We start from the raw sequence: 115105 nt of genomic DNA on the forward strand, positions 1-115105 counted from the left end.
CTTCACGGCGCTCTGCTTGCAAGCTTCTTCGTCAAACACTTCGACAAATACGCAGCCAATGATCTTGCGTTTGGCTTCCGGCTCATCAACGCCTGCCAGCGCGCTCAGGAAACGATTCTCTGCCGCCACGTGCACGATGTTCAGACCGAAATGGTCGCCGAACATTTCCAGCACCTGATCGGCTTCGTTCAGACGCAACAAGCCGTTATCTACGAATACGCAGGTCAGGCGCTTGCCAATGGCACGATGCAGCAGCATAGCGGTAACGGAAGAATCCACACCGCCAGACAGGCCGAGGATCACATGATCTTCACCAACCTGTTCACGAATGCGCGCAACGGCATCTTCGATGATGGTGGCAGGCGTCCACAAGGCTTCGCAACCACAGATATCCAGGACGAAACGTTCCAGAATGCGTTGGCCCTGGCGGGTGTGGGTCACTTCCGGGTGGAACTGCACGCCGTAGAAGCGTTTTTCTTCGTTGGCCATAATGGCAAACGGGCAGGTATCGGTGCTGGCAACGGTGACAAAATCCGCTGGGATCGCGGTCACTTTATCGCCGTGGCTCATCCACACGTCTAACACCGGCTTGCCTGCCGGGCTGATCGCGTCTTCGATATCACGGATCAGGGCGCTTGCCTGGGTGATTTCTACCTGCGCATAACCGAACTCACGCTCGTTTGAGCCCTGAACGTGGCCACCCAACTGCATTGCCATGGTCTGCATGCCGTAGCACACACCCAGCACAGGTACACCTGCGGTGAAGACATATTCTGGCGCACGCGGGCTGTTCAGTTCGGTGGTACTTTCCGGGCCACCGGAGAGGATGATGCCGCTTGGATTGAACTCGCGGATCTGCTCTTCGCTAACGTCCCAGGCCCACAGCTCGCAGTAAACACCAATCTCACGCACGCGGCGGGCAACCAGTTGGGTGTATTGTGAACCGAAATCCAGGATCAGGATGCGATGCTTATGAATATTTTTTGTCATGTGAGGCAAATTCCAGCAACAGAGAAAAAGAGCAAAAAGGTTATGTGGGATGAGGGTTTCCCCCATCCCTTCCCTCCCCCGCAGGAGAGAGAGTAAAGCATTAGCCCATGCGGTAGTTTGGTGATTCTTTGGTGATGGTCACGTCATGCACATGGCTTTCTTGAATACCGGCACCGCTGATGCGCACAAACTCGGCTTTGGTGCGCAATTCATCGATGGTGCCACAGCCGGTCAGGCCCATGCAGGAACGCAGGCCGCCCATTTGTTGATGAACGATCGCTTTCAGCATGCCTTTGTAAGCTACGCGGCCTTCGATACCTTCTGGCACCAGTTTATCAGCGGCGTTATCGGTCTGGAAGTAACGGTCAGAAGAGCCTTTGGACATCGCGCCCAGAGAACCCATACCACGGTAGGATTTGAACGAACGGCCCTGATACAGCTCGATTTCGCCCGGAGATTCTTCTGTACCAGCCAGCATCGAACCGACCATTACGCAGGACGCACCGGCAGCAATGGCTTTGGCGATATCACCAGAGAAACGGATACCACCGTCAGCGATAACTGGGATACCGGTGCCTTCCAGCGCTTCGACCGCATCGGCGATAGCGGTGATCTGAGGAACACCCACGCCAGTAACGATACGAGTGGTACAGATGGAACCAGGACCGATACCCACTTTTACCGCGCTCACGCCGGCTTCCATCAGGGCTTTGGCACCCGCGCCGGTAGCAACGTTACCGCCAAGAATTTGTAAATCTGGGTATTTGGCACGGGTTTCGCGGATGCGCTGTAACACGCCTTCGGAATGACCGTGTGAAGAGTCGATAAGCAGTACGTCAACACCGGCGGCAACCAGCGCATCAACGCGCTCTTCGTTACCGGCACCGGCACCCACCGCAGCGCCTACGCGCAGACGGCCATGCTCATCTTTACAGGCGTTAGGTTTACGCTCTGCTTTCTGGAAGTCCTTGACGGTGATCATGCCCAGCAGATGGAAGCTATCGTCCACCACCAGCGCTTTTTCAACGCGCTTTTCGTGCATTTTTTGCAGCACAACTTCACGCGCTTCGCCTTCCTTGACGGTAACCAGGCGCTCTTTTGGCGTCATCACCGCAGTGACGGGTTGAGTCAGGTCGGTCACGAAGCGAACGTCACGGCCGGTAATAATCCCTACCAGTTCGTTTTCTTCAGTAACTACCGGGTAACCGGCAAAACCATTACGCGCGGTTAACTCTTTCACTTCTGCCAGCGTGGTGGAAGGAGTGACGGACTGTGGGTCCGTGACCACGCCGCTTTCATGCTTTTTCACCCTGCGGACTTCTTCCGCCTGGCGCTCAATGGACATGTTTTTGTGAATGAAGCCCAGACCGCCTTCCTGCGCCAGCGCAATGGCCAGGTTGGATTCGGTTACGGTATCCATGGCTGCGGACAGCATAGGGATATTCAGGCGGATAGTTTTGGTCAGTTGGGTGCCAAGATCTGCGGTATTAGGCAGAACTGTGGAGTGGGCTGGAACCAGGAGAACGTCATCAAACGTTAGAGCTTCTTTTACAATACGTAGCATGGGCAATATCTCACCAAGGTGGATGCAGAAAAGATAAAATATTGCCGTGGCATTATACAGAGCGTAATCGGTTGCCTCCAGCACTTTCTTACAAAAACTCTTGATTACCTTTCGCCGAGCTGTAATATCGACCAATTAAGTGCTTGTTTTGAAATTTGATCTGGGTCACATGTCACTACCTACTTCACCGTCCATTTTTACCGTAAGCCGCCTCAATCAGACGGTTCGACAGCTGCTGGAAATGGAAATGGGGCAGATTTGGCTCTCTGCCGAGATCTCCAACTTCTCCCAGCCCTCTTCTGGCCACTGGTATTTCACGCTGAAAGATGACCGTGCCCAGGTGCGTTGCGCGATGTTCCGCAACAGCAACCGCCGCACCACCTTCCGTCCGCAAAATGGCCAGCAGGTTCTGGTGCGGGCCAGCATCACGCTGTATGAGCCACGTGGTGATTACCAACTGATAGCCGAAAGCATGCAGCCTGCCGGTGACGGCCTGTTGCAACAGCAATTCGAACAGTTGAAACAGCGTCTGGCGGCCGAAGGTTTGTTTGATCAACAGTTCAAACAACCGCTGCCGAGCCCAGCCAAGCGCGTTGGGGTGATCACTTCCGCCAGCGGCGCGGCGCTGCACGATATTTTGCAGGTGCTACAACGGCGTGACCCTTCGCTGCCGATCGTGATTTATCCAACCTCCGTGCAGGGCGCAGAAGCTCCGTTGCAGATCGTCCGCGCTATCGAAACCGCCAACCGGCGCGATGAGTGTGATGTGCTGATCGTCGGACGCGGCGGTGGCTCGTTAGAAGATTTATGGAGCTTTAACGACGAACGCGTCGCGAAGGCCATTTTTGCCAGCCATATTCCGATCGTCAGCGCCGTTGGCCATGAAACCGACGTCACCATAGCCGACTTTGTTGCCGACCTGCGGGCACCTACCCCTTCCGCCGCCGCAGAGTTGGTCAGCCGTAATCAGCTTGAGCTGTTACGCCAGTTACAGTCACAGCAACAGCGGCTGGAAATGGCGATGGATTATTATCTGGCACAGCGCCAGCAGCAGTTCACCCGCATCAACCATCGTCTGCAACAACAGCATCCGCACCTGCGGCTGGCACGGCAGCAAACGCTGTTGTTCAAGCTTCAACGCCGTTTGGAAGAGGGGATGCAGCAGCAGTTGCGGTTATCCTCCCGCCGCAGTGAGCGTGTACAGCAGCGCTTGACGCAGGTACAGCCGATGGGCCGTATTCACCGCTTGCAGCAGCGTATTCAGCAGCAGGAATATCGTTTGCAGCAGGGGATGGAGCGGCAGCTCAATGGCTATCGCCAGCGCTTTGGCGTGGCATGCAGTCAGTTGGAGGCCGTTAGCCCGCTGGCGACGTTGGCGCGTGGTTATAGCGTGACGCAGACGCCACAGGGTGAGTTATTGAAAACCACCAAGCAGGCACAGGTCGGGGAAATGTTGAAAACCCGCCTGCAAGATGGCTGGGTAGAAAGCGAAGTCAAAACCATCACCGTGGCGAAAAAGCCGCGTAAGAAACGCGTGGTGGAATAGCCGTTAATGGTGAAGCTGATCGATTTTTTATCCAAAGTCAGACAGATTTTCGATACAAATGTAGTACGGCTTCACGCGTAGGCAATTCACGCTTCGATTCTTCCTGAGTAACATCATAACCTTCCAAGCGCAGACTGGCAGCATAGTTTGAACGACGCGTCTGGGTACAATAGGCTAATTTGGCTTGTAAGCTGGTCTTTTTCATAGAGAACACCTTATTTAGGAACCTGGATAGCTATGTACCAATGATAACCAATTCCAAGCCAAACTTCATCCAATTTGGTAGTCCCCCAACCCTCAACAGAGGGTTGGGGGATGACATCAGTTACAGCTCATAGCTATCGCGACAAACGCCGTTCACCCACAGTTCACGAGTCTCGCCCACAGGCAGTACCACCTTCAGCGCTTGCCATGCCGGTTTGAAATGCCCCTCTTGGCTGAAGGTCAGTTCGATACGCTGATTGTCGCCCACCGCCTCCCAGCGCAGCCACAGCGCATTGTTCTGCTGCCAGCCATGACTTTCCCCGTCATCTTCAAACAGCAGGCCTGAGGACCATCCACAGCCCTTGGTAGGGAACAAGTGCAGTTCCCGGCGATCGTCTGCTGCAATATCCACATGCCCCAGTCGTTGTGACATCGGGATCCCGGCACCAGCGCGGACCAGCAGCGGCAAGCGTTCCAACGGTGCGTCCAGCACAATACTTTGCCCACCGCTGTACCATTGGCCGCTAGAGAAGCAATACCAGCCATCAACGTTGTCCGGCAGATAGACTTCGCGCTGGCGTTGTCCCTGCTCCACCACGCTGGCCACCAGCAGATCGCGGCCAATCAGGAAATCATCGGTCTCGCCGAAGGTGCGCTCATCGTGCTCGTGATCGAGGAAGGTAGGCCGCAGCATCGGTTCATCGTCATGGCTTGCCTGCCACAGCAACGTGTAGAAGTACGGCATCAGCCGATAGCGCAGGTTGATCGCCTCACGGATCATTGGCGTAGCCGCTGGGTACATCCAGGGTTCGTTAACCGTGGCATCATCATTCCACGAATGGATGGTAAAGCGCGGATGCATTACGCCGTTCTGCACCCAGCGTACCAGCAGTTCTGCATCCGGTTTATCGCCAGAGAAACCACCAACGTCATGGCCAACGTTAAATAGCCCAGACAGGCTCATGCCAACCCCCATGCGGGTGTTATAGCGCAGGGTTTGCCAACTGGTGCGGTTATCGCCGCTCCAGGTTTGCACGTAGCGCTGCATCCCGGCACAGCCGGAACGTGAGATCAGATAAGGCCGCAGGTTCGGTGCAAAACGCTGTTGAGCTTCAAGCGAGGCACGCATCATCAGCAACGGCATTACCGGGCGAATATGCTTGATGGCGATTGGCTTGCCGAAGCCGTGGCAGCGCGCCTCACCATCCCACACTTCATACTCGTTGTTGTCATTCCAGGTGGAATCAATCCCCATCTCCAACAGTTGCTCTGTCACCCCCTGTTGCCACCAGCGCACGGCTGCCGGGTTGGTGAAATCGAGATGTGAACCTTCATCATCCCAGAAGCTGGAGCGTTCCGGGCCGTCACTTTGCGAATCGCGGATAAACAGGCCAAGCTCCGCCACCTGTTGGTATTTGGGATGATCTTGCAACAGGCAGGGTTTGATATTCGCTGCCAGCTTCAACCCCGCGTCGTGGAAAGCCTGACTCAACTGCTTGGGTTGTGGCACCTTGTCGTAGTTCCAGTTGAACACGTAGCGCTTGTTATTGATCGAGGTGTAGCCGGAAGAGAGCTGGAACGAGTCGCACGGAATGGCGTGTTGGCGGCACAGCTGGATAAACTGCTGCAACTGCTGTTGAGCATCTGGCGCATCGGTGTAATGCATCGTCGAGCCGCTGTAACCCAGGCTCCACTTCGGCCCAAAGTGGGTTTTACCGGTCAACCGCACGAAGGCTTTGGTGACGTCGAGCACCTGAGGGCCAAGGAACAGATAGTAATCCAGATCGCCCGCCTCAGCCTGGTAGCGGCGATAGGCCAGGTGATAGTTGTCGATCTCATTACCCAGATCCAGCCAGCAGCTGCTCAGGTTGTCGTAGAACAGGCCAAAGCTGACCTCTTCACGGCGCGTGATGGTAAACGGGATATGTTTGTAGAGCGGATCGGTGCTGGCGGCGTTGTAACCCATCGCGTCCAGGTTGCGCATCTCAAAGCGGCGGCCGGTACGTTCCAGATCGCCCGCCTTCTCACCCAGGCCATAATAACGTTCGCCCTTATGGCGGCGCTGATAGTGCGCCACGCCATCGCCGTGCGCATTAAGCAGATAGGCACTGGTCGGGCGATCCGCAGCCATTGGCAACCATTCCCCCACCGCGTTGCAATATTCCCATTCCAGCCACAGCGGTTGATGTACCGTCACTCGCAGTTGCGGCGTTGCCACCGTCAAAGTATCGCCCTGCTGCTGAAGTTGATAACCCGGCAGGCCAAAACCGGCGACGCTGAGGCGATCGCGCCCTTCCCAAGGTACATCCTCCTGCGGGGCGATACTCCAGGTGCGATCCAGTGCCAGTTCGCCATGGCGTTTGATCAGCACGCGGAACAGATTGTTTTCCAACACATACAGACAGAACAGATGTTGCTCATCCACCAGCAATTCAACACGATCGGCGAATTGTCCCGCCAGCGTCCAGTTTTTTAACGTTTTCATAGGGATCCAACTTAAACAGTAGATGAAGGTTTTTTGCCACGCTCGGCGATCAAGCCAATCAGGAACATGGCACCGATCAGATCGAAGAAGCCCATGGCGACGAATAGCGGGTTGAAGCCAACGGTGTCGGAAACGGCACCAATCAACAGCGTAAACAGGAAACTGGCGATCCAGGCGCTGGAGCCGCGCATGCCGTTCACCGTGGCCATCTGGTTTTTATCGAAGGACTCCACCACCAGTGCGCTCAACATGCAGGAGATCACCTGATGGCCAAAGCCACCAATGGAGATCAGCGCAATCGCGATGTAGGGATCTTTGGTGATGGCAACAAACGCCAGCGACACCATCATGAAGGCTCCGGTCACCGAGCTGGCCACCACCGAGTTCACACGGGAACAGCCAAACCATTTGCGATACAGCGTAGTGAGGTAACCACTGGTGACGCTGCCGATATCTGCCGCCAGGAACGGCAGCCAGGCAAACATGGCGATCTGTTTGAGATCCATGCCGCGCTCGGTGGCCAGGTAGAGCGGAACCCAGAAGCTGAATACCGCCCAGGCAGGTTCAGCCAGAAACGCCGGGATGGCGATGCCGTAGAATTTTTTGTTTTTGCACAGGATCGCCAACGATTTAAAGAACGGCAGCTTTGGCAGTACCGGCTCATTATCTTCGTTGATCAGATCGAATTCCTTTTGGCTCAGGTTCGGGTGCTCCTGCGGCGAGTGGTAAAACACCCACCACAGCACTACCCAGACCAACGCCAGAGCACCGGAGAACAGGAATGCTCCCTGCCAGCCGAAGGACACATGGGCAATTACGATAATCGGCGGAGCCAGCATCGCCCCGATCGAGAAACCTACCCCGGCCCAGCCAGCAGCAATCGGCCGTTCTCTTTTCGGGAACCAGTCGGAAATCGCTTTGGCGTTAGCGGGCGTAGCTGCCGCTTCTGCCCCTCCCATGAAGAAGCGCAGGATCGCCAGTTGCAGCCAGGTACCCGCACCAGCATGCATCATGCACACCACGGCCCAGATGCTGGCACACACCAGGAACCCCATCTTCAGACCGATAACGTCGATCAACCAGCCGCAGATCGGTTGGAATACGGTATAGGCCAGTTGGAAAGATGCCACCACCCAGGAATATTGCTCGGTGGTCATGTTGAGGCTGGTTTTCAGCTCCGGTGCCAAAATACCCAGCGAGTTGCGGGTAATGTAGTTAACCGTAACGCCCAGCAGGAACAGGGCCAACATCCACCAGCGTAACGATTTGAATTTACGGCGGCCGCTGGCTGCTACCGTTTGATTGATTTCTACACTCATCGTGATCTCCGTGGCGACAATACGCCTATTTGGTAGGGCAACTCTGGCTAACGGAGGTTTTAACAGCGTTATTTGTGACGGCGGCCACAAATACAACGGCAATGCTGCGACAACCCTATGATTTAATGTTGTTTTACTTGTATTCCAGCCTAAGAATTGGACTGATAAATCTATAAAATTGGTGTACCAATGCAGACTAACCAGCGGGGAGCGCGAGTGAAATGGCGATTTTTGCAAAAATTTTCATAAGCTAGCTAAAATTTCGCCGTTATGGCCATATAACGCCGTATACAAAACAGATAGATGCCATGAGAATATTTTCATGGTCGAATTTGAAGGAGATCACATATTGAACGGAAAGCTGAAAATACAGGAAATTGCGCGCCAAACCGGGCTATCGATCAGCACCGTTTCACGCGTGCTGGCAGGCAAATCCAACACCAGTGCCGAGGCTCGGCAACGGGTGCTGGCCTGCGCGCAGCAAAACGGTATTTTGCAGGGGCTTTCCAACGGCAGGCTGATGTTGAACAACGTGATGGTGTTTGCCCCACAGCGCGCCTTTGATGTCCGCACCGATATCTTCTATTACAAGGTGATCCAGGGGATTGCTAGCGCATTGGCGCAACATGACGTGAGGATCCGCTACTGCGGGTTGGAGGAGCAACACAGCGACAGCATGCTGTTTTTGGAAAAGATGAGCGATCCGTTAACCGAAGCCGTGCTAATCATCGGTATTGACGACGACCATATCCATACGCTGGCCGCCGATCTGAACAAGCCCTGTATCCTGATCAACTGTACCGATCGCCAGATGCGGCTGGACAGCGTTTCCCCCGATCATCAACTGATTGGGGAATATTCCGCCAATTATCTGTTCCAGCAGGGCCACAGCCGTATCCTCAATCTGCAATGCCTGCGGCGCAACACCATGGAACTGCGGCTGGCGGGGATCAAGCAGGCCTATACGCGGCACAATGTTCTGTTCGACGATCGTCAGCATCTGGTCACCACCTCCGGTTTCGGCAGCGAAGAAGCCGAACAGGCCATCACGGCCTTTATCAACGGCGTCACTGACCGGGCACTATTGCCGACAGCGATCCTGGCTGGGGGTGACTATATGGCGGTGGGTGCCGTCAATGCGCTAAAGAAGATGCATATCGGCGTGCCGGGGAATATGTCAGTGATGAGTACGGATGGCTTTAATCTGGCGGAAATCCACGACGTGCCGCTAACCTCCGTTCACGTTCCTCGTGATGAGCTGGGTACCGAAGCCATCGCGCTGTTGCAACGCCGTATGCTGCGCCCGGATGCGCCACCAAGCAACATGCTGTTGCATGGCCGCTTAGCGGTACGGGCCTCGGTCAAACGGCTCAGCCCCAACAAGGTGACGCCAGCGGTCAGCACTCACGACCACCGGCTCTATTGAGGTCATTCGACTAATTGGTAGCTGAACTTCACCCGCTTTTTGGAGATCAGGCCATGGCCGTGCTGGCAGAGGTAATCCACGGCCCCGCAGGCTTTCAGCTCCTGCAGCGGTTGCCCGCAGTCGGGGCAGTCGGCAAGCTGGCGATATTCGCTCTGACAAGTGTCACAATGGTAGTCACCCTTCACCCAGTTCATCGGCTGGGCACAAACCGGACATAAGGCGTCCATCTTTCCTCCTAATGCTTGTAAGTTAATACTATCAGTCTCCCCTCACCCCGGCCCTCTCCCGATATAACGTCCAGGAATACCCTACGCACAGTGATGGGGAGAGGGGGCAAGCCCGGAGCTGCTGGTTGGTGCAGAGGTTAAATTGTAGCACGTTCAGTCCCCTCTCCCTGTGGGAGAGGGTTAGGGTGAGGGGCTTAACTGACAAGCATTATTCTCTTTCCTTCAGCTTCAAATCACGCCCCACGAGCGTAAGAAAGAGATCCCCAACGCGGTGGTAAAAAAAGATCCCACTGTGGTGATCGCAATAATATTGGCGGCCAACGTCGCATTGCCCCCCATGGCGCGCGTCATCACATAGCTGCCGGAAGCGGTTGGCGTCGCCGAGAACATAAAAATAATGCCGAGCGTAGCGCCTTCGAAACCGCAAAGCCAGCCCCCCAACGTCATCAGCACCGGCACCAAAAACAGTTTAGCCGACGACGATAATGCCGCGACGTTGGAAGACCGGAACATCGCCCGCAGATCGAGGCTGGCCCCGGTACACAGCAAGGCCAACGGTAATGAAAGGCCTGAGATATAGCTGCCAGTCTGCTTGAGCACCGGCGCAATACCCAGCCCGGTCTGCGCATAGGCCAGGCCACTCAGCAACCCCAGGATCAACGGGTTGGTCACGATGCTGCGGAGCAATGACAGATGTTTGATCTTCTGCCCATTGCCGCCTTGCAGGCTGCGGGTCAGCGTGATGACCGACAGCACGTTAAACAGGATCACCGTCACGGTCAGATACAACGAAGCAATCGCGACGCCTTCATCGCCGTAGGCGGTCATGGCATAAGCCAAACCGACAATCGCAGTATTCGCCCGGAATCCCCCCTGTACGAACACACCGCGCTCACGGGGTTCTTTCACCAGCCACTTGGCCGCGAACTCCAGCAGCAGGAAGGTCGCTATGGTGCCCACCGCACCGTAGATCACCAGCGCGAAATTATCACGTAGCTGCGGGTGGTTGGTGGCAATACTGAAAAACAGCAGGCAAGGCAGCGCCAGATTGAAGACCAGCTTGGTAGCCCCATCAATAAAGCGATCGTCCATCAGCCGACAGTGGCGCAGCAGGATCCCCAGCAGCATCATCAATAAGTTGGGCACGGTGACGCTAAAGGCAAAACTCCAGGTTTCCCAGGACATGAGGTTCCTTCGCTGAGTCGGTAAAAAGGAGATATTGGTAGATAATAGAACACGTTAAGCGGGATAAAAAAAGGGCGCGGTATCTATACCACGCCCAAATTTGTTATTTAGACTTCTTCAGGTGGCTCATCAAGCGCTTACGCTTGCGCATCTGGTTCGGCGTCAAGGTATTGCGCTTGCCAGCAAACGGGTTCTCACCCTCTTTGAACTGAATGCGGATCGGCGTGCCCATCACCTTCAGTGAACGGCGGAAATAGTTCATCAGGTAACGTTTGTAGGAGTCGGCCAGATCGGACACCTGGTTACCGTGGATCACCACGATAGGCGGGTTATAACCCCCGGCGTGCGCGTATTTCAGCTTCACGCGGCGGCCACGCACCAACGGCGGCTGATGATCTTCGGCAGCCATCTGCATGATCTTGGTCAGCATCGAGGTGTTAACACGACGGGTAGCACACTCGTAGGCTTCCTGGACGGATTCAAACAGGTTGCCCACGCCGCTGCCGTGCAACGCGGAGATAAAGTGCACGCGCGCGAAATCGACAAAGCCCAGGCGCAGATCGAGCATCTCTTTGACGTGATCGCGATCTTCCTCGCTCATGCCGTCCCACTTGTTGACCGCAATCACCAGTGAGCGCCCACTATTGAGGATGAAGCCCAGCAGCGACAGATCCTGATCGGAAATACCTTCACGGGCGTCGATCACCAGCAACACGACGTTGGCATCTTCGATCGCCTGCAGCGTTTTGATCACCGAGAATTTCTCGACGGTTTCGGTAACCTTGCCGCGCTTGCGCACCCCGGCGGTGTCGATCAGCACGTATTCACGCTCGTCACGCACCATCGGGATGTAAATGCTGTCGCGAGTGGTGCCTGGCATATCAAATACCACCACGCGCTCTTCGCCGAGGATTCGGTTAGTGAGCGTCGACTTACCTACGTTAGGACGGCCAACGATCGCCAGCTTGATCGGAAGATCCTGCGGGTTGAAGTCGTCTTCCGGATCTTCATATTCGCCTTCTTCCAGCTCACCGCTCTGCTCAGCCCAATAGGCGGCATTGGCTTCTTCTTCGGTCAGCTCGACTTCTTCCGGTTTGGCCGGGATGAACGGCACCAGCACGTGCTCAATCAGCTGGGTGACGCCACGACCATGGGAAGCGGCGATCGCGTAGACGTCGCCCAGGCCCAGTGAATAGAAATCCGCCGTCGCCGTGTCTGGATCCATGCCATCGGTTTTGTTGGCAACCAGGAACGTTGCCTTCTGGCGATTACGCAGGTGCTGGGCAATCCCCTGATCGGCAGGCATCAGCCCGGCACGGGCATCGACCATAAACAGCACGATATCGGCCTCTTCGATCGCCAGCAGCGACTGGCCAGCCATACGGGTTTCAACGCCGTCTTCGGTGCCATCAATACCGCCGGTATCGACGATAATAAATTCGTTACCCTCAACTTCAGCACGACCATATTTGCGGTCTCGCGTTAGCCCGGGGAAATCCGCCACCAACGCATCGCGTGTCTGTGTTAAACGGTTAAACAAGGTGGATTTACCCACATTCGGGCGCCCGACCAGCGCAACGACAGGTATCATGTTGAAGCCTCATTACTTAATAATCAATGCGTTACTATGCAGAGCAATAGACAGCAGCGGCATAGCTTAAAAATACGAAACGGCCCCTGACGTCAGGAGCCGTTATCCCGTTAATCTAACAGGCTACATAGCCTGTTATTTTGTTGGGGTTAAAACTGTTAGCGAGTGAAGGCGTAAACCTTGCCGCCACGCGCCTGGATCAGCAGCTTGTCACCGGCCACAATCGGCGCGGACAGGAAGCCGGAGCTATCCACTTTTTGCTGAGCCACAAAGCGACCATCGGTGGTATTGATCCAGTGCAGATAACCTTCGGCATCGCCGACAACCAGGTAACCGTTATACAGCGTTGGCGCGGTCAGGTTGCGGTGCAGCAAATCGCTCTGACGCCACAGGTTAACGCCACCTTCGGTATTCATCGCGACCACACGGTCATTCTGATCGACCACATAAATGCGGCCTGCATCGACGATAAAGTCGTTCACCGAACCCATATCACGTTTCCACATGATTTGACCGGAACGCAGATCCAGCGCCGCCATATTGCCATTGTAACCCAATGCATAGACCACGTTGTCAACAATCACCGGCGTAGTATCTACGTCGTTCAGGCGATCGATTTCGGTTGCACCGCTTGGCTGGGAAATACGCTGCTGCCAGATTAACTGACCCTGCTGCATCAACACGGCGCTGACGCGACCGTTGTCACCCCCAACCACTGCTGCACCAAAGGCCGTTGCCGGAGCAGACTCGCCACGCAGTGACAGTGAAGGGATATCCAGGTTGACCGTCCACTTGATGGCACCGTCAGACTCGTTCAACGCTTGCAGCTGGCCGTTGGTGGTATGGATCAGCACCAGACCCTCGGCAACCACTGGGCGGGAAATCGCTTCCCCTGCCACTTTGGTTTGCCAGGCGACTTTACCGTCTTCAGTGTTCAGCGCATAAACCACCGCTTTTTCACTGCCAACGTAGACGTTAGAACCAGACACCGTCAGACCGCCAGACAGCAGCGCAGGCAGGTTGCTGGAGAAGAAGCCGGTTCTCTCGGAGAGATCGGCTTTCCATTTTTCTTTACCGTCCGCCAAATCCATCGCTTTCACCGTACCGCGACGATCGGCAGCATACACGGTGCTGTCCTGATAAGCCGGGCGCAGGTGAGAGTAATACTCACCAATACCATCACCGACTGACGTGCTCCACGCTTTGTTCGGCGTGAACTGATTTTCAACCTTTGGCAGCGGCGACATGGTAACCACGTCTTCTTCGCCACTAAACAGCGAACAACCACTCAGCAAAGTAACGGAAACCAGTCCGACCAAGAGTGTTTTACGCAATTGCATGGGAATTCCCCTTAGCTGGACAAGTTATTCAATTTCATGCGCATTACTGCCGCAAGCGCCTGAGAAGCATTGGATTCGATGCCTTTGCTGTAAGCTTCGCGCGCGCCTTTGGTATCGCCTTTAGCCAACAGCACGTCACCGCGTACATCTTGCATCATTGCCATCCAACCTTCGCCTTTCACGCCATCCAGCGTTTTCAGCGCTTCATCCAGCTTCTTCTCTTGCATCTGAACACGCGCCAGACGCAGGTTGACCATGGCCAGCAGGTTTTCATCTTTGGCCTGGCTCTGAGCCACGATCAGTTGCTGTTCTGCCTTGGCGAAATCACCTTGCTCAGCAAAGTGTTTAGCCAGATCCAAAGCCGCAAATACGCCATAGGTATTGCTGTTTGCCTGGATAAATTTCTCTGCCGCAGCCACGTCTTCGGCTTTACCCGATGCCAAGGCAGCGCTAGCCTGTTGATAAGACTGTGAGGCAGCCATCATGCTGGAGGTCTGGTTGCTCTGCCAGTAGCGCCAACCAACCAGGGCACCAATACCGAGCACCACACCCACAACCAAAGCTTTACCGTTTTCGGCAAAAAAGTTGCGCACGGCGTCAAGCTGTTCGTTTTCAGTGGTATAGACTTCCACGGTGTCCTTCTCCTTAACCTAACATCAAAGCCAGACGCGCAGCGATTTCGCTTTGCGCCAGCGTTTCTTGTTCACCACTGCGCAGGTCTTTCACTACCACCTGCTGTGCCGCGACTTCGTTTTCACCCAGGATCAGGGCGATACGCGCGCCCCATTTATCCGCACGGGTGATCTGCTTTTTAAAGTTGCCGCCGCCATAGTTGGTCATCAATTTAATCTGTGGCGCAGCATCACGAACCTGCTCTGCCAGCAACATGGCCGCACTCTGGGTACCTTCACCGCTCGATATGACGTACACGTCGATGGTGGCCGGTGCCTTGAAGTCCGGATTAACCGCCTGAACCAGCAGCACCAAACGCTCCAGCCCCATGGCAAAACCGACGCCAGGGGTCGCCCGCCCACCCAGTTGCTCAACCAGGCCGTCGTAACGGCCGCCGGCACATACGGTGCCCTGAGCGCCCAGGCTGGTGGTTACCCACTCAAACACCGTGCGGTTGTAATAATCCAGGCCGCGCACCAGGCGCTCGTTAACGGTATAGGGAATACCGGCCTGAGCTAGAAGTGCACACAGCCCGTCGAAGTGGGCTTTAGACTCTTCATCCAGATATTCGGAAAGACGTGGCGCATCGTTGAGCAAGGTCTGCACTTCTGGATTTTTAGAATCCAGCACGCGCAGCGGGTTGCTGTACATGCGGCGCTTGCAGTCTTCGTCGAGCTTTTCCTGATGCTGTTCCAGGAAAGCCACCAGGGCGTCACGATAGTTGGCGCGAGCTTCCAGTGAACCGATGGAGTTCAATTCCAGATTGACGTGCTCAGCAATCCCCAGCGCTTTCCACCAGCGGGCGGTCAGCAGGATCAGTTCGGCGTCGATATCCGGGCCTTGCAGGCCAAATACCTCGGCCCCTAACTGATGGAACTGGCGGTAACGGCCTTTTTGCGGACGTTCGTAACGGAACATCGGGCCGATATACCACAGACGCTGCTCCTGATTGTACAGCAGACCATGTTCGATACCGGCGCGTACGCAGCCAGCCGTCCCTTCAGGGCGCAGCGTCAGGCTTTCGCCGTTACGGTCCTCGAAGGTATACATTTCTTTTTCCACGACGTCGGTCACTTCACCGATGGCGCGTTTAAATAACGGGGTCTGCTCTACAATCGGCAACCGGATTTCGCTATACCCGTAGCCGCTCAGCACCTGCTTGAGGGTGCCTTCAATGCGTTGCCACAGTGCCGTTTCTTCCGGCAGGTAATCGTTCATGCCGCGAATGGCTTGAATGTTTTTTGCCACGTGAGTTCTCTGTCCGTTTATAGAAAATGGATCCGATTATAGGGACTTTGCCACCCGCTATTCAACGCAGATGCGCAATCTAACCCTCGGATATTAATCAGCGAGCTACCGCCCGCTTTAGTTTACTCTTCCAGCAGGTTGATCGAAATACGCTTCGATTCGTCCATCATAGCGGCCTTGGCCCGGATCTTCGCTTCCAACTGGTCGATCATCTGTTCGTTATCGAAGCGGTCTTTCTGGCGCACACCGTCTTCGTAGAAACCGCTCTTCTTGTGCCCGCCGGTCACCCCTATGGTGGACACCAGCGCTTCACCCGGCCCGTTCACCACACAACCGATAATGGACACGTCCATTGGAGTGATAAGGTCTTCCAGCCGTTGTTCCAACGCATTGACGGTGCCAATGACGTCAAACTCCTGACGGGAACAGGTTGGGCAGGCAATGAAGTTGATGCCACGAGCGCGGATGCGCAGCGACTTCAGGATATCAAAGCCCACTTTTACTTCTTCGACCGGATCCGCCGCCAGCGAAATGCGCAGCGTATCGCCGATGCCTTCCGACAACAGCATGCCCAGGCCAATGGCTGATTTCACTGAGCCACTGCGTGCCCCGCCCGCCTCGGTGATACCAAGGTGTAAGGGTTGGTCAATACGGGCGGCCAACAGACGGTAGGACTGCACGGCCAGGAATACATCGGAAGCTTTTACGCTTACCTTGAACTGGTCAAAGTTGAGGCGGTCCAGAATATCCACGTGACGCATGGCGGATTCCAGCAGCGCTTCCGGCGTAGGTTCACCGTACTTTTCCTGAATATCTTTTTCCAGCGAGCCGCCGTTAACGCCGATGCGGATCGGGATGTTCTTGTCACGCGCACAGTCAACCACTGAACGAATACGTGATTCGTTACCGATGTTACCTGGGTTGATACGCAGACAGTCAACGCCGTATTCGGCAACCTGCAGCGCAATGCGGTAATCGAAATGGATATCGGCCACCAGCGGTACGTTGACCTGCTGCTTGATCAGCCGAAACGCCTCGGCGGCGTCCATGGTGGGAACGGAAACGCGGACGATATCGACCCCCACGCGCTCCAAAGCCCGGATCTGGTTAACCGTCGCTTCAACATCGGTGGTACGGGTGTTGGTCATCGATTGCACAGCAATCGGCGCTCCATCGCCAATAGGCACGTTACCGACGTAAATACGGGTGGATTTGCGGCGATTAATGGGAGCTTGGTTATGCATCAGTTACTCTCCACTGCTGCTCTTTTATTACGACAAAAGCCGCGCAATTACTGCGCGGCAACGGTCAAACGAGCAACACGGTTTGACTTGACAAACCGGCTTAAATCGACCGGTTTACCCTGGAATTGAACTTGTACCGAGGCCGGTGCACCAAGGGTCAGTTTAAACGGAGCCTTGCCAGCCAGATTCAGCCGAGAACCGCTTTTCTGGATGCCGCTAACCAGGGATTTACCCGTCGCGTCAACCACTTGCACCCAGCAATCGCCGGAAAAATCCATCACCAGCCCGTTGGCGTCAGCCTCTGGAGCACTGACAGCTGCGGCACCGGTAGGCAACTGAGCCTGGGCGGTTGGTGCGATAGCTGTCGCATCTGGGATAGTGGCCTGGCTTGGTGCTACCACCGCGGGCTGCTGAGCCGCCTGCGGATCAAGCACGGCCGGAACCTGTTGAGCCGCTGTATTATTGGCTGACGGCGCAGGGCTGCTGTCTGGATCGACCGCAGAAGCGCCGTTATCCACGTTACCGTCGGTTAACGGAACGGGTTGACCTTCGCCGTGTTGAGAAAGCTGTGCAGAAGATTGATCCGCCATCGTGGCGATCTCCTCCTGCTGCGCCTTGTGGTTTTGCCACCACCAGGCACCGGTCAAGCCGATGACCACAAACACAATCAGCCAGGTAAAGCTCATCAGCCAGCCATCACGCTTTTTACGGCGCTTGCCCAAAGAGAAGCTCTGCATCTGAGCCACTTTGGCCACTCTTACCGGTGCTTGTTTTTCCAGCATCGGCAACAGCTCTTCTTCTGGCAAATGCACCAGCTTGGCATAAGAACGGATATAACCACGCACAAACGTTGAAGCCAGATCGGCAGACATGTTGTCGTCTTCAATGTCGCGCACGGTAGACATTTTTAGGCACAGGCGTTCTGCCACGGCCTGTTGACTCAGCCCGAGTTGTTCACGAGCCTGGCGCAGGCGTTGACCTGTTGTCATAGTTACGGTTTTATCTTGGGATTCTTCAGTATTCATTAGCTAAGAACTGCTGGTACTGTTTGGATTGTGGAAAACTTCGCGCTAGCTGTTTGCCATAGCGTTGAACGCTATCCTGACGGCCTGCTAACGCGGCGAAACGAATCTGTAACCATAGACTGTCAGCACTCGCCGGCAGAACATGTTGATAACTGTCCAATAAAAGTTGCGACTGTGCGCGCTTCCCTTCTCCAAATTGCTTTTCTGCCTCCGCGAGCAGCGGAGCCCCCTTGTCCGGATCGATCTTCAGCGCCCGCGTTAATAACTTGCGAGCTTCATCATTTTGACCGGCCTTGAGGAAACAGTAACCTGCGTTTTGCAGACTGTCGGCAACCTGACCATATTCTGGCGCCAGTGCCGCAGCGCTAAACTGCTGTTGGGCCGGTACATACTGCCCTAAACTACAGAGAAACGCACCGTAATTATTCATAACGGTACCGTTACCTGGCGCAAGTTTGAGCGCTAGCTGATAACGCTGTTCAGCAGCGGCGTTATCGCCGATCTGCTGGTTATAGAGTGCCATGCCCAATTGGGTGCGATAATCCTGTGGGGCCGCATCGACCGCTTTTTGCAGATTCTGCCTGGCTGCCGGTAGATCGCCCTGGTGCAGATACTCCAGGCCCAGTTGCAACCGGGTCTGGCCTGCCGCCACCGCAGGCCCGTCGTTATCGGGTTGCGATCCGGAACAGCCTGCCAGCAAACTGGCCGCCAATAATACACCCCACAGTTTCAGCTTCATGCTTGCACTCATTTCCTTATCCGATGTTAACCGATCGCCTGGAGGATTGCTGCTCACATAACAGGCTGTTAGATAACAAAAAAATCATGCTATAGGATTCAGACCGCACGTACGCTGATAGGTTCCCCGGCCATTTTCTTTTTCAGGGTACGCTTGGTACGGTCGATCACCTCTCCCGCCAACTGCCCGCAGGCGGCATCGATGTCATCACCACGGGTTTTACGAACAATAGTCGTAAAGCCGTATTCCATCAACACCTTGGAGAAACGGTCGACGCGGCTGTTGGAGCTGCGGCCATAAGGTGCGCCTGGGAACGGGTTCCATGGGATCAGGTTGATCTTGCACGGCGTGTCCTTCAGCACTTCGGCCAGCTGGTGCGCGTCGTCGGTGCTGTCGTTGATGTGATCCAGCATCACGTACTCAACGGTGACCCGCCCCTGGTTAGCGTTGGATTTCTCCAGATAACGACGTACTGCCGCCAGGAAGGTCTCAATATTGTATTTGCGGTTGATCGGCACGATCTCGTCGCGGATCTTGTCGTTTGGCGCATGCAGCGAAATGGCCAGGGCCACATCGATCATATCGCCCAGTTTGTCCAGAGCGGGCACGACACCAGAAGTAGACAGGGTAACGCGGCGCTTGGACAGACCAAAACCAAAGTCGTCCAGCATGATTTCCATCGCTGGCACCACGTTGGTCAGGTTAAGCAGCGGCTCACCCATGCCCATCATCACCACGTTGGTGATCGGACGCTGGCCGGTAACCTTGATGGCACCGAGGATCTTGGCGGCACGCCAGACCTGACCGATGATTTCCGACACGCGCAGGTTGCGGTTAAAACCCTGCTGAGCCGTGGAACAGAATTTGCACTCCAGTGCGCAGCCCACCTGGGAAGACACGCACAGGGTGGCACGATCGCCATCTGGGATATAGACGGTTTCGACCTGTTGATCGCCTACCGTGATGGCCCATTTGATGGTGCCATCCGCGGAACGTTGCTCCATGGCAACTTCCGGCGCGCGGATCTCCGCCACGCTCTGTAATTTATTGCGCAGCACCTTGTTGATATCGGTCATCTGCTCGAAATCATCGCAGCAGTAGTGATACATCCACTTCATCACCTGATCGGCGCGGAAAGGCTTCTCACCCATTTTGGCGAAAAACTCGCGCAATTGCTGACGGTTCAAATCCAGCAGGTTGATTTTGGCCGTAGCCGGTTGTTCCGTTTGCACGGTCAGGGAATTATTTTCAGACAAGGTATGCTCAGGCGTGATGGGTTCTAACATAATGATCTCTTAGCCTCGTTGTTACACGTTATGGCTTGAAGGAGTGGGTAAGGGCGCTGCATGCTGCGCCATGTTCTCTTTGGCGAACGATTCGCCGCCGCCAGCTTTGCAAGACTAACGGGAAAAAACACGCCCCAGGCAAGATGACTCACCAGGGGCGCGGCATTGTACAAATTTTAGTAGCGGGTTTCCACGTCTGAACGGCTTTCACGGCATTTTTATTGTATCTGCCGGTAAATAGCCGGATTCAGCAGAAAACGACCACCATTAACGCGCGCAGATTTCGCTTTCGTTGAAGAAATAAGCGATTTCACGCTGGGCAGATTCTACTGCGTCTGAACCGTGTACGGCGTTGGCAGTGAAGCTGTCGGCATAGTCAGCACGCAGGGTGCCAGCCAATGCATTGTCCGGGTTGGTCGCGCCCATGATGTCACGGTTACGCTGTACGGCGTTTTCGGCTTCGAGAACCTGCACCACGATCGGGCCAGAGGTCATGAACTCAACCAGACCGTCGAAGAAAGGACGGCCTTTGTGCTCAGCGTAGAAGCCTTCGGCTTGTTCGCGAGTCAGACGCAACATTTTAGCTGCGATGATTTTGAAACCCGCGCGCTCGAAACGGGCATAGATAGCGCCGATGTCGTTGTTAGCTACTGCGTTTGGTTTAATGATGGAAAAGGTACGTTCTACGGTCATGATGGCCTCTATTATGTCTTCCAAAACAGGCCGGGCGAAAAGTGGGGTGCCGGCCTTTCAAGTGGCGCAGATTATATGTGCGCTGTTAACGCTTGCCTACGGGAAAATCAACATTTCATTAAAAAAAAATTATCTTAATCCTCGATATTCAGCGACAACGCAACACTCCCCCCGGCTGGCTTACTGAGTTTTATCGGTTGATGGGATGATATTGCGCAGCCAGCTGCCCCAGCGACGCTGGTAAAACGCCTGGGTATGGGTGATCAGATAGTGGCTCACGCCGCGCGCATTTTCTTCCACCAGGCAAAAATCGACTGGCTCATCGTTTGGCGCGGTTTCGCTGGCCACCATACCGGCTTCGCTGATCAGGGCTTCAATCTCAGCTTCATCACCATCGACTTCCAGGCCAACCAGCAGGTTCGGCTTCTCGTCTACGGCGCGGTCATGCATCAGCGCCAGGAAAGCGCGGCGTACCGGTTTACGCTGGCTGAACAGGGTTGTCAGCGCATCGACCATCGCCGCCGGATACTCTTCCGGTTGCCCCAACAGTAACTGGGTTTCGGTATCGATATAGCGCTCTGCCGGTTTCACTACGCCGCCGGTAGCCAATAGCATGGCGATCTCGGCTGGCAGGAATTCTTTGCCGTGGGTGCCTTTAGGGTTGAGAAACAGTTCGGCCCCCTGGGTGATCTCAAACAGCACGCGGGTAGGCATGGCGATAAAGGGTTGTTCATCCTCCACCGCTTTTTGCAGTGCTTCCAACGAGGTGAAGAAAGGCACCACGCTGCTGCCATCCTGCTTTTCCCAGTGCTGAATGTTCACCGGTGTCTCAGCATTCAGCGTAATTTCACCGTCGTGCGGCACCTGCTCGCTGTCACCCAGAATGTAGACCGTGGCATCCAGCAGTTCGCGGAAAAACGCCGGCCGATGTGCCGGTTCCGAGGCCGCCAGTCTCAGCAGACGCTCAAGCTCATTTTCGCCAGAAACGGCGTCCTCATCATGATGATGGTGGGAACTCATTGCCGACTCCTCCAATGTATTAAGGGCTCAGCAAGCTGAACCCTTGGGAAAATACTTTATCAATTAAACGGCCTGGCAGAACCGAGGTGTGAAGTTTTCCGGCTTCGGTGCTATTCCCCTCACCCTAACCCTCTCCCCAAGGAGAGGGAACCGTCCGTGCCACATATTAGCCTTTGTACCTGACTACAACACCGATCCAACACCCTCTCCCCAAGGAGAGGGAACCGTCTGTGCCATATAGTAACTTTTGTACCTGACCACAACACCGATCCAGCCCCTCTCCCCAAGGAGAGGGAACCGTCTGTGCCATATAGTAACTTTTGTACCTGACTACAACACCGATCCAGCACCCTCTCCCCAAGGAGAGGGAACCGTCTGTGCCATATAGTAACTTTTGTACCTGACCACAACACCGATCCAGCCCCCTCTCCCTGTGGGAGAGGGTTGGGGTGAGGGGCAGATACTGGTTACTTGGCTTTGCTCAGCAACAGGTTGGCCAGCGTACGCACGCCCAGACCGGTTGCGCCTGCTGACCATTGCTCCACCGCGCCTTTGCGATAGGTAGCAGAGCAGTCAATGTGCAGCCATCCCTTCTGGTAATTCTGCACAAAGTGCGACAGGAAGGCCGCTGCAGTGCTGGCACCGGCAGTATAAGCCGGGCCGGCAACGTTGTTCAATTCCGCAAAATTTGACGGCAGTTGGCTGCGGTGGAATTCCGCCAGCGGCAAGCGCCAGAACGGTTCGTGCTCTTCATCCGCACTGGCCAGCAGTTCTTGCGCCAATGCATCGTCAAAGCTGAACAGCGCATGGTAATCATTACCCACCGCCGTTTTAGCCGCACCGGTCAAGGTCGCGCAGTCGATGATCAACTCAGGGTTTTGCGCACTGGCATCAATCAGGCCATCGGCCAGCACCAAACGCCCTTCCGCATCGGTATTCATCACTTCAACGGTTTTGCCGTTACGGTAGCGAATAATATCGCCCAGTTTAAAGGCGTTGCCGCTTACCATGTTATCCGCACAGCACAGGTACAGTTTGACGCGCTGCTGCAAGCCGCGGGTCACCGCCAAGGCCAATGCGCCAGTGATGGTCGCCGCGCCGCCCATGTCGGACTTCATCGAGTCCATAAATGCGCTTTGCTTGAGGCTGTAGCCGCCGGTGTCGAAGGTGATGCCTTTACCCACCAGGCAGGCAAACACCGGCGCGTCCGGATTGCCCGTCGGGTTAAAGTCCAACGCCAACAGCACTGGGGAACGATCGGAACCCCGGCCAACGGTATGAATACCGGCGTAGTTTTGCTCACGCAGATCTTCACCTTTGGTAATGCGGTAGTTGACGGCGTCGCAGCCGACAGCACACATCAGATCGACTGCGCGGGTAGCCAGTTGCTCTGGCCCCAGCTCTTCCGCTGGCATATTGATAGTGTCGCGCACCCAATCGATAATCTTCAGACGTTGCTGCAACTCTTGGCTTTCCGCTTCCGGCAGTTCAGCCCACTCGACGCTGCGCTGCCCTTTCGGCCCGCGATAACCCTGCCAAAATGCCCAGCTGTTTTCCAGGTCCCAGCCTTCCCCGGCCAGTTTCACTTTCTTGATGCCCTGGCCATCGATCCTGCGTGCCGCGCGCTGGATCATGCCCAGTTTGCCGGTAGCATTCAGATGGATGGTGATGCCTTGGTCATTGGTGCTCAGCAGCGCCTTCTCACCCCAGCGCGCATCGGCCGGTTGCTGGGATAGCGTGATCTGCATGATTTCGGTTGTCATAGCCTTACTCCGGAATTCCCCTCTTCACTGTATCAAGCGAAATTCATTGGGGATTTTTTATTGTATACCCTATGGATTTCAAGTCGGCCGTTCCTGCGCATCCATGCGCTCACGGCATTCGTACATCCCTGTACAGCACAGCTAGGCAATAAAGTAACAACGCTGCAGCTTGAAAGACGACGGGTATTTCGGATACAAAATAAACGGGCTGCCCTTGGCAGCCCGTTATGCTATTTACTCTGCTTCATCTAACCAGACCAGCAGGATCGCTTCCAGTATTTTTTCATTGGAAGCCTGCGGATCGTCTGCAAACTCTTCCAGATCGCAGATCCACTGGTGCATATCGGTAAAACGCACGGTTTTCGGATCGGTATCTGGGTAGGCATCGTACAGGGCCTCGCCGATTTCGCGGCTGTCTGTCCACTTCAGTCCCATTATTCTCTCCTAGTGTTCACGCGCGTGGTTAACGGTATAACGCGGCATTTCGACGACCAGATCTTCATCGGTCACCAGTGCCTGGCAGCTCAAACGGCTTTCCGGCTCCAGCCCCCAGGCTTTGTCCAGCATGTCGTCTTCCAGCTCGCTGCTTTCGGCCAGGGAATCAAACCCTTCGCGCACGATGCAGTGGCAGGTGGTACAAGCGCAGGATTTCTCACAGGCATGTTCAATTTCAATACCGTTACGCAGTGCGACATTGAGGATGGTTTCCCCAACTTCCGCTTCCAGTACTGCCCCCTCCGGGCATAGATCTTGATGGGGCAGGAATACAATTTTCGGCATGGTTAAACCTCATCCACAGAATGGCCAGCCAGCGCACGGCGAATGGAAGCATCCATGCGGCGCGCGGCAAAATCTTGGGTTGTTGCATCGACTGTTTTTATCGCGGCCTCGATCGCAGCAGGATCGGAGCCTTGCATCACTTGCTGAAGCTCTGCCACCGCACTGTTGATGGCTTGGCTTTCTTCGTCCCTCAGCAGGGCTGCATCACTCGCCAGCGCACCTTGCAGGCTTTCCAGCACGCGGGAGGCTTCTACCCGCTGCTCTGCCAGCTTACGAGCACCGACATCGCTTTGCGCATTGGCCATGGAGTCCTTCAGCATGCCGGCAATTTCGGCATCGGACAGGCCATACGAAGGCTTCACCTGAATTGAGGCTTCGACACCTGTGGATTTCTCCATCGCCGTCACGCTCAACAGGCCATCGGCATCCACCTGGAAGGTCACACGGATATGCGCCCCACCGGCAGGCAACGGCGGCAAACCACGCAGCGTAAAGCGCGCCAGTGAACGGCAGTCTTGCACCAGTTCACGCTCGCCTTGCAGCACGTGGATCATCATCGCGCTCTGGCCGTCTTTAAAGGTGGTGAACTCCTGCGCACGCGCCACCGGAATAGTGGTATTACGAGGAATAACCTTCTCGACCAGACCGCCCATGGTTTCCAGGCCAAGCGACAGTGGGATCACATCCAGCAGCAGCATTTCGCTGTCTGGCTTGTTGCCCACCAGGATATCCGCCTGAATAGCGGCACCGATCGCCACGACTTTGTCGGGATCGATCGACGTCAGCGGGGTACGGCCAAAGAACTCGCCAACCTGCTCGCGCACCAATGGCACACGGGTAGAGCCGCCAACCATCACCACTTCCAGTACCTCTTCGGCACTGACGGCGGCATCTTTCAACGCGCGACGGCAGGCCATCAGGGTGCGTTTGACCAGTGAAGCAATCAGGGTTTCGAACTGCTCGCGGGTCACTTCACCCTGCCAGCCAGCGATATCCACCGTGGTACTCTGAGCATCGCTCAGGGCGATTTTAACCGCAATCGCCGCGTCCAGTAATTGGCGTTGCAGGCCATGATCGCTGCGATCGCTGATGCCTGCCTGCTCACGCAGCCAGTCCGCCAGCAGATGATCGAAATCATCGCCCCCCAGCGCAGAATCACCGCCGGTAGCCAGCACTTCGAACACGCCACGGCTCAGGCGTAAAATAGAAATATCAAAGGTACCACCGCCCAGATCGTAAACGGCGATCACCCCTTCCTGACCCGAATCCAATCCGTAGGCGATAGCCGCAGCGGTCGGTTCGTTCAACAGACGCAGCACATGCAGGCCAGCCAGACGCGCAGCGTCTTTGGTGCCTTGCCGTTGAGCATCGTCGAAATAGGCAGGTACGGTGATAACCACGCCATCCAGTTCACCTTCCAGCGCCGCTTTAGCGCGGGCAGCCAGTGCCTTGAGGATGTCGGCAGAAACGCCAACCGGGTTAACCAGCCCTGCGGCGGTCACGATCATCGGCAGGCCGTTATCGCTGGCCTGGAACTGGTACGGTAGGTTCGGGTAGCGTTGTTGCACGTCTGCCAACGAGCGGCCCATCATGCGTTTGACGGAGCTTACCGTATTGACCGGATCTTGTGCCGCCTGTGCACGAGCGCTCCAGCCCACCTGGTGTTCAGTGGCCTGATAATGCACTACTGAAGGCAGCAGATAGCGCCCTTCAATGTCGGCCAGCGTCTCGGCTTGACCGCTACGCACCGTAGCCACCAGCGAATTGGTGGTGCCCAGGTCGATACCGGCCGCCAGGCGGCGCTGATGCGGCGCAGCCGTGAGGCCAGGCTCACTAATTTGTAATAAGGCCATATACAAAGCTTCCACAATCAATAATGTATCCCCGTCGTCTTTCAAGCTGCAGCGTTGTTGTTTTAACGCCTAGCTGTGCTGTACAGGGATGTACGAATGCCGTGAGCGCATGGATGCGCAAGAACGGCCAACTCGAAATCCATAGGGGAGTTTTAATCAAATCCCAGCAGTTTTTCTTCGAGTTGTTCAATCTGTTGCTGGAGTTTGTCCAAAAAGCGTAGCTTGCGCACGGTATCGGCAGCCTGTGACCATTGCTGGCCATCCAGTTCCTGCTCCATCTGCGCGCTACGTTGTTTGAAAGTCTGGTTCAGACGCCTGGCGAAAGCGGCCAACGCGTTTTGCGCATCTGGTGAGCGCTCGATGGCATCAAGCTCTTCACGCAACTCCAGCTGTTCCATCAGGAATGCGGTGTCGCGCATTGTATGTTGCTCATTGCCCAAATCAAAGCCGTGCAAAGATAACATATACTCGGCACGTTTTAACGGGTGCTTCAGCGACTGGTAGGCTTCATTGATGGTCGCCGCCTGCTGTAACGCCATCAGGCGTTCACGTTCAGGTTGGAGGGCATGACGATCGGGGTGAAATTGGCGCTGCAAATCTTGATAGCGTGAGGTAAGCAAGCTGCTGTCTACGCTATAGCGGACCGGCAACCCGAATAAAGTAAAGTAATCCATAGCGTGCTCGGGGCGTTATCGTGATGATTGAGGTTCCCCCGTGGGTCACGGGGGAGCACGATGGACTGTCAGACGTTAAAGCTTTCGCCGCAGCCGCACTCGCTTGAGACGTTCGGGTTGTTGAACTTGAAGCCTTCGTTCAGACCTTCCTTGACGAAATCAAGCTCGGTGCCGTCCAGATAGACCAGGCTCTTGCCGTCAATGATCACCTTGACGCCTTTGTCTTCAAAAACGATATCATCGTCGTTCTTTTCATCAACAAATTCGAGCACATACGCCATTCCTGAACAGCCGGAAGTGCGCACGCCCAGACGCAGGCCGAGACCTTTGCCACGGTGATCCAAAAATGCCTGAACCCGCTTTGCGGCGCTGTCGCTCATGGTAATCGACATAACAACCTCTTCAATCTTAGCCCGCAAGGCGGGCTAGCTGACTCAATAATAACTACTTGGCGCTGTGCTTGCTCTTGTAGTCGGCGATCGCTGCTTTAATGGCGTCTTCGGCCAGGATCGAGCAGTGAATTTTAACCGGAGGCAACTCCAGTTCTTCGGCGATCTGGGTATTTTTGATCGCTTCGGCCTGATCAAGAGACTTGCCTTTCATCCATTCGGTCACCAGCGAGCTGGAGGCGATGGCGGAACCGCAGCCGTAGGTTTTGAAACGGGCATCTTCGATAATGCCTTCGTTGTTGACCTTGATTTGCAGCTTCATTACGTCGCCACAGGCCGGTGCCCCAACCATACCGCTACCGACGGTAGGATCTTCGTTATCAAACGACCCTACGTTACGCGGGTTTTCATAATGATCGATTACTTTTTCGCTGTAAGCCATGACGTTGCTCCTGGATCCTGAGAATTAATGATGTGCCCATTCGATGCTGTTGATATCCACGCCCTGCTTGAACATGTCCCACAGAGGAGAGAGATCGCGCAGACGGCCAATGGATTTACGCACCAACGAAATGGTGTAATCGATCTCTTCTTCCGTGGTGAAACGCCCCAGGGAGAATCGGATCGAGCTGTGCGCTAACTCATCACTCATACCCAGTGCACGCAGCACGTAGGAGGGCTCAAGGCTGGCAGAGGTACAGGCAGAACCTGAAGAAACCGCCAGATCTTTCAACGCCATGATCAGCGACTCACCTTCAACATAGTTGAAGCTGACGTTGAGAATGTTCGGTGCACCGTGCTCCAGATCGCCGTTCAGATACACTTCTTCCATATCTTTCACGCCGTTCCACAGACGATCGCGCAGAGTACGCAAACGCGCCATTTCGCTCACCATTTCTTCTTTGGCGATACGATAGGCTTCACCCATGGCAACGATCTGATGCACTGGCAGAGTACCGGAACGCATACCGCGCTCATGACCACCACCGTGGATCTGGGCTTCGATGCGGATGCGCGGCTTACGCTGCACATACAGGGCACCAATGCCTTTCGGACCATAAATCTTGTGGCCGGAGAAGGACATCAGATCCACTTTCAGCTTGCTCAGATCGATGGGCAGTTTGCCAACGCTCTGGGTGGCATCGACGTGATAAATGATGCCACGCGCCCGGCACATTTCGCCGATGGCCGCGATATCCTGCACCACGCCAATTTCGTTATTCACGTGCATGATAGAAACCAGAATGGTGTCTTCACGCATCGCGGCTTCGAGCGCCTGGAGATCGATGATCCCGTTGCTCTGCGGTGCCAGATAGGTGACTTCAAACCCTTCGCGCTCAAGTTGGCGGCAGGTATCCAGCACGGCTTTATGTTCGGTTTTGCTGGTGATGATGTGCTTGCCTTTCTTCTGATAGAAGTTGGCAGCGCCTTTGATCGCCAGGTTATCGGATTCGGTGGCCCCAGAGGTGAACACGATCTCACGCGGGTCCGCGCCAACCAGTTCAGCGATCTGGTTACGGGCGATATCAACCGCCTCTTCCGCCTGCCAGCCGAAACGGTGGGAACGGGAGGCCGGGTTACCGAAAGTGCCATCCAGCGTCAAAAACTGCATCATCTTCTCGGCAACACGCGGGTCGACAGGAGTCGTGGCCGAGTAGTCCAGATAAATCGGTAATTTCATTGCTCTTGTACTCCGTACATCACTTCCAAAAACCAATAAATTAGTCGCCAGCTGCTTATGCGCGCAGATTAACGTTGATCGTTTCTTGCAGACGACCGTTGGCCGTGCGGCGCGTATCGTTATTTTGGCGGTCAGCCACGTCCAGCACTTCCTGGTTGTTCACCAGTTCTGCCAGCGTAATATTGTTCAAGAACCCGCTGATGCGCTCGCTCAGATCGCGCCACAGCGTATGGGTCAGGCAACGATCGCCGCCCTGGCAGCCTTCTTTACCCTGGCAACGGGTGGCGTCTACCGATTCGTCAACGGCAGTGATCACTGCACCAACGGCGATGGCATTCGCGTCTTTGCCCAACAGGTAACCACCGCCCGGCCCACGTACGCTGGCCACCAGGCCGTTCTTACGCAGACGGGAAAACAGTTGTTCCAGATAAGAGAGCGAAATACCTTGGCGTTCGGAAATATCCGCCAGTGGTACCGGCCCTTCCTGGGAGTGTAATGCCACGTCGAGCATGGCAGTTACTGCATAACGGCCTTTGGATGTCAGTCTCATAGCTAATTGGTTACCTGTTGGTCAAACATGGGCCAAATTCTGACATTCCCGAGTAAATCAGTCAACTATTTAACCTACTAATTTACTCAAGTATTCGCACTTTTTGTGCGTCTGGCTTTCCGAGGTAAATAAAATACACCTTATAACCCCCGGATAAGCAATACTATCTTGCGTAACTGCGAGTGACAGCAAAAATTAATGACCTTGCTGTTTATCCTGTTTCTCGATCGACGTCAGCATGCCACGCAAGATATTCAGCTCCTGCGCTTCCGGCCGTGCGCGTGCAAACAGACGGCGTAAACGGCTCATTACCTGCCCCGGATGGGCGGCGCGGATAAAGCCGGTCTGGACCAGCGTCTGCTCCAGATGCTGATAGAAGCGTTCAATGTCGTCCACCAGAGGATACGGCGACTCTTCCACCGGCGCGGCCTCCGCCTGCTGACGATCGAGGAAGGCAACGCGCACTTCATACGCCAGGATTTGCACCGCCATAGCCAGATTCAGCGAGCTGTAATCCGGGTTGGCAGGAATGGCGACATGATAATGGCATTTCTGTAATTCGTCATTGGTTAACCCGACGCGTTCGCGGCCAAAAACCAGTGCAACCGGCCCCTGCTCGCCTTCCTGTACCGCACGTACACCGCATTCGCGCGGTTCCAGCATCGGCCAAGGTAAGGTACGTGAACGCGCGCTGGTGCCGACAACCAGGCGACAACCCGCAATGGCTTCATCAAAGGTATCGACAATGGTGGCGTTGCCAATCACATCGCTGGCCCCAGCGGCCAGGGCGATCGCCTGAGAATCAGGTTTCACCAGCGGATTGACCAGATAGAGGTTGGTTAACCCCATGGTTTTCATGGCTCGGGCGGTGGAGCCCATATTGCCAGTATGAGACGTCTCAACCAGAACAATGCGGATATTGTGCAGCATACAAACTCTGAGCGTTGCGGAAAATCGTAGCATCCTAACACAGTCGTAGGTATTTTGCCGAACACCTGCTATACTTCGCGCCGTTTCCTGTTCTTTAACATCCTGTGGAAGATACCCATGCATCCGATGCTGACTATCGCCGTGCGCGCTGCGCGCAAGGCTGGCAACCTGATTGCCAAAAATTACGAGACTCCAGACGCTGTAGAAGCGACTCAAAAAGGTTCTAACGACTTTGTCACTAACGTCGATCGCGAGGCTGAGCGTCTGATCATCGAAATCATCCGTAAATCTTACCCGAAACACACCGTCATTGGTGAAGAGTGCGGTGAGTTAACCGGTGAAGATCAGGATGTACAATGGGTGATTGATCCACTGGATGGCACTGCCAACTTCATCAAACGTTTACCTCACTTCTCTGTTTCCATCGCCGTACGCATTAAAGGCCGTACCGAAGTGGCCGTGGTTTACGATCCAATGCGCAACGAACTGTTCACCGCCACCCGTGGCCAGGGCGCACAGCTCAACGGTTACCGTCTGCGCGGTACCAACGCCAAAGATCTGGATGGCACCATCCTGGCCACCGGCTTCCCGTTCAAAGTCAAACAGCACGCACCAGCTTACATCAACATCCTGGGCAAACTGTTCACCCAATGTGCCGACTTCCGCCGTACCGGTTCCGCTGCGCTGGATCTGGCTTACGTGGCCGCTGGCCGCGTTGATGGGTTCTTTGAGATCGGCCTGAAGCCGTGGGACTTTGCTGCTGGCGAACTGCTGGTTCGTGAGTCTGGCGGTCTGGTTACCGACTTTGTTGGCGGCCACAACCACTACAGCTCTGGCAACGTGGTTGCCGGTAACCCACGCGTGGTGAAATCTCTGCTTGCCACTATGCGTGATGAACTGAGTGAAGCGCTGAAGCGTTAATCTCGGGGCGGCATCAGGCTACTGATGCCGCATCTGTTAGCGCAAACTGTGCAACCATTCACCCAGTTGCTGTTGGATATAATCCGGCGCCAGCTTCTCTTGCTCCAAACGCGTTCCTGGGTAGCTTTTAGCGATCAACGCCTCAAACAGCGCCAACTCATCCGCCGTCAGGTGTGTTGGAAGCGCCGTCATTGACGAATCCTCATCAACCATCATCTCTGAGTAATGCATTACGGTGGCATGATCCATCATCAAGGCCGTCAGCTGTGGCAACTTGGCGCGGGCATGGCTTAAAAAATGCAGCCCCCATGAATCGATATCCCCCCAATAAGCGACCTGTTTATCGACTAACCAGGGAGCGTCCAGCCAACTGACATTTTTACCGCCGCCAGACACTGCTATCGTATCGGCCAACAAGGGTAAACCCAGCCCTGACTGCACGTTTTCCACCACCAGAATGCGCGTTGCCGGTAACGGCTGCTGGCGCAATTCATCCGCCGTTAACTGAAATAATGCCAAGCCCCCCAACTTGGCCTGTGCGTTTGCGCACAACGGGCGTACCGTCAGCCAACCTTTGTGACTTTCTTTAATATCCAACCACTGCGCCAACCCCCCTTGAGCCACAATCTCCCCATCGTGCAGGCAATCGAGCATATCGCCGATCAAGCGGACATAGTGTTCCAGGAATTTGGTATCGACGCCTTGCAGAGGTAAAGCACGCAAATACTGCCCATTCCCCATGCCAGGCTTAAGCTGTGGAATTAACTGCTGTAACCGCTGAATGTCTATCAAGGGTAATGAGGCTAACAGTTCCAGATAATTAACCAACACCGGATACAGCTTGTTATCGATCGCCAATAATGGCGTCATATTGCGTACCCAGCTATCGCTGCGGGCTTGCGCCTCCTTTCCCAGATAAGCCAGCAAACTGGTGATATCCTCAAGCACCAATGCCACTGGCACCCGCTGGAGCCCCAGCGCGCGATAATTACGTTCTTCCCACTCCAGCCACTGCTGCTGAGGAAATTGCCGCCAGGCGCTGACATAGCGCTGAAAATGCGTCAGATTGGCCAATATCGCCCGGCTGGTCGGGGGTTTTAACGCAATGCGGATGGGAAAGGGGCGCACCCCCAACAGGCGAGCTTTCAAATTCCCTCGGTGTAGCCACTCACGCTTGGTGACCAAGGCATAAACCTGTTCTGGCAGCCGCCCCCAATCATCTGCCATGTTGACCAACCTCGGTCAATTCAATCCCCAGGTTCTGAGCGCGGCGTTGGCGTGCCAAATCTAACCGCCGATCGATTTCCGACCAGGTCACCTCGCAAAGGCGGCTTTCATGATTCTTGGCGTCACGTTCGGCAATCAACAACGAACGGGCAGATTCACGCGCCAGGTTGAGGTTCTTGTAGGGCGTAATGATATTGACGTGAATGTGTAACTCACGGAAGACCTGCAACACGCGCCGGCTTACTGCCTCCGCCGTATTGGAAAAGGCTTCATCCAGAAACACCGTACTGTAGACCGGCCGATCCTGGCCTTCGGGCGTCAACACATAAGCCAGACTGGCGGCCACAATAGTGCCTGCGAAAGACTCTTTCTCTCCCCCTGATTTTCCGCCTGAGGATAACAACACATCGCGCACTTCATGATTGGCCATATCACGCTCCTCAGCAAAGAATGACATTTGATAGCGCGCATCCAGCAGGCGCAGGCTTTCCTGCGTGCCCGAAGACACCGGATTACTGGCTTTCTCCAGGATCCCGACCACCAGCTTTAGCTGCTGATAACGGGACAGATGATCGTCACTGGTGGCCTGAGCGAAGACCTTATCCAACTGGCGAGTAAAATCCTGCACGTGGGGATACAGTTCGGTCTTGGTGCCTAATCTCAAATAGCTCCCCGCGCGGAATTCGGTGCGAGCCAGCACTTTATTGATGATCGCAATGCGCTCCAGAATATCGTCGCGCTCCGCATCAATCCGCTGGCGAATACGCACCAATGACTGAGTCGCATGCTTGTTTAACCGCGCCTTGAACTGCTCCACCAAGGCTGGCAGACCTTCACGTTCCAGCTGTTCAAGATGCTGCAAATACTCCGGTATGCTGTCAATCGCGGCTCCCCAACTGCCTGCGATAATCTCCCACTTGGTGCGGAAGGAGGACATGCTGCCTACCGCTTCCCTGCTCGCACTATTCTTGCGTTCGTTGGCCTTTTCCTGGGCTGTCATCAACCGCTTGCGGTGTGACTCGGCTAAAAATGCCAACTGCGAAGGTTCAGCGTCGGCCAACGTGCCAACCCGTTGCTGTAACAGCAGACGCACCTCATCTTCCATCCCTGGCTCTGCCGCTTTGCTGGCTTTATCCTGCTCACGCTGTGCGTTGTTTCTTTCGTTATCCAGCCCGCCCTGGCTGGCATTCTTGCGGTCTTTTTCTCCTCGCAAGGTGGCTAACCGTTGTTTGGCCTCATCCCAGCGCGCTTTGCTCTGGTGGAGATCGCTACCCGCAGCGACCAATTGCTCAAGCTCTTGCTCAACACGGCTAACCTTGGCTTGCCAGAACGGAACGTCGATATCGTCCCAACGATAGCGGGGCAGCTTTTGCCACAAGGTTTCCCGTTGGTTAACCTCATCCAGAGCGATACGTGCCGACTCCAGCTCTTTTTGCGTTTTGGCCAACTCACCGTGTGACGCCTTGATATCTTGCTCCAACAACGCAATACGCGTCTGGTTGGAAAAACCGAGCTGCCATGCCCGGCGATCGTCAACCTTATGCTGATCCTTTTTCTCAAAACGGCCCTTATCGCGGTGGATCAAGCCTTGCTGAGTCATGGAATAGGCGGTGGTATCCAAGGCTTCTACCGTCTCGACGCAATGCAGATCAAAATGGGCCAGATGGTGTTGCAGCCAGTTGCGGTAAGGGTGTTCACGCCAGGTTAATTTCTTCAGATAGCCATCATGATGGAACGCAGGCTGCGTTGACGCGACGGCCTCCCGCACCACCTGCACCCGAACATGTAGCCCGGTATGGCGCTGATTCAGCCAACGGGTCACCAGACGAAAGTTCGCTTCCGGCACCGCTAGTGTGGTGCGGATCCCCCCCAATGCCCGCTCAATAGCCCCTTGCCAATGCTGCTGATCCGGATCGACATCTACCAGTTCACCGATAAACAGGCAGTGTTCACGTGGCAATGCCAAGGCTGCCACCATTTCATCGCGTAAACGTTGAAAACGCAGATCGATATTAGAATCAGGCCGGGCGCGGATCCCTTCGAGTTCCTGTTCAAGCTGGCGTTGCTGCCCTTGCAAATTGGCCCACTCGGCGCTCAAAGCCCCAAAACCATCCTGGGCATCGCGTTTTTCATCGCTAAGGGTTTGCAGTTTTTCCCGGGCAATCGCCTGATTATGCAAAAAGACCCCTTCACGCAGGCTGGCTTCCAACCCCAACGCTTTCACCTCCTGCTGATACTCGGAAGATTTAACGCTGACGCCTTCCAACTGGCGCTGAGCCTGTGCCAACTCCTTCTTGATGGTTTCGATCCGATCCCCACCGGCGCTGATATAATCCGTGTGGTATTTTTCGACCTGCTCCTGAGTTTCCTGCTCATCGCGATCCAGCTGTCTGATTTCCAGCGCCAGTGCGTCCAGTTGGTTTTGTAACCCTTTGATGCGGGTCTCCCACAGCCGAAAACCGCATTCCCCCATATAAACCGGTAACGCATCAAGCTGGGCCGTCAGCCGTTTGATCTCCGCTTCGCTGTTGTGCAAGCTACGATCTAAATCAGGGAAGCGGATCAAATGATCCCGCTGATTGCGCGCATCGATCAAACGTTCGTGGATCGCCACCAGATCGGCAAACTCATCCACCACCCGGCGAGCATCATCTTTCACACCGCTGGCCTCCAGCACCAGTTCACGGATCAGTTCGGTGAGATCGTCGATTTTCTTTAAACCCAGCGCCCTTGCCAGCAATGCCGGCGCATTTTTATTTTCCATCTGCAGGCAGCGCCGGTAGGTTTCCTGATAATCGCTGAAATTATCGCCGCACGGCGTAATCGCCGGATCTTCTTTCAGCCATTGGTTCAGGCCGCGCACATTGCCGTCACCAAATCGGTCTAACAGCTCTTTTAAGGCGAGATCGCGCCGTGACACCAGATAGAGCCGGCTAATATCCGCCAACGCATTACTGTGTTTGGTCGTCCAGAATAACGCGGCCAATACGATACAAGAGCCGTCGTCGGCACGATATAGCGCTCGTAATCCGGTGAGTACTGGCCCTTCACGCTTGCTTTTAACCCGGGTTTTGGCCCCGTCATGTTCCGAACCGTAGCTGCCGCGCATATAAGACACCAGCGATCGATCGGTGCGATCGCCCTGCGCCGCAGCGATATTAAATGAGGCTTTCCCTGCGGGTAGCAGCAACGCCATCAAGCCATCGATCAGGGTCGATTTACCCGATCCGTTATCACCGGTGACCAACGTGCCCAACGGATCGATCGCTGCCGTATGCAACTGGTGAAAAGAGCCCCAGTTATACACCGACAACTCGGCTAACCTTATTTGCCCGCAGTCCGCCCCTGCCAGCGTCAATTGCTCACTCTTCGCCATCATCTGCTTCCTCTTGGTTGGCCGGAGAGGTTTCCGCGTTGAGGGCCAGTCGCTCATACTCTGCGAGCATCTTTTCCAAAAAGTCCGCATTCACCACATAACGAATGACCGGGGTAATTTCATAGCGCTCACTTTCGCCACGGATCGCCGACACAATATAGCGCTCGGCCATTTTATCTAACGCCGAATTCAGCTTCTTTCTATCCGCTTTGCTGTTATTGGTGAGTGGTAGAAAAGGCGTCAGGTGACTTTCGATGCGCTCGAGGTCGATAATCACTCGCTGCTCGCCTGCGCGTTCCCGCTCCTGATAATGCTTGCGTAACACCAACAGCAACAACGTGTCATACAGAGACAAGGTACGGCGATTAATCAGGGAAATGGTTTCCGTTTCATCGTCTTCCTCAAGGTCTTGTTGCAGGACAAAGGCCACCCCGCCCGGTTCATCCAGTAATAAACGCAGATACATGTTGGCCAGGTGAATACCGATAGCGGCCTGATGGCGACATAGCGTTTCAAACAGCTTGGGCTTTTGCGCAGCCAGAACCACGCCAACGCGCAGCAGGCTAACCAGGGTACGCCGGATTTCAGGCTCTAATGCCACGACATCAGCTTCTGGCACCTCGGGCTCAGCGGTGGTCACTTCTAGTGCCGACAAGTCCAAATCCAATCCACCTTCCGTCGGTTCTTCCACCGGCTTGGAATGGCTTTCCCGCTGTTCTTTGCTCAATTGGCTTAAACGCCGCAGACGATCCAATAAATCGCCGGATGACACCTTTTCTTCGCTCATAGCGCCAGATCCCCCAAATTCTCCGGAAACAGGGTGGCACTCAGCAGATAGCCGGGGATCACCGCATTCAACTGCACGCCTTGCTTATCCGTCACCATAATCGTTTCCTTTTCTTCAAGCTCCGTGGCCTTCACCGCTTTGGCCACGCGCAACCAGGCAACCAATTCTTCCAGCCCCATTTCCAAAGGCTGCTGTTGTGCCAAGGCGGCAAGGGTCATTGGCCCTTCTCGTTGCAAAATATCCAGCAGGCATTGCGCCACGTCGAGCATGCTTACCGTATCCAGATAGTCCAGCATATCGTCACTGGGGCTATGACCGTTGGCCTGTAACTCGGCACCGGAGGTATCCAGCTTCTCTTCGGGAGATTTCAGCAGTAAAGCATCTGGCGAGTAGAAACGAATATGCCCGGAAGGGAGGCGCACCGACGTGCTGGTTTTCATGAGATTCAGATCTTCTTTGAAGCCGATAGCCAAACGCTCCAAACGCCCCAGCAAGCGATCGACCGCTCGTTGTTCTGACAGTGCCCCACTTTCAATATAGGCACGTAAACTCTCTTCGGTTTTACGGCGGATCAGAAACACCCGCTCACTTTCACGGCTCAATTCACGCATCAGTTGCCCGAGAAACTGCTTCTGCTGGTGTGTCAGTGACTCCGCAACGGGAAGATTCAGGATCACCTGCAACTGTTCACGAAATTCCGTCGTGCGGTTTTGATCGCACAGCAGTTGGAAAAAACCTTCGAAGGCACTGCCCGCATCCGTGGCTACCAGTAGCTGTTCTTTTTCCAACACCGCCAACAACACTTCCCCCCGACTCGCCCCCTGTTCAATCATTTGGATGCGAATATCTTTATCCATGGAACGGATTTCGTCTTCGACACGGCGAAAATCCCCCGTCAGCACCGAAGCCAACTGATAGATTTCCCGTAAACGCTCACGTTGTTGAGCAGGCGACAGCTCAACGATCACACCGGCCTTGACCGCATCGATCTCACGCTGAATTTCACGCCTTTTCTGCTCGAGTACCGCCAAACGACGATCGGGATTGGGGGAAATGGAAATGACAAAATCACGTACCGCATCTTGAACGATGCGCAAGTGTGAAGCGGTGGTCGTGGTACTGCGTTGATCCAAAGAGAGGCTAAAACGTAGGGCAGTTTCACAGGCATCGGTTTTGGTCAGTTGGCCATCCAACTCACGTAACCAACCTGCCTGGATCCATTGATTCAGATAGCTGGTCGCCGGGCTTTCCGTGATCCAGATCCCCTGTAGGCGGCACTGTTCTAAAATACTGTCCAATAAAATACGCGCGCGCCCGTAGGGCACTTCATTTTCTTCGCTGAACAGATCGGCGACGAAAGCCAAAATCTGCGGTGCGTTATCCGTACGCAACAACTTCCAGGCACTATTCTCCTGATAGATCCGCCGGAGCCGGGCTTGGGATTCATAGAAACTAATGATAAACCTCCCTTTCTTTATCAGAAATCCTGAGGGATTACATTAAGTTATTTTACCTATGCCAGCTCATTGTTCAATATTTAATCCTACTATTAGCGGGCAAAAGGCCGTATCCCGCCCCCCAATTCCGGTTGAGCGCTGACATACAGCAGCATACCGGCAAACAGCAGGATAAGGCCACCGGCTAACGCCAATGCTCCCCAGGCAACCGCACTCCAGGCTGCCGGTGCTCGTTGACGGCTGATACGGATCGCCAGCTTACGGCTGTAATGCACTAATAGCGCCAGGCCAGAAATCGTCAGCGAGGTGCCCAGCGCCATGGCCAGCGCTGACAACACGCCCCAGGTAAACACGCCGATCACCTTGGAAAACAGCAACACCAGGATCGCCCCGGAGCAAGGCCGTAGCCCCATTGCCAGCACAATCGCCGTTTTGGTGCGCCAGTCATTGCCGGCTTGCAGTTCTTCATCACTCGGCAAATGCCGGTGTCCGCAGCCACAATGCTCGCTATGCACATGTCCGGCAGGCAGAGGCTGCACACTGTTAATGCGCAGCGCAGGCCGAGGCCGCATGGCTTTCACCGCCTGGAACAAACGTTTGATCGCCCGCCAGCTCAGTAAGACGCCAAGCAGGATCACCAGAATAAAGCTGCCCTTCTCCAACCAGAAACTGCTCTGGTGCAGCTGGCGGGAAGAGAGTTGCAACACCACCAGCACCAGCGTGACCAGAGCAATTGCCACCAAACCCTGCACCAATGAGGCAGCAAACGTCAGCTTCAGGCTGCTTTTCAGCCGGGCCGGGTGGGTAGCCAGATAGGTGGCGATCACCACTTTACCGTGGCCCGGCCCAAGAGCGTGCAATACGCCATAGCTCAGGCTGAACAGCATCAGCGCCACGCCCGCCTGCTGAGGTGCGGCTTTAACCTGTTGCAGCAACGCGGCCATCTCCTGATGTAACCCTTTTTGCCACACCACGCTTTGCATCAGCAGTTGCGGCCAGTAGTGCCATACCGTCTGAACCCCCACCACCAGCAGAATAAAGAACAGCAACAGCGGCCACAGGCTGAAGGCCCAATGGCGTTGAGGCTTGCTGCCCTGGCTGAGATTTACTGACATGTTAACGTGACCCGTTGAGCAAACTGTTGTCCTAACGCCATATCTTCGCCGGGCGAGTCATTCTTATCGAGAGACAGCGCATAGGCTTGCAAAGAGGAATCCGGCTTTGGTGTCACCAGGCTGAATTTGCACTGCTTGGCCATCTCTGGTGGCAGATGCAGCGCCTGTTGATCCTGATAGGTCATATCGACAAAATAGGTGGGATCGTAGGTCGAGATCTCAAAGGGGTCCCCCGCTAACGGCTGTGGCTCGGCCAGCGGCAGCACAAACTCCAGCACGGCCTTATGGCCCTGCCGGGATAGATGGTATTCAGTTGGCAGATTGAGGTATTTCACCGGTTTACCCGCGCGATAAATATCGGTGAAATAGTGCTGCCCGAGGACATTGGCCATCACTTCCGCCGCCAGTTTTTTCCAGACCTCTGAATCGCTTTTGGCGTTTTCTGCGTCATACAACAGATCTGCCGAGGTGATTTCATCCATTACCCAAACCATTTTTAAACCGGTCAGCTTCTGATCCTTAGCCACGAAGGTGGTGTTCATATCGATAAAGCTGTGTGGATGAGCCAGTACGCCCATGCTGAACATCATTAATAACCAGGCCATCAGGCCACGCAGTTTCATCATTACAGCATACTTATTTTTGTTATAATGTAACATCAATACAACCTCAACAAGCCTTAACTCGCCAAATAACTGTGATGAGAGTTATAAGCCTAAGCAAAATCAGGGCAACTCCCGCGCCACAGCAAAGCCTTTTGCTATGCTTAAGCCTAATTTAAACATGAACCGCCAGAAGGTGATATGAGCCTGGAGACTTCTTCTGCGCCTGAGTTCTCCGGTCAACAACGGCGCTGTCATTTACTGCTGATGCTGTATGCGCCAGTACCCTCGGTACATCTGGAGACGATCGGCCAAATCAACGGCGTCGACCTGTCCACCACCCGGCAAGATATTGCCGAGGTTGCCAATGAGATCCAGCATTTCCATCATCTGGCAATCGGCGGTAACCCCGACGAAGGCTACCAGATCCAGGGCAGCGCGCTCAATCAACGCTTATGCCTGCTCCATTGGTTGCGAAGAGCTTTGCGTTGTAGCCCTGAGTTTGTCGAACAACATTTCGGACCACAGTATCAACGGGCGATGCAGCTTCAACAACTGCCGGCGTTGGAATTGTGCATCAGCCAGTGTGAACAGTGCCTTAACCGCCGTTTTGAACCGCGTGACCGGCAGTTTTTGCAACACTACCTTTGTTACTGCGCCTGGGCCAGCCAGCGTCAGCAACATCCTCATTTTGATCGACGCCAGCATGAATGGCTGCAAAGCAAGCCAGAACAGCTCGCGGCGCTTGAGTTGCACCAGGCGCTGAATCAGCTGTTTGGTCAGTCCCATGACGGTAGCGAATGCGATTATCTGGTGTTGATGTTTACTCTGCTGAAAAACCACAGCTACCAGAGCAACGACTCTCCAGAAGAGCAACGCCTGATGGCGGCCATTGGGCTGGTGGTGGAGCGCTTCCAACAGATCTCCGGCATGCATTTCAGCAGCCAGGAAGGGTTAATCAGCCAGCTGTTTGCCCATTTGGCCCCAGCCATCGAGCGCTGCCGGTTTGCTATCGGGATCGACAACACGCTGCTGGAAGAGGTAGTCCGCAAATATCCCCGGTTGATGCGCACCACGCAGGAAGCATTGGCGCCGTTTGAACAAGAATATGAGATCCGTCTTTCGCGGGAAGAGGCAGGATTGGTAGCGATCAGCTTTGGTGCCTGGCTGATGCAGGGTAATGCGTTACAGGAAAAACAGATCCTGTTGCTGACTCTGGATAACCCACAACTGGAAGAAGAGGTGGAGTATCAGATCCGCGAGCTGACGCTATTGCCTTTGAATATCAAATACCAGCCGTTGCACGACTACCTGCTGTCTGGCGCACCGCAAGGCGTTACGCTGGTGATCAGCCCCTACGCCACACAGGGCCAGGAGCAGCCACCCACGCTGATTATTACCGAACTGCCCTTGGAGCGTCAGCAGCGCAAAGCGATCCGTGCGCTGCTGGAAAGCCATTAACCGTTACTTGCTCACCGCCACCGCCGGTGGGCGAATAAACAGCGCTGGCACCACCACCGCTACCATCACCCAGAACACCCCGCCCTGATAGTGCTCGAACAGGAAGCCCGCCACCACGGTCATTACGGCAATCCCGCCGCCCATCGCCAAAGCCGAATAGACCGCTTGCAAACGGATCACCTCCGCCCCCTGACGCGCCGCAATAAAGCGCATCGCCGCCAGATGGCAGACCGTGAAGGTACCGCAGTGCAGCACTTGCACCAGTAACAGCCAGCCAATCTCCGTCGTTGTTGCCATCAGGCCCCAACGCAGCAGGCCGCAGACGGCGGAAAGCAGCAGCAGGTTACGCGCATTCCAGCGGCGGAACAGGAAATTGCTGCTGGCAAAGATAACCACCTCAGCAACCACCCCCAAAGACCACAGGTAACCGATAGTCGCCGCAGAGTAACCCGCTTCCTCCCAGTAGATGGACGCAAAGCTGTAATATCCTGCATGCGCCCCTTGCAGCAGCGTCACGCATAGCAGAAAGCGCCAGACTGGTCCTTCGCTTAGCAGTTCGCGCCAGGAGCGGGTAGGCTCATTTTGCGCCCTAGCCTCACCTTGTGGCAGCACGCTCGGTTTCAGCAGCATGCCCACCAGCATCGCCAGTATGCTGATCAGCAGGCTGAACAAAATCGCGTTATGGCCCCAAACGGAGACCAGCTTGCCGGTTAACGCCGAGCCAATCACAAAGGCCAGCGATCCCCACAGCCGCACCCGGCCATAATCGAGGGTGATCTGCCGTTGCCAGGTGGCGGCCAGCGCATCGGTCAGGGGAACCAGTGGAGAGAAGAACAGGTTAAAACCGGCGATCACCAACATCAGCCAGGCCCAGCCGTTGCCGAAACAGAAGCCGACGGCAAACGCCAGGGAGAGCAGCGCCAACAGGCGCAACGCGGTGATTAAATAAGAGGGATCTTTAACGCGTGGAGCAATCAGCAGGCTACCTAGAAAACGCGCGACCAAACCAGCGCCGAGTAACAGACCGATGGTTTCTGGCGGTATTCCTTCGCCTTTTAACCAAACGCTCCAAAACGGGAGATAGATGCCATAGGAAAAGAAGTAAGTGAAATAACTCAGAGCAAGCCAACGCGTTGATTGCAGAACCATGTTCCCTCCAGGATGAGGGCAATACTTTGACAGAGCTCACACCTTGCAGCAATCTTCATTCATACCGAAAGGGCTAGAGTGCAAAGTAGTTCACAGTTTGCTTGCAAACGCCGGTTATAAACTCGGCGTAGTTACGGGTACAGTTTGGCTAATGCCGCTTTAATCTTGTCGAAAGAGGCACGTGATTGAAAAACCCGTTGACGGCTCGCTCCAACACCCGGCATTGGTATTCGACAAAATAGGTCACGTCCTGATTGTCGGTTTCAGTCTTCAGATAGGCTTCCCCGTACTGTATTGGGGCTTCTTTCAATAGCTGAGAAAGAGAAATATACAGGAACGCATCATAGCCATGCTTAAACAGATACCAGTAACATAGCGCACGTGCTACCCGGCCATTTCCATCATGGAAGGGATGCAGATAACCCAGGCCAAAATGCATCATGCACGCTTTAATTACGGGGTGCAGGTAATGTTGAGGTGCCCCCCCTGCTTCATGCCCGTAATTTATCCAGTCGATAAACAGGGCCAACATCCCCGCCAATTCCTTTGCAGCTGGGGGGGTATACACGACATCACCATCGCGCCCAGCAACCCAAACATCATCCGTGGTCCTTATTTGGCCTGGGCGATATCTGGCATCATCAATCCCCAGAGTCGCCTCACGGTGGAACTCCAAAAGCAGGGACATCGACATGGCTTCTGAGCGACTGGCCCAAGCCAACGTCATCAGCCGCCGATTGCCGAGGATCATCTTTTCGCTTTCGGTGCGTGGGGTACGATTCTCGGCCAGCATTTTTTTAGCCGCCGCTCTGATGGTGGACGCCCCCTCCAACTGACTGAGGCAATGCTCTCCTCGTTAATCAGGTCATGCAGATAGTAATCGGGAATGCTAATGCGGTTAATGAGATCGCTTAAGCCTGCTTCGGTGCAGGTTCGATCGATCAGTGAGCTGGTTTTTTGCATGGCGGGCAACAGGGTAAATAACGTCTCCGGCCCTAAAGCTTCCCCCAACGCGGGCACCGTTTTTAGCACCGCATTACGGGCAAGCTTAATCAAAGACCAGTGTGCCTTGGCCTTTTGCTGCTGATTGGTTTTCTTGAGCAGATCATCCCAATGTAGGTAACGTCCCTTATCATCCACCACCGATACCAACCGGCCACATTGTGCTGTGGCGCTTTCACTGAGCTCGCCAAACAGCACCTGCGCACATGGCAAGACGCTGTCGAATAACTCGGCTTGCTGGGGTGGTTTTTTCATTCGCTATGGATTGCTCTTTTTTGGGGCCAAATATAACAGCAATGTAATCCAGCAGCGGTGTACGGTCAATTTTCACTCGGATCTGGTGCGAAGAATAAAGAAAGGCCTCTGATGATCATCAGAGGCCTTTCTTGGAGCAACTGGCGAAGCTAGCTCAAACTAAATGCCAGATTATGCGTACACCGGGAAGCGAGCGCAGATATCCAGCACTTTCTTCTTGGTGCGCTCGATAGTGGCTTCGTCGTTCAGGTTGTCCAGCACGTCACAGATCCAGCCAGCCAGTTCACGCACTTCGGCTTCTTTAAAGCCACGGCGAGTTACTGCTGGGGTACCTAGACGGATGCCTGAAGTGACGAACGGGCTCTTCGGATCGTTCGGCACGCTGTTCTTGTTAACGGTGATATTGGCACGGCCCAATGCGGCATCAGCTTCTTTACCGGTCAGATTCTTGTCGACCAGATCCAGCAGGAACAGGTGGTTATAGGTGCCACCGGAAACCACTTTGTAACCGCGATCCAGGAACACTTTTACCATCGCTTTGGCGTTATCGGCCACTTGCTGCTGGTAGACCTTGAACTCAGGCTCCATCGCTTCTTTCAACGCCACCGCTTTACCGGCGATCACGTGCATCAGCGGGCCACCCTGGCCGCCAGGGAACACGGCTGAGTTCAGTTTCTTATACAGATCTTCATCACCACCTTTGGCCAGGATCAGGCCACCACGCGGACCAGCCAGCGTTTTATGAGTGGTGGTAGTAACCACATGGGCATGAGGAACCGGGTTCGGGTAAACGCCAGCGGCAATCAGGCCAGCCACGTGAGCCATATCCACGAACAGGTAAGCGCCGATGCTGTCGGCGATTTCACGCATTTTTGCCCAATCAACCACACCGGAGAAGGCTGAGAAGCCACCGATGATCATTTTTGGTTTGTGAGTCTGCGCCTGGTTGGCCAGATCGTTATAGTCAATCTGCCCGGATTCGTCGATACCGTAAGGCACCACGTTATACAGTTTGCCGGACAGGTTCACTGGGGAACCGTGCGTCAGGTGACCACCGTGTGCCAGGTTCATCCCCAGGATGGTGTCGCCCGGTTGCAGCAGTGCAGTGTAAACGGCAAAGTTCGCCTGGGAGCCGGAGTGCGGCTGCACGTTGGCATAATCGGCACCGAACAGCGCTTTGGCACGATCGATCGCCAATTGCTCAACGATATCAACGTATTCGCAACCGCCGTAATAACGCTTGCCCGGATAGCCTTCTGCGTATTTGTTGGTCAGTTGTGAACCCTGGGCCTGCATCACGCGCGGGCTGGTGTAGTTCTCAGACGCAATCAGCTCAATGTGCTCTTCCTGACGCACTACTTCCTGCTCCATTGCGTGCCACAGTTCGGCATCATAATCAGCAATGTTCATTTCACGCTTTAACATCCGGCATCTCCTGACTGAAATCAGCTAGCGTTCCCCTATGAATTTCATGCTACAGCTAGGCGACAAGCTATCTCATCCCCCAGGAGCTTACTTTTAGGTAAGTGACTGGGTGAGATAGTGCAGGTAACAACGCTGCAGCTTGAAAGACGACGGGGATAAATTACCCTGTTGGGCTCTGGGCAACAGTGTAAACCGTTTCGCCCTGTTGAAGATAGGTCTTGACAGAGGTTTTTACGCAAACGATTGGCATCAGACTGCGCAAGGCTTTGCTCCCTTAAAAGTCTGATTCTGGCAACGGACTTTTACTCATGGTGATAATGCGCTTTTTTCATGTTCTGTGAGGATGATCGACAGTGTCACCGTAGCTATCCACGACACCAGGCTGGCTCCCTCGCCCTAAGGGAGGGCTGGGGCGGGGAATAAGGTAATCTTGGCTGACAGGCTATGACGCAACAACCACAGGGATATTTACAAGCTCAGGAGAATTTAATAAGATGCATTTAAAATACATCTATTAGATAACCATAAAAACATCCCCAAGGAGCTTCACCATGCTGGATAGTCAAACCATCGCCACCGTCAAATCTACCATCCCTCTGCTGGCGGAAACCGGTCCTAAACTGACCGCCCACTTCTACGATCGCATGTTTGCTCATAATCCTGAATTAAAAGATATTTTCAATATGAGCAACCAGCGTAACGGCGATCAGCGCCAGGCGTTGTTTGATGCTATCTGCGCCTACGCCAGCAATCTGGAAAACCTGGCCGCCCTGCTGCCCGCGGTAGAACGCATTGCCCAGAAACATGCCAGCTTCAATATCCAGCCCGATCAATATCAGATTGTCGGCCACCATCTGTTAGCCACGCTGGACGAACTGTTCAGCCCTGGCCAGGAAGTGCTCGACGCCTGGGGGAAAGCCTACGGCGTGCTGGCCAACGTATTTATTCAGCGTGAAGGCCAGATTTACCAGGAAACCGAACAGAACACCGGTGGCTGGCGTGATTTGCGCGCCTTCCGCATCGTGAAAAAACAGCCGCAGAGTGAGGTGATTACCAGCTTTGTATTGGCACCTGTGGACGGTGGCCGCGTGGCCGATTACCAGCCGGGGCAATATCTGGCGGTGTATATTAACGATGACAGCCTGCAACATCAGGAGATCCGTCAGTATTCCCTCACCACGGCATCGAACGGGGAACATTACCGGATCGCGGTAAAACGTGAGGAGCAAGGAGCCGTTTCCAACTTCCTGCATCAGCAGGCCAAAGAGGGCGATATCATCCATCTGGCTGCCCCGCACGGTGATTTCTTCCTGCAAGTAGAACCCACTACGCCAGTAGCGCTAATTTCGGCAGGTGTCGGCCAGACCCCGATGTTGGGGATGCTTAACACTCTGCATGACAAGCAACATCCGGCGAACATTCACTGGCTGCATGCCGCAGAGAACGGTGCCGTACATGCCTTTGCTGACGAAGTGGCGGGGATTGCCGAGCGTATGCCCAATCTGAGTCGCCATGTCTGGTACCGCGAACCGAATGCCGCAGATGTGCAAGGCCGCGATTATCACAGCCAGGGTTTGATGGATTTGAGCCCGTTGCATAGCGAGTTGACTAATCCGCTGACGCATTACTACTTCTGTGGCCCGGTGCCATTTATGCAGCACGTGGGCAAGCAATTGCTGGAGATGGGGGTGGAAGCCGAACGTATCCACTACGAATGCTTCGGCCCGCATAAAGTGCTGTAAGGTTCAGGGCGTGATTTTAACTACGCCCTCAGATTGTTGATGTTGTTGGACGGGCGCTGCATGCGGCGCCCCAGGTGAGAAACCAGGTGAAACTTTGCTAGCAATCCAGGTCTTAGTTGCCCTGTAATGCTCGTGCAGTTTTCACCTGCTCCGCCGTTACCGGCGCAGCCTGATTCCCCCAACTGCCGCGCAGATAGCTCATCAGGTCGGCAGCCTTCTGGTCACTAAGCACCCAGCCATAACCCGGCATGACAATGGCCGGTGCATGTTGGGTTACTGGCGTATGAGCCCCTTCCAGCACCACGCGCAAAGCGGTCAGCGGATTATCCGCCGTCACCGCAAGGTTGCCTGCCAGAGCAGGAATGACGTTGTCGCTCCCTTCGCCTCTATTACCATGGCAAGTTGAACAATACATCGCATAGGTTTGCCCGCCAGAAGCCATAGCCGCGCTCGGTACCGCCGGAGTTGCTGCCGGTTTCGGCGCTGAACCCCCCAGGCTGTGCACATACTGCGCGATAGCCTGGAGATCGTCATCGCTGAGGTATTGTGTACTGTGCGCCACGACGTCGCTCATCGGCCCAGCCACTGCCGCGTGCTGACTACGTCCACTTTTCAGCAACGCAACCACGTCTTCCGGCTTCAATCCGCGCAGGCCCGGTGCATACCAGCCATCCAACTCTGCGCCACTCAGGAATTCCGGTGCCTGGTTATCCAACCCTTTTTCCTGCATTGCCCAACCACGCGGAGTATGACAACTGCCACAGTGACCTAGCCCCTGCACCAGATAAGCGCCGCGATTCCACTGAGCGCTTTGCCCACTGTCAGCCTGATAGGATTGATCGTCATGGAACAACGTATTCCAGACCGCCAGCGGCCAACGCATGGACAATGGCCAACTGATATCGCTTTCCCGGTTGGCCGTATCCTGCGCCAGCACTTCGTGCATCAGATAGTCATACAGCGCGCGCATATCCTGCTCGCTCATTTTGGCGTAGGAGGTATAAGGCATGGCGGGGTACAAACGATGCCCGTCTTTGGCCACGCCCTGACGCATGGCACGATCGAACTCGGCAAAGCTGTAGCTACCAATGCCGTGCTGCTTGTCCGGCGTGATATTGGTAGCATAGATATCCCCGACCGGCGTTGGGAACTTCATCCCACCCGCCAGTTCCTTGCCACCCGGAGCCGTATGGCAGGCCGTACAATCACCGGCTTTAGCCACGTATTCGCCGGCGGACATCGCGTGAGCCGAGCCACCAGCCAGCAACAGCATCAGATACAACGGACGTAAAGTCATACCCCCTCCTTGGCTGCAACCTTGCCGTAGGCCAGCTCATTGACCGCCCTCCAAGCCTGATCGATCGCCGAGTTGGCATACGGGCTCCAGTCGGAGTCGGAATTGGCGATCGCGATCTTGCCGATCGGCTGTCGCGCCGTTTCGATGATCTTTTGGGCTTCATCTTCGTCATCGAACATACCGTTGAGGAAGTAGGAATAGCCGTGTGACCAACGGTTAACGGTGATCGCCTGAATATCCCGCTGATGGTCAAATCCGGCAGCGCCTAACATGCCCTGCAATTGTTCACGGATCATCTGCTCATGCACCTCAAACGGGGTGCCCAGTAACAAGGCTCGCCCTTTGCGCGACTGTTCACGTGGGCTAAGGCCGCTGCCGGGCAATGTCGGCACATACACCATATGCAGCCCGATAGGTTGATTAGGATCGCGTGGATGCTGGTAGCCGCCCATGCTCACCGGGTAGTCCAGTTTCACCCGGCTGTAAGGGGCAGTCGGGGCATAGACTTCGTGTACCCCCAGCTTGATAAACGGCTGCCAGTTGCGGATCACCACTTTGCTGTAGACCAGCGGCGATTTCACGTTCTGCTTCAGCGCCTCCTGCTGCTCGTGGGCCATTTCCGGGATCAGGTAAGGGATCATCATGTTGTAACCGGCCATCACAACCTGACCCGCGCGAACCTTGACCATCTTCTCGCCATGGAGATAAGCCACCTCGGCTTTATCGCCCACGTTGGCCACGTGCATGCCGGTGCTGTTCAAGCGTAACTTCACCGGCGACTCAGGGCGATCCAACTGGCTGTAATCGAACTTGGCCAGGATCACGTCGTTCATATCTTTGCCGCCCGGAGCCACCGCCGGGATCAGATGGCGTACCATCAGGCGCGCCAGCGTGGCGTTGCCATCCGGGAAGTGGAACACATAGGGATCGTCGAGATCGGCCTGCGATTCTTCATCCAACGGTGGCAGGTTCATCCCATTCAGCCCTGGCAGATCGCAGATGCGGGCATCACTGCATGACGTCGCATCAATGCCGACGGCCTGAAAATCGTTGGTGGTTTGCTGGAAATAGCGGATCGCCATTTCGCTCAGCCCCACTTTCTCACGCAGGAATTCGCTATAGCTGTGCTTGTCCAACCAGGCTATCTTCTCTTCCTGGCTCAGGCCCGGCAGATAGTCTTTATCGACCACGTGCAGCGCAATCAAGGCCTGACGATCGGCCTGTGGCAACGGGAAGCCATTGATGAAAGCTTCATAGGAGCGGCCATTCAGACGGTCACGCGGAATGTCATCCGCCACCACCCGGCCCGGATCGCCACTGACCACTTTATCAACGCCAAAATTCTTGCGATCGAAGTAAACGCCACGGCTGAGATTCAGATCCGGGTAGAAGGTGGTGTCAAAGGCCTGTTCCATACCGTCGAGGCTGACGCCCAGATTTTTCAACAGCCCCATGGCAATCGGGCTGAAGTTGGAACGCGGCGACTGTAACGATTCGCTGCCCCCGTAGCCGAGGAGTGTGCCGTTCTCGCTGCTGAATTCGTTACGCTTGGCGTGGCCGCCAAAGTCATCATGGTTATCAATCAGCAAAATACGCTGCTGTTTGCCCTTCATCTGCTGCCAGAAACAGGCCGCCGCCAGGCCGCTGATCCCGGCACCGACGACCACCAGATCGAATTCTTCCTCGACCGGTACACTGCCAAAATCAAAAGCTTTACCATCACGACCCAGTTGGTGGGCGTGTTCGAATGAGCCTGGATGATTACCGCGCAGGCCAGTTAACGCAGGCGGGTAATATTGGGTTTGATGAGCGGCTAGCGGCGATGCACGCAGGATCTGCATCGGCGTAAGCCCGGCGGCGATGGTGATCGCCACTCCATTAAGAAAATCGCGACGGGTGATGGCCATAAAAGCTTCCTTCATTTTTTATTATTAATCAGGCCAGCCGAAGCCAGCCTGAAAGCCGCGTTATTGTGCGTATAAATCCTGTCAGATCAAGCAGATTAGTGTTTGAACATCACGTGGCGAATGGTGGTGTAATCCTCCAGCCCGTACATCGACATGTCTTTGCCGTAACCCGACAGTTTCTGCCCGCCGTGCGGCATTTCGCTGACCAGCATGAAGTGCGTATTCACCCAGGTACAACCGTACTGCAAACGTGCGCTCAGACGATGGGCACGGCCGACATCACGCGTCCACAGTGAGGAAGCCAGACCGTAATTGGAGGCGTTGGCCCAGGCCAGCACCTGCGCTTCGTCATCGAATTCCGTCACCGTCACGACCGGGCCAAACACTTCACGTTGCACGATCTCGTCTTCCTGCCGTGCGCCTGCCAGCAGCGTTGGCTGGAAATAGAACCCAGGGCCAGGGACTTTTTCGCCCCCGGTGACCACCTGGATATGAGGCAGCGCTTTGGCACGATCGACAAAACCGATCACCCGCTCCAGATGCTGCGCCGTAATCAACGGCCCCAGTTCGGTGCTGCTATCTTCCGGCGGGCCGATTTTCAAACTGGCTACCGCTTCGCCCAGCGCTTTCACCAACTGCGAGTAAACGCCTTTTTGTGCGTAGATCCGGCAAGCCGCGGTGCAGTCTTGCCCGGCATTGTAAAAACCGAAGGTGCGAATACCATCAACTACCTGCTGGATATCGGCATCATCGAAGACGATCACCGGCGCTTTGCCACCTAACTCCATGTGGGTGCGTTTAATGCTTGGTGCTGTATGGGCAATGATATGTTCACCGGTTGCGATGGACCCGGTAAGCGACACCATGCGGACCTTGTCATGGCCGGTCAGCACATCGCCCACGCTGGCACCACGGCCAAACAGCACGTTGAGCACGCCCGGCGGGAACACACCGGCGGCCAGTTCGGCCAGCTTGAAAGTGGTCAGCGGCGTCTGTTCAGAGGGTTTGATCACCACACAGTTGCCCGCGGCCAACGCCGGGGCCAACTTCCAGGCAGCCATCATCAACGGGTAGTTCCAGGGAGCAATCGAAACCACCACGCCCAGCGGATCGCGGCGGATCATCGAGGTGTGCCCCGCCAGATACTCACCGGCAGCCATGCCACTCAGGCAACGGCTGGCACCAGCAAAGAAGCGGAATACATCGGCTACCGCAGGGAGTTCGTCATTCAACGCGCAGTGATAGGGTTTGCCGCAGTTGAGGGATTCCAGTTTGGCGAAGGTTTCCGCGTGTTGATCAATCACATCGGCCAGCGCCAGTAAATGTTCGGCACGCTCTTTCGGGGTAGTTTGACCCCACTGTTCAAACGCCGCATCGGCGGCCTGCACGGCCTCTTCAACCTGCTGTGCGCTGGCCTCGGCCACCTGCACAATCACTTCTCCCGTCGCCGGGTTGTAGACCGGCAACTTTTCGCCCTGGCCGGTAACCAGTTGACCATTAATCAGCAGTTGGCTTTGCATAGGGTTATCCTTTGAAAATATTGGCATCAATTAAGGTGTTATTTACCGCTACCCGCGACGCTTTCTCCGCCTTTGGTCAGGTAGTACGCGCCTAAAATAGGGAACATCGTCAATACCATCACCGACAGCGCGACCACGTTGGTGATCGGCACATCACGTGGGCGGCCCAACTGGTTCAGCAACCACAGCGGCAACGTACGCTCGTGCCCGGCGGTGAAGGTGGTCACGATGATTTCGTCGAATGACAGGGCAAACGCCAGCATCCCACCCGCCAACAGTGCCGAGCCCAGATTCGGCAAGATCACGTAACGGAAGGTTTGCCAGCCATCGGCCCCCAGATCCATCGAGGCCTCGATCAGACTGTGTGAGGTACGGCGGAAACGGGCGATCACGTTGTTGAACACGATCACCACGCAGAAGGTGGCATGGCCGATCACGATCGTCATGATCCCTGGTTCAATATTCAGCGCCTTAAACGCCGCCAGCAGCGCCAGACCGGTAACGATCCCCGGCAAGGCAATAGGTAATAGCAGCAGCAATGAAATGCTGTCTTTGCCGAAGAAGTCCCGGCGATACAAAGCCGCTGCGGCCAACGTGCCGAGCACCAGCGCTATCGCCGTGGCCAGGCAGGCGATCTGCACCGAAAGCAGTACCGCATCAATAATGTCCTGCCGCCCCGCCGCCACGCTAAACCAATGCAGGGTAAAACCCCGCGGTGGGAAGCTGAATGCCGCGTCTTCAGTGTTGAAGGCGTACATGGCGATAATCACGATCGGGAAATGCAGGAAGATCAGGCCGCCCCAGGCGGCCAGCTTCAGCCCTAACGGCGCGCGCTCAGAGTGCATCGAAGGCCCCCAGACGTTTCACAATAGACAGATAAATGGCGATCAGAACGATCGGCACCAGCGTAAAGGCGGCCGCCATCGGCATATTGCCGATCGCCCCCTGTTGGGCATACACCATGCTGCCGATAAAGTAGCCCGGCGGCCCCACCAACTGCGGCACGATAAAATCGCCCAGCGTCAGCGAGAAGGTGAAGATGGAGCCGGCTGCAATACCGGGTATCGCCAGCGGCAGGATCACATAACGGAACGTCTGGGATGGGCGCGCCCCCAAATCCGCAGAGGCATGCAGTAATGAAGGCGGCAAACGTTCCAACGCAGCCTGGATCGGCAAGATCATGAACGGCAACCAGATATAGACAAACACCATAAAGCGCCCAAGACCGGAGGTAGATAGCGTATTGCCCCCCACGCCAGGAATGCTGAGGATGCTAGCCAAAACCGGTTCCAGCCCCATATGTTGCAGGAACCACTGCGCCACGCCATCTTTCGCCAGCAGCAACGTCCAGGCATAGGCTTTAACGATATAGCTGGCCCACATCGGCATCATCACGGCGATATAAAAGAACGCCTTCACTTTGCCGCTGGTGTAACGGGCCATGTAATAGGCGATCGGGAACGCCAGCACCGCACTGGCCAACGAAACCACCACCGCCATAGTCAACGTACGTACGATGATGTCGTAGTTGGCCGGGTTGAACAGCGCACTCAGGTTGGCGAAGGTCAGGTCCGGCGTCACCGTCATGGTGAAATCGTCGAAGGTATAAAAACCCTGCCACAGCAGAGTCAGCAGCGAGCCGAGATACACCGCACCAAACCATAATAGCGGCGGCACCAGCAACAGCAGCAGATACAGCGTTGGCTTGCGGTACAGGTAGGTTGAAATCGCGCGAATTTTACCGCCGGGCGCTGCCGGCTGCTCGATGCTCATGTCCATCTCACCTCTCCTCCAGCAGCGGCACCATCGCCTCTCTGGCCCAACAGGCGGTGACCGGCTGGCCGATCAGACGCTGCTGTGCCACGGCCTGCCACTGCGGATTTGACTGGCTGACCAGCAATTTCTCACCGCTGCTCAGGGCAATCTCGTAACGCGTCGCCGCCCCTTGATAATGGATATCCTGCAAGGTGCCCTGAACCTGAACTTCCCCTTGAGCCGCGCCGCTTTGATCCAGCAGGCGGATATGCTCTGGGCGGATCGAGAAGGTGGCCGATTGCCCCAGCAACCGCTCCGCCAGTTCGCTGCGTACCACGTTAGACGTGCCGACAAACTCGGCGACAAACGGCGTTCTTGGCCGCATATACAGCTCGCGCGGCGCATCCACCTGTTCGATACGGCCATTGTTAAACACCGCCACCCGGTCAGACATCGACAAGGCTTCGCTCTGATCGTGCGTGACAAAAATAAAGGTGATGCCCAGTTGGCGTTGCAGCTTCTTCAATTCCCCCTGCATCTGCTCGCGCAGTTTCAGATCCAGCGCCCCAAGTGGTTCATCCAGCAGCAGCACGCGTGGACGATTAACTAACGCACGGGCCAGTGCCACGCGCTGACGCTGACCACCGGAGAGGTGCGCTGGTTTACGTTCGGCGGCAAAACCCAGCGCCACGCTTTCCAGCGCCTGGTTGGCCCGCGCCAGACGTTCACGCTTGGCCACGCCTTTCACCATCAGGCCGTAGGCAACGTTCTCCAGCACCGACATGTGTGGGAACAGCGCATAATCCTGGAATACGGTATTCACATCGCGCTGATAAGGCGGCAGGTTGCTGGCCTCTTGTCCGTGAATGCGGATGGAGCCCGAGCTCAGTTGCTCAAAACCGGCGATCAACCGCAGGCAGGTGGTCTTACCCGAGCCGGATGGCCCAAGCATGGAGAAAAACTCGCCGTCCTGTATTTCAACAGAAACCCGATCCACGGCACGAACATCGCCGAAAATGCGCGAGACATCGATAAACTGCACAGCAATGGTCATGATGTACGCTCCAAAATGTTCCCCTCACCCCAACCCTCTCCCACAGGGAGAGGGGGCCGTCAGGCGCTCGCAGGTGAGAACAAGGGGGGTTATCTACCGCCCATGATGGCGATATAGTCCTGTGTCCAGCGGCTATAAGGAACGAACTTGCCGCCCTCGGCCTGTGGTGTTTTCCAGAAGGCAATCTTGTCGAACTGGTTGAAACCGTTGGTTTCACACCCTTTCTCACCGAGCAGGGTGCTGGCTTTACAACCTTCTGGTGCAGCCGGCAGCGAACCAAACCAGGCGGCAACGTCACCCTGTACCTTCGGTTCCAGCGACCAGTTCATCCACTGGTAGGCGCAGCTTGGGTGCTTGGCCTCGGCATGCAGCATGGTGGTATCAGCCCAGCCGGTAACGCCCTCTTTCGGGAAAACGGTAGCGATAGGCTGGCCTTCGCCTTTCAGAGCGTTAGCCTGATATGGCCAGGCGCTGGAGGCCACCACGCCTTCGTTTTTGAAATCGCTCATCTGTACCGAGGTGTCATGCCAGTAGCGGTGGATCAAGGCATGCTGGCTGCGCAGTAGCTTCAGCGCCGCCTGATACTGTTCTTCGTTCAGTTGGTAAGGGTCGGTGATGCCAAGCTGCGGTTGAGTGGCTTTCAGGAACAGTGCCGCATCGGCGATATAGATTGGGCCGTCGTAAGCCTGCACCCGGCCCTGGTTGGTTTTGCCGTCCGGCAGGTTCTGTTGCTGGAACACCACGGCCCAGCTGTCTGGCGGCGTCGGGAAGGTTTTAGTGTTATACATCAGCAGGTTTGGTCCCCACTGATACGGCGTACCGTAGGTTTTGCCCGCCACGTTGTACCAAGGGCCGTTCAGCAGACGTGGATCGATGTTCTTCCAGTTAGGGATCAAGGCGGTATTGATTGGCTGCACGCGCTTGCCGAAGATCAGGCGCAACGACGCATCGCCAGAAGCGGTCACCAGATCGTAACCCCCTTTGGCCATCAGGCTGACCATTTCATCGGAGGTCGCGGCGGTTTTCACATTCACCGCACAGCCGGTCTGTTTCTCAAACTGGGTTACCCAGTCGTAGTTCTTGTCGGACTGACCGCGTTCGATGTAACCAGGCCAGGCGATAATATCCAGGCGCCCTTCCCCTTTGCCCAGTTGCTGCGGCGTATCGGCGGCCTGAGCCATACCGCAAAGGATCGTCATACAGAGCGCGGTGACTGTGGTGATTGCGTGTATTTTTCCCATCGTAATTACCTCGGTGTTGCGTAGTTTAAAGTGCGGCAAGGAACGGTTGCCGCCGATTTTTTATCGACCGTGTGGCTAGAAGGCAGCTTTGAACTTCGCCATCACATGCCGGACAACGCTGTAATCCTGTAATGAATCGCTGGAGAGATCTTTGCCGTAACCGGAGCGCTTCAGGCCGCCGTGGGGCATTTCGCTCGCCAGCGTAAAATGGGTGTTGATCCAGGTGCTGCCATATTGCAAATGTGCCGCGATATGCAGCGCGCGATCGATATTCTGCGTCCATACCGAGGAGGCCAGACCGTATTCCGAGTCATTGGCCCAGGTCACCGCCTGCTCCAGGGTGTCGAAACGCGTTACGCTGACCACTGGGCCAAACACTTCGCGCTGGACGATTTCATCGGTTTGCAGACAGCCTGCCAATAGCGTGGGTTGGTAGTAAAAACCGGGGCCGGAGTGCGCTGCCGCACCGGTGATCAGTTCAATATGCGGTTGGCTGAGGGCGCGTTCGACAAAGCTGGCCACCCGGTCACGCTGGCGGCTGCTGATCAGCGGACCAATCTCATTATCTTCATCCCGCTTGCGGGCAAAACGCAGGCTGGCGACCGCTTCGCCCAAGGCTTCCACCAGCTTCGGGTAGATGCCGGCCTGGGCATAAATGCGGCAGGCTGCCGTACAATCCTGCCCGGCATTGTAGTAACCGAAGGTGCGGATGCTGCTGACCACCTCGTCCAGATCGGCGTCATCACAGACAATCACCGGGGCCTTACCGCCCAGTTCCAGATGGGTGCGCTTGACGCTTTTAACCGCCGCCTGCAAGATTTTTTGCCCGGTGACGATATCGCCGGTGACGGACACCAAACGCACCTGTGGATGGCCGACCAAATGACTGCCCACGCCTTCGCCACCGCCGTAAACGATATTCAACACGCCTGGCGGCAGGATTTCCTGCAATGCGGGGACTAAAGCGAAGATGGTCAATGGCGTATGTTCGGAGGGTTTGAAGACCACGGTATTACCCGCGGCCAGCGCCGGAGCAATCTTCCAGGCCGCCATCATCAGCGGGTAGTTCCACGGCGCGATGGAAGCCACCACGCCGATCGGGTCGCGGCGGATCATCGAGGTGTGGCCCTCAATATACTCACCCGCCAGTTGGCCTTGCTGGGTGCGCACGGCACCAGCGAAGAAGCGGAATACGTCAATGGCTGCGGGGAGATCGTCTTTCAATGCCTGATGGAAAGGTTTGCCACAGTTGAGCGCTTCAAGGCGTGCCAGATGCTCCGCCTGCCGCTCAATGGCATCGGCAATGCGTAGCAGAATTGCGGCACGAAAAGCTGGAGTGGTGCGTGACCAGTGGGAAAATGCCTGCTGTGCAGCGGCAACGGCGTTACCCACCTGAGCTGGCGTTGCTTCGGCAATGGAAACCAGTATTTCACCATTGGCAGGATTAACAATACTCTCCTGATGGCCTTCACCTTCGACCGACTCGCCGTTAATGAATTGCCGACAGGATAAACCTGAAACCTGCTGTAGCTCTGCCATTGCGCCGCCTTATGTGACCAAAACGTTAACTAAATGTGATAAGTTAGTTTTAATCAGACTAAGCGAGCGCACTGCGGACAACAAATTCTAAATACTGAAGGCAGCGTTCGATTAAATCGAAGGCTTGAGGCCCGTCATGTTGCTCTTACTGTTCTCCCGCGCAATCGTCAGGAATGGCGTTACCAATTCTGGTCTTGCGCTACCGCGCCGCCAGGCGAGGCCGATATCCAGCGGTTCCAGCAAATCCACCAGCTTGCGCGCTTCGATCATATTGCCCTCCAGCGACCAGGCGCGGTAAGCCATATCCGGCAGGATGGCTATGCCCATACCCGCTGCCACCAGGCTACGCACCGCTTCGGTAGAAGCCGTCTTCATGGCAATCTCGGGTTTAAGGCCCGCTCGCCCCCAAATACGGCGGGCATGCACGTCCATCTCATCGACGTTAAGCTGGATCAGCGGTTGCCCGGCCACGTCCGCCAGAGCGATGCTTTCGTGCTCCAGCAACGGATGCAGCGGTGGCAACCACAGGCGATAAGGGGAGTGCATCAGCACTTCGCTCTGTAAGGCATCACGGTCTTCAATGTTCGACAGGATTAGCACCCCAATGTCGATCTCACCGCTCACCAGCAAATGCTCGATGTAAGGCCGTTCGTCCTCAATCACCTGGATGGTCACGTTAGGGTAGGCAGACTTGAAGCGCTTGAGCAGCTCAACCAGAAAATACCCCGCCACCAGGCTGGTGACGCCGATAGTCAGTTTGCCACTCAGGCTTTCGGTGCCCAGTTGCAGACTGCGTTTGGCATTATCGACCGTCGCCAGGATCAGGTAGGACTGACGCAGGAACTGGTGGCCCTGGTGGGTCAGGTTCATTCCCTTGGCATGGCGCTCGAACAGTCGCACGCCAATGTCGGTTTCCAACTGCTGGATCGCCAGCGTCAGCGAAGACTGTGACACAAACACCGCCTGCGCCGCCGCCGAGATCGAACCGGTTTCGGCCACGGCAATAAAGTGGCGGATTTGGCGTAACGTCATCATGGTAGCAACCTCAAACAAAACAGTTGGTTTGAGTGTAGATGCTCATCATTCAGCTATCGGGAAATGTGTTAAAAACGCGATGTCGTTCGCTTTTTTCGAACGCAAAGGGAGAGGGAGTGCACAAAAACAACAAGGCGCAGCCATGCCGCGCCTTGGAAGGACCAAACCAGACTCTATCGGCGATTAAATCGCTTCTTCGTCCTGCTCGCCGGTACGGATACGAACTACGCGTGCCACGTCGAAGACAAAAATCTTACCATCGCCGATTTTACCGGTCTGCGCCGTCTGCATGATGGTTTCCACGCAGGTATCCACGATATCGTCAGCCACCACGATTTCGATCTTAACCTTTGGCAGGAAATCGACCATATACTCGGCACCACGATACAGTTCGGTATGCCCCTTTTGGCGACCAAAGCCTTTCACTTCGGTCACGGTCATACCGGTGATGCCCACTTCGGCCAGTGCTTCACGCACGTCGTCCAGTTTGAACGGTTTGATAATCGCGTCAATTTTTTTCATTTTTAGTCCTTAATTACCAATTTTTACGGCCAAAGCCGGAGGTGATCGGGTAGCGGCGGTCTTTGCCAAAGTTACGGGCGGTAATGCGCGGCCCAACGGCGGCCTGACGGCGTTTGTATTCGTTGATATCCACCAGGCGGATCACCTTGCGCACCACGGCCTCATCAAAGCCTTCGGCCACCAGATCGGCCACCGATTTATCGCGCTCGACATAACCTTCCAGAATGGCATCCAGAATGTCATACGGCGGCAGGCTGTCCTGATCGAGCTGATCCGGTGCCAGTTCGGCAGACGGTGGGCGATCGATCACCCGTTGAGGGATCACGTAGGAAACGGTATTACGGTATTCGGAAAGCTTGAACACCAGGGTTTTCGGCACATCTTTCAATACGTCGAACCCACCGGCCATATCACCATACAGCGTGCAATAACCGACAGCGACTTCGCTTTTGTTACCCGTGGTTAACACGATGCTGCCGCGTTTGTTAGACAGCGCCATCAGCACCACGCCACGGCAACGAGCCTGCAGGTTTTCTTCGGTGGTATCCCGTGCGGTATCGGCAAACATCGGCGCGAGCTGGCCCATAAAGGCGTCGAACATCGGTTCAATCGAGACGATATCAAATTCGATGCCGAGGATTTCGGCCTCTTCCTTGGCATCGGCAATGCTGATATCCGCCGTGTAGCGGAACGGCATCATCAACGCCTGCACCTTATCTTTACCCAACGCATCCACGGCAATCGCCAGAGTCAGCGCCGAGTCGATCCCACCGGACAGGCCCAGCACCGCGCCTTTGAAACCGTTCTTGGTCACATAGTCACGTACCGCCAGCACCAGCGCCTCATACACCTGCGCCAGCTGTGGTAACTCTGCTGCCGGAGCCGTCATCGGTACCACTTCCAGGCCGTTGAACTCCACGCGCGTAACCTGCTCGGAGAAGGCCGCCAGGCGATGGGTCATATTGCCAGCGGCATCAAAGACTTTTGAACAGCCGTCGAAAATCAGCTCATCCTGCCCGCCGATCTGGTTGAGATACACCAGCGGCAGAGCGGTACGTTGGCAGTGGCCCGCCATCAGCGTTTTGCGGATATACGGCTTTTCACGGTTATACGGGGAGGCGTTAATCGACAGCAGGATCTCTGCACCCGCCGCCTTCGCTGCATCGACCGGTTCTGGGAACCACAGATCTTCACAAATCAGCAGCCCAAGGCGGTAACCTTTCAGCTCTACCACGCAGGTTTTATCGCCCGCATGGAAATAGCGTTTCTCATCGAATACGCCGTAGTTCGGCAGCTGTTGCTTGAAATAACGCGCCTGCAAAGCACCGTTGGAGAACAGGGACAGCGCGTTATACAGCTTGCCCTCTTCGCGCCACGGGTGGCCGACCAGGATCGCCACATTGGCGGAGGCCTGTTGCAAACGGCTTAGCTGAGTATCGCAGCGTTGGTAGAAATCATCACGGTACAGCAGGTCTTCCGGCGGATAGCCAGACAGCGCCAGTTCGCTGAACATGACCAGATCGGCTCCCGCCTTCTGCTGCTCCTGCACGGTTTGCAACATGCGCTCGCTGTTGCCTTCAATATCGCCCACCAGCAAATTCAGCTGGGCCAACGCAATGGAAAGTGATCTGCTCATATCTCTAAGGTCTGCCATGCCACAACAAAGAAAACGGAGTGTAAATCATTCCGGCTTATTTGTTGAGAACCTGCGCATGCAGGTTCAGAAAAGAAAACATCATTCTTTGAAATCGTTGGCATCCAGTTCATGACGCGACAACAACTTATAGAACTCAGTACGGTTACGGCCCGCCATGCGCGCGGCCTGGGTGACGTTACCCTTGGTGATCTGCAACAGTTTACGTAAATAGTGTAATTCAAACTGGTTGCGCGCCTCGACAAAGGTCGGTAGCGCCGTGTTTTCGCCTTCCAGCGCCTGCTCGACCAGCGCTTCGCTGATCACCGGTGCCGTGGTCAAGGCCACGCATTGCTCGATCACGTTCACCAGTTGGCGCACGTTGCCGGGCCAGCTGGCAGTCATCAGGCGTTTCATGGCATCGGAGGAGAAGCTGCGTACGAAAGGTTTGTGGCGCAGCGCCGATGCACGCAATAGATGATTGGCCAGCAGCGGGATATCTTCGGCCCGCTCGTTGAGCGCGGGTATTTTCAGGTTAACCACGTTCAGACGGTAATAGAGATCTTCACGGAACTCGTTTTTTACCATCGCCTTGGGGAGGTCGCGGTGAGTAGCGGAAATGATGCGTACGTCGATATCCAGATCGCGATTGCTGCCCAGCGGGCGCACCTTGCGTTCTTGCAGCACACGCAGCAATTTGACCTGTAGCGAGAGCGGCATATCGCCAATCTCATCCAGGAACAGCGTGCCGCCCTCTGCCGCCTGAAATAGGCCTTCACGGCTGCTGACAGCCCCGGTGAACGCGCCCTTGGCATGGCCAAACAGCTCTGACTCCAGCAGTTGCTCCGGCAACGCACCGCAGTTGATGGCAATAAAGGCCTTCTTGGCCCGCGGGCTGGCCGCATGGATCGCCTGCGCCAGCACTTCTTTGCCGGTACCGCTCTGGCCGTTGATCAGCACGCTGACGTCCGACTGGGCGACCATCTTCGCCTGTTCCAACAGCCGCAGCATAATCGGGCTACGGGTGACAAAATCCTCACGCCAGCTGTCATCACCGGCAGGCACCGATGACAGCGACAGCGCTTCATCGATTGCCTTGTACAGCGCATCGCGATCGACCGGCTTGGTCAGGAAGCTGAACACCCCCTGCTGGGTCGCCGCCACCGCATCAGGGATCGAGCCGTGCGCGGTCAGAATAATCACCGGCATCCCCGGCTGGTATTTCTGGATTTCGGCAAACAGCGCCATGCCGTCCATTTCATCCATCCGCAGGTCGCTGATCACCAGGTCGATCTTTTCGCGGGCCAGCAGACGCAGGGCCTCTTGGCCACTTTCCGCCGTGGTAACGTGAAAACCTTCGCTGGTCAGGCGCATTCCCAACAGCTTAAGCAGGCTGGGATCGTCGTCAACCAACAGAAGGTTGGCCGGTTTGCGAGCTGTCATTGCGCTGGGGACTCCTTGTTGGCCGCGGGCGGCGTGTAGGTCTCTTCCGGCTCTACCGGCAAAGCGGTGCCCGTCTCGGTCGTCGGGGCAGGCTCGGCTGGCTCAACCGCCTTGGCTGGCGCAGCAGGCTTGCCACTGGCATCTGCTTTAGGCTGGGCCGTACTGCTTTCCGGAATTTCGCTCTGCAATTGCTTGCGTGACGAGAGCTGGCGTTCAATATCGGTCAGGTTCTCCAGTTTGCGGGAGGTGTCCTGCAACTGGGTCTGTAGATGGATCTGGTTCTGGCGCAGCAAGTCGATCTGGCTGTCTGAACTTTCCTGCAAGCGCTGATAACGCGCGCGCTCGTCAAACAGGTTAACTTGCAACGCCTGTTGCTGACGCCATAGTTGCAGCAGGGGACGCAACGAGGGCGGGAACTCGAGACGGTAGCTGTTCAAGCGATCGATGATCTGGCGACGCTCGCTCGAGGTAGGCTCAGCACTGCCCAACAAAATGCTTTGCTTGAACACGTTCTGCCAATTGCTGCCCGGCAGAGTCTTGGCCAATGCTCGAGCCTGCGTAGAACCGATACGATCGGCGCAGTCCATCGCTCTCAGCCAATAGAGTGAGTTTTCCAAGGCTTCTTTTTCGTCAAGCTGCCATAGCGTATCGCACGGCGCAATGCGGTAATCCACCACCTTGGTGTCTGGGATCGCTTCCTGTTGCTGCTGAGCCGGGCCGCTACTGACGGCGCGATCGACACAGCCGATCAGCAGAAACGGGGCAAAAAGAATGCTGCCCAAAAAAGAAAGCGAATGTTTGCCGAGCGGTGCGCGGTAAGAGACACGCGGTGAACCTTCGGTCTGCGATTGATGAGCGCGTTGAGACCCTGTGTGCATTTTTTATTCATTCTCGGCGGTTAATGGCAATTCAATACGGAAGCAGACGTCGGCATCGGCCAGTTTGACCAGTTTCAATTCGCCGCGCATACGGCGAATGCAGTCTTGCGCAATGCTCAGACCCAGTCCGCTTCCTTTAACAGCCCCTTTTCGCTGGTGACTCCCCTGGAAAAAAGGCTCAAAAATCATGGTTTGTTCCGCTTCCGGGATGGCGCTGCCGGTATTGGCGACGTCAATCTGGACCCGTTGGCCGACCTGGCGGCTGCGGATCCAAATGTTACCGGATTCCTTGCCGTAGTGCACCGCATTGGAGTAGAGATTATCCAGTACGCGCATTAATAGCGTAGGCTCTGCCCAGCAGATTTCCGCCTCAAGTTTGACTTCCGTGCGGATCATTTTGGCCCGTGCTGGCAAACTGTGGGCGGCGACCACCATATCCACCAGTTCTTCCAGCTCGACGTTTTCATGTTCCGACGGGCCATCCGCCAGCTTGCGGTTGTAATCCAGCAGTTGTTCAATCAGCAATTGCAGATGGCGGCTGCTCTGATCGAGGATCGCCACCACCTCTTTCTGATCGGAGGTGAGCGGGCCCGCCACCCCATCCGCCAACAGTTCGGTGCCTTCTCGCATACTGGCCAACGGCGTTTTCAGCTCATGGGAGATGTGGCGCAAAAACTCATGGCGTTGCGATTCCAGCCAGGCCAGACGTTCGCTCAGCCAGATAATACGCTGGGCCAAGGAGCGCAGTTCACGCGGGCCTTTAAAGGACGCCGTCATGCCAATAGGCCGCCCTTCCCCCAGGCGGTTAATCATACGCTCAACGGCCTTGACTGGCCCGATAATCATGCGGGTAAACAGCACCACCAACAGCACGCTGACCAGGAACAGCAACAGCGCCTGCCAGCCAAAGTATTGGCCGCGCTCGGCGATCGCCTGCTGCAACTGCTGACCACGGGAATAAACCACAGTGCGGGTAGCCTGAACCATTTCGGCGTTGGAACGTGAAAAAGACTCTAACAGCAGGGAAGCGTCCTTGTCCGGCCCGCTGCTCTGGCACTTGATAGTGGCAAGCTGGGTCAGCAGGGCGCGTAGCGTCTGGTAATAACGTTCGTCCGGCAGGATCGGCGCGTGAGCATCCAGCATCTGTGAATACTGCTTGCGCTGATTCTGGTACAAACGCTCCAGAGTGGGATCGACCAGCACGCAATACTGGCGGTAGCTGCGCTCCATTTCCAGCGCGACGCTGGTCATGGCCTCACTGCGCCGGGCATCCACCAGCGTCGTGCGGTTGATATCCGCCGCCTGTGCGCTGAGGTGATCCAGGCTTTGGTAAGCCTGATAAGCCAATACCAACAGCGGTAACAGTACCAGCAGGAACGCCATCACCACCAATTGGCGCAACGAGCGTGGGAATAGACGCCATCTTTTCAAAGAAATCATCTCAGTATCTCTAGTCTGCCCCGATGCTAACCGACTATCCCGGGAGAGAAAAGCCCGGCAGCGGATTAATGGCGTTCAGATAAGCAAAAACGCGTTATCCCAAAAGAGGAAACTGATGTGGTTTGAAAGCGTATCGAGGGAAATAATGGAGGCAACGCGGTTTTGATTTTGACGCTGGGGCATGATGCCCCATCGCAAGGAATATGTGGATGCCCTTACTCCTCGTCCCCAGGTGATGTAGCGCTTGGCTGGCATCTGATTGGGACGAATAGCATCCAAAAAGTATCCGGGGTTGATGAACACTTCATCACAGTTGGATACTAGGCGGTGCCTCACTCCACGTGTCGTCCGGTGCTTGATAAAGTCGCTAGCGCGTCTGTTATCGGTTTGGTTGGACGATAGGCACCATTTCTTAGGCATCATTCGGAGGCTTATGAGGCGCTGTTCCGTTCAAGACGGGGCCAATCATAAAAAGGTGAATGAGCAACTGATAGATATAATGCACCATCCGTGCCAACTTTATAAGTTATTTTATAACAAACTGTTTTATAACCAAAATTTGTTTTTATGTAGTTTACTACCCTTCACCAAAGCGACTGCCTATGGGTAATAATCCGCCTTACCGTCGTCAAATCACGACAACTTAATCCAAACGATTTAACCATCATATAAATCAATAAGTTAAATGTCACTTTTTAGAGACATGCAATATGGCCTTTGTCTCAAAAAGCCGACATTGATATTAACCCATTAAAAAATAAAGAAATAAAAAAAGGGCACCCACAAGATGCCCCAGTAAAATCTCACACCAACTTCAGGTTACATCACCCCAGTTGCTTGCGAGCGTTGCGGAACATGCGCACCCAAGGGCTATCCTCGCCCCACTCCTCTGGATGCCAGGAGTTGCTGACGGTACGGAATACACGCTCAGGATGCGGCATCATGACGGTGGCGCGGCCATTGCTGCTGGTCACCGCAGTAATGCCGTTCGGAGAACCGTTCGGGTTGGCAGGATAGGCTTCAGTCACCTGGCCGTGGTTATCGACAAAGCGCAATGCGACCAGGCCATGATGTTCCAGCGCCGCCAGATGCGCCGCATCACGCACTTCCACATGGCCTTCACCATGAGAAACCGCAATCGGCATCCGCGAACCGGCCATGCCCTGCATGAACAGCGACGGACTGCTGGCAACTTCTACCAGGCTGAAGCGCGCCTCGAAGCGATCCGACAGGTTGCGCACAAAGCGCGGCCAATGTTCCGCCCCCGGGATCAGTTCACGCAGGTTGGACATCATCTGACAACCGTTGCAAACGCCCAGCGCCAAAGTCTGTGGACGATGGAAGAAATCGGCAAACTCATCGCGTACGCGCTCGTTGAACAGAATCGATTTCGCCCAGCCTTCCCCCGCGCCCAACACATCGCCGTAGGAGAAACCACCACAGGCCACCAACGTATGGAACTCTTGCAGATCGCGGCGGCCTGCCAGCAGATCGCTCATGTGTACGTCAACCGCATCGAAACCGGCACGATGGAACGCCGCCGCCATCTCAACGTGGGAGTTAACCCCTTGTTCACGTAATACCGCCACCTTAGGACGTGCGCCCTTGGCGATATAAGGTGCCGCGATGTCGTCATCCGTTGCGAAGGTCAGTTTGACGTTCAGGCCCGGATCGCGTTCGTCCTGCTTGGCCTGATGTTCCTGATCGGCACATTCCGGGTTATCACGCAGGCGCTGCATCTGCCAGGTGGTTTCAGCCCACCAGGTACGCAGGGTGCTGCGGCTTTCGCTGTATACCGGCTTGCCAGCGCTGGTGATAACGAAACGATCGCCACTCAGCGCCTGGCCGAGATGATGCACGTTATCCGTCAGGCCATGTTGGGCAAACACTTGCTGCACGGCAGCCAACTGCGCGGCTGGCACCTGGATCACCGCACCCAGCTCTTCGTTGAACAAGGCAGCCAAAGCGTCGGAACCCAGCGCCTGAATATCCACTTCCACGCCGCAATGGCCAGCAAACGCCATCTCAGCCAAGGTAACCAACAGGCCGCCATCGGAACGGTCGTGATAGGCCAACAGCGCTCCATCCGCCACCAGTTGCTGCATCGCGTTGAAGAAACCAGCCAGTTGCTCCACGTTGCGAACATCGGCTGGCTTGTCACCCAGTTGGCGATAGACCTGTGCCAGCGCCGTGGCACCCAAGGCATTGTGGCCATTACCCAGATCGATCAGTAACAGTGCGCTATCACCCTTATCGGTACGCAGTTGCGGCGTCACGGTGTGGCGCACGTCTTCCACGCGGGCAAACGCGGTGATCACCAGCGACAGCGGTGACGTCATTTCCCGTTGTTCATTGCCTTCCTGCCAGCGGGTTTTCATCGACATTGAGTCTTTACCCACCGGAATGGTGATACCCAACGCAGGGCAAAGTTCTTCCCCTACCGCCTTCACCGCTTCATACAGACCGGCATCCTCGCCTGGGTGACCCGCTGCGGCCATCCAGTTGGCGGAAAGCTTCACTCGCTTGAGCGAACCGATTTCCACTGCGGCCAGGTTGGTCAGCGCTTCCCCAACCGCCAGGCGGCCAGAGGCGGCAAAGTCCAGCAAGGCGACGGGAGCACGCTCACCGATCGACATGGCTTCGCCGTAATAGCTGTCCAGGCTGGCGGTGGTTACCGCACAGTCGGCAACCGGGATTTGCCACGGGCCAACCATCTGATCGCGTGCAACCATGCCGGTGACGGTACGGTCGCCAATGGTGATCAGGAAGGTTTTCTCCGCGACGGCCGGCAAATGCAACACGCGCTTGACCGCATCGGCAATGGTGATACCGGCACGCTGCAACGCTTCGCCGCTCGCCTGTTGACGTTGCACGTCGCGAGTCATTTTTGGCGTTTTGCCCAGCAGCACTTCCAGCGGCATGTCGATCGGCTGATTGTCAAAATGACGATCGTTGAGCGTCAGATGCAGCTCTTCCGTCGCTTCGCCAATCACCGCAAAAGGTGCGCGCTCACGGCGGCAGATTTCCTCAAAGGTCGCCATCTGTTCAGGCGCAACCGCCATCACATAGCGCTCTTGGGATTCGTTACACCACACTTCCAGCGGGCTCATGCCCGGCTCGTCGTTGAGAATGTCACGCAGTTCGAAACGGCCGCCACGGCCACCGTCGCTAACCAGTTCTGGCATTGCGTTCGACAGGCCACCCGCTCCCACATCGTGAATAAACAGGATCGGGTTGCTCTCGCCCATCTGCCAGCAACGGTCGATCACTTCCTGACAGCGGCGCTCCATTTCCGGGTTATCACGCTGTACCGAAGCAAAATCGAGATCGGCGTCAGACTGGCCAGAAGCCATTGATGATGCGGCCCCACCGCCCAAGCCGATATTCATCGCCGGGCCACCCAGCACCACCAGTTTGGCGCCTACGGTGATTTCACCTTTTTGCACGTGATCGGCACGAATGTTACCCAGGCCGCCTGCCAGCATGATCGGCTTATGGTAGCCACGCAGCTCAACGCCGTTATGGCTGTTGACGCGCTCTTCATAGGTGCGGAAGTAACCGACCAGCGCCGGGCGACCAAATTCGTTGTTGAACGCTGCGCCGCCCAATGGGCCTTCGGTCATGATATCCAGCGCGGTGACGATGCGATCCGGCTTGCCAAAATCCTGCTCCCAAGGCTGTTCAAAGCCCGGAATACGCAGGTTGGAAACCGAGAAGCCCACCAGACCGGCTTTCGGCTTGGCGCCTCGGCCCGTGGCACCTTCGTCGCGGATCTCCCCGCCAGAACCGGTCGCCGCACCCGGCCAAGGCGAGATCGCCGTTGGATGGTTGTGCGTTTCCACCTTCATCAGGATATGCGCTTCTTCCTGATGGTAGTCATACAAACCGCTTTGCGGCTCGGCAAAGAAACGCCCAACCTGTGAGCCCTCCATCACCGCCGCGTTGTCTTTATAAGCAGAAAGCACGTAGTCCGGCGTCTGCTCAAAGGTGTTTTTGATCATTTTGAACAGCGACTTCGGCTGCTGTTCGCCGTCGATGATCCAGTCGGCATTGAAAATCTTGTGGCGGCAATGTTCGGAGTTGGCCTGAGCGAACATGTACAGCTCAATATCCGTTGGGTTGCGCCCCAACTCGCTAAAGGCAGCCAGCAGGTAATCGATCTCATCCTGTGCCAGCGCCAGCCCCAGTTTGGTGTTGGCCTGTTCCAGCGCGCTACGGCCTTGCGCCAGAATATCTACCGTCTGATACGGGGCCGGTTGATGATGAGAGAACAGTTTTTCTGCCTGTTGCAGCTCGCTGAATACCGTTTCCATCATGCGATCGTGCAGCAGGGTGGCAAGCTGTTGCCACTGGATATCGGTCAGCGTCGGCGCGGTGACATAAAATGCCAGACCACGCTCAAGACGGATCACCTGCGTCAGACCACAGTTATGGGCGATATCGGTGGCTTTGGAAGACCAGGGCGAAATGGTGCCCGGACGCGGCGTGACCAACAGCAGGCGGCCTTGCGGAGCATGTTCTGCGAGAGAAGGGCCGTACTTGAGCAGCCGTTGCAGCTTGGCCTGCTCTTCGGCACTTAACGGTGCGCTGACATCGGCAAAGTGAACGTACTCGGCATAGATATCGCCGATCGGGAGTTGGGCATCCTGGCAGCGGGACAGTAGTTTGGTAATACGAAAAGCCGACAAAGCGGGCGAACCACGCAGTATTTCCATAATCAAAGTTCTCTCGTCTTCGAAGCAACTGGGTTCAGCACTTCATTGGGCGCAACAGGGGAAAACGCGCGCCATTATAGAGAATCCGCGCCGCCGACGAAACCGTTTGCGTAGCTATTATTGATAAAAGCTTTTTTCTCGGTCGGATCCTCATAACGTATCAATAAAGTTGCGCGCTGGCGTAATGTTACGCAAAATGCCCCGGCACTGGTGATTTAACCATGAAAAAACATCTTATTCCGGTCGACATAAAGTGTGCATCTATTTGAGATAACTATTTGAAACGCCTAAAAGTAAATTACATTCTGATCGGTGTTGTGGCCTTGCTGCTGGCGCTTGCCCTGTGGCCCAATATCGCCTGGCGTGGTGGGCAGGGAGGCCAGCTCGAGGCGATCAAATCACGGGGGGAACTGCGTGTCAGCACGTTAAACTCACCGCTAACGTATTTCACTACCCCGCAGGGGCCGAGTGGTCTTGACTACGAGCTGGCCAAAAGCTTTGCCAACTACCTGGGGGTCAAGCTGGTGGTGATCCCGCACCAGAATATCAACGACCTGTTTGACGATCTGGATGATGACAATGCCGATCTGCTCGCCGCCGGGCTGATCTACAATTCGGATCGCCTCAGCCGTGCCAGTACCGGCCCGGCGTATTATTCCGTCTCCCAGCAGTTGGTTTACCGGCTGGGTACCACACGGCCAAAAACCTTTGCCGATATCAAAGGCAAACTGGCTGTGGCCTCCGGCTCGGCACACGTCAGCACCCTAAAGCAGCTCAAGCAAAGCAAATACCCCAACCTCAGTTGGGAAGCGTCAAGCGACCAGACCTCGAAAGAGCTGCTGGAACAGGTGGCCGATGGCAAGCTGGATTACACGATCGGGGATTCCGTCACTATTGCCCTGCTACAGCGTATTCACCCGCAGCTAGCCGTCGCTTTTGACATTACCGATGAAGAGCCGGTGACCTGGTACCTGAAGCGCAGCAACGACGATAGCCTATACGCAGCGCTGCTGGACTTTTATAGCCAGCGGGTCGAAGACGGTACGCTAGCGCGGTTGGAAGAGAAGTATCTGGGGCACGTGGGCAGTTTTGACTACGTCGATACCAAAACTTTCCTTTCCGCCATCGACTCGGTGTTGCCCACCTTCCGCTCGCTGTTTGAAAAGTATGCCAGCGAAATTGACTGGAAGCTGCTGGCCGCCATCGCCTACCAGGAATCCCACTGGAACCCGCAGGCGACCTCCCCTACCGGCGTCCGTGGGCTGATGATGCTGACCAGGGCCACCGCCGATGGCCTGGGCGTCACCGACAGGCTCGATCCGGAACAGAGTATTCAAGGCGGGGCGCTGTATCTGCAACGCCTGATGGATAAGGTGCCAGACACGGTGCCGGAAGATGAGCGGATCTGGTTCGCACTGGCCGCCTATAACATGGGCTGGGGCCATATGCTGGACGCGCGTAAGCTCACCAAAAGCCAGCAAGGCAATCCCGATAGTTGGGTCGATGTGAAACAGCGCCTGCCGATGCTTAGCCAGAAGCGCTACTACCCGTCACTCACCTATGGCTATGCCCGTGGCCGCGAAGCCTATAACTACGTGGAGAACATCCGCCGTTATCAGGTCAGCCTGGTGGGCTATCTGTTGGAAAAAGAGAAGAAGGCAGCCGAGGCGATGAAGCAGGCCGAACAGGCTCAGGGCTATCCAGCTGTCGATGCCGAGCTGGCGTTAGCCCTGTGATTACTGTGGGTCTTTTCCGGCCCGCTGTGCCAGCTTGAGCGCTTTTTTCTGATCGCGCCGCATGCGGAAAAAGTTGCTGAGAGTAGCGGCGCACTCTTCTGCCAATATGCCCGAGACGATTTCTACCTGATGATTCATACCCGGATGGCGCAGAATATCCACCAGCGAACCGACCGCCCCGGTTTTTTCATCGGCCGCGCCGTAAACCAGACGACGGATGCGGCTGTGTACCATCGCGCCGGCACACATCACGCAAGGCTCCAGCGTGACATACAGCGTGGCATTCAGCAGGCGGTAATTCTGCAATACCGCGCCCCCCTGCCGCAGCGCCATGATTTCAGCATGCGCGGTAGGATCGTGGCGGCCAATCGGCCGGTTCCAGCCTTCGCCAATCACCTGATTGTCCAGCACCAGCAACGCACCGACCGGCACCTCACCTTCTTCCTGCGCACGTAGAGCCAGGCTTAACGCCTGACGCATCCAATACTCATCATTATATTCATTCACCACATCAATCCTCGTGCGCATCGCGGCGGGCATTATACACAGTAGATCCTTTTACCGCAGCCACTCGGCCATGTTGCTGCAAATAAGCTTGAAAAGCCGACAACCAGCCACCATTGTCGGCTGCTTAAAACACCACCAACAAATCAATAACATCATAATTAATGATGATTAAAATTTGTTCACTTCTTATAATTTAAGATAAATGTTATAAACACCAGGAAAATCAAGCTGTAAAATTAAGCAAATTTTTCCTAGCTAAATTGTGATAGATCATATTCTCTTAAGAATTAGCGCGGTAAGGTTTACTTCACGCAAAAAGCCTTTATAAGGAGTAGGTTATGGCTGCCTCAACATTCTTTATCCCTTCCGTCAACATGATTGGTTCCGGTTGTCTGGAAGACGCGGCAAAAACCATGAAAGAGCATGGTCTGCATCACGCACTGATCGTTACCGACAAGGTTTTGAACGGCATTGGCGTCGTAGCTCAGGTGCAATCACTGTTAGCGGCCCAGAATATCGAAAGCTGCGTCTATGACGGCACTAATCCTAACCCGACCACGGAAAACGTGAAGCAGGGTCTGGCGCTGTTGCGCGAACATCACTGCGATTGTGTCGTTTCTCTGGGTGGCGGTTCACCGCATGACTGTGCGAAAGGGATTGCCCTGGTTGCCGCCAACGGTGGGGAAATCAAAGACTATGAAGGGGTGGATCGCTCCGCCAAGCCGCAACTGCCGGTAGTCGCTATCAACACCACCGCAGGCACCGCTTCGGAAATGACGCGTTTTTGTATCATCACCGACGAAGCGCGCCATATCAAAATGGCCATTGTCGACAAGCACGTTACCCCGATCCTGTCGGTCAACGATCCTCATCTGATGGCCGGTATGCCAAAAGGCCTGACCGCAGCCACCGGTATGGATGCCCTGACCCACGCTATCGAAGCCTACGTCTCCAGCGCCGCCAACCCAATTACCGATGCCTGCGCGCTGAAAGCCGCCACCATGATTGCCGAGTCGCTACGCGATGCGGTCAACGACGGGCAAAACATGCAGGCGCGTGAGAACATGGCCTATGCCCAGTTCCTGGCCGGAATGGCCTTTAATAACGCCTCATTGGGTTATGTGCATGCGATGGCGCACCAGTTGGGTGGCTTCTACAACCTGCCGCATGGCGTCTGTAACGCCGTCCTGCTGCCGCACGTGCAAGAGTTCAATGCTCAGGTTGCCGCCGGCCGTCTGAAAGATATTGCCGCTGCGATGGGGGTAAATATTGCAGGCCTTAACGATGAGCAAGGGGCTGCCGCTTGTATCGCCGCCATTCGTCAACTGGCGAAAGATGTGGGCATACCTGCCGGTTTACGCGATCTGCAAGTCAAGGAAGAAGACTTTGCGACGTTAGCCACTAACGCCCTGAACGATGCCTGTGGATTCACCAATCCAATCCAGGCCAGCCATGAGCAGATCGTGGCTATCTTTAAAGCGGCGATGTAACCGCCTGCAGGCTCCCTCTTTGCTGGGGGGAGCCTGCACTTAATCCAGTTGCTGTAACTCGCCTTCTTTACCCACCCGCCAGCGATGCTCACAAAAATAAAGCAAGGGGTTGTCCTGCTTGCTGTCGCTGTAACCACTAAACAGTTTCAATGGTGCGCCCAGACGCTGCTCCAACTGCACCACCTTTTGCGCGCCAAGACAGCGCATGGGCAAAACCCACCCGCCGTTACGGCGTTCAATACGGCTCCCGACCAGGCGTACTCGCGGCAGGAACGCAGAATCCCGATATACCTGCTCCACCAGACGCTCCGGTGAACCGGTGATCAGCCAGACCTGCGCATCCTGGGCATCCAGATATTGGCGCAGACGCATCTGCACGACCGGAAACGCAGTAACCTTACGGCGAAAATAGTCGACAAATTTCGCCTCCAGCGCTTTCAGCCGGGCCTCCGAACGGCCAAAGGTCATTGCCCACAATAACAGGCTCATGGGCCAGCGCGTTGCACGCCCACCGATCAACATGCCCAATCCGATAATGGGCAACAGCGGTACGACCAGCACCAGATTCAGCGGCAGATGCCGTAGCAAATAGCGCAGGAAACTGCCAAACATGTCTTCCTGATGCAAAGTGCCATCCAGATCGAAAAATACCACGCGCTGGGCCTGTGCAACCGGTTTGTCAGTCAAGCGTTACTCCTCAGGATCGTTGATCCATATTAAGCGGCGTCCGGTGATACACCACCACCTTACCCGATCTCACAAAATTATCACTGCGCGTTTTGCCCACTGGCGTGGCAGAATGCTGGCTGGCTCAAAGGAAAACACTTATGAGTACCCTTCTTCGCATTCGTCAGATATACCCTACGCTGGCGCAAAACGATCGCAAGCTGGCAAACTTCCTGCTGAACAACGCTGAGCAGGTCAGCCACCTCAGTTCACCAAAGCTGGCTCAGTTGGCCGGTGTCAGCCAATCAAGCGTCGTCAAATTCTCCCAGAAGCTTGGATATAAGGGCTTTCCCGCGCTGAAACAAGCGTTGAGCGAGACATTAGCCCAGCCACAGGTGGAACCCGTGGTAACCGTCCATAACCAAATCCTGAGCAGCGATCCGCTTAAGGCCGTCGGTGAAAAACTGTTGGTGGAAAAACAGGCCGCATTGCGAGCAACGCTGGATATCAATAGCGAACAACGGCTGCATACCGCCCTGGAGATGCTGCGTACGGCGCGGCGGGTGATATTGGTCGGCATTGGTGCTTCCGGGCTGGTCGCCAAAGACTTTGCCTTCAAGTTGCTGAAGATTGGCGTGATGGCGGTGGCAGAAGCCGATATGCACGTTCAGCTGGCCACGGTGCAGGCGATGAGTAAAGAGGATCTGCTGCTGGCAATTTCGTTTAGCGGTGAGCGACGTGAGATCAATCTGGTCGCCGAAGAAGCACGTATTGCTGGAGCCAGAGTGCTGGCGCTGACCAGCTTCTCCCCCAACGGCTTGCAACAGCGGGCCGATCACAGCCTATACACGATTGTGGAAGAACCCAATACCCACAGCTCAGCGATCTCTTCCAGCACGGCGCAGTTCGCCCTGACCGATCTGCTGTTTATGGCGCTGATCCAACAGGATCTTGCTCGCGATCGCCTCCGCCGTAGCGAACAGTTAGTGAAAAAGATGGTGTAAAGCGTATAATCTGCGCTCCGCGAAATGCCCCTGATACGGTTGTACGAAGCGCTGCTATAAGCATTTTCTACACATTTTGCTTCCATGCGCTAATCGTAGATATTTTTCTTTTCTGACTACATATTGACCAAGCACCATGTTAGATTATATCCATATAGGTATAATTTAACGCAGGGATGACGTGGATGAAACCACTCTACTGGGTTAGTAGTAGCAAGAAGGATCTCCAATCATTGCCCGAGGAAGTGCAGGATATTTTCGGCTACGCTCTACACTTGGCACAGATGGGTGGTAAACATTCGCAGACTAAACCCCTAAAAGGATTTGGTGGGGCTGGTGTACTAGAAGTGATAGAGGATTTTCTTGGCGATACTTATCGCGCAGTTTATACCGTTAAGTTTGCCGATAGCGTGTATGTTTTGCACGCATTCCAGAAAAAGTCTTCATCTGGAATTTCAACGCCGAAACCAGATATGGACAAGATCCGCGAACGTTTGAAAGCTGCAGAAAATCATGCCAAAGGAGCATAAGATGAGCCATGATATTGAAATCAGTACTGGCAACGTTTATGCCGATATCGGCAGAGACGACGCTGAAGAAATGCAGGTAAAGGCCCAGCTTGCCAGCATGATTGGCGATATCATCAAAAGCCACCGCCTGACACAAGAGCAAGCCGCAAAACTGCTGGGGATGACACAACCTAAGCTGTCTAATATGTTGCGCGGACAGTTTCGGGGTATCAGTGAAGCCAAGATGCTGGAGTGCCTTACGCGCCTAGGGCGTGATGTGCAAATCGTGGTGGGAAAGCCGCGCCGGACACCGGGCACACTTAAAGTGGTGTTTGCCTGATAGGTCGTTCGCACTATGCGGTATGGATGTCGGCTGGTTAACCCGGATATAAAAGTTTAAATGAGTAACTGATTGATATGGCTTTATTGATTACCAAGAAATGCATCAACTGCGATATGTGCGAGCCGGAATGCCCGAACCAGGCGATTTCGATGGGGGATGAGATTTACCAGATCGATGCCAATCGCTGCACCGAATGCGTGGGGCATTACGAAACCCCAACCTGCCAGCAGGTGTGCCCGATCGATAACACCATCATTACCGATCCGCAGCACGTCGAAAACCAGGAACAGCTGTGGGACAAGTTTGTCGTGTTACATCACTCAGATAGCCTGTAACGCCCCTCACCCTAACCCTCTCCCACAGGGAGAGGGGACTGAATGTGCCACAAATAAGCTTCAGCGCCTGACCAATCTTTTACAGTCAGAGTCACATATTGACCCCTGATCCTGACCACAACGCCGGGCTCGCTCCCACTCTTTTTTGGGATTGCGGAGAGAGGAATATCACCCCTCGATAATCACAGTGGCACAGGCATAACGACGCTCGTCAGCGAGAGAAACGTGGATCGACGTTACCCCCATCTCCTGCGCCAGTTCAGCGGCGCGTCCATGCAGGCGGATATTGGGTTTCCCCAACCCATCATTGAACACTTCGAACTGATTGAACGCCAGACCGTTGCGGATGCCGGTGCCGAATGCCTTGGCGGCCGCCTCTTTAACCGCAAAGCGTTTTGCCAGGAAGCGTACCGGCTGCTGATGCTGCTGATACACTTCCCATTCCGCCGGGCTCAGCACCCGACGAGCCAGACGATCGCCGCTGCGTTCCACCACCGCTTCGATGCGTGCCATCTCTACGATGTCAGTCCCCAAGCCCAGTACCGCCATTAGCGACGCGCTTCCCGCATCAGCAGTTTCATATCCGCCACCGCAGCCGGCAAGCCGCTCATCACCGCCTGGCCGATAATGGCATGGCCGATGTTCAGCTCATGCATCTCTGGCAGCGCAGCGATCGGCTGCACGTTATGATAGGTCAAACCGTGGCCCGCATTCACCTTCAGGCCTTTGCTGGCCGCGTAGGTCGCCGCTTTGGCAATACGCTTGAGCTCGGCCTGAATGGCCAGATCGCCCTGCGCTTCGGCATAGGCACCGGTATGGATTTCGATATAAGGTGCACCAACGGCCACCGCCGCATCGATCTGGCGATGATCGGCATCGATAAACAACGAAACCAAAATACCCGCCTGTGCCAGGCGCTCAACCGCCACCGCCATTTTGTCCTGCTGCCCGGCCACGTCCAGCCCGCCTTCGGTGGTGACTTCCTGACGCTTTTCCGGCACCAGGCAACAGAAGTGGGGTTTCATCTCAATGGCGATATCCAGCATTTCATCGGTCACGGCCATTTCCAGATTCATCCGTGTCTGGATGGTCTGACGCAGGATACGCACGTCGCGGTCGGTGATATGACGGCGATCTTCACGCAGATGAACGGTAATACCATCGGCCCCCGCCTGCTCGGCAATAAATGCCGCCTGCACCGGATCCGGGTAGTTGGTTCCACGCGCGTTACGTAACGTGGCAATATGATCGATATTGACGCCCAACAGTAAATCAACCATGACAACCCTCTACTCAAAAATTTTCAGTAGCGGCAGTTTACACGGGCTAGCAAAACGGCAAAAGCAGAAACCGCTTAGGCTTCGTCGACGGGGGTATCGGGTTGTTTGCGTACGAACTGGCGAAACAGCTCGCGGCTCTTGAGCGGCTTACCGCCGAGGTAGGGTTTTAGCGCCATGCGGGTGAAGCGCTTGGCTGCGCGCAGAGTGTCTGCATCAGGGAATTGGCGTTCATCCAGGGCGCGGAGTTCACGGCCGGTAAAACTGTAATGATCCACCACCAGGCTGGCGATAAAGCCTTTCTCCTCGCGATAGCGATAGGTCATGCCGTCATCCACCGGTTCGCCGCTGCCGGCACAATGGAGGAAATCCAAGCCGTAACCCAGGTGCCCTAACAGCGCCAGCTCAAACTGCCGCAGAGCATGCTCCGGGGAACTGTCTTCGGCAGCCAGCGCCTGTAAACATTGCAGATAATCGAAGAACAGAACCGAATAGTTGCCTTCCTGCTCCAGCACCCGTGACAACAATTCATTCACGTAAAGGCCGCTGTAAAGCATCATGCCACTAAGAGGTAAACCGAGGGAGACCGCTTCAGCGCCGCGCAGCGTTTTGACTTCGCCACGACCGCCCCAGCGTACTAACAGAGGAGTAAAGGGTTGCAAGCAACCCTTTAGATTGGATCGGCGACTACGTGCGCCTTTTGCCAACAAGCGCACCCGCCCATGGCCTTCCGTGAACAGATCCAGCATCAGGCTGGTTTCACTAAAGGGCCGTCCATGCAGGACAAAAGCGCGCTCCCAGCCATCCATAGGCGGTATTATTTCAGGTCGTCGGTATAGCCCAGGCTACGCAGCGCACGTTCATCGTCCGCCCAGCCCGATTTCACTTTCACCCACAGTTCCAGATGCACTTTGGCTTCAAACATCTGTTCCATGTCCTGGCGGGCTTCAATACCGATGGTCTTGATCTTCGACCCTTTGTTGCCAATCACCATCTTCTTCTGGCCTTCACGCTCAACCAGAATCAGACCATGAATGTCATAACCACCGCGCTCGTTCGGCACAAACTGTTCGATCTCAACCGTCACCGAGTAAGGCAGTTCCTCACCCAGGAAGCGCATCAGCTTCTCACGGATGATTTCCGACGCCATAAAGCGCTGGGAACGGTCGGTGATGTAATCGTCCGGGAAGTGGTGTTCCGCTTCCGGCAACACTTTGCGTGCGATAGCCGCGATAGTATCCACATTCATGCCTTTTTCGGCAGAGATCGGCACCACATCGAGGAAGTTCATCTGCTGGCTGAGGAATGCAATGTGCGGCAACAGTTTGGATTTGTCGGTAACGTTATCCACCTTGTTGATCGCCAACAGTACCGGGCATTTCAGGCTGCGCAGCTTGTTGACCACCATTTCATCATCGGCAGTCCAGTTCGTGCCTTCTACAACAAAGATCACCAGCTCGACGTCGCCGATTGAGCTGCTGGCAGCGCGGTTCATCAAACGGTTGATGGCGCGCTTTTCTTCGATATGCAGACCCGGGGTGTCGACGTAAATGGCCTGATAAGCGCCATCGGTATCGATACCCATAATGCGGTGACGGGTCGTCTGTGGTTTACGCGAGGTGATGGAGACTTTTTGCCCCAGCAATTGGTTGAGCAACGTGGATTTGCCCACGTTGGGACGACCTACGATCGCAATAAAACCGCAGTATTGTTTTTCTTCGCTCATTCAAGCTCCAGCTTTTTCAGCGCTTGTTCCGCTGCCGCCTGCTCGGCTTTACGGCGGCTTGAACCGGTGCCCACCACGGGCTCGCTCAAACCACTCACCTGACAGTGGATAGTAAACTCCTGATCGTGCGCCTCACCGCGAACCTGCACCACCAGATATGTTGGCAATGGCAGATGACGACCTTGTAAAAACTCCTGCAAGCGGGTTTTCGGGTCTTTCTGCTTATCACCGGGGCTGATTTCGTCCAACCGGCTACGATACCAGTCCAAAATCAGTCGCTCGACGTTTTGAATATCGCTATCCAGGAACACACCGCCAATCAGTGCCTCCACCGTATCCGCCAGGATTGACTCGCGGCGGAATCCACCACTTTTCAGCTCGCCCGGCCCAAGGCGCAAACACTCGCCCAGATCGAACTCGCGGGCCATCTCGGCCAGCGTATTGCCTCGCACCAGCGTGGCACGCATGCGGCTCATGTCTCCCTCGTCTACGCGAGGAAAACGCTGGTAGAGCGCATTGGCGATGACAAAACTAAGGATCGAATCACCCAGAAACTCGAGACGTTCATTATGTTTACTGCTGGCGCTACGGTGAGTTAACGCTTGCAGTAAGAGCTCCTGCTGTTGAAAAGTGTAGCCCAGCTTCCGCTGCAGCCTGTTTATTACGATGGGGTTCATGAGTTACCAATAGATCAAGAATGCGTCAAAAACTTGCAGCATACGGAACAGGCCTGCTTTGCCAAAAGCCAATCCAAAGCTGTTTCGTTTGCAGTGGCGCCATAAGGGGCCAACTTTTATCGCTCGAGGGGCTATTCTACAACGAGTGGAAATATAATGCTGCGTTTTTCCCGTCGTCTTTCAAGCTGCAGCGTTGTTACCTGCACTATCTAACCCCAGTCACTTACCCAAAAGTAAGCTCCTGGGGATGAGATAGCTTGTCGCCTAGCTGCAGCTCGAAATCCATAGGGAATTTCACCATATAAACTGCAGTTGGCAAAAACGTTATTAGTGAATACCACCGATACGGCTCAATCTGACGCCCGTTGGCCATTCACCTTCCTGCTTTTCAAAGCTCATCCAGATCGCCGTGGCTTTACCCACCAGATTCTTCTCAGGTACGAAACCCCAATAACGGCTGTCGGCGCTGTTATCACGGTTATCGCCCATCATGAAGTAATGGCCGGCTGGCACAACCCACTCGGCCAACTGCTGGCCCGGCTGCTGATAGTAAGCGCCAACCTGATCCTGTGCACCTGGTACGGTCAGAATACGGTGGGTCACGTTACCCAGCGTTTCCTTACGCTCAGCCAGGCGAATACCGCCCTGCGGCACGCTTTCGTTCAGTGGCGTCTGGAAGAAGCCATTGCTGGTCTCGCCCATACCGCTGCGGGTAAACATCTGGACAAAATCGCTTGGTTGCATATCGCTGTAGGTGACCGCCAATGCGGTATCGCACGCTTGGCCGCTATTACAGTTTTCTTGCACCGTCACACGCTTATTCACCGGGTCATAGGTCACGCGATCGCCCGGCAGGCCAATTACGCGTTTGATATAATCCAGTTTGGTGTCACGTGGATATTTAAATACCGCGATATCACCGCGCTTGGGATGGCCGGTTTCAATTAGCGTAGTCTGGGTGATCGGATCCTTTATGCCGTAGGCAAACTTTTCCACCAGAATGAAATCACCAATCAACAGCGTCGGCATCATCGAGCCTGAAGGGATCTGGAAGGGTTCGTAAATAAACGAACGCACCACAAACACCAACAGCAATACCGGGAACACCGAAGCCCCGGTTTCAACCCAACCCGGCTGCCTGGCCACTTTCGCCAGGGCGGCTTCGTCGACCGTACCGGCCGCCTGTGCATTGACCGCCGCGATTTTCGCCCGACGTGCCGGCGCCCATTTAAAGCGCTCAAAGCACCAGATGATCCCGGTTACCAATGTGGCTAATGCCAGGATCAAGGCAAACATATTCGCCATGCAAACTCCCTAGTTACGCGAGCTTTCGCTCTTACTTACCGTCTTTACCCACGTGCAGAATGGCCAGGAATGCTTCCTGCGGCAACTCGACGTTACCCACCTGCTTCATGCGTTTTTTACCGTCTTTCTGCTTTTGCAACAGCTTCTTCTTACGGCTGACGTCGCCGCCGTAGCACTTGGCCAGGACGTTTTTACGCAGCTGTTTCACCGTTGAACGAGCGATGATATGAGTACCGATCGCCGCCTGAATTGCAATGTCGAATTGCTGGCGTGGGATCAGCTCTTTCATTTTCTCGACCAGTTCACGGCCACGATACTGTGCGTTATCACGGTGAGTGATCAGCGCCAGCGCATCGACACGTTCGTTGTTGATCAACACGTCAACACGCACCATGTCCGAGGCCTGGAAACGCTTGAAGTTGTAATCCAGCGACGCATAACCGCGTGAGGTGGATTTCAAGCGGTCAAAGAAGTCTAGCACCACTTCGGCCATCGGGATTTCGTAGGTCAGCGCCACCTGGTTACCGTGGTAAACCATGTTGGTCTGTACGCCACGCTTCTCGATACACAGCGTGATCACGTTGCCCAGGTATTCCTGTGGCATCAGCATGTGACACTCGGCAATCGGCTCACGCAGCTCAGCGATGTTATTCAACGGCGGCAGCTTGGATGGGCTGTCGACGTAGATGGTTTCATTTCCGGTGGTTTCAACTTCGTACACTACCGTTGGTGCCGTAGTGATCAGCTCCAGATCGTATTCACGCTCCAGACGCTCCTGAATGATCTCCATGTGCAGCAGACCCAGGAAGCCACAGCGGAAGCCGAAGCCCAGCGCGGTGGAGCTTTCTGGCTCATAGAACAGGGAGGCGTCGTTCAGGCTCAGCTTGCCCAGCGCATCGCGGAAGGCTTCATAATCGTCGGAACTGATCGGGAACAGACCGGCATACACCTGTGGCTTCACTTTTTTGAAGCCTGGCAGCATTTTGTCTGCCGGCTGACGAGCCAGCGTCAAGGTATCGCCCACCGGCGCGCCGAGGATGTCTTTAATCGCGCAGACCAACCAGCCCACTTCGCCGCAGTTCAGCACATCGCGATCGACACGTTTCGGGGTGAAAATCCCCAGACGGTCGGCATTATAGGTTTGGCCGGTGCTCATGACCTTGACTTTATCGCCTTTGCGCAGGGTGCCGTTTTTCACCCGGATCAGGGAGACAACGCCGAGGTAGTTATCGAACCAGGAGTCGATGATCAGCGCCTGCAGCGGAGCATCCGCATCGCCTTCTGGCGGCGGAATATCACGCACCAGACGCTCCAGCACTTCCGGCACGCCTACGCCGGTTTTAGCCGAGCAGCGCACCGCATCCGTGGCATCAATGCCCACGATATCTTCGATTTCCTGTGCGGCGCGATCCGGATCGGCAGCAGGCAGGTCAATCTTGTTCAACACCGGCACCACTTCCAGATCCATGTCCAGCGCGGTATAGCAGTTGGCCAGAGTCTGGGCTTCTACGCCCTGCCCGGCATCCACCACCAGCAATGCGCCTTCACAGGCGGCCAGTGAACGGGAAACCTCATAGGAGAAGTCAACGTGCCCAGGGGTGTCGATAAAGTTGAGGTGGTAAACCTGGCCATCAAGGGCTTTATAATCGAGCGTCACGCTCTGCGCTTTGATGGTAATACCACGTTCACGTTCCAGATCCATAGAATCCAGCACCTGCGCGGCCATTTCACGTTCGGTCAGCCCGCCGCAGATTTGAATAATACGGTCAGACAACGTCGACTTACCGTGGTCAATGTGGGCAATGATAGAAAAATTTCTTATGTGTTTCATTTAATTAGTTTTTCTGCCTTGGTATTTCTGAATTACTCGCCTATGGAACCCGCATGGACATAAAGCGACGGTGAATGGGTCGGCTATTTTTCGCCTGAATCGCAGCATTCTACATGCCATAACCCTGAAAACCTAGCGATCGGTGCAGTGAAGGGAATCGATTATACGTAGTTTAGTGTTGCAGAGCGCCGCAGTTGATGAAAGCAGATATTAACGCAGCCTAAACCCGATAATAATTGTGGATTAATAGCGCCAATCGTCCTGCCCGGTTCGCGTTTAACCGCTGGTAATACATATTGCGTGATTACGCAATAAACCCAATCTTAATTACCTGATAAATAATATTCTTATCAATAACTTACATTTACACCACCACGCCCCCGCTTTAGGAAAAGCCCGATATACGCCTCTCGTTCCCCTCGGTTACAAGTGGCAGGAACTTTGGATAAAAACAGACTTCAGGGCACTACGACATCGGCAAGCCCACCAGAGTTCACCAGCATCTCCTCTGAACATTGATTGGAAGGTTTACCATGATCGATAAAGGGCAAATGCTGAGCCGGCACGATTTTTCCAAGGTCAACTGGGGCATTTTGGCAGCGGTAGCGCTGCTGTTCACACTGGGTGCGGCGCTGTTACTAATGCCGTTACTGAGCAACATGGAAGACCGTAACATCCTGACCTTACTGCAAACCGGCGCGGCTATCATTGTGTTAGGCGGTATTTTGCTGGCCGTGCGCCAGTACCTGCGGCCAATGCTGACCTATCGGCTGTATGAGCACGGCGTACGCGTGCTGGATCACCGCAATCATAAAGAACGGTTTATTGCGTTTGAAAAAATTGCCGACATCTACCGTTCTCACGGTAGCCGGCTGCTTGGTGGGCTGAGCGACACAATGGCGTTTCGCACCACGGAGGCAGCGTTCTGGTACAGCATCAAGAGTAATGTCTCGCACTCTCGGCAACTGATTGAAACGCTAATCCAACAACAGATCCAGCAACGTGGACCGCTGGCATTAAATGCACTTTATCAGGGGGATAAGTTGACATTTGGCTATCTCAATAGCGGCAGGGGTTGGTTTGATCCGTGGCGAGTGAAACCGACTCAAACATTACGGCTTAGCGCGACAACGCTGAGTACCGCCCAGGCGCAGGTGCAGATCGAAAAGATCCACCGGCTGGAGAAAAATACGCAGCGGGGTACCCTTCGCCTGTTCGATTTACAAGGTAACGAGCTGTTTTCGCTGTGTTACTACTCGCTGTTCAGCGCCGATCTGTTTATTGCGCTGATGGAGCATATGATCGGCAACCGCATCCCCGCCTATAACAATCCGGCGATGACGCGGCCACCCTATTAAATCGGGGATTCGGTTTCGGAGTGTAAACGCAAGGCTCCCGGCGGCAAGCCGATCTGCAGCACCATGGGTTGGTAATTGGCGTGCTCGCCAAGGCGTTTTGCCAGGCTACGTGCAATCAGGAAGGCCAGGCCGCCGCCTAAAATGGCACCGAGCGCTGCCGCAGCGTCGCTGCCCAAAAACCATTGCAACAGGCCACCACCGAGCATCATGCCAAATAGCGGAGTCAGATAGACCAGCATTGCCGAACGCAACAGGCTGCCTTCGGCAATGCCGACCTCAACGCGCTGGCCAGGTTCCAGAGGCTGGGCGATGGCTACCTGCAAGTGATGTTCACTTTCAGGCACCAGCTCGTCGAATGCACGAGCACCACAGCCGGAGCGCGCTTTGCAACTGCCACAGCCGGCTTTAGGCTCACAACGCAGCTGCGCCACGCCCTGTTGCCACGAGATCACCGTGGCCCACTCTTTCATCATTGTGGCGCTACCTTGAAAGTAATGCTGTCGGCAATGCGTTTGGCCGTTGAGGGCGGTAATTCCCCGACCACGGTAATTTCATTGCCATTACGAATTTCGGTCTGGATGGTACGGCGGCCCTGACGATAAAACTGTTGGCTGGCATTGCTGCCCGAAGGGCTGATGTTGACCGAGAAGCTGAACAAGCCATCGCTATACAGCCGCGATTCAACCGGCACCGCCACATTCGGCAACTTGCGGCGATTGCGCGCCACTTCGTTAACGCCAGCAGGCAACCAACCGGCATTCCAGGCCAGCTTGACATCTTCAGCCGCAGGTAAGGTTAATAGCGGTGGCAGATTAGCCTTGAGCAAAGGTTGCATGACGGTCTTCACCTGATCGCCCACGACGACCGAGATAACCCGATACTGCTCCAGCGTTTCACCATCGCGATCGAGCAAATCGACCCGCAGCGGCAGCTTGGTTTCCATATCCATCCACACCACGTAGCTGTAACGGGAACCGTCACGCGCCACAACGCGGTAGACGTCACAAGCCCGATCGGAAATGCGGGTGCGGCCAACGGAGATGAAATCGTAGTATTTCGCCAGATAGTTGAAATCGGCAAACACGATGGCGGGCAAGGCATCGACGATGTGATCGCCAGACAGCGTGAACGGTTCCAGACCAGGCTCAAAATAGCTGATCCCACCGCCACGTTGCAGCACTTCCCGACGCGGGCCGTCCATATGCAGCAATTGCCCGAGGGGCAGTTGGTCGATCACCGCATGGCGATAGCGTAACGACTCTATCCCCTGCTTGCTGATGCTGATGTAGGCGAGTTCATAGTTGAGTGAACGGCTGGCACTGCTCATTTGTTGCAATAACGCCCCGGACGCAGGTTCTTGCGCCGAGGCGATATTTGCATTGAGCAGGCTGCCCGTTAAAAGACAAACGGAGAACCAAATTTGCTTCATTACTGCTGTTGCATTCCTAAAGACTGAGTTCCAGGAACCTGAACCGCGGCCTGTTGTGGCCTGCTTTGTTCAAGTTGCAGCTGATCGGAGTGCAAACGGCGTTGCAACTCATAATCCTGCAGCATGGCATTGATGCGCTTACGCTGTTCCTGCACCTGCTGCTGTTGACCGCTGCCGGTGGAGAAACTGTCTGCTGGGACGCCCAGGCTAACCGGCGAAGCTGCTCCCATGATCGGCATGGTGTTAAACGCAGGGCCTTCAGCAACGCCCGATTGCACATCAGGCTGATTGTACTGTTGTACACCCACGATTACTGCCAGAGAAACACAAGCGGCCACGCCGACTTGCGTTAGCTGACTAGCCCAAGGACGCACCTTGTGCCAGAACGGCAGTTTACCCCAGGTGTGAGGTTGCGGTTGAGATTCGGGGATTGCCGAAGGAACCAGACGAGCGGGCTCTTTTTCCAATGCGGCAGCAACACGGTCTGCGATATCGAAATGCATGACTTGTCCGACATCACCCCGTAACGTGTCACGGATCAGGTGATAGCTCTGCCAACTTTGCTGAAGTGCTTTATCTTTACCCAATGAACTCAGCAGCTCATTGTCGAGCATTTCACCATCCATCAGAGCGGAAAGCTTTTCTTTCTGCATGCCTAAGTACCCTTCCAGTGTCCGCTATCGCTAACGTTGGATCAGCGGTTGAACTTTATTATCGATAGCCTCCCGAGCACGGAAAATACGTGACCGTACGGTTCCGACCGGGCAATCCATGATGGCGGCTATCTCTTCGTAGCTTAGACCATCCAACTCCCGCAGGGTAATCGCCATGCGAAGATCCTCTGGGAGTGACTCAATGGTACGGAAAACTATCTGTCTCAGTTCTTCTGACAACATTAAGTTCTCAGGGTTCGAAATTTCTTTCAGTGCACCCGCACTTTCGTAATTTTCGGCATCGTTGGCATCCACATCGCTTGATGGTGGGCGCCGTCCCTGAGCAACCAGATAATTTTTTGCTGTATTGACAGCAATACGATACAACCAGGTGTAAAAGGCGCTATCACCACGGAATGACTCCAGTGCGCGATAAGCTTTAATAAACGACTCCTGCACCACATCCGGCACGTCGCCCTGCGGTACGTAGCGCGAAACGAGACTCGCCACTTTATGCTGGTAACGAATTACCAGTAAGTTAAACGATTTCTGATCGCCCTTTTGGACCCGCTCAACCAGAACCTGATCCGTTAACTGCTCGCTCATCCGAGGTAAACTCTCCCCAAATCTGTCTCCACGCGTGAAATTGTACCGCCAGCCATACATTATTTTCCTGAGCAAGCACTCGCTTGGAGTTCATACGGAACGCTAAGTTCCATATCGCCATTGTTTTTTTGTTGATGTCACCTTGTCCGTGGCTTTTGCCCGGACAAGTAGGCTAACATGAATTTCACTCTTCTTCTGCACACATCATACGTTATGCAACCATCATCTGAACATGTTAGCGATGTACTGATTGTCGGCAGCGGTGCTGCTGGCTTGTCCCTGGCGTTGCGCTTAGCGCAACATTGCAAGGTTACTGTACTCAGCAAAGGTCCGCTCAATGAAGGCGCTACCTTTTATGCCCAAGGCGGGATTGCCGCGGTGTTTGATGAAACGGACAGCATCGCCTCACACGTTGATGACACGCTGATCGCCGGAGCCGGCCTGTGTGATAAAGACGCCGTCGAGTTTATTGCCGGCAATGCGCGCCACTGCGTGCAATGGCTGATCGATCAGGGCGTCCTGTTCGACACCGAGACCAATTCCCAGGGTGAGGAACGCTATCACCTGACGCGCGAAGGTGGCCACAGCCATCGGCGCATCCTGCACGCCGCCGACGCCACAGGCAAAGAAGTAGAGACTACCCTGGTAGCGAAAGCAAGTGCTCACCCCAATATTTGTGTGATGGAACGGCGCAATGCGGTCGACCTGATCACCTCCAACAAGATTGGCTTGCCGGGCACCAAGCGCGTAGTGGGCGCTTACGTCTGGAATCGTGAGCGCGAGCAGGTGGAAACCTATCGCGCCAAAACGGTGGTGTTAGCCACGGGCGGGGCAGCCAAGGTTTATCAATATACCACCAACCCGGATATTTCTTCGGGTGACGGCATCGCCATGGCCTGGCGGGCAGGTTGCCGGGTCGCCAACCTGGAGTTCAATCAGTTCCACCCTACCTGCCTGTTCCATCCGCAAGCACGTAATTTCCTGCTGACAGAAGCGCTGCGCGGCGAAGGTGCCCATCTGAAACGCCCGGACGGCAGCCGCTTTATGCCAGACTTCGATCCGCGTGGCGAACTGGCTCCACGCGATATCGTCGCCCGTGCCATTGACCATGAGATGAAGCGCCTGGGTGCAGACTGCATGTATCTGGACATCAGCCATAAACCGGCGGAATTCATCACGCAACACTTCCCGATGATCCACGAAAAGCTGATGACGCTGGGCTTCGACCTGACCAAGCAGCCCATCCCAATCGTTCCTGCCGCGCATTACACCTGTGGCGGCGTGATGGTCGATCAACATGGCCGCACCGATCTCGACGGGCTGTATGCCATCGGCGAGGTCAGCTACACCGGCCTGCACGGTGCCAACCGCATGGCGTCCAACTCACTGCTGGAATGCCTGGTTTATGGCTGGTCCGCCGCCGAAGATATTCTGACGCGGCTGCCTGCCATCAAACTGCCCAAACAGCTGCCACAGTGGGATGAAAGCCGGGTGGATGACTCGGATGAACGCGTGGTAATCCAGCATAACTGGCACGAATTGCGGCTATTTATGTGGGACTACGTCGGCATTGTGCGCACCACCAAACGGCTGGAGCGGGCACTGCGCCGCATCAATACGTTGCAGCAGGAGATCGACGAGTATTACGCCAACTTCCGCATCTCCAACAATCTGCTGGAACTGCGTAATCTGGTGCAGGTGGCGGAACTGATTGTGCGCAGCGCGATGGAGCGCAAGGAAAGCCGTGGGTTGCATTACACGCTGGATTATCCGGATATGCTGCCGGAGCCAAAACCCACTATCCTGCAACCCTGAAGGCTTAGTAGTTCAGATAGAAATCGGTAATCAACTGGCGGAACTCGGTGGTATAGCTGCCATCCGCCAGTTTTATTGCCAATTCAGCCTCTTGTTTCACCATCGGCTGACGAGCTAATGCCAGCATCATGCGATGTTTTGGCGTATCGGCCCGGTCACTGATATTCAGCCGCCGAGCGGTGTGCCAGCCACGTTGGTGGGCATTCACTTCAAAATCTTCGCCGATCGCATAAGGCAGCACCACGCAGAAATGTCCCTCCGCCGCGATCAGCCGTTCAGCACTATCCAGCAAGGCATCGTGAGTCAGGGTTTCGGTATAGCGGGCGTTGGTACGGGCCAGATCGCGGCAGGCAACCGAAGGCTCAAAATACGGTGGATTGCTGACGATCAGATCGTAACAATGCGCATGCTGCTGGGCAAAATGATGAATATCCTGGGCATGGACCTGAATTTTTTGCGGCCAAGGTGATTCCAGTACGTTGTCACGCGCCTGCAAGGCGGCATCGTTGTCCAGTTCGACCGCATCGATAATGACCTCGCTGGCCGTTCGCTGCGCCAACATCAGAGCGATCAGCCCGCTACCGCAGCCAATATCCAGCACTCGCTGCACGTTATCCACGGCAGCCCAGGCACCGAGCAACACCGCATCGGTCCCCACCTTCATCGCACAGCGATCGTGGGCAACAAAGAACTGCTTAAAGGTAAAACCGCCGCGACGCGGGGTCGATTTCGTTTTAATTTGATTACTCACAATGGCCACCAGCAGACAAAACTGGCGTAGCATAAGGCAATCTGATTTAGGGTAAAAGTTAAAAAGGGTGAACCCTGCGGCCATCCCGTCTATAATCGGCGCCCCAAGTAGAGGTAGATAATGACAGCAACCAATTTTTCCGAACTCGAACTCGATGAGCGCCTGATCCTCGCTTTGCGTGATAAAGGCTACGATCGCCCCACCGCTATCCAGGCCGAGGCGATCCCGCCAGCCATGGACGGGCGCGACGTATTAGGTTCGGCACCGACCGGTACGGGCAAAACCGCCGCATTCCTGCTGCCGGTTCTGCAGCACCTGCTGGATTTCCCACGTAAGAAATCGGGCCCACCGCGCGTGTTGATCCTCACCCCAACGCGTGAGCTGGCTATGCAGGTGGCCGATCAGGCACGTGAATTGGCTGCGCATACCTCGCTCGATATCGCCACCATCACCGGCGGCGTGGCCTATATGAACCACGCCGAAGTGTTCAGCGAAAACCAGGACGTGGTCGTTGCCACCACTGGCCGCCTGCTGCAATACATCAAAGAAGAAAACTTTGACTGCCGCGCGGTAGAAACGCTGATCCTGGACGAAGCCGACCGCATGCTCGATATGGGCTTTGCGCAAGACATCGAAACCATCTCGGCCGAAACCCGCTGGCGTACCCAGACGTTGCTGTTCTCCGCAACGTTGGAAGGCGAAGCCATCCGCGAGTTTGCCGAACGCATCCTGAAAGATCCGGTTGAAGTTGAAGCCGATCCGTCACGCCGCGAACGTAAAAAAATTCTGCAATGGTATTACCGCGCCGATGACGTGAAGCATAAAACCGCCCTGCTGGTGCATTTGCTGCAACAGCCGGACGTGCAGAAGTCGGTGATCTTTGTGCGTAAGCGTGAGCGCGTGCATGAGCTGGCCGCCTGGCTGCGTGAGGCGGGCATCAACACCTGCTATCTCGAAGGCGAAATGGTGCAGGCCAAGCGTAACGAAGCGGTAAAACGCATGATGGATGGCCGCGTCAACGTGCTGGTCGCCACCGACGTTGCGGCGCGCGGGCTGGATATCCTGGATATCACCCACGTGTTCAACTTCGATATGCCACGCACTGCCGACACCTATCTGCACCGTATTGGCCGTACTGGCCGTGCCGGGCGCAAAGGCACCGCAATTTCACTGGTAGAGGCGCATGACCATCTGCTGCTGGGCAAAGTGGGCCGTTACCTCAATGAGCCACTGAAAGCCCGCGTGATCGACGAGCTGCGTCCTTCCACCAAGGTGCCAAGCGAGAAGAGCAATGGTAAACCTTCGAAGAAGGTGCTGGCCAAGCGCGTTGAAGACAAGCTGAAGAACAAAGAGAAGGTCAAGGTCAAGCTGCGCCATCGCGACGCCAAGAACATCGGTAAGCGTCGTCAGCCAAAAGCCAAGCCAGAGGCATAATCACGCCCCTCACCCTAACCCTCTCCCACCGGGAGAGGGGACTGTACGTGCCACATCTAAACGACAGTATTCATCCTCGATGCTCCCTTCTACAGATTAGCTTCCGTACCTAACTGCTGCTCCGAACTAGCTCCCTCTCTCCTGAACAAGTTCCCATGAGATCCCCGGCTCATAACGTGGGAGAGGGCTGGGGTGAGGGGCGATCGAGAATGTTAACCATAGAAAAAGGGAGCCGAAGCTCCCTTTTGTTTACCTCACCTGAAATTACAGGCTTTCGGTAAAGGTACGTGCGATAACGTCACGCTGTTGTTCAGGCGTCAGTGAGTTGAAACGCACCGCATAGCCAGAAACACGAATGGTCAGCTGCGGGTATTTCTCTGGGTTCTTAACCGCATCTTCCAACGTTTCGCGACGCAGCACGTTCACGTTCAGGTGCTGACCACCTTCTACGCGCACGGTAGGTTGCATTTCCATCGGCACTTCACGGTACTCGATCTGGCCCAGTTCGCTGACAGGCACGATCTGATCTTCTGCATAATCCGCTTTGGCACAGACACAGCGCGCTTCTGATTTCTCGTCATCCAGCAGCCAGAAAGAGTTCACCAGTGCTTGATTGTTCGCTTTAGTGATTTGAATACCAGTAATCATTTTGTTGCCTCCGTAACAGGGAGAAAAATTTCTACGTTGCCGGAAAACTCGGTTTGGCTTCCGGCCATTTGGTAAAACCAATGTTGTCTTGTTGTTCTGTATACCAGTCAAACCGGGTCGATTCTTTGACTAAAATCAATTTTTAAGGGGCATCCAAATGGACGCCAGAGGCAAATTTATGTTTTATATCAATTTTACCCTTTTGCTTCTTAAAATTATTTTTGTAAATTATCAAAAATTTTTGCATGCCTCGCTCACCACACCGGTAGAAAAAGCGGGTTTCGCCGAGCGGAGGTTAACGGTAAGCTATGCGCAATGAATTGCTAACAAAAACAAAGGAGAGTGCTTATGTCTACCTCCCTCACCTGGCATGACGTCATCGGCAAAGAGAAAGAGCAGCCCTACTTTCTGGATACACTCGCCTTTGTTGCCAACGAGCGCCAGGCTGGTAAGACCATTTATCCACCACAGAAGGACGTGTTTAACGCTTTCCGCTTTACCGAGTTGGCGGACGTCAAAGTGGTGATCCTCGGGCAAGATCCCTATCACGGTCCGAACCAGGCACATGGCCTGTCGTTTTCCGTGCTCCCAGGCATCCCTGCACCGCCTTCACTGGTCAATATGTATAAAGAGCTGGTGACGGATATCCCGGGCTTTGAACGCCCGACACACGGCTGCCTGCAAAGCTGGGCCGAGCAAGGCGTGCTGCTGCTCAATACCGTGTTAACCGTTGAAGGTGGCCGGGCGCATTCTCACGCCAACCTGGGCTGGGAAACCTTTACTGACAAGGTCATAGCCGCACTAAATGAAAACCGCGAAGGTGTGGTGTTCCTGCTATGGGGTTCGCACGCACAAAAGAAAGGGAGTTTTATCGATCGTCAGCGCCATCATGTGTTGAAAGCACCGCATCCCTCTCCGCTTTCTGCCCATCGCGGTTTCCTGGGTTGCCACCACTTTTCACAAACCAATCAGCTACTGGAACAACAAGGGCTGGCGCCGATTGACTGGGTGCCACACCTGCCACAAGCCTGATCCAGGCGTAAAAAAGGCACCCGCGGGTGCCTTTTCCTTCACCAGGTCTTATCAAGACTTGGCTTTGGAAACCGCCACCATCGCCGGGCGCAGCAAGCGGCCATTCAGCGTATAGCCTTTCTGCATCACCATCATGACATGGTTTGGCTGATGGTCGGCTGATTCCATCAGGCTCATTGCCTGGTGCACGTCCGGGTTGAATGGCACGTTGAGTTCACCCACCACTTCGATGCCATACTTGCGTACCGCGTCCAGCAGTGACTTCAGCGTCAGCTCAATCCCTTCGATCATCGCGACCAGTTCAGGGTTGTTCTTGTCTGCCAGTTCCAGCGCACGTTCCAGATTATCGATCACCGGCAGCAAATCGCCCGAGAATTTTTCCAGCGCGAAGCGGTGTGCCTTCTCAACGTCCAGCTCGCTACGGCGGCGAACGTTTTCCATTTCGGCTTTGGCACGCAGCAGGCTGTCACGCTCGCGTTGCTGAGCTTCGGCCAGTTGGGTTTCCAGCTCGGCAATGCGTTCATCGCGCAGATCGGCGCCGGCCGCCATGGCTTCTTCGTGCTGTGCTTGCTGTTCCATTTCTTCCGAGGCTTGCTCGTTTGGCGTCTTCTGTTCTTTACTACTCATGAATATCTCCGCGTTTTAGCATTAATCTCGCAACTTGGCTTATTATGGGGATCAAAACCGGGGTTTCAAGTCAACCGGTCACAATGTGGGGCATAAACCGTCCCTGGTGAGGAAAATCACAGCAATGAATAAAAAATTTGCATGTATTGGCATTGTTGGGCACCCGCGTCACCCTTCAGCTCTGGCCACCCATGAGATGTTGTACCAATGGTTGGTTGCCCGTGGCTACTCGGTGATCCTTGAACGCCAGATTGCCCACGATTTAGGCATGAAAGACGCCGACACCGGCAGCCTGGCAGAGATTGGTCTGCGGGCCGATCTCGCCGTCGTGGTCGGCGGTGATGGCAATATGCTGGGCGCTGCGCGCGTATTGGCGCGTTATGACATCAAGGTGATCGGGGTTAACCGTGGCAATCTCGGCTTTCTGACCGATCTCGACCCGGATAACGCACTCCAGCAGTTGGCAGACGTGCTGGAAGGCGAATATATCGACGAGAAGCGCTTCCTGTTGGAAACCATCGTCCATAAAGAGCACCAGCAATGTCGCGTTAGCACCGCAATTAACGAGGTCGTGTTACACCCCGGCAAGGTGGCACATATGATCGAGTTTGAAGTCTACATTGACGATCGCTTCGCCTTCTCACAGCGTTCCGACGGCCTGATCATTGCCACGCCGACCGGCTCTACCGCCTACTCGCTTTCCGCAGGCGGCCCCATCTTGACCCCGTCGCTGGAAGCCATCGCGCTGGTGCCGATGTTCCCGCACACGCTTTCCGCCCGGCCGTTGGTGATTAACGGTGACAGCACGATCCGGCTGAAGTTTTCCCATATCGGCAACGATCTGGAAATCAGCTGTGACAGCCAGATCGCCCTGCCTATCCAGGAAGGCGAAGAGGTTCTGATCCGCCGCAGCGACTTCCACCTAAACCTGATCCATCCCAAGGATTACAGCTATTTCAATACGTTGAGTACCAAATTGGGCTGGTCAAAAAAATTATTCTAAAAATAGCGCCAACCGCTTTACTGTATATAAAACCAGTTTATACTGTATGAAATCACAGTTATGTGTTTATGAACAGGAAGGTCCCTATGTTGGCGCAATTAACCATCAGCAATTTTGCTATCGTTCGTGAGTTGGAGATCGACTTTCAAGCGGGTATGACGGCAATCACCGGTGAAACCGGTGCCGGTAAGTCGATTGCTATTGATGCGTTAGGCCTATGCCTTGGTAATCGCGCCGACGGCAACGTGGTTCGTCTGGGGGCCTCCCGTGCCGATATCTGTGCTCGTTTCTCACTGGCAGATACCCCATCCGCCCGCGAATGGCTGGAACAGAATCAGCTGGATGACAGCAACGAGTGCCTGCTGCGCCGCGTCATCGGTACAGATGGCCGCTCGCGTGGTTTTATCAACGGCACCGCCGTCCCGCTTTCGCAACTGCGGGAACTGGGTCAGCGGCTGATCCAGATCCACGGCCAGCATGCCCACCAACTGCTGCTCAAACCCGAACACCAAAAACAGCTGCTGGATGCCTATGCGGGCGAGCCAGCCTTACAGGCAGCCATGCATCAGGCTTACCACCAATGGCACCAAAGCTGCCGTGAGCTGGCACACCATCAGCAACAATCGCTCGAGCGCGATGCCCGCAAACAGCTGCTGCAATACCAGTTGAAAGAGCTGAACGAATTTGCCCCTCAAGCCGGTGAGTTTGAACAGATCGATAGCGAGTACAAACGCCTGGCCAATAGCGGCCAGTTGCTGACCCTCAGCCAGCAAGCGTTGCAATTACTCGCCGACGATGAGCAACACAACATGCTCAGCCAGCTCTACACCACCAAGCACCTGCTGCTGGATCTGATCGGCATGGATGAGAAACTCAGCGGCCTGCTGGATATGCTGGAAGAAGCCTCGATCCAAATCAGCGAAGCCAGTGACGAGCTGCGCCATTACGCAGACCGCATGGATCTCGATCCTAACCGCCTGCATGAGCTGGAACAGCGCCTGTCACGCCAGATCGGCCTGGCACGTAAGCACCATGTTTCACCAGAAGAGTTACCTGCCCTGCATCAACAGCTGTTGGATGAGCAACAACTGCTGTCCCAACAGGCCAGCGATCAGCAACACCTGAGCGAAGCCGTCAATCTGCATCATCAACAGGCGCTGGTACTGGCTGAGCAGTTGCACCAGAAGCGCCAGCACTACGCGGCCGAGTTAACCACCCTGATCACCGAAAGCATGAATGCGCTCTCGATGCCGCACGGCAAATTTAATATCGACGTACGCTTTGAGCCGGAATACCTGAGCAGCGAGGGGGCCAGCCGCGTTGAGTTCTGCGTTTCCACCAACCCAGGGCAACCGCTGCAACCGCTGGCAAAAGTGGCCTCCGGCGGCGAGCTATCGCGCATCGCATTGGCGATCCAGGTCATTACCGCGCGTAAAATGGAAACCCCGGCGCTGATCTTCGATGAGGTGGACGTCGGTATCAGTGGCCCAACGGCAGCCATCGTTGGCCGCCTGCTGCGCCAGCTTGGGGAATCAACCCAGGTGATGTGCGTTACTCACTTACCGCAGGTTGCCGGTTGTGGTCACCAACACCTGTTTGTCAGCAAACAAACCGACGGCACGGAAACCGAAACCCAGATGTCGCCATTGGATAAACGCGCCCGTCTGCAAGAGTTGGCGCGCCTGCTCGGCGGTAGTGAAGTCACTAAAAACACGCTGGCAAACGCAAAAGAATTACTGGCCGCCTAACTTTTTTACTTTACTGAGGTCATATTGGAGCCCTGTAAAGGTTCCCAACTGCTGCAAGGTCTATTATCATCGGCATCCTATGCCCTAAAGGAATGTGATTACTATGCGCTGTAAAATGCTGACAGCTGCCGCTGTGGTTCTTGTGATGCTGACCGCAGGCTGTTCTACTTTTGAGAAGATAGTTTACCGGCCGGATATCAATCAGGGTAACTACCTGACACCCACCGACGTGGCAAAAATCCACAAGGGAATGACGCAACAACAGGTTGCTTACACCTTGGGCACGCCCATGATGCAGGATCCGTTTGGTACCCAGACGTGGTTCTACGTGTTCCGCCAGCAGCCAGGCCATGAGAAGATCACGCAGCAGACGCTGACGTTGACGTTCGACAGCGCAGGCGTGTTGACCGATATACAAAACAAACCGGCCTTGACCGATTAAGCCGAGCAGGATCTGTCATCCGGCCCTTGAGGAAAGGTTAAATTCTTCACGACAGTCGCAGGCTGCAACTTGGAAGACAACATTCTGATGAAAATAAGGCGCATTCAGCGCCTTATTTTTTGGCCTTTTCCGCCCGCTGACGGCGTAACTCTTTCGGATCGGCAAGCAATGGCCGGTAAATCTCTACCCTGTCACCGTCATTGAGCACATCGCCCAACTTGGCCGGTCGGCTGTAGATGCCCACCTTGTTGCTGGCCAGATCGATATCACTACGCAGCTCTAACAACCCAGAAGCGAGGATAGCCTGCTCAACGCTGCTGCCTGCCGCCAGCTTAACCTGGCGCACGTACTGACGATCCGGCAACGCATAGACCACCTCAACGCGTATCTCAGACACTGTAGACCTCTTTGGCGCGCTGGGTGAACGCTTGCACCATATTGCCAGCCAGCTCTTTAAACACTTTACCGAAGGCCAACTCGATCAACTTGTTGGTGAACTCAAAATCCAGGTGCAGCTCAACCTTGCACGCTTCTGGGCTTAATGCGGTGAACTGCCACCCCCCCATCAGCTTGCGGAACGGGCCATCCACCAACTGCATGTTGATACTTTGGTTGTCCAGCAGCGTATTACGCGTGGTGAAGGTTTTGCTGATACCGGCTTTTGCCACTTCCACCGCGGCGGTCATTTCATTAGGGGAAGCCGCAATCACCCGGCTGCCGGTGCAGCCCGGCAGAAAATCGGGGTAAGAATGAACATCATTTACCAACTGATACATCTGCTCGGCGCTGAATGGCACCAAGGCAGATCGACTGATCTGGGGCATAACATTTCCTGAGAGGCAAAAAACGTACAGATAATACCATTTATCTGGCGTCAGACAAAAAATCTGCTACGCGCTACGTGGCTAAAAAATGAGAGAAATTGCGCAGGTGCTGAGTGGGAAAGGATTTCTTTCGCTGCGCCATCCAGTATAATGAACACACTATGACAAAGAAAAAAGCATACAAACCCGGTTCCGCGACCATTGCACAAAACAAGCGAGCACGTTTCGAATACTCCATTGAAGAGGAGATCGAGGCGGGTCTGGCGCTGCAAGGTTGGGAAGTAAAATCACTGCGTGCTGGCAAAGCTAACATCAGCGACAGTTATGTGATGTTCCGCGACGGTGAAGCCTATCTGTTTGGCGCCACCATTTCGCCGCTGAACGTCGCTTCGACTCATGTGGTATGCGATCCAACACGTTCCCGTAAACTGCTGCTGAAAAAACGTGAGCTAGACTCACTGATTGGCCGCGTAACCCGCGATGGTTATACCGTGGTCGCCCTCTCCATGTATTGGAAAAATGCCTGGAGCAAGGTGAAGATCGGCGTAGCCAAAGGCAAGAAAGAACACGATAAGCGCGATGACATCAAAGATCGTGAATGGCAGACGGCGAAAGCCCGTATCATGAAGCATGCCAATCGTTAAGCCGCTGGCTTAACAGGGTAATCTTCTGGTATACTGCACATAGTACTTGGGGCTGATTCTGGATTCGACGGGATTTGCGAAGCCCTAGGAGCATGCCGAGGGGCGGTTTGCCTCGTAAAAAGCCGCAAAAAAATAGTCGCAAACGACGAAAACTACGCACTAGCAGCTTAATACCCTGCTTAGAGCCCTCTCTCCCTAGCTTCCGCTCTTAAGACGGGGATAAAGAGAGGTCAAACCCAAAAGAGATCGCATGGAAGTCCTGCCTGGGGCTGAAGTGCTAAAACTAATCAGGCTAGTTTGTTAGTGGCGTGTCCATCCGCAGCTGACCGGCGAATGTAAAGATTGGACTAAGCATGTAGTGCCGACGGTGTAGTAATTTCGGACGGGGGTTCAAATCCCCCCAGCTCCACCAAATAGGTCGCCAGTGAACCAGATAGACCCGGCGACAATAACGAAAAAGCCCGCAATTCACGTTGCGGGCTTTTTTGTGTCTGTAAAGAGGCAAACCTTGCTTGCAACCATAGCGATTTCAAGCCCCGCCTGCTAACGTTAAGCAACCCATTAAGCCTGTGAGCACACTCGGATGACCAACGAATTTTCCGGCGGATGCCTGTGCGGAGCCATACGCTTTAAGGCAATCAACCCCGCGGATCCGCATAGCTGTTCATGTGATATTTGCCAAAAGCACACCGGCGCGCAGTCCGCCGTATGGATTGAATTTTCGGCCTCCGATGTACAATGGACCGGGATCAGTGGAAAACCCGCGACCTACCGCTCCTCACCTGCCTCATGCCGAGCCTTTTGCCCCAAGTGTGGCAGTTCCATTGGCGCCATCGATGACGGCCCCGTTATCGCCCTGCTGAGTGGAGTATTTGATGATCCTGGCGATCCTGCGCTGATACCGGAATACCACTCCTTTGAGGATATGAAACCAGCGTGGTGGCAGAAACTATTTCCCGATCGCTCAACTTGACAGCACACGGCATTCATTCGATCTTAGGACAGTCGTGACACCAGCTTAAGGAAGATACTATGGTGATTTACAGTTTTTTCGTGAAGGGCGAGCAGATTGTGGTACTGGATAACTCTGTACCTGATTTCGCAGACAATCAGCAACAACTGCTTGATAAAGGCTACGTCAGGCAATTTGAAGAGTTGCAGGCCACCTCCCCGCAAGCAGCCTTGGCCAGGTTTAAAGACATCAAGGGTGAGGAATACCAAACAGCGCATGCCTTTACCACTGGCGGCGTGTTTACCTCACTGATGGGTGCTTTATTGTCTAAAGGCTGATGGCACAATTTTCTGGTGGCATACTCTCTACCAGGCGTAGTTAATTATGCCCCTCTCACTCGCCTATCAGAGTTCATTCCAGTCCGGCAACTTGTTCACCCGCTTGCGCCAATAGTGATAGAGAGCCATAAAGAAGCCAAAAAACACCCCGGCAAACAAACTCATCTGCAACGCCATTAACACGCTGTAGCCCTGACTTTTCCAAACCGTGAACCACATAATCACGCCCCAAAGAGAGCCAATAAAACCACCGAAGCACAGCACATTCTGCCAGAAAGGCATAAACGGCGGCGGTGGGATTTGAACCCCTAACTTCCATAACAGACGCATGAGCGGCGGTGCATAATTACTCCGCCACATCTTTTTCTCTGCCATCAGCGCCAAGGCCTGTTGTTTCTTCTCATCAAAAGTCATCGTTGAATTCCTTATCCCACACCTGGCCGATTAATAAAAAGCACTTTTAAAACAATAAACTATACTGCAGATGTTACAGTTACTTTTGGGAAACCATAATGCAGACAAAACTAGACCTCAACCTTGCCCGCATTCTTTGCGAGGTTATTGACGCCGGTTCGGTTTCTGCCGCCGCCATAAATCTTAAAACCAGTATCTCTGCCGTAAGTATTGCGCTAAATAAACTGCGTAAGCACCATAACAATACGCTGTTTTTCAGACAAGGGAACGGCATGATGCCAACGGCTTTGGCGCTGGAGCTATACAAGCTCTATCGGCCCGCCCTCAATCTGTTTGACGATGCGGATAAACTTCAGGGCGATGACTTAATTCCTAGCCCTATGCAAAAAGTACGCATTGCTACCATCCCTTTGTTTGATCTGCTGCTTGTGGATAAATTCCTGGACTCTCCCGAACTTTGCAACGGATCAGGCTGGGATGTACTTTCTATATCTCAAGATCCAGATGTTCGTATAGAACGACTGCGCAGAAAGCAGATTGACCTTGATATTGGTTCCGCATTGCCTAATGACAGATCGCTGCTAAGTTATCCTGTCTTGCATTCGGGTATGACGATGATTTGTTCTAAACAACATCCGCGAATAAAAAAATCCGTGACCTTAGAACAATTTCGACAAGAATCACTGCTAGGCTACATCTACTCGGAGGAAAAGCTAGGTGTAGAAATACCTAGCATTCAACATAATGATGAAACACTTTTGTTCCGGAAATTTCGCTCATCATCAATCATCACTATTCTGCTTCAGGTAGCAAAAAGAGAACTCATTGTAATGATGCCATCCAAATTGGCCCCTTGGGTGTGTGAAAGATTCGATTTACGTACCGTTGAGCATAATTTCCCCGTTAAACACACCGTTGCTTATTATGCACACATTCATCGCTCAGAAAAAAACAATGCTTTACTACAAAAAATAGTCAATTACTTATCTGAATTAGGTAGGTCTTGATGCCTCTCCAGGCTCACGACTATCCCTTCTAACTCTGTGGATATACAGCAATTCTCAACGAAGGGTAACTGAGTTTGCCTGTATTACTTAAATTTTATTGTTTATACTTAAAAACTACGGAAAGGAACCATGCCGTTAACAAGGTATGGTTTGTCGTTGATATGAATAAGGATATTGATATGTGCACACTATGACGATTAAGAGGTCAAAATGACAAATAGAAAATATCTAACCCAATCTGAAGTTCAACGCCTGCTGGAGGCCACCCGGGAAGGTTCTAACCCGGAACGAGATTACTGCTTAATCTGGATGTGTTTTATTCATGGCTGCAGGGTCAGCGAAATCAATAGCTGGCGCCAATCGGATATCGATCTGCCCAACAACCGCATATTTGTCCACCGATTAAAGAATGGCCTTTCTACCATTCACCCCCTTTACGAAGTCGAGCTAAAAGCGCTAAATGCCTGGATGAACGTACGCGCCCGGCATAAGAACGCGGACAGCGAATGGTTCTTCTTGTCGCAAAAAGGTAACCGGCTCTCACGCCAGCGAATTTATGACATATTACGTGATTGCAGCCGCCGTGCAGAATTGGAAGTGGATGCGCACCCTCATATGCTACGCCATGCCTGCGGCTTTGCTCTGGCAGACAGAGGTATGGATACACGATTGATTCAAGATTACCTGGGCCACCGTAATATTCAGCACACCGTGCTTTATACCGCGACTAATGCCCAACGCTTTCTGCGTGCCTGGTAATAGATAACTCACTAGGAAAACCACTCAGAAGGAATGTAATAAATTGTAACTCTATGGACATATTGTTCCAAACTGACCACGATACTAAAGAGTAATAATTTCCTTGTCAATAACCCTCTTTTCTCTGCTATTTAAATTCATATATTCCAGTTAAATCAATCCACTAAAAAACTTCCTTTAAAATTCTCATTTTTATTACTACAGAACTTATCAGGTCTTGTAACAATAAAAAAAAATCGATGTCGAGTTTGTTAAAAACAATCCTGGAATAAAAAACCACCCCACAGCTATAAACCCCGCTAAAAATCTAGGAAAACCCCCTATCCCTAGGGGTAACCAGTGGTAAACGCCAAACTGGTCAAATTGGAACAAAATGAACAGTTATCTGGTCAGTTTTTGACCCAAGCAACCAAGGAAAACATGCGTTGAAACGCATAACTATCAATGAGATGCGCGCATCTCGACCCAAAAGGAAGATCTACATGAAAAAGAATCTGATTGTTGCTGCTCTGGTTACTGGTGTTCTGTCTGCTTCTGCGTTTGCTGATGACGGCAAAATCAACTTCGTTGGTTCTATTACTGACGATGCGTGCACCGTAGTAAACAACATGAGCAACCCGTTGACCGTAACCCTGGGCACCGTATCCAGCTCTGCATTCACCGCAGCAGGCTCTACTGCAGCACCGACCAAGTTCACCATCGCGCTGACCGACTGCCCGGCCACCATGACCTCGGCAAAAGTGAAGTTTGATGGCACGGCTGACACCAACGTCAACACCATCCTGAAACTGACTCAGGAAACCGGCGTGGCGACTAACGTGGGTATCCAGTTGATGGACAAAGCCAACGTGGTAGTGCCGTTGTACACCGCGTCTTCAGCCTATGCGCTGACTGCCGGTGCCAACAACCTGGACTTCGTGGCGCGTTACTATGCGACTGCCGCAGCCGTAACTGCCGGTCCAGCGAACTCTACCAGCAACTTCACCATCGTTTACAACTAATTGACTGCCACTTCCCCGCCACGACCTGGCCGGGAAGCTGTCTCTACGGGCCGACTCCGGTTGGCCCGCCTTTTTTCGGAGTACGGAATTACCATGAATACCGGATTTAAAGCCCTTTGCCTTTCTTTATTACTCACCGGCGCGTTGGCGCAGGCGGCCGAGACCGGCGGCGTCACCGTCGGCGGTACCCGCCTGATTTACAACGGCGGTAAAAAGGAGGCTTCACTGAGCGTCACCAACACTGACATCAACCCCTATCTCATCCAGTCCTGGGCGGAGACCCAAAACGGTGGCGCTGAGAAAGCCCCCTTTATTGTCACGCCACCGCTGTTTCGCCTCGACGGTAACCAGCAGAACCTGCTGCGTATCGTGCGCACTGGCGGCAGCCTGCCTGAAGACCGCGAGTCGCTCTACTGGCTCAATATCAAGTCGATCCCGGCCGGCAGTAAAAAAGAAGGGGCCAACACCCTGCAAATTGCCGTCAAGACCCGCATCAAGCTGATTTACCGCCCACAGGGCCTGAAGGGCGTGCCAGAGGATGTGGCGGGCAAACTGACCTGGTCACAGAGCGGCACTCAACTGAGCGTCACCAACCCGACGCCGTTTGTCATGAACTTCCAGCAGGTCAAAGTCGGCGGCCGTGAAATCAAGGACATCACCTACGTCTTGCCGATGAGCCAGGCCACCTTCACCACCCCGGCCAACGTCAGCGGCCCGGTCAGTTGGAAACTCATCAGCGATTACGGCGGTACCGGCGCGGAGCACACCCCGGGGCACTAGCAGCATGTTGATGCGGAGCATGGACATTCAGGAGCGGGAGGGAGATACCCCCTCGCACGCAAGGAGTAGTGAAGGATGAATAATAATAATAACCCCCGAGTGCGGCTGCGCCTGAGCCGGGTGGCCTGCTTTGTGGCGGCCCAGGTGGCGCTGTTGACCGGGACAATGATGAATGCGCAGGCGCGGGACTACTTCAACCCCGCCCTGCTTGAACTGGGTACCCCAGGGCAGAAAGCCGTTGACCTGACCTCCTTTGAGGACAAGGGCGGGCAGATGCCCGGCACCTACCGTGTTGACGTGTTCCTCAACAACGAACGGATGGAAACCCGCAACGTGGAGTTCCGTCTGGGCAAGGACGGCAAGGGCAGCGAGACGCTGCTGCCCTGTATCCCGGTCAACGATCTCGCCGGTTGGGGCGTACTGACCAAGAAGTTCCCGGAGATGGGTGCGCCGGGCACCGCCTGTGCCAACCTGGCGGCCATTCCCCAGGCCAGCAGTGAGTTCCGCTTTGCTCGCCAGCAGCTGTTGCTGAGCTTCCCGCAGTCGGCGGTGAACAACTCCGCCCGTGGCTGGGTCGACCCGAAACAGTGGGACGAAGGGATCCCGGCCGCACTGTTGAACTACAGCGTCACCGGCTCCAACAACTACGCCAAGAGTGGCCGTGGCGATGACAGCAGCAGCCAGTACGTCAACCTGCGCCCCGGTATCAATATCGGCCCGTGGCGCTTGCGCAACTACACCACCTGGAATCGATCAAGCAGCAGCGGCCCGGATGGCCAGACCGAAGATCACTGGGACACGGTGTATACCTATGCCCAGCGCGACATCATTGCGCTGAAAAGCCAGTTCACCGCCGGGGATACGTCTACCGCAGCGGACGTGTTTGACAGCATTCCGTTCCGCGGGGCCCAACTGGCGTCCGATGACGAGATGGTGCCGGAAAGCCTGCGCGGCTATGCGCCGGTGGTACGCGGTATCGCCCGCACCAATGCGCAGGTGACCATCCGTCAGAACGGCTACGTGATTTACCAGACCTATGTGTCACCGGGCAGCTTTGAAATTACTGACATGTACCCATCAGGTGGGTCCGGTGACCTGAACGTCACCATCAAGGAATCCGACGGCAGCGAACAACAGTTGGTCATTCCATTTGCTTCGTTGCCAGTATTGCAGCGTGAAGGGCGCCTGAAATATTCGGCCACCACCGGGGTGTACCGCTCGTATGACAACAGCGTGGACAAGACCCCGCTGAGCGAAGCGACGGTGATTTATGGTCTGCCGGCCGGGTTCACGATTTACGGCGGCGGCCAGTTCAGCAGCAAATATCAATCCCTGGCGGCCGGTGTCGGCAAGAACCTGGGCGATTTTGGTGCGCTGTCCCTGGACGTGACACAGTCCTGGGCGAAGCAGAAAGACCAGCAGAAAGAAAGCGGCCAGTCCTGGCGCGTGCGTTACAGCAAGAACTTCGTGGCCACCGGCACCAACTTCGCGGTGGCGGGTTACCGCTATGCCACCGACGGCTACTGGGGCATGCAGGAAGTGCTGGACACTTACACCAGCGGCAACAGTTATCCGCAGCAGGAACGGCGACGTAACCGGGCCGAGCTGACGCTGTCACAGGATTTATGGGAAGGCGGCGGCAACCTGGGGCTGACGGCAGCACGGGAAGACTACTGGAATACCGACCGGCGCATGGAATCGTATACCGCCAGTTATAACAACTCGTGGGACGGTATCAGCTACGGCCTGAGCTACACCTACAACCGTAACTCCCAGGTGGCCTACGGAAGTGATTCAGGCAGCAGCGGGCGTATTTATGACAAGGACCAGCTGTTTGCCGTCAACCTGAGCGTACCGTTGAGCAAGCTGTTCGGGGACAAGCACCCGGTCTACGCCAACTACATGGTTAACAGCAGCAAGAACGGCAATACCACCCACAGCGTGAGCGTGGGTGGGACGGTGTTGGACGACAACAACCTGAGCTGGAGCGTGCAGGAAGGGTACGGCACGAAAGGTCAGGGCAACAGCGGCAGTGCCAATGCCGACTGGCGTGCCACTTATGGCGAGGTCAACGGGGGCTACGCGTATGACAACAACAGCCAGCGTCTGAACTACGGCGTACAGGGCGGCATTCTGGCCCATGAAAACGGCGTGACGTTCGGCCAGCCGCTGGGGGAAACCGTGGTGCTGGTGGCCGCACCGGATGCGAAGAGCGTCGCGATACAAGGCCAGACCGGGGTGAAAACTGACTTCCGGGGTTATGCGGTAGTGCCGTATGCCAGCCCGTACCGCAAGAACGACGTGACGCTCAACACCGAGAGCTTTGCCGACAACACCGAGGTGGCGATTACCACTCAGACCGTTATTCCAACGCGTGGGGCGGTAGTGAGAGCGCGTTACCAGACCAGCGTGGGTAGCCGGGTACTGATGACGCTGCTGACTGCAGGCGGCAAGCCGGTGCCATTCGGGGCCATCGTGTCGACCAACGGCAGCAAAGATGCTGAAGGCTTTATCGTCGGTGACAACGGCCAGGTGTACCTGACCGGGTTGCCACAGAGCGGCCAGTTGAAAGTGCAATGGGGCAGTGGGGCGGATGAACAGTGCAGTGTGAATTACAGTCTGCCACAGAATGTAAACGGGATTGCGACCATTAACGGGCAATGCCGGTAGAGGAATTAATTATGGAAATATTACGAAAATATATTGGTACTTTTCTCTTTGGGCTAATTACACTTTTCTTCTGCCAGTCGACTTTTGCTGCTTGTATGTGGTATTCATCTCCCTGGAGCATAAATGTCACCACAACTAATTTAGGAAATACTATTGTACAGCGAGATACACCTATAGGCTCAACGTTGATGACAACGTTTGTATCAAATGGTTATGATAGTAATACCCGCTTTGCATACTGTATGGCGGGTGAGACGGGAAGTTGGAATATTAGTGGGGTTAGTCCTGTAAGTGGTTTTGCACATACATATCAAACGAACGTAGCGGGTGTGGGACTAAGAATTCAAGCTGCGACGTCATCATTTTATTATGGTGCATCAGGAAGTCCAGATACGTACTATGTTGAAACAACAACAGCACCTTGGCCTGGTCGTGGTTGGGCTTGGTCTAACTGGGGCACGGGATATACTATTAGTTTAATTAAAACAGGGCCTACAGGTAATGGGGATATCGGAGCTACTCAATCTACATTCACACTTACTGGTTTAGGTGCACTTTTGCGGTTAAACATTACTGGAGGGACAATTACAACGGTGGCTTGTTCTATCACTACGCCGAACGTTAATGTCCCTTTAGACCCTGTATTAGCCAGCAGTTTTACCGCGGTCAACTCCACCCGAGGGGATACGCCTTTTACCATTGGATTGGAGTGTGATGCGGGGGCGCGTATTAATGCTTCACTCAGCTTCACCCAAAATACCGGTACGTCCAATAACAGCGTGATCCAATTAACCGGCGCAGGCACTCCAGGGGTTGCTACCGGCGTCGGCATTCAGTTGTTATATGGCAGCACAATATTAAAGAACAACACCAACGTGGTGCTTAAAACCTCCACCGGCGGTCAGGAGTTCCCGGCAGGGGCCTTTACTGCCCGCTATTTCCAGACTGCGGGCACGGTCACCACCGGCGATGCCAATGCCACCGCCACGCTGAACCTGACATATCAATAATAACAACCGGCCAGTCCGATTTTCATGACTGGCCGCCGATAACACGCAACTTCAATAATAAGGATATCGACCGTGACTACATTGCGTAATGTTAAACAAGGACTGTGTACGCTGGCCGTTGTCGGAGCACTCATCAGCAGCAGCGCCTTTGCCGACCCGGTGACCATCAATATCACCGGCCGCGTCACCGCCGCCGCCTGTACCATCGACAACAGCAGCACTTACACCGTGGTGATGCCCGATGTGACGGCGGCCGTGCTCAACCCGGCCGCCTCCTACGGTACCTGGAAGACCTTCGACGTAACCCTGAGCAACTGTCCGGCCGGGACCACTTCCGTCACCGCCACCTTTGACGGCACCGCCGACGGCGCAGACGCCAACAAGTACGCCAATACCACCGGCACCGGCTATGCCACCAACGTCTCCGTCCAGGTACAAAACCGCTCCGGCACCGCGGCCGACAAGGGCAAGAACAGCACCATGACCGCCACCGTCGATGCCAGCAGAAATGCCACCTTCGACCTGCAGGCCCGCCCGTACAGCACCGCAGGTGGCAGTACCGTGGGCAACATCAGCACCGTGGTCCTGATGAACTTTACCTATAACTGATTTGCCCCCCTGGCAGGAGAGCCAAATATGTTTAAACGTGTTTTTGTCCTCAACATGTTGCTGTCCGCCCTCGCTGTCCTGCCGGGCACGAAGGTGGAAGCCGCCGATGTGACCATCACCGGCAAGGTCATTGCCTCATCCTGTACCGTCAGCCCGGTGTTGGTGGCAGGGCAGACGGTCAACCTCGGCACCCTGGGCCGCACCCGTTTCCAGTTTGCCAACGATGCGGGCGACTGGAAGAGTTTCAGTCTTAACCTGACCAACTGCCCGGCGGGTACGACCTCTGTCAAGGCCACCTACACCGGCACGCCGGACGGCACCGACGCCACGCTGTTTGCCAATACCGAACCGGCCGCCACCGCCGCGCCGTACATGGCGGTACAGATGGCCAAAGATGCCGACCACAGTGCGGTGTTGTCCACCGGCAGTGCCATGACCGTCAACGTCGACACGCTTACCGGCACCGCCACCTTCCCGCTGGCGGCACGGATGGTGACCCCTTCCGGCGGCGTGCAGGCCGGGCAGGTTTCCAGCAGCGTGCTGGTCAACTTCACTTACCAGTAATCGTCCGGTTTATCCCTTTATGGCGGGGGCTCCTTACTCCGCCACGTTGGATAACCCTCACCATAAAGAGAGCGAAGCTATGTCTTTTCTGATGGAGAATACCGGGACTCCGGTACGCAGCATCCTGGTGCTGGAGCCCTACGACATCACCTGGCTGGGGATCCAGCAGATGCTCCACTCCACGCTGGGCAACCGCGTGTCGCTGATACGACTTCACGACACCGACCAGTTGGCCGAGACTGCCATGCGCCATCAGCCGGAGGTGATACTGCTCAGTGCCGTCGGTCACCGTACCGAGGTGTTGCCGCTGTTGCAGCAACTGGCATTACTCCTGCGCGCGCACAAAAAAGTGCATATCGCCGCCTACCTCCGTAAGGATCTGCCGCATCTGGCCGATTTGCTGCAGGCCTTCGGCGTCAATACCCTGTTCAAAGGGCCGATGGACGAGGCCGTGCTGGCCCATTATCTGGTGCCCCACGGCAAGGCGTGTCAACCCGTACTGCTGACCCATCAGGAATGCAACGTGGCGCAGGCCCTGCTGACGGGCAAGAGTGTTACCCGGGTGGCTCAATTGATGCACAAGGATATCCGCACCATCAGTGCCCACAAGCAGGCGCTGCTCGGCAAGCTCAACATGGCCAGCCGGGGCGAGTTGCAGGTGCTGGGCGGCCGCCTGATGGCCGACGAGGCACGATGATGAAACACCACGCCCTTACCGCCGGCAAGCAGGGTCTCGTGATGCATGCCTGCCCGCTGGCCCGCCGGGGTCTGCTGCATTTTCTCACGAGACAACTCCCCGAGTTCACCTTTCAGACCGCTGGCTCCTTCAGTGACCTGGGCCGCCTGCCCGGACTGACCCAGGCCGACCTGGTGGTGAGCGACCTCTGCGATGAAGAACACGACGCCGCTTACGGGGCCGACTGGCTGGTCTGGCTGCAACCTCTCCGGGGAGACAAGCCGTTGGTGGTTATCACCGAGGAACTGCCGGAGCCACCGTTACGCGTCCTGTCCCAGCACTCCGCTATCTCGGTGCTGGCCCTGCAGACGCCCCGGGTCGAACTGGGCCAGCAGTTGTACCAGATACTGGCTGGCAAGCAGGTTATCAGCCCGTTGCTCTCACCGTTGTCGACAGTGGCTGCGCCGCCATTGAAACGGGAACGCTTGACCGAAGCCGAGCTACAGGTGTTCGCACTGCTGCATGCCGGTTACAGCGTGACGCAGATTGCCAGCCGCCTGCACCGCAGTGTGAAAACGGTGAGCACCCATAAACGGCACCTGATGTACAAGCTGCGGGTCGACAATGAAATCGCGCTGTTTGCCCGGGTGAAGAACCTCAACGAGACCACCTGCTGCCTGGATAACGGGCAGCAATTTGTCAAACATCCTCACCCTGGCGCGCCGTAGCACAATACGGTGAGCGCCGGGTCATCCCCTCACAGGACGTGTATCATGATTTATCTGGCTTCCGATGACCGCTATTTTATCCTGGGTGTAGAAACGCTGTTTTGCGCACTGAAGAAACCGCTCACGATAATCCCTTTGAACGAGGTGGGAGAAACCGTTGTCATCCCCGCCCTGACCCACGACGATACGCTGATTTTGGCGGTCGAGCAGACCCACACGCTAACCCGACTGCTGACCTGGGCCCGCCGTCATGACGCCCGGGCCCTGCTGCTGATGGATAACGCCTCAGAACGCACCCTGGACAATATCACCCAGTGGTCACAAGGGGTGCTGTCCAAGAAAATGCCGCTGGTCAGCCTGCCGTTGTGTGTCGAGGCGGGGAACGCCCACCTGAAAGACCTGTCGTTCCTGACGGCACGGGAGATAAACATCATGGGGTCGCTGGCGACGGGGAAAACGCCGTACCGGATCTCGCGGGAGCTGAACCTGTCGGTGAAGACCATTTTCTCGCACAAGCTGAGCGCGCTGAAGAAGCTGGGGTTGAATCACCTTAATGCCCGTTCAGTGCTGATCTTCGGCAAGATCTTCCAGGGGCTGGCTCCGTTGTGACACCCTGTAATCAACTGGGTCGAAATCCGTGTTCGGCCCTGCTCTATCGCCCCCCATCTTAAAAATCCTGGCTTCATCAGAAAACCCTCAAAAAACAAAAACACAACCCACTGTTTTTAATCATCTTTATTAATTCGTAAAAGTGGATTTTCTGGATCCTGCGTATCCTCACCTAGGATTTATCTGTAGATTCTGTCTCACGCCATAACGAACCATTCAGAATACCTTACTGGGGATTTACAATGACACAAAGAAAATATCTGCTCGCTAGCGAAGTGGAAGCCATGATTAATGCCGTGCCTCAGGGAACTAATTATCATCGCGATCGCTGCCTGATTATGATGTGTTATTTTCATGGCTTAAGAGCCAGTGAATTATGTCGCCTCAAGATATCTGACATTCAGGGAGAATACATTTATATTTCCCGACTTAAGAGTGGTCTATCTACCACCCATCCGTTGCAACAATGTGAGCAAGAAGCCCTGAACCTGTGGCTGGAAAATCGTAAAACCTGGCTTAACAGTGATACGCCTTGGTTGTTCTTATCCCAGCATGGCAACCCACTGTCCCGCCAGCAATTCTATGAACTGATTAAAAAGTATGGTATTGCCGCCAAGCTGAATGTGAAAGCACATCCGCATATGCTGCGCCACGCCTGCGGCTACTCGCTGGCAGACAAGGGGAAAGATACGCGACTGATCCAGGATTACCTCGGGCACCGTAATATCCAACATACCGTGCTGTATACGGCTACCAATATGGCGCGATTTAACAGCATCACCTTTGATGTTGAGAAGCAAACCGCTTTGTAATCGCCTTCGTTCCGCAATGGAACAGGGATTAACTTAAGCCTTAATACACATAGCAAACAATAAAATGTCTTGCCCAGTCTATTTGTACTGGTGGACAAGTGACATCTAAAAATCAAACAGGGTATAAACATGATTTATTTAGCTTCAGATGACAGTTATTTCTCATTAGGCGTAGCAGCTATTTTTAGCGCAGAAAAAAAAGGCGTGACATTGGTTGACGTTAACCTGGGGAAAGAAGCACTGGATAAAATCAGTTTTACTTCTCAAGATACACTTCTGATAGCCACTGAGCAGGCGGACATCATTACCGCCCTGCTAGCAGTTACGCATAGGCATGGAACTAGAGTGGTGTTAATCATGGACTATTTGTTTGATATAACTAGCACCAGCATCCACCAAGGGGTGTTGAACAAGAAAATGCCGTGTAGCGCTTTCTTCAAGTTTTTAGAGAACGACTTTGTTTATCTGCAAGATCTGTCCTTCCTGACCAGACAAGAAATAAAGATAATGCGAGGGTTAACCACCGGTAAAACACCGCAGAATCTTTCAAGGGAGTTAAATTTATCTGTAAAAACCATATGCGGGCATAAAATAAATGCACTTAAAAAACTGGGGTTAAGCCATCTAAATGCTCGTTCGGTGCTTCTTTTTGGTCACATATGCCATGGACTACCTTATTTCCGAGTCAACAAAAACTTATCAGTAAAATGTTAAAACCGCTTAGGCAACGAATTAAGTGTAATTAACAAACCTTTATTGATAGTTATATAACCACCTTCTTTTAGCGTCGCCAAGGTTTTCATGATCCCACTACGAGAAAGCAAGCTACGCTCCTGAATATATTCTAATGCCGTGGTTGTCGCTCTTATTTCAAAACTTTCCAGGCTAAGCGACAATAGTAAGTTACAGATTAACTCATAGTTACTGACACCCACCGTTTCTTTTTGATAGTCGCTAAACCGAGTTGCAGAAAGCATCAGCATATAACAAATATTCTTCCACATGCTTTTATCATCCGCATAGGAAAAGAATTCATCTAAGGAAACCATCCCGTACTCAATGTCACTCATGGCAAGCAGGTGCATATCGGATTTGGCGCGAAAAATGTCTTGCAGGCCAAAGATACTAGGCGAGCGGATCGTAGATAGCACCAATGAATCATGGGTTCTTTTCGCTATACAGGTCCCGCTGTAGAGTAAAAAACACATTTTTTGACCACTCTGGTCAAGATAGAAACGTTGGCCCGCTCTACCTTGTCTGACTTGGGTAAGTGATTTTATTGACGTTAAAATTTCATCAATAGATGTAATGGGCGTTTCTTGTTCTATAACTTTGCTAAAATCATACATATCATTTACTCGAATGAACGATAAGATCCGGTTACCGGCATTAAAGGCCAGCATAAAAACGCGTAAAAATATCGAATGATAATATGATAATTTTCAATCACCCTGATATTAAAAAAAGATAAAACACATCAGACATTCATTATTCTTATAATAATCTCATCAAGTTTCCAACCTGGAACATACTAAATCCTTTTATCAGGAGAGAAGTCATCAAGCACTTTCTAACTAAAATAAAGACTTATTGGTATTATCGGGGACCCTTTGCTGTTTGAGTATTATCTTATAGTAACCCGCTAGTCTCAAAGGCTTTATGGTTCACTTTTGCCTTTAAAATCCAAAAATAGACTCACAAACGGATGCTTGGTGAGCAGGTTTACCAAAGCATGCCGTTTTAACTGCCGCCAAGGCTGGATCTGTTTTATACTCAAAATCCTATGTCTTATCCCAAGGCTAACTTATGAACAATTTTCAAAAAAGAAGCGTGACCCCCAAACCGGAGGAGCATATACAGACCCTGATCGACTCGCTCCTTTCCGTTGAAACCGTCAAGGTTCGTAAAGCCAAACCAGGGCAAAGTTTTCAGTTTGTTCTCCAGGATCAAAAGATGTGTTTTCTGCTACTACAAGGCGGGTGTGATATCAAGCGTAATGGAGATTCGTTGATCCTGCATCCGATGAAGGCCCCCGGAATTGCTGGCATCAGCAATTTTACACCGGACCCATCCAATTTGAAGGTACAGGCAACGACCGCCATAGAGTATATCTATCTCCCCCTGGAGGAGTTTTTACGCCACGTTGACGAACACGGCCTGTGGAAATCGGTCGCTTTTTCTCTTATGTATCTTAGTTCGCGCTTTTATGAATACATGAAGTCAACGACGGCAATACCCAACTATGAGGTCATTGGCAACCTGCTATCCGCATTAAGCGAAGAGGATTTCGAAACCCGTGCAACGGTCTCGGCTGTACAATATATTCTGGATCGAACGCCATTATCGCGCAGTGGTGTAATGAAAACCTTAGCGGCACTTAATGCCGGTGGCTATATCGTCATCAAAAGAGGATTGCTGATTAAAATGAATAAGCTACCAGAAAAATATTGATTAGCTCCCATTGCCAGCTATCGCCATATGGCAGTAGTGACGATTTTTTCCGCGCCAGAGAAATGCATTCTGAGTGCGAACATCTCCGCATCATCATTAACCCCTAGTTTGTGCATGGCGTTACGTTTATGGGCGCTTATCGTTTTAATATTACGTTTCAGATAGTTGGCCGTCTCACTCATGCTCAGACCATCAAACAGCAGTTGTAAAACCTCCCGTTCTCTGGCGGTTAAACGCTGCCAAACAGCGAGATCTCCCTGTGCGTAATCATGAATGACCGACTTTATCTTAGGGCTACAGACTCTGACCCCCCCTAAGGCCTGCATGAAGCACGCTTTAGTCTGTTCCTGCGTTTCCTGGCGGGAAATCAGGCTAACCTCTGTCAGGCGACCTAATCTATGTAGCAACTCCCCGCAGTGGCTATCAGTGTATATAATCTGTCGTATTTCAGGCCGCGAGAAACACAGTTTGATTAACTTTTCTGCCCCCAGCACGGCGCTTTCCTGTGACCCCGCCAACCCACTGATCAATAAATCGATCGGCCGATCCTGTACTTGCTGGCAGAGTTGATGTACTGAAGCGGCCTGTAGTTGGCAACGGATCCCCTGATGCAATGACAGAGCAAACTGCTCAATGCCCAGCCGAGCCAATGGACTCTCTTCCATAATGGCCAGATTGATGATAGGTAGCATCGTATTCATAGTTGCTTGGCATCTTGTAAATTATAAAGGCCATCCCGCTGCATCCAATGGCCACGAGTATAAAGTTCACGATTATTTTTATAGCCGAGCTTGGTCAGAGCACTACACTTATGGCTACTAATGGTACGGATATCACGATTTAGCATGCGTGAAACATCACTCACGCTACAACCACCCAATAAATGAACCAGCACATCAATTTCTTTTTTGGTGAGCAAGTGATGAGAACCATGCTCACAGCTCAACAACCCTTGAATCGTTGGGCTATCCTGATACAGGCCGAGACTGGCATGTTTAATGCACCCTTCGATAGACTCCAGCGGATCATTTTTATGGCAAATGCTGCTCACCCGCAGTGATTTAACCTGTTGCAGAAAACGCACGTCGGTCAGGGCGGTACACACTACCAGCGGAATAAACGGCCAACTATGGTGACAGAGCCTAATAATACGTAAACCTTCCAGCACCGACTCACCCTCTCCGCATAACTCCATAACGATCAAATCTGGCATGCCAACCTTCAGACACAGCAGAATATCAGAGGCCTTATTTAGCATAATGACCTCACCAGTATGAAGCTGTGACGTTTTTAATAGCGAGTTAACACCACCTCGTGTCATTGGGCAAGTATCCATCACCAATGCCCAAGGTACTTTCATTGACGATGTAAGCGTCTTATTTTTGTTCACAATCTTGCTGATCTCATCAATCATAAATAGACTTCCTCGTAAAAAAAACAAACCACCTATAAACAACATTTTAGATACCGTGAGCTATAAAATATCGTGGCATAGTTAATAAAATATCATCTCTATTTGGCTCATTCCCTGAGCAGGAATTTTATTGATAGGTAAAGTTCATCACCACAACGCTACTAAAAGTCCCCGCAACGGCATTACCATTAACGCTATAGATCCGTCCCGCCAAGGCATAATTTGCCTCATGTTGGGCATCAACTTTTACCGTCATACTACTGCCGTTACCTTGTATTACCGCCTTATTATCATCCTGTACCATTTGTACGGCGACATTCTCTGCCGTGCCACTATTGGCGAATAACGCGGCATCATCCGCTGACGGGGCCCCCGAGAAGGTGACCGTAACCTTGCTGGTCGAGAGTGGGCAGTGGCTCAGTTTTACGGTAAATGGTTTCCAGTCCGTAGCCGTCCCCGCCTCTTTTAAATCGGTGCTACGCAACTGACCGAAATCGATGTCCTGACTAATCGTGCTACTAGCAACATTGCACGCGCTGGCTACCACGTTGCCGGCGATATTGAGGTTGGTCGCCTGAACGGCCCAACTCATTGAACCAACCGCTATTATCAGCAAGATATTTTTCATCAATGCGCTCATCCAGACCACTCCTTGTGACCAACATGCCTTTAGTTATAAATGAAATTGGCCTGTACTACAGCGCTGATACTGCCTGGCATAGCGCTACCTGCGGATGAATAGGCACGGGCATTCAGCGCATAGGTCACGGTTTTGTCAGCTTGAACAGCCTGTGTTAGCGAACTGCCGTTACCCAGGATGGTTCCGGTGGTTTGTTGGGAGAGTTCAACGGCCAAATTAGTGGCTGTACCCGTATTTTTATACCTGGTAGTTGCAGTTGTATCTGCTGTTCCTGAAAAAGTAACCGTAACATTGCGGGTTCCTGACGGGCATCCTGTTAGCGCCAAAAC

112 protein-coding genes and 1 other RNA gene (2 of these 113 running past the window's edge) are annotated in these 115105 nt (G+C 54.5%); 37 read left to right on the forward strand and 76 right to left on the reverse strand.

Going from position 1 to position 115105, the window contains the following annotated elements; translation table 11 throughout:
- Together guaA and guaB are read right to left on the reverse strand one after the other, a co-directional pair.
- Window positions 1–990 carry the 5' portion of a glutamine-hydrolyzing GMP synthase gene (guaA, locus tag ACRDCA_RS27490; RefSeq protein WP_438692334.1) on the reverse strand. It extends 588 nt beyond the left edge of the window, so the window shows 990 of its 1578 coding nt (coding positions 1–990); it begins with the start codon at window positions 988–990; its stop codon lies beyond the left edge, outside the window.
- Window positions 991–1090: 100 nt separating this feature from the next.
- Window positions 1091–2554, reverse strand: a complete 1464-nt coding sequence (gene guaB / locus ACRDCA_RS27495) for an IMP dehydrogenase (protein ID WP_438692335.1) — start codon at window positions 2552–2554, stop codon at window positions 1091–1093.
- Window positions 2555–2723: 169 nt separating this feature from the next.
- Here guaB and xseA point away from each other — a divergent pair, with 169 nt between their 5' ends.
- Window positions 2724–4100, forward strand: a complete 1377-nt coding sequence (xseA, locus tag ACRDCA_RS27500; RefSeq protein ID WP_438692336.1) for an exodeoxyribonuclease VII large subunit — start codon at window positions 2724–2726, stop codon at window positions 4098–4100.
- 37 nt (window positions 4101–4137) lie between these two features.
- On the opposite strand, the gene ACRDCA_RS27505 is transcribed toward xseA, so the two are convergent.
- The 3 genes from ACRDCA_RS27505 to ACRDCA_RS27515 all read right to left on the reverse strand — a co-directional run bounded on the left by ACRDCA_RS27505 (window position 4138) and on the right by ACRDCA_RS27515 (window position 8108).
- Window positions 4138–4305 carry a YhfG family protein gene (locus ACRDCA_RS27505; RefSeq protein ID WP_438692337.1) on the reverse strand — a complete coding sequence of 56 codons (168 nt, stop codon included), beginning with the start codon at window positions 4303–4305 and terminating at the stop codon, window positions 4138–4140.
- A gap of 120 nt (window positions 4306–4425) precedes the next feature.
- Complete coding sequence (locus tag ACRDCA_RS27510) at window positions 4426–6789, reverse strand: TIM-barrel domain-containing protein (RefSeq protein WP_438692338.1); 2364 nt, start codon at window positions 6787–6789, stop codon at window positions 4426–4428.
- 11 nt (window positions 6790–6800) lie between these two features.
- Window positions 6801–8108: an MFS transporter gene (locus ACRDCA_RS27515; protein ID WP_438692339.1), complete on the reverse strand. Its 1308-nt coding sequence runs from the start codon at window positions 8106–8108 to the stop codon at window positions 6801–6803.
- Between the two features lie 349 nt (window positions 8109–8457).
- Between ACRDCA_RS27515 and ACRDCA_RS27520 the strand changes: the two genes are divergently transcribed.
- A complete protein-coding gene (locus ACRDCA_RS27520; protein WP_438692340.1) occupies window positions 8458–9534 on the forward strand; it encodes a LacI family DNA-binding transcriptional regulator in 1077 nt (358 codons plus the stop codon).
- Window positions 9535–9536: 2 nt separating this feature from the next.
- Here the strand turns inward: ACRDCA_RS27520 and ACRDCA_RS27525 are convergent, their stop codons facing one another.
- The 22 genes from ACRDCA_RS27525 to trmJ all read right to left on the reverse strand — a co-directional run bounded on the left by ACRDCA_RS27525 (window position 9537) and on the right by trmJ (window position 30424).
- On the reverse strand, window positions 9537–9761 hold the full coding sequence (locus tag ACRDCA_RS27525; protein WP_438692341.1) for a zinc ribbon domain-containing protein: 225 nt from the start codon (window positions 9759–9761) through the stop codon (window positions 9537–9539).
- 228 nt (window positions 9762–9989) lie between these two features.
- Window positions 9990–10946 carry an AEC family transporter gene (locus ACRDCA_RS27530; protein WP_438692342.1) on the reverse strand — a complete coding sequence of 319 codons (957 nt, stop codon included), beginning with the start codon at window positions 10944–10946 and terminating at the stop codon, window positions 9990–9992.
- A gap of 103 nt (window positions 10947–11049) precedes the next feature.
- Window positions 11050–12537 carry a ribosome biogenesis GTPase Der gene (gene der / locus ACRDCA_RS27535; RefSeq protein ID WP_438692343.1) on the reverse strand — a complete coding sequence of 496 codons (1488 nt, stop codon included), beginning with the start codon at window positions 12535–12537 and terminating at the stop codon, window positions 11050–11052.
- 158 nt (window positions 12538–12695) lie between these two features.
- Window positions 12696–13877: an outer membrane protein assembly factor BamB gene (gene bamB, locus ACRDCA_RS27540; protein ID WP_438692344.1), complete on the reverse strand. Its 1182-nt coding sequence runs from the start codon at window positions 13875–13877 to the stop codon at window positions 12696–12698.
- 11 nt (window positions 13878–13888) lie between these two features.
- Entirely contained in the window at window positions 13889–14509 is a 621-nt protein-coding gene (locus ACRDCA_RS27545; RefSeq protein WP_438692345.1) for a YfgM family protein, read from the reverse strand.
- 13 nt (window positions 14510–14522) lie between these two features.
- On the reverse strand, window positions 14523–15797 hold the full coding sequence (gene hisS / locus ACRDCA_RS27550; protein WP_025119795.1) for a histidine--tRNA ligase: 1275 nt from the start codon (window positions 15795–15797) through the stop codon (window positions 14523–14525).
- Window positions 15798–15919: 122 nt separating this feature from the next.
- A complete protein-coding gene (ispG, locus tag ACRDCA_RS27555; RefSeq protein WP_025119796.1) occupies window positions 15920–17041 on the reverse strand; it encodes a flavodoxin-dependent (E)-4-hydroxy-3-methylbut-2-enyl-diphosphate synthase in 1122 nt (373 codons plus the stop codon).
- 47 nt (window positions 17042–17088) lie between these two features.
- Entirely contained in the window at window positions 17089–18066 is a 978-nt protein-coding gene (rodZ, locus tag ACRDCA_RS27560) for a cytoskeleton protein RodZ (RefSeq protein WP_438692346.1), read from the reverse strand.
- Window positions 18056–18805 (reverse strand): type IV pilus biogenesis/stability protein PilW, encoded by a 750-nt coding sequence (gene pilW / locus ACRDCA_RS27565; RefSeq protein ID WP_438692347.1) that lies wholly within the window; start codon window positions 18803–18805, stop codon window positions 18056–18058. The genes rodZ and pilW overlap by 11 nt, the downstream gene beginning before the upstream one ends.
- 98 nt (window positions 18806–18903) lie before the next feature.
- Window positions 18904–20091, reverse strand: coding sequence for a bifunctional tRNA (adenosine(37)-C2)-methyltransferase TrmG/ribosomal RNA large subunit methyltransferase RlmN (locus tag ACRDCA_RS27570; RefSeq protein ID WP_025119799.1), 1188 nt, complete (start codon window positions 20089–20091; stop codon window positions 18904–18906).
- Window positions 20092–20358: 267 nt separating this feature from the next.
- Window positions 20359–20784, reverse strand: coding sequence for a nucleoside-diphosphate kinase (gene ndk, locus ACRDCA_RS27575; protein ID WP_025119800.1), 426 nt, complete (start codon window positions 20782–20784; stop codon window positions 20359–20361).
- 180 nt (window positions 20785–20964) lie between these two features.
- Window positions 20965–21804 (reverse strand): enhanced serine sensitivity protein SseB, encoded by an 840-nt coding sequence (gene sseB, locus ACRDCA_RS27580; protein ID WP_438692348.1) that lies wholly within the window; start codon window positions 21802–21804, stop codon window positions 20965–20967.
- A gap of 467 nt (window positions 21805–22271) precedes the next feature.
- Complete coding sequence (gene pepB, locus ACRDCA_RS27585) at window positions 22272–23567, reverse strand: aminopeptidase PepB (RefSeq protein WP_438692349.1); 1296 nt, start codon at window positions 23565–23567, stop codon at window positions 22272–22274.
- Between the two features lie 234 nt (window positions 23568–23801).
- Window positions 23802–24002, reverse strand: coding sequence for a Fe-S cluster assembly protein IscX (iscX, locus tag ACRDCA_RS27590; protein WP_025119803.1), 201 nt, complete (start codon window positions 24000–24002; stop codon window positions 23802–23804).
- A 9-nt stretch (window positions 24003–24011) separates the two neighbouring features.
- Complete coding sequence (gene fdx, locus ACRDCA_RS27595; protein ID WP_025119804.1) at window positions 24012–24347, reverse strand: ISC system 2Fe-2S type ferredoxin; 336 nt, start codon at window positions 24345–24347, stop codon at window positions 24012–24014.
- Between the two features lie 2 nt (window positions 24348–24349).
- On the reverse strand, window positions 24350–26200 hold the full coding sequence (gene hscA / locus ACRDCA_RS27600; RefSeq protein ID WP_438692350.1) for a Fe-S protein assembly chaperone HscA: 1851 nt from the start codon (window positions 26198–26200) through the stop codon (window positions 24350–24352).
- A gap of 152 nt (window positions 26201–26352) precedes the next feature.
- On the reverse strand, window positions 26353–26874 hold the full coding sequence (gene hscB / locus ACRDCA_RS27605) for a co-chaperone HscB (protein WP_438692351.1): 522 nt from the start codon (window positions 26872–26874) through the stop codon (window positions 26353–26355).
- A gap of 68 nt (window positions 26875–26942) precedes the next feature.
- Window positions 26943–27266 carry an iron-sulfur cluster assembly protein IscA gene (gene iscA / locus ACRDCA_RS27610; protein ID WP_438692352.1) on the reverse strand — a complete coding sequence of 108 codons (324 nt, stop codon included), beginning with the start codon at window positions 27264–27266 and terminating at the stop codon, window positions 26943–26945.
- Between the two features lie 52 nt (window positions 27267–27318).
- Window positions 27319–27705, reverse strand: a complete 387-nt coding sequence (iscU, locus tag ACRDCA_RS27615; RefSeq protein WP_004952090.1) for a Fe-S cluster assembly scaffold IscU — start codon at window positions 27703–27705, stop codon at window positions 27319–27321.
- A gap of 24 nt (window positions 27706–27729) precedes the next feature.
- Window positions 27730–28944 carry an IscS subfamily cysteine desulfurase gene (locus ACRDCA_RS27620; protein WP_438692353.1) on the reverse strand — a complete coding sequence of 405 codons (1215 nt, stop codon included), beginning with the start codon at window positions 28942–28944 and terminating at the stop codon, window positions 27730–27732.
- A gap of 55 nt (window positions 28945–28999) precedes the next feature.
- Window positions 29000–29494, reverse strand: a complete 495-nt coding sequence (gene iscR / locus ACRDCA_RS27625) for a Fe-S cluster assembly transcriptional regulator IscR (RefSeq protein ID WP_025119809.1) — start codon at window positions 29492–29494, stop codon at window positions 29000–29002.
- A 195-nt stretch (window positions 29495–29689) separates the two neighbouring features.
- Window positions 29690–30424 carry a tRNA (cytosine(32)/uridine(32)-2'-O)-methyltransferase TrmJ gene (gene trmJ / locus ACRDCA_RS27630; RefSeq protein ID WP_438692354.1) on the reverse strand — a complete coding sequence of 245 codons (735 nt, stop codon included), beginning with the start codon at window positions 30422–30424 and terminating at the stop codon, window positions 29690–29692.
- Window positions 30425–30541: 117 nt separating this feature from the next.
- Between trmJ and suhB the strand changes: the two genes are divergently transcribed.
- Window positions 30542–31345 (forward strand): inositol-1-monophosphatase, encoded by an 804-nt coding sequence (suhB, locus tag ACRDCA_RS27635; protein WP_438692355.1) that lies wholly within the window; start codon window positions 30542–30544, stop codon window positions 31343–31345.
- Window positions 31346–31381: 36 nt separating this feature from the next.
- On the opposite strand, the gene ACRDCA_RS27640 is transcribed toward suhB, so the two are convergent.
- The 6 genes from ACRDCA_RS27640 to ACRDCA_RS27665 form a co-directional block, all read right to left on the reverse strand.
- Window positions 31382–32572: a DUF3322 domain-containing protein gene (locus ACRDCA_RS27640; protein ID WP_438692356.1), complete on the reverse strand. Its 1191-nt coding sequence runs from the start codon at window positions 32570–32572 to the stop codon at window positions 31382–31384.
- A complete protein-coding gene (locus ACRDCA_RS27645) occupies window positions 32562–35951 on the reverse strand; it encodes an ATP-binding protein (RefSeq protein ID WP_438692357.1) in 3390 nt (1129 codons plus the stop codon). The genes ACRDCA_RS27640 and ACRDCA_RS27645 overlap by 11 nt, the downstream gene beginning before the upstream one ends.
- The gene (locus ACRDCA_RS27650) at window positions 35935–36735 is read right to left on the reverse strand and encodes a DUF4194 domain-containing protein (RefSeq protein ID WP_438692358.1); all 801 of its coding nucleotides are present in this window, start codon (window positions 36733–36735) and stop codon (window positions 35935–35937) included. Before ACRDCA_RS27650 ends, ACRDCA_RS27645 begins: the two co-directional genes overlap by 17 nt.
- Window positions 36732–38216: a DUF3375 domain-containing protein gene (locus tag ACRDCA_RS27655; protein WP_438692519.1), complete on the reverse strand. Its 1485-nt coding sequence runs from the start codon at window positions 38214–38216 to the stop codon at window positions 36732–36734. The genes ACRDCA_RS27650 and ACRDCA_RS27655 overlap by 4 nt, the downstream gene beginning before the upstream one ends.
- Window positions 38217–38284: 68 nt before the next feature.
- A complete protein-coding gene (locus tag ACRDCA_RS27660) occupies window positions 38285–39307 on the reverse strand; it encodes a nickel/cobalt transporter (RefSeq protein WP_438692359.1) in 1023 nt (340 codons plus the stop codon).
- Window positions 39298–39966, reverse strand: coding sequence for a DUF1007 family protein (locus ACRDCA_RS27665; protein ID WP_438692360.1), 669 nt, complete (start codon window positions 39964–39966; stop codon window positions 39298–39300). Before ACRDCA_RS27665 ends, ACRDCA_RS27660 begins: the two co-directional genes overlap by 10 nt.
- A 144-nt stretch (window positions 39967–40110) precedes the next feature.
- On the opposite strand from ACRDCA_RS27665, the gene csiE reads away from it, so the two are divergent.
- Window positions 40111–41370 (forward strand): stationary phase inducible protein CsiE, encoded by a 1260-nt coding sequence (gene csiE / locus ACRDCA_RS27670; RefSeq protein WP_438692361.1) that lies wholly within the window; start codon window positions 40111–40113, stop codon window positions 41368–41370.
- Between the two features lie 3 nt (window positions 41371–41373).
- Here the strand turns inward: csiE and ACRDCA_RS27675 are convergent, their stop codons facing one another.
- From ACRDCA_RS27675 to glyA, 4 genes are all read right to left on the reverse strand, one after another.
- Window positions 41374–42519: a 3-phenylpropionate MFS transporter gene (locus ACRDCA_RS27675; protein WP_438692362.1), complete on the reverse strand. Its 1146-nt coding sequence runs from the start codon at window positions 42517–42519 to the stop codon at window positions 41374–41376.
- 148 nt (window positions 42520–42667) lie between these two features.
- On the reverse strand, window positions 42668–43312 hold the full coding sequence (locus ACRDCA_RS27680; protein ID WP_438692363.1) for a Fic family protein: 645 nt from the start codon (window positions 43310–43312) through the stop codon (window positions 42668–42670).
- Window positions 43267–43776, reverse strand: coding sequence for a hypothetical protein (locus ACRDCA_RS27685; protein ID WP_438692364.1), 510 nt, complete (start codon window positions 43774–43776; stop codon window positions 43267–43269). Before ACRDCA_RS27685 ends, ACRDCA_RS27680 begins: the two co-directional genes overlap by 46 nt.
- A 171-nt stretch (window positions 43777–43947) precedes the next feature.
- The gene (gene glyA / locus ACRDCA_RS27690) at window positions 43948–45201 is read right to left on the reverse strand and encodes a serine hydroxymethyltransferase (RefSeq protein ID WP_438692365.1); all 1254 of its coding nucleotides are present in this window, start codon (window positions 45199–45201) and stop codon (window positions 43948–43950) included.
- Between the two features lie 551 nt (window positions 45202–45752).
- On the opposite strand from glyA, the gene hmpA reads away from it, so the two are divergent.
- On the forward strand, window positions 45753–46943 hold the full coding sequence (gene hmpA / locus ACRDCA_RS27695; RefSeq protein WP_438692366.1) for an NO-inducible flavohemoprotein: 1191 nt from the start codon (window positions 45753–45755) through the stop codon (window positions 46941–46943).
- A 112-nt stretch (window positions 46944–47055) separates the two neighbouring features.
- Here hmpA and ACRDCA_RS27700 read toward each other — a convergent pair whose 3' ends face one another.
- From ACRDCA_RS27700 to purL, 15 genes are all read right to left on the reverse strand, one after another.
- Window positions 47056–48240 carry a c-type cytochrome gene (locus tag ACRDCA_RS27700; protein WP_438692367.1) on the reverse strand — a complete coding sequence of 395 codons (1185 nt, stop codon included), beginning with the start codon at window positions 48238–48240 and terminating at the stop codon, window positions 47056–47058.
- A complete protein-coding gene (locus tag ACRDCA_RS27705) occupies window positions 48237–50147 on the reverse strand; it encodes an NAD(P)-binding protein (RefSeq protein WP_438692368.1) in 1911 nt (636 codons plus the stop codon). The genes ACRDCA_RS27700 and ACRDCA_RS27705 overlap by 4 nt, the downstream gene beginning before the upstream one ends.
- Before the next feature lie 95 nt (window positions 50148–50242).
- Window positions 50243–51667 (reverse strand): aminobutyraldehyde dehydrogenase, encoded by a 1425-nt coding sequence (gene patD, locus ACRDCA_RS27710; protein ID WP_438692369.1) that lies wholly within the window; start codon window positions 51665–51667, stop codon window positions 50243–50245.
- A 38-nt stretch (window positions 51668–51705) separates the two neighbouring features.
- A complete protein-coding gene (locus ACRDCA_RS27715) occupies window positions 51706–52512 on the reverse strand; it encodes an ABC transporter permease (RefSeq protein ID WP_021178881.1) in 807 nt (268 codons plus the stop codon).
- Window positions 52502–53446, reverse strand: a complete 945-nt coding sequence (locus ACRDCA_RS27720; RefSeq protein ID WP_438692370.1) for an ABC transporter permease — start codon at window positions 53444–53446, stop codon at window positions 52502–52504. The genes ACRDCA_RS27715 and ACRDCA_RS27720 overlap by 11 nt, the downstream gene beginning before the upstream one ends.
- A 1-nt stretch (window position 53447) precedes the next feature.
- Window positions 53448–54476, reverse strand: a complete 1029-nt coding sequence (locus tag ACRDCA_RS27725) for an ABC transporter ATP-binding protein (RefSeq protein WP_025119822.1) — start codon at window positions 54474–54476, stop codon at window positions 53448–53450.
- Window positions 54477–54565: 89 nt separating this feature from the next.
- Complete coding sequence (gene ydcS / locus ACRDCA_RS27730) at window positions 54566–55717, reverse strand: putative ABC transporter substrate-binding protein YdcS (RefSeq protein WP_438692371.1); 1152 nt, start codon at window positions 55715–55717, stop codon at window positions 54566–54568.
- Window positions 55718–55792: 75 nt separating this feature from the next.
- On the reverse strand, window positions 55793–57256 hold the full coding sequence (locus ACRDCA_RS27735; RefSeq protein ID WP_438692372.1) for a gamma-aminobutyraldehyde dehydrogenase: 1464 nt from the start codon (window positions 57254–57256) through the stop codon (window positions 55793–55795).
- A gap of 111 nt (window positions 57257–57367) precedes the next feature.
- The gene (locus ACRDCA_RS27740) at window positions 57368–58291 is read right to left on the reverse strand and encodes a LysR substrate-binding domain-containing protein (RefSeq protein WP_438692373.1); all 924 of its coding nucleotides are present in this window, start codon (window positions 58289–58291) and stop codon (window positions 57368–57370) included.
- A gap of 183 nt (window positions 58292–58474) precedes the next feature.
- Complete coding sequence (gene glnB, locus ACRDCA_RS27745; RefSeq protein WP_004847623.1) at window positions 58475–58813, reverse strand: nitrogen regulatory protein P-II; 339 nt, start codon at window positions 58811–58813, stop codon at window positions 58475–58477.
- A gap of 13 nt (window positions 58814–58826) precedes the next feature.
- A complete protein-coding gene (locus ACRDCA_RS27750; RefSeq protein ID WP_438692374.1) occupies window positions 58827–60449 on the reverse strand; it encodes an NAD+ synthase in 1623 nt (540 codons plus the stop codon).
- A 99-nt stretch (window positions 60450–60548) separates the two neighbouring features.
- A complete protein-coding gene (gene glrR, locus ACRDCA_RS27755) occupies window positions 60549–61889 on the reverse strand; it encodes a two-component system response regulator GlrR (RefSeq protein WP_025119828.1) in 1341 nt (446 codons plus the stop codon).
- The gene (qseG, locus tag ACRDCA_RS27760) at window positions 61886–62767 is read right to left on the reverse strand and encodes a two-component system QseEF-associated lipoprotein QseG (RefSeq protein WP_438692375.1); all 882 of its coding nucleotides are present in this window, start codon (window positions 62765–62767) and stop codon (window positions 61886–61888) included. The genes glrR and qseG overlap by 4 nt, the downstream gene beginning before the upstream one ends.
- Window positions 62768–62770: 3 nt before the next feature.
- The gene (locus ACRDCA_RS27765; RefSeq protein ID WP_025119830.1) at window positions 62771–64207 is read right to left on the reverse strand and encodes a sensor histidine kinase; all 1437 of its coding nucleotides are present in this window, start codon (window positions 64205–64207) and stop codon (window positions 62771–62773) included.
- Between the two features lie 824 nt (window positions 64208–65031).
- Complete coding sequence (purL, locus tag ACRDCA_RS27770) at window positions 65032–68925, reverse strand: phosphoribosylformylglycinamidine synthase (protein WP_438692520.1); 3894 nt, start codon at window positions 68923–68925, stop codon at window positions 65032–65034.
- A 275-nt stretch (window positions 68926–69200) separates the two neighbouring features.
- Here purL and mltF point away from each other — a divergent pair, with 275 nt between their 5' ends.
- Window positions 69201–70658, forward strand: a complete 1458-nt coding sequence (gene mltF, locus ACRDCA_RS27775) for a membrane-bound lytic murein transglycosylase MltF (RefSeq protein ID WP_438692376.1) — start codon at window positions 69201–69203, stop codon at window positions 70656–70658.
- On the opposite strand, the gene tadA is transcribed toward mltF, so the two are convergent.
- Window positions 70659–71165 (reverse strand): tRNA adenosine(34) deaminase TadA, encoded by a 507-nt coding sequence (gene tadA / locus ACRDCA_RS27780; protein ID WP_438692377.1) that lies wholly within the window; start codon window positions 71163–71165, stop codon window positions 70659–70661.
- 338 nt (window positions 71166–71503) lie between these two features.
- Here tadA and yiaY point away from each other — a divergent pair, with 338 nt between their 5' ends.
- Window positions 71504–72655 carry an L-threonine dehydrogenase gene (yiaY, locus tag ACRDCA_RS27785; RefSeq protein WP_438692378.1) on the forward strand — a complete coding sequence of 384 codons (1152 nt, stop codon included), beginning with the start codon at window positions 71504–71506 and terminating at the stop codon, window positions 72653–72655.
- Between the two features lie 39 nt (window positions 72656–72694).
- Here the strand turns inward: yiaY and yfhb are convergent, their stop codons facing one another.
- A complete protein-coding gene (yfhb, locus tag ACRDCA_RS27790; protein WP_438692379.1) occupies window positions 72695–73342 on the reverse strand; it encodes a phosphatidylglycerophosphatase C in 648 nt (215 codons plus the stop codon).
- A gap of 140 nt (window positions 73343–73482) precedes the next feature.
- Between yfhb and ACRDCA_RS27795 the strand changes: the two genes are divergently transcribed.
- The 4 genes from ACRDCA_RS27795 to ACRDCA_RS27810 all read left to right on the forward strand — a co-directional run bounded on the left by ACRDCA_RS27795 (window position 73483) and on the right by ACRDCA_RS27810 (window position 75512).
- Window positions 73483–74325 (forward strand): MurR/RpiR family transcriptional regulator, encoded by an 843-nt coding sequence (locus ACRDCA_RS27795; RefSeq protein ID WP_438692380.1) that lies wholly within the window; start codon window positions 73483–73485, stop codon window positions 74323–74325.
- Window positions 74326–74510: 185 nt separating this feature from the next.
- Entirely contained in the window at window positions 74511–74855 is a 345-nt protein-coding gene (locus ACRDCA_RS27800; protein WP_438692381.1) for a type II toxin-antitoxin system RelE/ParE family toxin, read from the forward strand.
- Between the two features lies 1 nt (window position 74856).
- Window positions 74857–75174, forward strand: coding sequence for a helix-turn-helix domain-containing protein (locus ACRDCA_RS27805; RefSeq protein ID WP_438692382.1), 318 nt, complete (start codon window positions 74857–74859; stop codon window positions 75172–75174).
- 77 nt (window positions 75175–75251) lie between these two features.
- The gene (locus tag ACRDCA_RS27810; protein WP_438692383.1) at window positions 75252–75512 is read left to right on the forward strand and encodes a YfhL family 4Fe-4S dicluster ferredoxin; all 261 of its coding nucleotides are present in this window, start codon (window positions 75252–75254) and stop codon (window positions 75510–75512) included.
- Between the two features lie 168 nt (window positions 75513–75680).
- Here ACRDCA_RS27810 and acpS read toward each other — a convergent pair whose 3' ends face one another.
- The 7 genes from acpS to lepA all read right to left on the reverse strand — a co-directional run bounded on the left by acpS (window position 75681) and on the right by lepA (window position 82328).
- The gene (gene acpS / locus ACRDCA_RS27815; protein WP_438692384.1) at window positions 75681–76061 is read right to left on the reverse strand and encodes a holo-ACP synthase; all 381 of its coding nucleotides are present in this window, start codon (window positions 76059–76061) and stop codon (window positions 75681–75683) included.
- Entirely contained in the window at window positions 76061–76792 is a 732-nt protein-coding gene (pdxJ, locus tag ACRDCA_RS27820) for a pyridoxine 5'-phosphate synthase (protein ID WP_438692385.1), read from the reverse strand. The genes acpS and pdxJ overlap by 1 nt, the downstream gene beginning before the upstream one ends.
- A gap of 74 nt (window positions 76793–76866) precedes the next feature.
- Window positions 76867–77598, reverse strand: coding sequence for a DNA repair protein RecO (recO, locus tag ACRDCA_RS27825; protein WP_438692386.1), 732 nt, complete (start codon window positions 77596–77598; stop codon window positions 76867–76869).
- A gap of 8 nt (window positions 77599–77606) precedes the next feature.
- On the reverse strand, window positions 77607–78515 hold the full coding sequence (era, locus tag ACRDCA_RS27830; RefSeq protein WP_438692387.1) for a GTPase Era: 909 nt from the start codon (window positions 78513–78515) through the stop codon (window positions 77607–77609).
- Window positions 78512–79192, reverse strand: a complete 681-nt coding sequence (rnc, locus tag ACRDCA_RS27835) for a ribonuclease III (RefSeq protein WP_021178901.1) — start codon at window positions 79190–79192, stop codon at window positions 78512–78514. Before rnc ends, era begins: the two co-directional genes overlap by 4 nt.
- Window positions 79193–79519: 327 nt before the next feature.
- Window positions 79520–80497: a signal peptidase I gene (gene lepB / locus ACRDCA_RS27840; RefSeq protein ID WP_438692388.1), complete on the reverse strand. Its 978-nt coding sequence runs from the start codon at window positions 80495–80497 to the stop codon at window positions 79520–79522.
- A 31-nt stretch (window positions 80498–80528) separates the two neighbouring features.
- On the reverse strand, window positions 80529–82328 hold the full coding sequence (gene lepA, locus ACRDCA_RS27845; protein WP_438692389.1) for a translation elongation factor 4: 1800 nt from the start codon (window positions 82326–82328) through the stop codon (window positions 80529–80531).
- A gap of 533 nt (window positions 82329–82861) precedes the next feature.
- Here lepA and ACRDCA_RS27850 point away from each other — a divergent pair.
- A complete protein-coding gene (locus tag ACRDCA_RS27850; protein ID WP_438692390.1) occupies window positions 82862–83686 on the forward strand; it encodes a hypothetical protein in 825 nt (274 codons plus the stop codon).
- Here the strand turns inward: ACRDCA_RS27850 and rseC are convergent.
- Genes rseC through rpoE form a run of 4 tightly spaced genes read right to left on the reverse strand, consistent with a single transcriptional unit; the run spans window position 83683 to window position 86374 of the window.
- Window positions 83683–84159 carry a SoxR-reducing system protein RseC gene (rseC, locus tag ACRDCA_RS27855; protein ID WP_438692391.1) on the reverse strand — a complete coding sequence of 159 codons (477 nt, stop codon included), beginning with the start codon at window positions 84157–84159 and terminating at the stop codon, window positions 83683–83685. The two genes, ACRDCA_RS27850 and rseC, sit on opposite strands and share 4 nt — an antisense overlap.
- Complete coding sequence (gene rseB, locus ACRDCA_RS27860; RefSeq protein WP_438692392.1) at window positions 84156–85115, reverse strand: sigma-E factor regulatory protein RseB; 960 nt, start codon at window positions 85113–85115, stop codon at window positions 84156–84158. Before rseB ends, rseC begins: the two co-directional genes overlap by 4 nt.
- A complete protein-coding gene (gene rseA / locus ACRDCA_RS27865; RefSeq protein ID WP_438692393.1) occupies window positions 85115–85768 on the reverse strand; it encodes an anti-sigma-E factor RseA in 654 nt (217 codons plus the stop codon). The genes rseB and rseA overlap by 1 nt, the downstream gene beginning before the upstream one ends.
- Window positions 85769–85798: 30 nt before the next feature.
- The gene (gene rpoE, locus ACRDCA_RS27870) at window positions 85799–86374 is read right to left on the reverse strand and encodes an RNA polymerase sigma factor RpoE (protein WP_012146382.1); all 576 of its coding nucleotides are present in this window, start codon (window positions 86372–86374) and stop codon (window positions 85799–85801) included.
- Window positions 86375–86587: 213 nt separating this feature from the next.
- Here rpoE and nadB point away from each other — a divergent pair, with 213 nt between their 5' ends.
- Window positions 86588–88189: an L-aspartate oxidase gene (nadB, locus tag ACRDCA_RS27875; protein ID WP_438692394.1), complete on the forward strand. Its 1602-nt coding sequence runs from the start codon at window positions 86588–86590 to the stop codon at window positions 88187–88189.
- A gap of 4 nt (window positions 88190–88193) precedes the next feature.
- Here nadB and trmN read toward each other — a convergent pair whose 3' ends face one another.
- On the reverse strand, window positions 88194–88973 hold the full coding sequence (trmN, locus tag ACRDCA_RS27880) for a tRNA(1)(Val) (adenine(37)-N(6))-methyltransferase TrmN (protein WP_438692395.1): 780 nt from the start codon (window positions 88971–88973) through the stop codon (window positions 88194–88196).
- A gap of 87 nt (window positions 88974–89060) precedes the next feature.
- Between trmN and srmB the strand changes: the two genes are divergently transcribed.
- Window positions 89061–90374, forward strand: a complete 1314-nt coding sequence (gene srmB / locus ACRDCA_RS27885; RefSeq protein ID WP_438692396.1) for an ATP-dependent RNA helicase SrmB — start codon at window positions 89061–89063, stop codon at window positions 90372–90374.
- 264 nt (window positions 90375–90638) lie between these two features.
- Here srmB and grcA read toward each other — a convergent pair whose 3' ends face one another.
- Window positions 90639–91022 (reverse strand): autonomous glycyl radical cofactor GrcA, encoded by a 384-nt coding sequence (gene grcA, locus ACRDCA_RS27890; RefSeq protein ID WP_025119852.1) that lies wholly within the window; start codon window positions 91020–91022, stop codon window positions 90639–90641.
- A 157-nt stretch (window positions 91023–91179) separates the two neighbouring features.
- Here grcA and ACRDCA_RS27895 point away from each other — a divergent pair, with 157 nt between their 5' ends.
- Window positions 91180–91341, forward strand: coding sequence for a hypothetical protein (locus tag ACRDCA_RS27895; RefSeq protein WP_438692397.1), 162 nt, complete (start codon window positions 91180–91182; stop codon window positions 91339–91341).
- Between the two features lie 29 nt (window positions 91342–91370).
- Window positions 91371–92054: a uracil-DNA glycosylase gene (ung, locus tag ACRDCA_RS27900; protein ID WP_025119853.1), complete on the forward strand. Its 684-nt coding sequence runs from the start codon at window positions 91371–91373 to the stop codon at window positions 92052–92054.
- 51 nt (window positions 92055–92105) lie between these two features.
- On the opposite strand, the gene grpE is transcribed toward ung, so the two are convergent.
- Complete coding sequence (gene grpE / locus ACRDCA_RS27905) at window positions 92106–92681, reverse strand: nucleotide exchange factor GrpE (RefSeq protein WP_025119854.1); 576 nt, start codon at window positions 92679–92681, stop codon at window positions 92106–92108.
- A gap of 124 nt (window positions 92682–92805) precedes the next feature.
- Between grpE and nadK the strand changes: the two genes are divergently transcribed.
- The 3 genes from nadK (at window position 92806) to bamE (ending at window position 95874) form a co-directional block, all read left to right on the forward strand.
- The gene (gene nadK / locus ACRDCA_RS27910) at window positions 92806–93684 is read left to right on the forward strand and encodes an NAD(+) kinase (RefSeq protein WP_438692398.1); all 879 of its coding nucleotides are present in this window, start codon (window positions 92806–92808) and stop codon (window positions 93682–93684) included.
- Window positions 93685–93770: 86 nt separating this feature from the next.
- Entirely contained in the window at window positions 93771–95432 is a 1662-nt protein-coding gene (gene recN / locus ACRDCA_RS27915; protein ID WP_438692399.1) for a DNA repair protein RecN, read from the forward strand.
- A 103-nt stretch (window positions 95433–95535) separates the two neighbouring features.
- Complete coding sequence (gene bamE, locus ACRDCA_RS27920) at window positions 95536–95874, forward strand: outer membrane protein assembly factor BamE (RefSeq protein WP_438692400.1); 339 nt, start codon at window positions 95536–95538, stop codon at window positions 95872–95874.
- Between the two features lie 112 nt (window positions 95875–95986).
- On the opposite strand, the gene ACRDCA_RS27925 is transcribed toward bamE, so the two are convergent.
- Window positions 95987–96271 (reverse strand): RnfH family protein, encoded by a 285-nt coding sequence (locus ACRDCA_RS27925; RefSeq protein WP_438692401.1) that lies wholly within the window; start codon window positions 96269–96271, stop codon window positions 95987–95989.
- Entirely contained in the window at window positions 96264–96698 is a 435-nt protein-coding gene (locus ACRDCA_RS27930; protein ID WP_025119859.1) for a type II toxin-antitoxin system RatA family toxin, read from the reverse strand. Before ACRDCA_RS27930 ends, ACRDCA_RS27925 begins: the two co-directional genes overlap by 8 nt.
- Before the next feature lie 161 nt (window positions 96699–96859).
- Between ACRDCA_RS27930 and smpB the strand changes: the two genes are divergently transcribed.
- The 4 genes from smpB (at window position 96860) to ACRDCA_RS27950 (ending at window position 98632) form a co-directional block, all read left to right on the forward strand.
- Window positions 96860–97342 carry an SsrA-binding protein SmpB gene (smpB, locus tag ACRDCA_RS27935; RefSeq protein WP_021178921.1) on the forward strand — a complete coding sequence of 161 codons (483 nt, stop codon included), beginning with the start codon at window positions 96860–96862 and terminating at the stop codon, window positions 97340–97342.
- Between the two features lie 48 nt (window positions 97343–97390).
- Window positions 97391–97754, forward strand: a transfer-messenger RNA (tmRNA) gene (gene ssrA / locus ACRDCA_RS27940).
- 171 nt (window positions 97755–97925) lie between these two features.
- Window positions 97926–98315 carry a GFA family protein gene (locus ACRDCA_RS27945; RefSeq protein WP_438692402.1) on the forward strand — a complete coding sequence of 130 codons (390 nt, stop codon included), beginning with the start codon at window positions 97926–97928 and terminating at the stop codon, window positions 98313–98315.
- A 59-nt stretch (window positions 98316–98374) separates the two neighbouring features.
- Window positions 98375–98632 (forward strand): hypothetical protein, encoded by a 258-nt coding sequence (locus ACRDCA_RS27950; protein WP_438692403.1) that lies wholly within the window; start codon window positions 98375–98377, stop codon window positions 98630–98632.
- A gap of 66 nt (window positions 98633–98698) precedes the next feature.
- On the opposite strand, the gene ACRDCA_RS27955 is transcribed toward ACRDCA_RS27950, so the two are convergent.
- Window positions 98699–99046 (reverse strand): DUF6404 family protein, encoded by a 348-nt coding sequence (locus ACRDCA_RS27955; protein WP_438692404.1) that lies wholly within the window; start codon window positions 99044–99046, stop codon window positions 98699–98701.
- Window positions 99047–99144: 98 nt separating this feature from the next.
- Between ACRDCA_RS27955 and ACRDCA_RS27960 the strand changes: the two genes are divergently transcribed.
- The 13 genes from ACRDCA_RS27960 (at window position 99145) to ACRDCA_RS28020 (ending at window position 110985) form a co-directional block, all read left to right on the forward strand.
- On the forward strand, window positions 99145–100053 hold the full coding sequence (locus ACRDCA_RS27960; RefSeq protein ID WP_438692405.1) for a LysR family transcriptional regulator: 909 nt from the start codon (window positions 99145–99147) through the stop codon (window positions 100051–100053).
- Between the two features lie 210 nt (window positions 100054–100263).
- The gene (locus ACRDCA_RS27965) at window positions 100264–100812 is read left to right on the forward strand and encodes a tyrosine-type DNA invertase (protein WP_438692406.1); all 549 of its coding nucleotides are present in this window, start codon (window positions 100264–100266) and stop codon (window positions 100810–100812) included.
- A gap of 482 nt (window positions 100813–101294) precedes the next feature.
- Window positions 101295–101813 carry a fimbrial protein gene (locus tag ACRDCA_RS27970; protein WP_438692407.1) on the forward strand — a complete coding sequence of 173 codons (519 nt, stop codon included), beginning with the start codon at window positions 101295–101297 and terminating at the stop codon, window positions 101811–101813.
- A gap of 93 nt (window positions 101814–101906) precedes the next feature.
- On the forward strand, window positions 101907–102593 hold the full coding sequence (locus ACRDCA_RS27975; protein WP_438692408.1) for a fimbrial biogenesis chaperone: 687 nt from the start codon (window positions 101907–101909) through the stop codon (window positions 102591–102593).
- A gap of 75 nt (window positions 102594–102668) precedes the next feature.
- Window positions 102669–105263: a fimbria/pilus outer membrane usher protein gene (locus ACRDCA_RS27980; protein WP_438692409.1), complete on the forward strand. Its 2595-nt coding sequence runs from the start codon at window positions 102669–102671 to the stop codon at window positions 105261–105263.
- Window positions 105264–105274: 11 nt separating this feature from the next.
- The gene (locus tag ACRDCA_RS27985; protein ID WP_438692410.1) at window positions 105275–106273 is read left to right on the forward strand and encodes a fimbrial protein; all 999 of its coding nucleotides are present in this window, start codon (window positions 105275–105277) and stop codon (window positions 106271–106273) included.
- 72 nt (window positions 106274–106345) lie between these two features.
- On the forward strand, window positions 106346–106882 hold the full coding sequence (locus ACRDCA_RS27990) for a fimbrial protein (protein WP_438692411.1): 537 nt from the start codon (window positions 106346–106348) through the stop codon (window positions 106880–106882).
- 27 nt (window positions 106883–106909) lie between these two features.
- Window positions 106910–107446 (forward strand): fimbrial protein, encoded by a 537-nt coding sequence (locus ACRDCA_RS27995; RefSeq protein ID WP_438692412.1) that lies wholly within the window; start codon window positions 106910–106912, stop codon window positions 107444–107446.
- Window positions 107447–107525: 79 nt separating this feature from the next.
- Window positions 107526–108143 carry a helix-turn-helix transcriptional regulator gene (locus tag ACRDCA_RS28000; RefSeq protein ID WP_438692413.1) on the forward strand — a complete coding sequence of 206 codons (618 nt, stop codon included), beginning with the start codon at window positions 107526–107528 and terminating at the stop codon, window positions 108141–108143.
- Window positions 108144–108316: 173 nt separating this feature from the next.
- Window positions 108317–108850: a helix-turn-helix transcriptional regulator gene (locus tag ACRDCA_RS28005; protein ID WP_438692414.1), complete on the forward strand. Its 534-nt coding sequence runs from the start codon at window positions 108317–108319 to the stop codon at window positions 108848–108850.
- Window positions 108851–108895: 45 nt separating this feature from the next.
- Window positions 108896–109459 carry a helix-turn-helix transcriptional regulator gene (locus ACRDCA_RS28010; RefSeq protein WP_438692415.1) on the forward strand — a complete coding sequence of 188 codons (564 nt, stop codon included), beginning with the start codon at window positions 108896–108898 and terminating at the stop codon, window positions 109457–109459.
- Window positions 109460–109701: 242 nt separating this feature from the next.
- Window positions 109702–110271: a tyrosine-type DNA invertase gene (locus ACRDCA_RS28015; protein WP_438692416.1), complete on the forward strand. Its 570-nt coding sequence runs from the start codon at window positions 109702–109704 to the stop codon at window positions 110269–110271.
- Window positions 110272–110400: 129 nt separating this feature from the next.
- Window positions 110401–110985: a LuxR C-terminal-related transcriptional regulator gene (locus ACRDCA_RS28020; protein WP_438692417.1), complete on the forward strand. Its 585-nt coding sequence runs from the start codon at window positions 110401–110403 to the stop codon at window positions 110983–110985.
- Here the strand turns inward: ACRDCA_RS28020 and ACRDCA_RS28025 are convergent.
- Window positions 110982–111674, reverse strand: coding sequence for a helix-turn-helix domain-containing protein (locus tag ACRDCA_RS28025; protein WP_438692418.1), 693 nt, complete (start codon window positions 111672–111674; stop codon window positions 110982–110984). The genes ACRDCA_RS28020 and ACRDCA_RS28025 overlap by 4 nt on opposite strands.
- A 403-nt stretch (window positions 111675–112077) precedes the next feature.
- Between ACRDCA_RS28025 and ACRDCA_RS28030 the strand changes: the two genes are divergently transcribed.
- On the forward strand, window positions 112078–112722 hold the full coding sequence (locus ACRDCA_RS28030; protein WP_438692419.1) for a helix-turn-helix domain-containing protein: 645 nt from the start codon (window positions 112078–112080) through the stop codon (window positions 112720–112722).
- Window positions 112723–112739: 17 nt separating this feature from the next.
- On the opposite strand, the gene ACRDCA_RS28035 is transcribed toward ACRDCA_RS28030, so the two are convergent.
- From ACRDCA_RS28035 to ACRDCA_RS28050, 4 genes are all read right to left on the reverse strand, one after another.
- Window positions 112740–113423, reverse strand: a complete 684-nt coding sequence (locus ACRDCA_RS28035) for a LuxR C-terminal-related transcriptional regulator (protein WP_438692420.1) — start codon at window positions 113421–113423, stop codon at window positions 112740–112742.
- Window positions 113420–114136: a LuxR C-terminal-related transcriptional regulator gene (locus ACRDCA_RS28040; protein WP_438692421.1), complete on the reverse strand. Its 717-nt coding sequence runs from the start codon at window positions 114134–114136 to the stop codon at window positions 113420–113422. The genes ACRDCA_RS28035 and ACRDCA_RS28040 overlap by 4 nt, the downstream gene beginning before the upstream one ends.
- Window positions 114137–114263: 127 nt before the next feature.
- Entirely contained in the window at window positions 114264–114776 is a 513-nt protein-coding gene (locus ACRDCA_RS28045; RefSeq protein WP_438692422.1) for a fimbrial protein, read from the reverse strand.
- Between the two features lie 29 nt (window positions 114777–114805).
- A protein-coding gene (locus ACRDCA_RS28050; RefSeq protein ID WP_438692423.1) for a fimbrial protein crosses the window boundary here: on the reverse strand, window positions 114806–115105 show its 3' portion. The gene runs 222 nt beyond the window's last position; the window shows 300 of its 522 coding nt (coding positions 223–522); its start codon lies off the right edge, out of view — the gene reads right to left on this strand; its stop codon occupies window positions 114806–114808.

The organism is Serratia sp. (in: enterobacteria) (assembly GCF_051654945.1).
Classification (GTDB): Bacteria; Pseudomonadota; Gammaproteobacteria; order Enterobacterales; family Enterobacteriaceae; genus Chania.

What these genes read in the sequence shown, in the direction of transcription:
- hscA (WP_438692350.1), bottom strand. Translation starts at nt 26,200, where the DNA reads ATGGCCTTATTACAAATTAGTGAGCCTGGCCTCACGGCTGCGCCGCAT.
- glrR (WP_025119828.1), bottom strand. Translation starts at nt 61,889, where the DNA reads ATGACAGCTCGCAAACCGGCCAACCTTCTGTTGGTTGACGACGATCCC.
- ACRDCA_RS27510 (WP_438692338.1), bottom strand. Translation starts at nt 6,789, where the DNA reads ATGAAAACGTTAAAAAACTGGACGCTGGCGGGACAATTCGCCGATCGT.
- pepB (WP_438692349.1), bottom strand. Translation starts at nt 23,567, where the DNA reads ATGACAACCGAAATCATGCAGATCACGCTATCCCAGCAACCGGCCGAT.
- ACRDCA_RS28020 (WP_438692417.1), top strand. Translation starts at nt 110,401, where the DNA reads ATGATTTATTTAGCTTCAGATGACAGTTATTTCTCATTAGGCGTAGCA.
- ACRDCA_RS27965 (WP_438692406.1), top strand. Translation starts at nt 100,264, where the DNA reads ATGACAAATAGAAAATATCTAACCCAATCTGAAGTTCAACGCCTGCTG.
- suhB (WP_438692355.1), top strand. Translation starts at nt 30,542, where the DNA reads ATGCATCCGATGCTGACTATCGCCGTGCGCGCTGCGCGCAAGGCTGGC.
- nadB (WP_438692394.1), top strand. Translation starts at nt 86,588, where the DNA reads ATGCAACCATCATCTGAACATGTTAGCGATGTACTGATTGTCGGCAGC.
- ACRDCA_RS27795 (WP_438692380.1), top strand. Translation starts at nt 73,483, where the DNA reads ATGAGTACCCTTCTTCGCATTCGTCAGATATACCCTACGCTGGCGCAA.
- ACRDCA_RS27515 (WP_438692339.1), bottom strand. Translation starts at nt 8,108, where the DNA reads ATGAGTGTAGAAATCAATCAAACGGTAGCAGCCAGCGGCCGCCGTAAA.
- glyA (WP_438692365.1), bottom strand. Translation starts at nt 45,201, where the DNA reads ATGTTAAAGCGTGAAATGAACATTGCTGATTATGATGCCGAACTGTGG.
- ACRDCA_RS28010 (WP_438692415.1), top strand. Translation starts at nt 108,896, where the DNA reads ATGATTTATCTGGCTTCCGATGACCGCTATTTTATCCTGGGTGTAGAA.
- ACRDCA_RS27970 (WP_438692407.1), top strand. Translation starts at nt 101,295, where the DNA reads ATGAAAAAGAATCTGATTGTTGCTGCTCTGGTTACTGGTGTTCTGTCT.
- glnB (WP_004847623.1), bottom strand. Translation starts at nt 58,813, where the DNA reads ATGAAAAAAATTGACGCGATTATCAAACCGTTCAAACTGGACGACGTG.
- ACRDCA_RS28025 (WP_438692418.1), bottom strand. Translation starts at nt 111,674, where the DNA reads ATGCTGGCCTTTAATGCCGGTAACCGGATCTTATCGTTCATTCGAGTA.
- iscX (WP_025119803.1), bottom strand. Translation starts at nt 24,002, where the DNA reads ATGGGACTGAAGTGGACAGACAGCCGCGAAATCGGCGAGGCCCTGTAC.
- iscA (WP_438692352.1), bottom strand. Translation starts at nt 27,266, where the DNA reads ATGTCGATTACCATGAGCGACAGCGCCGCAAAGCGGGTTCAGGCATTT.
- xseA (WP_438692336.1), top strand. Translation starts at nt 2,724, where the DNA reads ATGTCACTACCTACTTCACCGTCCATTTTTACCGTAAGCCGCCTCAAT.
- csiE (WP_438692361.1), top strand. Translation starts at nt 40,111, where the DNA reads ATGAGCCTGGAGACTTCTTCTGCGCCTGAGTTCTCCGGTCAACAACGG.
- yiaY (WP_438692378.1), top strand. Translation starts at nt 71,504, where the DNA reads ATGGCTGCCTCAACATTCTTTATCCCTTCCGTCAACATGATTGGTTCC.
- ACRDCA_RS27980 (WP_438692409.1), top strand. Translation starts at nt 102,669, where the DNA reads ATGAATAATAATAATAACCCCCGAGTGCGGCTGCGCCTGAGCCGGGTG.
- ACRDCA_RS27740 (WP_438692373.1), bottom strand. Translation starts at nt 58,291, where the DNA reads ATGATGACGTTACGCCAAATCCGCCACTTTATTGCCGTGGCCGAAACC.
- ACRDCA_RS27800 (WP_438692381.1), top strand. Translation starts at nt 74,511, where the DNA reads ATGAAACCACTCTACTGGGTTAGTAGTAGCAAGAAGGATCTCCAATCA.
- rseB (WP_438692392.1), bottom strand. Translation starts at nt 85,115, where the DNA reads ATGAAGCAAATTTGGTTCTCCGTTTGTCTTTTAACGGGCAGCCTGCTC.
- ACRDCA_RS27645 (WP_438692357.1), bottom strand. Translation starts at nt 35,951, where the DNA reads ATGATGGCGAAGAGTGAGCAATTGACGCTGGCAGGGGCGGACTGCGGG.
- pdxJ (WP_438692385.1), bottom strand. Translation starts at nt 76,792, where the DNA reads ATGGTTGATTTACTGTTGGGCGTCAATATCGATCATATTGCCACGTTA.
- ACRDCA_RS27985 (WP_438692410.1), top strand. Translation starts at nt 105,275, where the DNA reads ATGGAAATATTACGAAAATATATTGGTACTTTTCTCTTTGGGCTAATT.
- bamB (WP_438692344.1), bottom strand. Translation starts at nt 13,877, where the DNA reads ATGCAATTGCGTAAAACACTCTTGGTCGGACTGGTTTCCGTTACTTTG.
- rodZ (WP_438692346.1), bottom strand. Translation starts at nt 18,066, where the DNA reads ATGAATACTGAAGAATCCCAAGATAAAACCGTAACTATGACAACAGGT.
- ACRDCA_RS27570 (WP_025119799.1), bottom strand. Translation starts at nt 20,091, where the DNA reads ATGTTAGAACCCATCACGCCTGAGCATACCTTGTCTGAAAATAATTCC.
- acpS (WP_438692384.1), bottom strand. Translation starts at nt 76,061, where the DNA reads ATGGCGGTACTGGGCTTGGGGACTGACATCGTAGAGATGGCACGCATC.
- ACRDCA_RS27895 (WP_438692397.1), top strand. Translation starts at nt 91,180, where the DNA reads ATGGACGCCAGAGGCAAATTTATGTTTTATATCAATTTTACCCTTTTG.
- pilW (WP_438692347.1), bottom strand. Translation starts at nt 18,805, where the DNA reads ATGAAGCTGAAACTGTGGGGTGTATTATTGGCGGCCAGTTTGCTGGCA.
- ACRDCA_RS27640 (WP_438692356.1), bottom strand. Translation starts at nt 32,572, where the DNA reads ATGGCAGATGATTGGGGGCGGCTGCCAGAACAGGTTTATGCCTTGGTC.
- bamE (WP_438692400.1), top strand. Translation starts at nt 95,536, where the DNA reads ATGCGCTGTAAAATGCTGACAGCTGCCGCTGTGGTTCTTGTGATGCTG.
- trmJ (WP_438692354.1), bottom strand. Translation starts at nt 30,424, where the DNA reads ATGCTGCACAATATCCGCATTGTTCTGGTTGAGACGTCTCATACTGGC.
- smpB (WP_021178921.1), top strand. Translation starts at nt 96,860, where the DNA reads ATGACAAAGAAAAAAGCATACAAACCCGGTTCCGCGACCATTGCACAA.
- era (WP_438692387.1), bottom strand. Translation starts at nt 78,515, where the DNA reads ATGAGCGAAGAAAAACAATACTGCGGTTTTATTGCGATCGTAGGTCGT.
- recO (WP_438692386.1), bottom strand. Translation starts at nt 77,598, where the DNA reads ATGGATGGCTGGGAGCGCGCTTTTGTCCTGCATGGACGGCCCTTTAGT.
- rseC (WP_438692391.1), bottom strand. Translation starts at nt 84,159, where the DNA reads ATGATGAAAGAGTGGGCCACGGTGATCTCGTGGCAACAGGGCGTGGCG.
- rseA (WP_438692393.1), bottom strand. Translation starts at nt 85,768, where the DNA reads ATGCAGAAAGAAAAGCTTTCCGCTCTGATGGATGGTGAAATGCTCGAC.
- ACRDCA_RS27665 (WP_438692360.1), bottom strand. Translation starts at nt 39,966, where the DNA reads ATGTTACATTATAACAAAAATAAGTATGCTGTAATGATGAAACTGCGT.
- ispG (WP_025119796.1), bottom strand. Translation starts at nt 17,041, where the DNA reads ATGCATAACCAAGCTCCCATTAATCGCCGCAAATCCACCCGTATTTAC.
- ACRDCA_RS27720 (WP_438692370.1), bottom strand. Translation starts at nt 53,446, where the DNA reads ATGGACATGAGCATCGAGCAGCCGGCAGCGCCCGGCGGTAAAATTCGC.
- ACRDCA_RS27960 (WP_438692405.1), top strand. Translation starts at nt 99,145, where the DNA reads ATGCAGACAAAACTAGACCTCAACCTTGCCCGCATTCTTTGCGAGGTT.
- patD (WP_438692369.1), bottom strand. Translation starts at nt 51,667, where the DNA reads ATGCAAAGCCAACTGCTGATTAATGGTCAACTGGTTACCGGCCAGGGC.
- lepA (WP_438692389.1), bottom strand. Translation starts at nt 82,328, where the DNA reads ATGAAACACATAAGAAATTTTTCTATCATTGCCCACATTGACCACGGT.
- grcA (WP_025119852.1), bottom strand. Translation starts at nt 91,022, where the DNA reads ATGATTACTGGTATTCAAATCACTAAAGCGAACAATCAAGCACTGGTG.
- iscU (WP_004952090.1), bottom strand. Translation starts at nt 27,705, where the DNA reads ATGGCTTACAGCGAAAAAGTAATCGATCATTATGAAAACCCGCGTAAC.
- ACRDCA_RS27850 (WP_438692390.1), top strand. Translation starts at nt 82,862, where the DNA reads ATGATCGATAAAGGGCAAATGCTGAGCCGGCACGATTTTTCCAAGGTC.
- srmB (WP_438692396.1), top strand. Translation starts at nt 89,061, where the DNA reads ATGACAGCAACCAATTTTTCCGAACTCGAACTCGATGAGCGCCTGATC.
- ACRDCA_RS28045 (WP_438692422.1), bottom strand. Translation starts at nt 114,776, where the DNA reads ATGAGCGCATTGATGAAAAATATCTTGCTGATAATAGCGGTTGGTTCA.
- iscR (WP_025119809.1), bottom strand. Translation starts at nt 29,494, where the DNA reads ATGAGACTGACATCCAAAGGCCGTTATGCAGTAACTGCCATGCTCGAC.
- qseG (WP_438692375.1), bottom strand. Translation starts at nt 62,767, where the DNA reads ATGCACACAGGGTCTCAACGCGCTCATCAATCGCAGACCGAAGGTTCA.
- rnc (WP_021178901.1), bottom strand. Translation starts at nt 79,192, where the DNA reads ATGAACCCCATCGTAATAAACAGGCTGCAGCGGAAGCTGGGCTACACT.
- ACRDCA_RS27750 (WP_438692374.1), bottom strand. Translation starts at nt 60,449, where the DNA reads ATGAGCAGATCACTTTCCATTGCGTTGGCCCAGCTGAATTTGCTGGTG.
- guaB (WP_438692335.1), bottom strand. Translation starts at nt 2,554, where the DNA reads ATGCTACGTATTGTAAAAGAAGCTCTAACGTTTGATGACGTTCTCCTG.
- ACRDCA_RS27530 (WP_438692342.1), bottom strand. Translation starts at nt 10,946, where the DNA reads ATGTCCTGGGAAACCTGGAGTTTTGCCTTTAGCGTCACCGTGCCCAAC.
- ACRDCA_RS27995 (WP_438692412.1), top strand. Translation starts at nt 106,910, where the DNA reads ATGTTTAAACGTGTTTTTGTCCTCAACATGTTGCTGTCCGCCCTCGCT.
- ydcS (WP_438692371.1), bottom strand. Translation starts at nt 55,717, where the DNA reads ATGGGAAAAATACACGCAATCACCACAGTCACCGCGCTCTGTATGACG.
- ACRDCA_RS27685 (WP_438692364.1), bottom strand. Translation starts at nt 43,776, where the DNA reads ATGAAAAAACCACCCCAGCAAGCCGAGTTATTCGACAGCGTCTTGCCA.
- ACRDCA_RS27675 (WP_438692362.1), bottom strand. Translation starts at nt 42,519, where the DNA reads ATGGTTCTGCAATCAACGCGTTGGCTTGCTCTGAGTTATTTCACTTAC.
- ACRDCA_RS27700 (WP_438692367.1), bottom strand. Translation starts at nt 48,240, where the DNA reads ATGACTTTACGTCCGTTGTATCTGATGCTGTTGCTGGCTGGTGGCTCG.
- ACRDCA_RS27660 (WP_438692359.1), bottom strand. Translation starts at nt 39,307, where the DNA reads ATGTCAGTAAATCTCAGCCAGGGCAGCAAGCCTCAACGCCATTGGGCC.
- ACRDCA_RS27930 (WP_025119859.1), bottom strand. Translation starts at nt 96,698, where the DNA reads ATGCCCCAGATCAGTCGATCTGCCTTGGTGCCATTCAGCGCCGAGCAG.
- lepB (WP_438692388.1), bottom strand. Translation starts at nt 80,497, where the DNA reads ATGGCGAATATGTTTGCCTTGATCCTGGCATTAGCCACATTGGTAACC.
- ACRDCA_RS27725 (WP_025119822.1), bottom strand. Translation starts at nt 54,476, where the DNA reads ATGACCATTGCTGTGCAGTTTATCGATGTCTCGCGCATTTTCGGCGAT.
- hmpA (WP_438692366.1), top strand. Translation starts at nt 45,753, where the DNA reads ATGCTGGATAGTCAAACCATCGCCACCGTCAAATCTACCATCCCTCTG.
- ACRDCA_RS27650 (WP_438692358.1), bottom strand. Translation starts at nt 36,735, where the DNA reads ATGAGCGAAGAAAAGGTGTCATCCGGCGATTTATTGGATCGTCTGCGG.
- ACRDCA_RS28030 (WP_438692419.1), top strand. Translation starts at nt 112,078, where the DNA reads ATGAACAATTTTCAAAAAAGAAGCGTGACCCCCAAACCGGAGGAGCAT.
- ACRDCA_RS28035 (WP_438692420.1), bottom strand. Translation starts at nt 113,423, where the DNA reads ATGAATACGATGCTACCTATCATCAATCTGGCCATTATGGAAGAGAGT.
- rpoE (WP_012146382.1), bottom strand. Translation starts at nt 86,374, where the DNA reads ATGAGCGAGCAGTTAACGGATCAGGTTCTGGTTGAGCGGGTCCAAAAG.
- trmN (WP_438692395.1), bottom strand. Translation starts at nt 88,973, where the DNA reads ATGCTACGCCAGTTTTGTCTGCTGGTGGCCATTGTGAGTAATCAAATT.
- ACRDCA_RS27680 (WP_438692363.1), bottom strand. Translation starts at nt 43,312, where the DNA reads ATGCTGGCCGAGAATCGTACCCCACGCACCGAAAGCGAAAAGATGATC.
- ACRDCA_RS27505 (WP_438692337.1), bottom strand. Translation starts at nt 4,305, where the DNA reads ATGAAAAAGACCAGCTTACAAGCCAAATTAGCCTATTGTACCCAGACG.
- nadK (WP_438692398.1), top strand. Translation starts at nt 92,806, where the DNA reads ATGAATAAAAAATTTGCATGTATTGGCATTGTTGGGCACCCGCGTCAC.
- recN (WP_438692399.1), top strand. Translation starts at nt 93,771, where the DNA reads ATGTTGGCGCAATTAACCATCAGCAATTTTGCTATCGTTCGTGAGTTG.
- ACRDCA_RS28040 (WP_438692421.1), bottom strand. Translation starts at nt 114,136, where the DNA reads ATGATTGATGAGATCAGCAAGATTGTGAACAAAAATAAGACGCTTACA.
- sseB (WP_438692348.1), bottom strand. Translation starts at nt 21,804, where the DNA reads ATGAGTTCCCACCATCATCATGATGAGGACGCCGTTTCTGGCGAAAAT.
- ndk (WP_025119800.1), bottom strand. Translation starts at nt 20,784, where the DNA reads ATGACCGTAGAACGTACCTTTTCCATCATTAAACCAAACGCAGTAGCT.
- ACRDCA_RS27705 (WP_438692368.1), bottom strand. Translation starts at nt 50,147, where the DNA reads ATGGCCATCACCCGTCGCGATTTTCTTAATGGAGTGGCGATCACCATC.
- ACRDCA_RS27525 (WP_438692341.1), bottom strand. Translation starts at nt 9,761, where the DNA reads ATGGACGCCTTATGTCCGGTTTGTGCCCAGCCGATGAACTGGGTGAAG.
- ACRDCA_RS28015 (WP_438692416.1), top strand. Translation starts at nt 109,702, where the DNA reads ATGACACAAAGAAAATATCTGCTCGCTAGCGAAGTGGAAGCCATGATT.
- ACRDCA_RS27620 (WP_438692353.1), bottom strand. Translation starts at nt 28,944, where the DNA reads ATGAAATTACCGATTTATCTGGACTACTCGGCCACGACTCCTGTCGAC.
- ACRDCA_RS27765 (WP_025119830.1), bottom strand. Translation starts at nt 64,207, where the DNA reads ATGATTTCTTTGAAAAGATGGCGTCTATTCCCACGCTCGTTGCGCCAA.
- grpE (WP_025119854.1), bottom strand. Translation starts at nt 92,681, where the DNA reads ATGAGTAGTAAAGAACAGAAGACGCCAAACGAGCAAGCCTCGGAAGAA.
- ACRDCA_RS27715 (WP_021178881.1), bottom strand. Translation starts at nt 52,512, where the DNA reads ATGCACTCTGAGCGCGCGCCGTTAGGGCTGAAGCTGGCCGCCTGGGGC.
- ACRDCA_RS27975 (WP_438692408.1), top strand. Translation starts at nt 101,907, where the DNA reads ATGAATACCGGATTTAAAGCCCTTTGCCTTTCTTTATTACTCACCGGC.
- ACRDCA_RS28000 (WP_438692413.1), top strand. Translation starts at nt 107,526, where the DNA reads ATGTCTTTTCTGATGGAGAATACCGGGACTCCGGTACGCAGCATCCTG.
- ACRDCA_RS27810 (WP_438692383.1), top strand. Translation starts at nt 75,252, where the DNA reads ATGGCTTTATTGATTACCAAGAAATGCATCAACTGCGATATGTGCGAG.
- der (WP_438692343.1), bottom strand. Translation starts at nt 12,537, where the DNA reads ATGATACCTGTCGTTGCGCTGGTCGGGCGCCCGAATGTGGGTAAATCC.
- ACRDCA_RS27805 (WP_438692382.1), top strand. Translation starts at nt 74,857, where the DNA reads ATGAGCCATGATATTGAAATCAGTACTGGCAACGTTTATGCCGATATC.
- ACRDCA_RS27950 (WP_438692403.1), top strand. Translation starts at nt 98,375, where the DNA reads ATGGTGATTTACAGTTTTTTCGTGAAGGGCGAGCAGATTGTGGTACTG.
- ung (WP_025119853.1), top strand. Translation starts at nt 91,371, where the DNA reads ATGTCTACCTCCCTCACCTGGCATGACGTCATCGGCAAAGAGAAAGAG.
- ACRDCA_RS27955 (WP_438692404.1), bottom strand. Translation starts at nt 99,046, where the DNA reads ATGACTTTTGATGAGAAGAAACAACAGGCCTTGGCGCTGATGGCAGAG.
- fdx (WP_025119804.1), bottom strand. Translation starts at nt 24,347, where the DNA reads ATGCCGAAAATTGTATTCCTGCCCCATCAAGATCTATGCCCGGAGGGG.
- ACRDCA_RS27735 (WP_438692372.1), bottom strand. Translation starts at nt 57,256, where the DNA reads ATGGCAGAGCTACAGCAGGTTTCAGGTTTATCCTGTCGGCAATTCATT.
- hscB (WP_438692351.1), bottom strand. Translation starts at nt 26,874, where the DNA reads ATGGATTACTTTACTTTATTCGGGTTGCCGGTCCGCTATAGCGTAGAC.
- ACRDCA_RS27945 (WP_438692402.1), top strand. Translation starts at nt 97,926, where the DNA reads ATGACCAACGAATTTTCCGGCGGATGCCTGTGCGGAGCCATACGCTTT.